This window comes from Kribbella sancticallisti (assembly GCF_039530625.1).
Taxonomy (GTDB): Bacteria; Actinomycetota; Actinomycetes; order Propionibacteriales; family Kribbellaceae; genus Kribbella; species Kribbella sancticallisti.
The window spans coordinates 1-115,343 of record NZ_BAAAOS010000001.1 but is presented as its reverse complement, the minus strand read 5'-3'; the positions used below and the strand labels follow the sequence as shown (position 1 = coordinate 115,343).

The following is a 115,343-nucleotide window of genomic DNA, read 5'->3' as shown; positions in this document are numbered from 1 at the left end:
GGTGGCGCGGTACTGCGCGACCGCCGCCTGCAGCAGGTGCCCCGCGCAGTACAGCTCATGGCCCTTCTCGAGATCGGTGAACCGGCCACCGGGCGACGCCAACCGGACGTAGGTGTTGAGGTAACCGTCCGGCTCCTGTGCCGCTGCGACCAGTGCGCTGGTCGCGGCCTGCCGCTCGGCAAGATCCTCGGACGGCTCGCAGGACTGCTCCCAGGCCACTGCTTCGAGCCACTTGTAGACGTCCGAGTCGGCGAACAACCGTCCGGTGAAACCGTCGGCGGCGGGCTCCCGGCCGGCCGCGCGGCGGAGGTTCCGCAAGGTGCCCGCCTCCTCCAGCCGCTCACCGGCGGCGGGGATGGTGGCCTTGCGGTTGACGTCCTGACGGTCACGCCAGAAACCTGCGGTGATGGTCGCGGCGCCTAGGGGGAGCGGGCGAAGGGCGGTCGAGGCGACGGGTGCGACAGCTGCCGCACGGTCGGTCCGGGGCCTTGGAGGCATGAGGGTGAGACACCTTCCTGTCGGCGCGATCGGCGGCTACCAGGGTGTGCGCCGATCGGCGCGGTCGGGCTGGCGGGGATCGTAGCCGCCTCGTCGTCGTCGGGCAACGGCTCGTGCAAACGATTGCTGCCAAGGTTTTGTCGATCTGGCGGCGGTCGGCGACACGCTCTTGACACTCCGTCGTAACCTCCGCAACCATGAGGCACGTTATTTCATTCGACAATGACTAGATATTCATCACCTGTTCCGCCCGGCGGGCCGCCCGATGCGTCGCCCCGGCGAGAAGTGAGGCGTGAAGATGACCGAAACCTCCACCGATCGAGCCACCGATCCGGCCACCGGCTGGACCCGGCGCGGCTTCGTGGGCACCGCCGCAGTGGTCGGCGCTGCCGCCACTGTGGGGATCGGCGCGACCCCGGCCGCGAGCGCGGCCCGGGCCGGGACCGTGGCCGACGGCCGGATACCGGCCTTCCCCGGCGCCGAGGGGGCCGGCAAGTGGGCCGTGGGCGGCCGCGGCGGATCCGTCTACGAGGTGACGAACCTGAACGACGCGGGTCCCGGCTCGCTGCGTGACGCCGTCTCCGGCTCGGACCGGACCGTGGTGTTCAGGGTGTCCGGCACGATCGAGCTGAAGTCCCAGCTGCTGATCGCCGGCAACAACCTGACCATCGCCGGTCAGACCGCGCCGGGTGGGGGGATCTGCCTGTCCGGCCACTCCACCGGGGTCAAGGGCGGCGCCCACGACATCGTCATCCGCCACCTGCGGTTCCGGCTCGGCGACCTGACCGCGGTCGCCGACGACGCCTTCAACACCAACGTGCCGGGCTCGGTCAGTCCCGAGATCCGCAACCTGATCATCGACCACTGCTCGTTCAGCTGGGCGGTCGACGAGTGCCTGTCGCCGTACGGCAACTACGACGTCACCATCCAGTGGTGCATCATCGCCGAAGGGCTGGCGCTGTCGGCGCATCCGAAGAGCCGGCACGGCTACGGCGGCATCTGGGGTGGCCAGCAGAACACCTACCACCACAACCTGATCGCCCACCAGGGCGGCCGGCAGCCGCGGTTCGGCTACACCGAGAACCTCAACCTCGAGGTGGACTACTGCAACAACGTGATCTACGACCACGGGTACACCTCGGTGTACGGCGGCGAGTGGGCCAACGGGATCAACATCGTCGGCAACTACTACAAGCCGGGCCCGAGCACGCTGGCCGACGTCGCACCGGTGGTGCTGTCGGCGAACCGCGGCGGCGCCTGGTACGTCGGTGGCAACCACGTGGTCGGACATCCCGAGGTGACCGCCCACAACCGGCGCGGTATCCGCTACCCGATCGGCGGGATCAATGAGCTGGCCAAGCCGTTCGCGCTGACCGAGCAGGTCGAGGTGCAGGCGCCGGCCAAGGCGTACGAGGCCGTGCTCGCGAACGTGGGCGCCATCCTGCCCCGCCGCGACGCCGCCGACGCGCGGATCGTCAACGACGTCCGCGACGGCACCGGCCGACTGATCAACTCGCAGCAGGAGGTCGGTGGCTTCCCGCCGCTGGCCCAGGCCGAACCGCCGGTCGACTCCGACCACGACGGCATCCCGGACTGGTGGGAGCAGGCCAACGGGCTGGACCCGAACGACCCGTCCGACGCGCAGAAGGTCGCCGCGAACGGCTACACCAACCTGGAGAACTACCTCAACTCGATCATGCCGGACCCGGTCGGCAACCCGACCGTCCGGTTGACGAGCCCGACGCACAACCAGGTCGTAGCCCAGCGGACCGCGCCGACCTTCACGGTCGAAGCCGACGCCAAGGCGGCCAAGGGTGGCGAGCTGGCCAAGGTGGAGTTCTTCGCCGGCGACCAGCTGATCGGTAGCGCCACCAAGGCGCCGTACCGGGTCAGCTGGGCGAAGGTTGCTGATGGCACCTACTGGATGACAGCCCGGGCCACCGACCGGAACGGGACCGCGACCCAGTCGACCGCTGTCCCGCTGCACGTCAACGTGCAGACCGGTACGCCGGGCTGGACCTCCGCCGCGGTCGGCAAGCCGCCGGTGCCGGGCTCGGGCAGCCTCGACGGTGGGGTCCTGACGATCAAGGGGTCCGGCCGGATCCTGGGCCGGACCAGCGCTTTCCACTACGTCTTCCGCAAACTCAGCGTCGGCGGCGCCGGTTCGGTCGCCCAGATCACCGCCAGGCTCGACACGCACTCCAAGATCGCGAACGGGCTCACCGCGGGCCTGATGATCCGCGACAGCCTGGACCCGGCCGCGCCGTTCATGTACGGCGGCGTCGGGTTCGGCGTGGCCGGTGGTTTCGGGACCGTCAACGACGACGGCGGCCTGGCCAACGTCACCGACGACGGCGGGATGAAGGCCCAGGCCATCCGCCAGCAGACCGACGGCCCGACGCCGAGCGTCGGACCGTGGCCGTGGGACGAGGACGAGTACCTCGACCCGGCGGCGCAGTACTGGCTCCGGTTGTTGCGCCGGGAGCGTCCGCAGTCCCGGGAGGTCGAGTTCGAGGCCTTCATCTCGACGGACAAGACGAAGTGGGACCGGTTCGGCTACGAGCGTCTGGTGATGCCGAGCCGGACCTTCTACATCGGGTTCGCCATCGACGGCGGCCAGGAGACCAACGCCATCGTCGACTACGGCACCGCGCGATTCAGCGCCATCACGGTCGAGCAGTAATCCGACACATCAGGGAGTGGAGATGTCCAGAGGTATGCAGGAACGTCGGATCGACCGGCGCAGGTTGTTGCAGGGAGGGCTCGGTCTGCTGGCCGTGGCCACGGTGCCAGGCTGCAGCTTCTTCGACACCAAGCCGGCCGGAGCCGGCGCGCAGGCCGCGGCCGCTGGTGAGAAGGAGTCGCCGATGCTCAAGGCACTGGTGGACAAGGGGTCGCTGCCGCCACTGGCCGAGCGGCTGCCGAAGAACCCGCCGGTGATCAAGCCGCTGGCCGGCAAGGCGATGTACGGCGGGACCTGGCGCTCGGCGATGCTGACCCAGGAGGACACCCAGTGGCTGTGGTACGCCCTGGCCTACGAGCCGGAGGTGCGCTGGAAGCCGGAGCGGACCGGCAAGCCCGGGTACGACGAGATCGAGGCGAACGTCTGCGAGTTCACCGTCGATGCCGACAGCAAGGTGTTCACCTTCACCCTGCGCGACGGGCTGAAGTGGTCCGACGGCAAGCCGTGCACCGCCGACGACATGATCTTCGCGCTGCTCGACGTGTCCTGTGACAAGGACCTGCACCCGGACGGCATCTACGACGTCTACCTGTCGGCAGACACCGAGAAGCTGGCCGCGATCGAGAAGGTCGACCAGCGCACGGTGCGCTTCACCTACACCGCGCCGCAGCCGTCGCTGCTCAGCCAGATCGCCGACGCGACCTTCCTGCGCGAGGGTCCGTACGGGATGCTGCTGCCGAAGCACTACTTCCAGCAGTTCCACAAGAAGTACAACCCCGCTGTCGTCGCGGCCGCCAAGAAGGCCGGTGTCGGCAGCTGGACCGACCTGTTCACCCAGAAGCAGAACGCGTTCACCAACCCGGACCAGCCGACGCTGGCGCCGTGGAAGGTGACCACGCCGCTCGGCAAGGGCTCCGCGGTCACGCTGACCCGCAACCCGTACTACTGGAAGGTCGACGACGCCGGCCGTCAGTTGCCGTACATCGACGCCGCCCGGGTCGAGGTGGTCCAGGACGCGCAGGTCGAGCTGCTCAAGGTGATGAACGGCGAGTTCGGCATGCAGTACCGCAACTTCGGTACGCCGCAGAACAAGCCGGTGGTGGCGCAGAACCGGCAGAAGGGCGGCTACCGGATCTTCGAGGTGCCGACCCAGCTGACCAACACGATGATCATCGGCATCAACATGACCCACAAGGATCCCGTCAAGCGGGCGCTGTTCGCGAACGCGGACTTCCGGATCGGGCTGTCGTACGCGATCAACCGCAAGGAGATCATCGACGCCGTGTACGCCGGCCAGGGGGAGCCCTGGCAGTGCGCGCCGCCGAAGACCTCGCCGTTCTACAACGAGCAGTTGGCCACCCAGCACCTCGCGTTCGACGCCGCCAAGGCGAACCAGCACCTGGACGCCGCGGGACTGACGAAGAAGGCGGCCAACGGTCGCCGGCTCGGCGCGGACGGCAAGCCGGTCTCGGTGACCGTCCTGGTCAGCGAGTCGTTCCCGGACCACGTCGAGGCGATCGAGTTCGTCAAGAAGCGCTGGGCGGCGGTCGGCGTCGAGCTGCGCACCCAGGCGATGAGCGAGGACCTCTACAAGGAGCGGGTCCGGGCGAACGTCCACGACGCCGGCACCTGGACCGGTGGCGCCTTTCTGCTGCCGACCGGTACCGGTGGTGACCACTACTACGTGCCGACCAACGACGGCAGCGCGCGGTACGCCGTCACCTGGGCGCAGTGGTACCAGACGAAGGGCAAGGAGGGCGAGGAGCCGCCCGCGGAAGTGCAGAAGCAGCTCGACCTGTTCACCCAGGGCCGGCAGGAGCCGAACGCGGACAAGGCGCTCGACCTCGGCAAGCAGGTGCTGCAGATCGCGGCCGAGCAGTTCTACTACATCGGGATCAGCTCGGTGCCGAACACCTACGGTGTGGTGAAGAACGACTTCCACAACGTGCCCGACCAGATGGTCGAGGCGGTCGCCCCCGGTCTGTCCCACCCCGAGCAGTTCGCGATCGGGCAGTAGCGGATGGCTCGTTACCTCGCCCGCCGGCTGCTGTGGATGGTGGTGACCCTGGCGGCGATCTCCTTCGTCACCTTCGTCGTCATCAAGCTGCCGCCGGGCGACTACACGACCACGGTGATCCGCAACGCCGAGGCCCGCGGCCAGGACATCCCCGACTCGCAGATCGCGGAGCTGAAACGCCACTACGGACTGGACCAGCCGTTCCTGGTCCAGTACGGGAAGTGGATCTCGGGCATCGTCCTGCGCGGCGACCTGGGGCAGTCGTTCGCCTGGAACCAGTCGGTGGCCAGCCTGATCGGCAACCGGGTGCTGCTGTCGATCCTGCTGTCGGTGGCGAGTCTGCTGTTCGTCTGGTCGATCGCGTTCCCGATCGGCATCTACAGCGCGCTGCGGCAGTACTCGCCGGGTGACTACGTCGCGTCGTTCCTCGGCTTCGTCGGGATGGCCGTACCGGAGTTCATGCTCGCGCTGGTGATGATGTACGTCGGCTTCCGGTACTTCGGCCAGAGCGTCGGCGGGTTGTTCTCGCCGGAGTATGCCGACGCCGCCTGGAACCTGGGCAAACTGGTCGACCTGCTGTCCCATCTGTGGATACCGATCGTGGTGGTCGGCGTGGCCGGCACCGCGGGGCTGATCCGGATCACCAGGGCCAATCTGCTCGACGAGTTGCACAAGCCGTACGTCGCGACCGCGCGGGCCAAAGGCCTGCCGGAGTGGAAGTTGCTGCTCAAGTACCCGGTCCGGATGTCGCTCAGCCCCTTCTTCAGCACCGTGGGCTGGCTGCTCCCGGGCCTGATCAGCGGCGAGACGATCGTGTCCGTCGTGATGAGCCTGCCGACGTCCGGCCCGCTGCTGCTCGGCGCGGTGAAGAGCCAGGACATGTACCTGGTCGGCAGCTTCGTGCTGATCCTCAGCGCCCTGACCGTGATCGGCACCATGCTCAGCGATCTCGCACTCGCCTGGTGGGATCCCCGGATCCGGACCAGGCTCCAGAAGGGGTAGGCACGGATGCTTCAGCAGACAGAGACGGTCGGGGAACGCGATGATCCGGCGGGCGTTCCTGGCCCCGCCTCGACCGAGGTGGTCAAGAGCCTGCGGGACCACGGCGCGCTGCCGCAGTGGCGGTTGATGTGGCGTCAGTTCCGCAAGCACCGGCTGGCCCTGATCGGGTTGATCGTGCTGGTCCCGATCTACTTCGTCGCGGCCTTCTGCGGGTTCTTCGCCCCGGCGAGCAGCAACACCTCGCACACCGATCTGCCGTACGCACCGCCGCAGCGGGTCCAGGTGTCCGGCGAGCACGGCCTGTTCGTCTACGGGTTCTCCTCGACCCGCGACCAGGAGACCTTCGAGCAGACCTTCACGGTCGACAAGACGAAGATCATCGACGTCGGCCTGTTCGTCCGCGGTGACCAGTACAAGATCCTCGGACTGATCCCGAGCGACATCCACCTGATCGGGCCGACGACGGCCGGGCAGCCGTTCTTCCTGCTCGGCGCCGACCACTCCGGCCGCGATCTGCTGTCGCGGCTGATCGAGGGCGCCCGGGTGTCGCTGTCGATCGGCCTGGTCGGGGTGTTCGCCAGCTTCGTGCTGGGACTGCTGATCGGCGGGATCTCCGGCTACTACGGCGGCTGGATCGACAACGCGATCCAGCGGGTGATCGAGTTCATCATGTCGATCCCGACCCTGCCGTTGTGGATGGCCCTGTCGGCCGCGTTACCCGGCAGTTGGGGACCACTCACCCGGTACTTCGCGATCACGGTGATCCTGTCGATGATCGGCTGGACCGGCCTGGCCCGGGACGTCCGCGGCCGCTTCCTCAGCCTGCGCGAGGAGGACTTCGTGATGGCGGCCCGGCTGGACGGTGTCGGCCGCGGCGGGATCATCTTCGGGCACATGGTGCCGTCGTTCGCCAGCCACATCATCGCCTCGGTGTCGATGGCGGTGCCGCGGATGATCCTCGCCGAGACCAGCCTGAGCTTCCTCGGCCTCGGCCTGCAGGCGCCGGCGGTGAGCTGGGGAGTGCTGCTCGAGGGCGCCCAGAACATCCGAGCCGTGGCGACCGCGCCTTGGCTGCTCACCCCCGGCCTGGCCGTGGTGGTCGTGGTGCTGGCGATGAACTTCGTCGGCGACGGCCTGCGCGACGCCGCGGACCCCTACAAGTGATCAGCTCAGGAGGAACGATGCCGGCACAGCCTTTGCTCGAGGTGCGCGATCTCAAGACGCACTTCGAGCTCGACGACGGCGTGGTCAAGGCGGTCGACGGAGTGTCGCTGACCGTGAGCCGGGGCCGCACGCTGGCCGTCGTCGGCGAGTCCGGCTGCGGCAAGAGCGTCACCGCGCGGTCGATCCTGCGGCTGGTCGAGCGACCGGCCCGGATCGTCGGCGGCCAGGTGCTGCTGCACGGCGACGACCCGGACGACGACCCGCTCGACCTGCTGGCGGCCAAGGACAAGCGGCTGCGGGAGGTGCGCTGGGCCGACATCGCGATGGTGTTCCAGGAGCCGATGGCCTCGCTCAGCCTGGTGCACACCATCGGAGACCAGATCATCGAGGCGATCCGGTTGCACGACAAGGTCGGCAAGGCGGTCGCCAGGGAGCGCGCGATCGAGATGCTCGGCCGGGTCGGCATCCCCGATCCCAAGCGCCGGGTCGACTCCTACCCGTTCGAGCTCAGTGGCGGGATGCGGCAGCGGGCGATGATCGCGATGGCGCTGTCGTGCCGGCCTCGGCTGCTGATCGCCGACGAGCCGACCACCGCGCTCGACGTGACGACGCAGGCGCAGATCCTCGACCTGCTACAGGACCTGCAGAAGGAGCTGGGGATGGCCATCATGCTGATCACGCACGACCTCGGCGTCGCGGCGCAGGTCGCCGACGAGGTGGCCGTGATGTACCTCGGCGAGGTGGTCGAGCAGGGCCCGGCCGAATCGGTGCTCACGGCACCCAAACACCCCTACACCCGGGCCCTGGTCCGCTCGGTGCCACGGCTCGGCCAACGCGGCGCGGGCCGGCTGGAGGCCGTCCGCGGCACCGTGCCCCCGCCGTACGAGCGGCCGACCGGCTGCCGGTTCCACCCGCGCTGCGACGAGTTCATGGCCGGCACCTGCGATCTGACAGTGCCGTCCCGGGTCCGCAGCGACGACATCGACGTCGCCTGTCTGCTGTACGACGGCGAGGAGGACCAGTGAACGATCGCGACGAGAACCTGCTGACCACCGACGGCCTGACCATGCACTTCCCCCTGGAGACCGGGTTCTTCGGCCGCAACAAGGCCGTGGTGAAGGCGGTCGACGGGGTGGACCTGTCGATCCGGGCCGGCCGCACGCTCGGCCTGGTGGGGGAGTCGGGCTGCGGCAAGACGACCCTCGGCCGCTGCATCGTCCGCGCGTACGAACCGACCGCCGGCACGATCCGGTTCCGTGGCGCGGACGGCAGAGAGGTCGACCTGGCCGCGCTGTCGGACAAGGAGCTGAAGCCGTACCGGGCGCAGGTGCGGCTGATCTTCCAGGACCCGCACTCGTCGCTGGACCCGCGCAAGACGCTGCGCGACCTGATCGCCGAACCGCTGCGCGTGCACGGGCACGGCAACCGGTCCGAGGTCGACGACAAGGTCGCGGAGTTGTTGCGGCGGGTCGGCCTGCGGGCGGAGTACGCGCACCGCTACCCGCACGCTTTCAGCGGGGGCGAGCGGCAGCGGGTCGTGATCGCCCGGGCGCTCGCCCTCGATCCGCGGCTCGTGGTCGCCGACGAGGCGGTCAGCGCCCTGGACGTCTCGGTCCGAGCCCAGATCCTCAACCTGTTGAAGGACCTGCAGGAGGAGTCCGGCCTCACCTACCTGTTCGTCTCCCACGACCTCGGCATCGTCGAGCACGTCGCCGACGACGTCGCGGTGATGTACGTCGGCAAGATGGTGGAGACCGCCGCCACCGACGAGCTCTTCGCCCGGCCGTTGCACCCCTACACCGAGGCACTGCTGAGCGCGGTGCCCGACCCCGACCCACGGACGCGCGGGAAGCGGTCCCGGATCGTGCTCCGCGGTGAGATCGCGGACCCGTCCCGGACGCCGCCCGGCTGTCCGTTCCACCCGCGCTGCGGCTACGCCGAGGCGCGCTGCCGGACCGAAGTACCCCCGCTGCGCGAGATCGGCGGCCGCAAGGTCGCCTGCCACCTCGCCGAGCAGCTGGAACTGAAGGGTGTCGCCGCGGCCACAACGGTCTGACCGGCGAACACCACCCGCCCCGAGAAGAGTCAGCAGAAAGGCTCACCATGTCCGAAGTTCAGAACCCGTCCAGCCCCGGCGAAGGTCAGGAGGCCGGCGCCAAGCCGGCCGGCCTGTCCCGCCGCGGCTTCGTCCGCAACAGCGCGCTGCTCGGTGGACTGGCCGCACTCGCCGGCGGCCTGCCGGTCGGTACCGCCGCCGCGGCGACGACCAGCTCGACGTCGGCGACGCCACGCGCCGGCGCCCGGTCGGCACAGGGCAGCGTCGACATCCCGAACAGGTACAACAAGCCGTTCTCGGTCGCCGACGACGAACTGTTCATCTTCGCGGCGAACTTCAAGCCGTTCGAGCTCGGCGGCGACGACGCCGGCCGCGAGTCGACCAAGTACTTCGACACCGTCTTCGGTGACGCGATCCGGGCCAAGTTCCCCGCGGTGAAGATCAAGTACGCCACCTGGGACTACCCGATCCGGTACGAGGACATCGCCAGGGCCGGCCGGGTGCCGGACCTGATCATCGAGGACCCGCGCACCCGGATCGACCGCGACCTCGAGCCGCTCGGCTGGGTCGGCGACCTGACCGCGGACGTTCAGCAGGCCGGGATCGACCTGGCCGCGCTGAACCAGGGCTGCGTCGAGCTGGTGAAGTCCCGCTCCGACGGCGGCCTGTACGGCGTCCCGGTGTTCATCGACGAGCACGTCCTGCTCTACAACAAGATGATCTTCGACAAGTTCCGCACCCGGTACCCGTCGGTCGGCTCGACGTACGACGACATCTACAAGACCGCGAAGGGGCTGACCCGGCAGGACGGGATCGACCACTACAAGGGGTACCTGCAGCACCCGGACAACTACCTGGCGCTGAACCAGCTCGGCCTTTACCCGTTCGTCCCGGGCTCGTCCGAGCAGCCGGCGCCGGAGGACGTCAAGGTCAGCCTGACCTCGGCGGAGTGGAAGTCCGTCGCGCACAACATGAACCGGTTCCTGCAGTTGCCGGGCAACGGGTTCACCACCCCGGACGACTTCTTCAAGGGCGACATGAGCTTCCCCGGCCACGTCGCGATGGCCGTGCACACGCTGTCGAAGCTGAACGCCTACTCGCTCAGCCCGCTCTACGTCGAGGAGGACGACGCGGCGGACTTCGCGGAGTGGGCCAAGTCGGTGAAGATCGGTGTCACCTCGATGCCGGTGCTGTCCCGCGGCTCGAACGCGATCTACCAGCCGAACGCCCGGGCCGCGTTCATCCCGCCGCAGTCGCCGAAGAAGGCGCAGTCGCTGGAGATCATCAAGTACCTGGTCTCGGAGGAGATCCAGACCCGGCTGTCGTCGTACGGCGTCAAGGCGGTCCGGCAGACCGAGGCGGTGGTGAACGCGTTCGGCACGGCGATCCCGGAGCTGAGCGGGATCGACACCTCGGCCGTCTACTGGGGCGAGAACGCGATCGTGAAGAACTACCGGAACACCGAGTACTGGGACATCCCGCTCTACAAGGTGTTCCGCCAGCACGTGCTGATCGACGGCATGGACGTCGACTCGTCGCTGCAGGTCGCCGAGCAGCTGGACATCCCCGCCTACATCAAGGCCCAGGCGGCCGCGGGCCTCACGTGGTGACGATCGATCCGAGGTTCGACGGCCGCCTCCGGGAGGCGGCCGCCGGGCCGGACGTCCGGGAGGCCTTGCTGCCCACCCTCCATCCGGGCGACAGCCACGCGGCCACGCTGGTCGAGACGCAGACCGGTGCCCTGCTCTGTGCCTGGTTCAACGGGCCCGGCGAGGGCGAGCCCGAGACGCGGATCGTGCTGTCCCGGCTGCCCGCGGGATCGGACACCTGGACGGTGCCGGAGGTGATGTCGGACGACCCCGAGCGGTCGGAGCAGAACCCGCTGTTGTTCGTCGCACCGTCGGGCGAGGTCTCGCTGCTGCACACGACCAACGAGCCGCACGACCAGACGTCCTCCCGGATCCTGCGCCGGCTGTCCAAGGACGGCGGCCTGACCTGGGGACCGAGCGCGGTGGTCTTCGACCGGCCGGGCAGCTTCCTGCGCAACCCGATCGTTGTCCTGAGCAACGGCGACTGGTTGCTGCCGGCCTACCACTGTGACGCCGACGGTGAGGCCAGCGTGGTCCAGCTGAGCCCGGACCAGGGCCGCGGCTGGACCCCGGTCGAGATCCCGGACGGGCTCGGGCAGGTGCAGTTGAGCGTGGTGGAACTAGCGCCCGGCGAGTTGCTCGGTCTGTTCCGCAGCCGGGCCGCGGACCGGATCCACCGGTCGGTGTCGAAGGACTCCGGCCTGACCTGGTCGGCGCCGGAGAAGACGACGCTGCCGAACAACAACTCGGCGATCCAGGTACTGCGGCTCGACGACGGCCGGCTGGTGCTCGTGTTCAACGACTCCAGCGCCGAGCGGGACCAGTTCCGCTGGGTGCCGGACGGCAAGGGCGGGATCCGGCGCAAGACCCTGCGGACGCCGCTGACGCTGGCGATGTCCGAGGACGACGGCGCCACCTGGCCGTACTGGCGGAACCTGCAGGTGCAGGACGAGGAGTACCGCGACAACGAGTTCGGCTACTCGTACCCGACGTTGCTGCAGACCCGGGACGGCAGGTTGCACATCGCGTACTCGTTCCTGCGCAAGACGATCAAGCACGTCGTCCTGACGCCGGAGTGGATCGAGGCAGGGGAACGGTTGCCATGAGCAAGGAGATGACCGGACCGGTGGCGTTGGCGGACAAGGTCGAGCGATGGGCGGTCCACGAGATCAGCCTGTCCGGACCGGCCGGCGGCAACCCGTTCGTCGAGGTCGAGTTGCGGGTCGCGTACCGGTACCGGAACCGGGTGGTGACGGTCGACGGGTTCTACGACGGCGACGGGGTCTACCGGGCCCGGTTCATGCCGGATCGCGAGGGCCGCTGGGAGTTCGTCACCAGCAGCTCCACTCCGGAGCTGGACGGTCATCGCGGTGAGCTGCTGTGCGTCCCGCCCGGCCCGGGCAACCACGGGCCGGTCGGGGTGCACGGCGCGCACCACTTCGCGTACGCCGACGGTACGAGGTACGACTGCATCGGCACCACCTGCTACCACTGGACCTACGAGTCGCAGGAGATCCAGGAGCTGACCCTGGCGGCGCTTCGGGGGTCGCCGTTCGACAAGGTGCGGATGTGCCTGCTGCCGACGGACGGGATGCGTCCCGAGCGGCTGCCGTTCGTCGGCACCGAGCCGGGCGAGGTCGACGTCAGCCGGTTCGACCCAGAGTTCTTCCGGCACTTCGAGAGCCGGGTCGCCGATCTGCTCGAGCTGGGGGTCCAGGCCGACCTGATCCTGTTCCACCCGTACGACCGCGGGGTCTGGGCCTTCGACGCGATGACGCCGGAGCAGGACGCCCATTTCCTCCGGTACGCCGTCGCCCGGCTGGGGGCCTATCGGAACGTGTGGTGGTCGCTGGCGAACGAGTACGACTTCAACCACCACAAGACGATCGCCGACTGGGACCGGCTGCTCCAACTGGTCCAGCGGTACGACCCGTACCAGCGGCTGCGCTCGATCCACAACGGCACCAAGATGTACGAGATCTTCTCGCCGTACGACTTCGGCAAACCGTGGATCACGCACCAGAGCGTCCAGCACTGGGACGGCGCCGAGGTGGGGGAGTGGCGAGCCTGCCCGAAGCCGGTGGTGATCGACGAGATCGGCTACGAGGGCAACGCCGGCCGGAGGTGGGGCAACCTCACCCCGCAGGAGTTGGTGCACCGGTTCTGGCAGGGCATGTCGCTGGGCGGGTACGTCGGCCACGGCGAGTCCTTCGTCGACCGCGAGATCCGCGCGTGGATCTCGATCGGCGGCCGGCTGTACGGCGAGAGCTCACCCCGGCTGGCCTTCCTGCGCGACTTCATGGCCGGCCTGCCGCGGAAGGCCGACGGTGACGTGGACACGACCAGGTGCGTCCTGCACTACCTCGGCGATCGGCAACCGGCCTCGGTCGAGCTGGACCTCCCCGCGGACGCGCAGTACCGGGTCGAACTGATCGACACGTTCGCGATGACGGTGGACGAGCTGCCGGGCCGGTTCAGCGGCCGGACCACGATTCCGTTGCCCCAACGTCCCTACTTGGCTTTGCGAGGTGTGCGATGACGGTGCCCGAGGTGGAGCGCTGGGGGGTCTTCGAGACCCCCGTGGACGGCGGTCCGGTGGCAGTCGGGTTCCGGCACGCCGACGGCGACACGGCGTACGTCGAGTCGTTCGGCGACGGCCCTCAGGTCGTGCGGTTCATGCCGGACCTCGAGGGGCAGTGGAGCTACGAGATCGCCGGCCGGACCGAGCACTTCGTCTGCACCCCCGCGGCCGGGCGGAACCACGGACCGGTACGCCGGGTCGGTGCCGAGCTGCGCTGGGCCGACGGTACGGCGTACCGTCCGCTGACCACGACGTGGTTCGACGAGCCGGGTACACCGGATCGCTGGGCCGAGGCGTGCCGGGCGGTGGCCGCGTCGCCGTTCGACCGGGTCCGGCTGCGGGTCCACCGCGACGACGTCGCGCGGCTGGACGACCGGGTCCGCGAGCTGCTCGCGGCCGGGATCGGTGCCGAGCTGGTGATCGCGGACACCGGCGACCTGTTCCTGCGGGACCTGGTGAACCGCTTCGCGGCGTACCGGAACGTCACCTGGAGTTTCGTGGATGACGGCGAGCGGCGCGACTGGCGGCGCGAGGCCGAGCTGGTGGCCGAGTATGACTCGGGCCGTCACCTGGTCAGCGTCCATGCCGCGCCGGTGGCCGTGGATCCCGGACCGCCGTGGCTCACCCACCTGAGCGTGCCGCTGGAGAACCTCCGGGGTGTGTCGGCGCTGCGTCGTGACTACGGCAAGCCGGTGCACGTGGACGAGTGCGGGTACGAAGGGAACGGGTCCGGGCCGGAGACCAGTCTCACCGGTCCGGAGCTGCTGACCCGGATCTGGGAGGGGACGGTCCGCGGCGGGCACGTCGCCCACGGCGAGTGGTACGTCGATGCCGACGGCGGACCGTGGTCGGGCGGCGGATCGCGGCCGACCGGTGTGGTCGCCCAGCGCCTGCGGCTGCTTCGGCAGGTGCTGGACGAGATGCCCGACGGGGTCGAGCCGATCGAGGACTACCGGGACGCGCCGACGCTGGCGGTTCCGGGCAGCTACTACCTGCAGTACCTCGGCGAGCACCGGTTCCCCGAGCGCACCTTCAGCCTGTCCGAGGGGACCTACGAGGTGGAGGTGCTGGACGTCTGGAACCACACGGTCCGGCGCTTCCACGAGACGGTGACCGACACGCTGACGGTGCGGCTGCCGGGGACGCAGTACCAGGCCGTTAAGATCCGCCGGGCGAGCCGATGACCGTACTGGAGGCCGACGGACGGACCGTGGAGCTGGCCAGGACACAGGCCGGGGTCGTCCTCCGGCTCGGCCTGGCCGGCGCCGGTCCGGCGTACGTCGACCGGCCGCTGGCGGACCTGCTGACCTGTTCGGCGGGCCGCCCGTGGCAGCCGCTCCCGGTGGATCCCGAGGCCTGGTGGATGTCGCGACGCCGCGACCAGCTCCGGGCCGGCTGCCGGGCCGGACCGCTCGCCGTGGAGGTCACGTTGTCCTTCGACAGCGAGGCCCGGTTGGCCGTCGAGCTGCGCTGGCGCAACGGCGGGCACCGCCGGGTGGGTGACCTGGCCGTCGGGTTGCTGCTCGACCTCGGCCGGTTGAAGGACAGCCAGATCACCGTGCCGGGCCTGATCTACAACGACAACCCGTCGGCGGATCCGGCCATCGCGGTCCCCCGGGTGGGGCCGGCGCCGGGTGGCGGGTTCGTCGCCGAGGAGGACCGGCTGCCGATCCCCGGCGTCAACCTCGAGTGGAGGACGGGCCGGGAGCGGCGCTGGCTCAGCGTCTTCTCCCGACCGGTACCGCGGTGCACGGCCGACGGCGTGGTCCGGTACGGGTCGCTCGGCGTCATCCGGCGCGAAGGGCCTGTGATCGCGGCGCTGAGCGGCGTCCTGATGTTCGACGGCAAGCAGGACGTCCGGTACGTCAGCAAGGCGGAGACCGAGTCGACCGACGACGGGTATCTGACGCTGCTGCCCGCGGAATGCTTCGACCAGCATCTCGTGCTCGAGTGGGGGCCGCAGGAGCATCGCGGACACGCGTTCCGCCACCTGGTCCGCACCGGGCGGGCGTTGTTCGACGAGCCGTCGAAGCGGCCGCTCGAAACCGGCGAGATCATCGCCCGGAAGACCCGGGCGATGGACAGCAGGTGGTTGCGGGACGGGACCGTCGCCGGGTACACCAAGTTCAGCGAGGTCGAGGGCAACGGTCCGGTCAAGGCGCGGCATTTCCTCTACGGCTGGACGGGCCAGGCGCTGAAGCTGGCGTGGTGCGACGCGAAGCTCGGGTTCGGCAACTTCGAGCCTCATCGGCTCGAGCGGTGCCGGGCGGCGGTCGAGTTCTACCTGGCCGGGAGCTCGACCAGGACGCGCGGGTTGCGGCACAACGCGTACCAGCTGGGCGGGAAGCGGTGGAACAGCTTCCGCCGGGGTGGGCGGCCGATGGTGTCCAGCCGGGCGTACGGCGAGACCATGGCCGACCTGGCCGAGATCATCGCGTTGTTCCGCGCCCACGGTGAGACGGTGCCGGCGTCGTGGACGGACGCGCTGACCGAGGCGCTGGACTTCTTCCGGTCGGCGCTGCTGCCGGACGGCACCTTCCCGATCGGCTGGCGGCTCGACGGTACGCCGGCCGCAGCGGTCGTCTCGGCCGCGGGGATCCCGTGCGTCCTCGCGGCGCTCAAGGCGATCCCGGTGCTGGCCGATCCCGGGTTGTTGTCTCAGGCAACCACATGGCTGAGCCGCTACCACGACCAGCACGCGCGGACGTTCGACCGGCCGTTCGCCCGGTCGACGCTGGACGCGGCCTGCGAGGACAAGGAAGCGGGGATGTACTACTTCCTCGCGGCGTCCGAGCTGTACCGGCTGACCGGGGACGAGCGGTACGCCGGCTGGGCCGAGGTCGCGGCGGACTGGCTGCTGACCTTCGTCTACGTCTGGTCGCCCGAGCTCGACACCGGGTCGCCGTTGCGCGAAGCCGGGTTCAGCGCGGTCGGCTGGCCGACCGTGAGCGTGCAGAACCACCACCTCGACGTGTTCTTCCCGACCGCCGAGTTGCTCGCGTTCGGCGACGCGACCGGGCGCCCGCAGTACGCCGAGGCGGCGCGGACCGTGTTCGGCGCGATGGGACAGGGCATCGCCGGCCGACGGGGGGAGTGGGGCTTCGAGGTCGTCGGGGAGCAGGGCGAGGCGTTCTTCCAGACCCACTGGCAGCGGCGTGGGACCAGCAACACCTGGAACCCGTCGTGGGTGATCGCGCTCGTGCTCGCCAACGCGCTGCAGATCAAGGACCGAGGATGACCGACCACCTGATCACGGACTACTCGGCCCGCCCGGGAGTGGACTGCACGGCCGCCCTGGATCGGGCGATCAGCGCGTGTCAACTGACCGGGGGGCGGGTGGTAGTGCCGCCGGGGCGGTTCCGGACCGGGGCGATCCGGCTGCGGAGCAACGTCGAGCTGTACGTCTCGGCGGGGGCGACGCTGTCGTTCGACCCGGACCCGGCGGCGTACCCGATCGTGCGGACGCGGTGGCAGGGGATCGAGTGCTACAGCCACTCGCCGTTGATTTACGCCTACGACGAGGTGAACGTGGCTGTCACGGGTCCGGGCACCCTGGACGGTGGGGCGACGCCGGACACCTGGTGGCAGCGGTCGAAGCCGGTGCGGGACTGGCAGCGGTTGCTGCGGATGGTCGCGGAGGACGTGCCCGTGGAGCAGCGGGTGTTCGCACCGGGGCACGGGTTCCGGCCGAGCTTCATCCAGCCGTACGCGTGCCGGCGGGTGCGGATCGAGGACGTGCGGATCGTCGACGCGCCGATGTGGGTGATCCACCCGGTACTCAGTTCCGACGTCGTGGTCCGCGGCGTCACGGTCGACAGCCGGGGACCGAACAACGACGGCTGCAACCCGGACTCGTGCCGCGACGTACTGATCAGCGGTTGCTCGTTCGACACCGGCGACGACTGCATCGCGATCAAGTCCGGCCGCGACGAGGACGGCCGTCGGGTGGGCCGCCCCTGCGAGAACGTGGTGATCGAGAACTGCCGCTTCGGCGCCGGTCACGGCGCCGTGACGATCGGCAGCGAAGCCAGCGGCGGCGTCCGCAACGTCGTCGCCCGCGACCTGCGCACCACGGGTCCGGACCTCGACCACGCGGTGCGGATCAAGACGAACTCCCACCGCGGCGGCGTGATCGAGAACATCCGCGTCACCGATCTGGTGGTCGAGACGGTCAACGGTGCCGCCGTTCTGATCGATGTCCGCCATGCCGACGAAGCGGTCACGGGGCAGCACCACCCGACCGTCCGCGACATCAGCGTCACCGGCCTGATGGTGCGCGGCGCCCCACGCCTGCTCGAGGTCCGCGACGCGCCACGCTCACCGGTCGAGAACCTGAGCCTCACGTCCGTAGCGGCGCAGAGCCTCGAAGAGATCCGCTGAACCGACTTGCCCGCCCTTCAGAATCACCAGCAACCCGTCCAGCCGCTCGTCACCCGCGATGGTCCGGCACAGTGCGGCCCCAGCTCCGAACCCGGTCGTTGACTCCAGCTCCACGGCAGTGATCCCAAGCTCCCGCAGGACCCGCCCGGACGTGTCCCCGCCGGCAACCACCATCCGCCGTACTTCAGTGCCGTGAGCAACTGTCCGAACGACGTCGGCCAAACCGGCGGCCAGTCCGGGCAGCACCTCGCTGACAGCCTGGCCGTCCGCCCGCCCGGTGTGCACAACCACCCCCGGCGCCCCTCCTCGTAAGTGGTCGACAGCCCGTTGCGAGACCGCCGACGAATCACGACCGAGCACCAACGAAATCCAGCCGGCATCCACAGCGTGCTGAATCTGCTCAGCGGTCCGTCCCGACTGACTTCCCGACACCACCAGCACCTGCTCGTTCGCCCCGCCGCTCTGAGGGGTTGCCTGTGGTGCGGGCGCTCCGGGCTGGGTCGTGAGGGCGAAGGCGAGGGCTCGGGAGAGGCCGCCTGAGCCGATGGCGAAGAGAGGGCCGTTCTGGGTCGAGAGGATCGCGCGGCCCGCTGCGTGCAGGTCGGAGTCGGTGAGGGCGTCCAGGACGACCACGTCTGCTTGCAGTTGGGCGTAGTGCGTCTCCAGGTCGGCGTACCTGGTGAGGTCGAGGGAGGTGATCACCAGGTTGGTCTGGGCCGACAGGTGGAGGCGGAGGTCGGACTCCTTCATCGGGGTCGCTGGGTGGTGGGACATGGCGGGTTGGCGGTCCAGGCGATGGATGGCGCCGGCTTCGGCCGCGAAGTGGTGGCCGAAGACCGTGTAGCGGCCGAGGTCCGGCTGGGCCGCCAGGACCGGGATCGGGGTGGTGCCGAAGAGGGCGCGGCCTACGTCGAGGGCTCGGCCGATGCTGCCCAGGGTTGGTGACGAGTCGGCGGTCGAGCAGATCTTGTACTGCACGACGCGCGGCCCGAGGTCACGAAGAGCGGTCAGGATCGGGCGGATCTCGGCCTCCTGCTCCTCGGGTGCGAGCGAGCGGGCGATCCCGGCGACCCCGATCACGTCGTACTGCGCGGCGAGCGCTCGCAACTCCTCGGCAGCAGGGAGTTCCACCAGCAGGGCCGAGCGCAGGCCCAGCCTTTCGTACTGGAGGAGCGCGTCGGTCGAACCGGTGAAGTCGTCGCCGTAGAAGGCCGCCTCAACCACGAGCGGGGCCGAAGGTCTGGAGAGCCCGGCCCAGGGCCGGCACCTCCTTCGCCGTCGCCGTCAGGTCCCCGCCGTCGACGGCACACCGCCACGCGGCCCGCATCGCGGTGACCCCGGCCCCGGCGCCGTCCGGGTGGCCGTGAATACCGCCGCCCGCGAGTACCAGCAGGTCGGTGGTGCCGGTCCGGCGGAACGTTTCCGGTGCCAGGCCGGCCCATTGCCCGGACGACAACACCGGCAACGTCTCGTACCCGCCGAACAACGGCCGCCGGACCGCCTGGATCGAGCGCAGCACCTCGTCGTCGGTCTCGTAGAACTTGTTCGAGAAGCCGTTCGTGTGCAGGTGGTCCGCGCCGGCCAGCCGGGCCAGCTTCGACCAGGCGAGGAAGTCGATGCCGAGCTGCGGGGCCCTGGTGTAGAGCCCCGTCATCGCCCGGTGCCCGTGGATCGGCAGCTCGCAGCGTTGCCGCAACCAGGCGAGCCCGGTCGCACCGACCAGGTTGACGCAGACCATCACGCAACTGCCGCCCGCGTCCCGGACCAGGTCGTGGTTGGCGGCCATCCGGTCCAGGTCATCGGTGATGTTGAACGCGTACATGGTCCGCCGGCCGGTGCGTTGGGCGACCCGGTCCAGTTCCTCGGTCACCACCGCGATCCGGTCGGGCAGTGGTGAGTGGGGCGGGTTGCCCATCAACTCGTCGTCCTTGATGAAGTCGATCCCGGCCTCGGCCAGCTCGCGGACGACGACCCGCAGCTCCTCGACCGGCAATCCGATGCTGGGCTTGACGATCGTCCCGAGCAGGATGCTGTCCGGCCGGTCCAGCGCCGCCCGCGTCCCAGCCACCCCGTACTGCGGACCGGGGTACCGCTCGGCGAACGCCGACGGGAGGTCGAGGTCGAGCAGCCGGATCCCCGCGACCTGCCGGAGCTCGAACAGGTTCCCGGCGACCGCGGCGAGCAGGTTCGGCAGTGACGGGCCGAAGTTCTCCAGCCCGAAGGCGATCCGGACCCGGGCACTGCGTCGCGGTGCGCCGGCCGGCCGGATCGCGCCGGGCAGGTCCGCGGTCCCGGTCGGCGGCAGCTCCTCGATGTCGAGTACGCGCGCGGCGAACCGGTCGCGCAGTTCGGCGGTCTCCCGGGCGACGGCCACGAACGTTCCGGTCGACTGCTCACCCGCGATCGTCGCGGCCGCCTGCGCCGGCGGGAGATACGTCTCCACCAGATAAGTCGCGACGACTTCCGGCCGGTCGCTCATCGGGTCGGATCGATCTGGGTCTTGAGCTGGTCGGCGCCCCCGTCGATCGCGACCAGTACGTCGGGCACCCGGTCCAGCCCGACCACGTCGGTGATGTACGGCCTGACGTCGAGCACGCGCTGGTTCACCAACGCGGCGGCGGCCCGGAAGTCCGCCGGGGTGTAGATCGTGGAGCCCTGGATCGTCACCTCCTTCAGCACCACCGGATTCAGGTCGACGGTCAGCGGTCCGGCGAACATCGGCAGCAGCACTACCCGGCCCCGCGGCCGGCACAGCGCCAACGCCTCCTCCAGACAGCCCGGATGACCGGACGCGACCATGACCACGTCGAATCCCTCGCCACCGGTCACGTCGGCCCCCACCGCGACCAGGTCGGCGGTCAGTGGATCGACCACGTGGTCCACGCCCTGGGTCCGGAGGAAGTCCCTGTTGTGCTGCTTGATGTCGCTGACCAGCACGGCGCCGGCACCGCGGAGCCTGGTGACCGCGGCCACCAGGCACCCGATCGCGCCGCCGCCGAGCACTGCCACGGAGTCGCCCGCGGTGATCCCGCCCGACCCGGTCGAGTGCCAGGCCACGGCGACCGGCTCGATCATCGCCCCCTCGTCGAAGCCGACACCGTCGGCCAACGGGACCAGGACGCGCGCCGGCGCCGCGAAGTACTCGCTGAGCATGCCGGGCCAGCCGCCGCCCGGGACTCGTTTGTGCGAACAGAGGTGGGGATCCCCGGCCTCACACCGGGTGCAGTCCCGGCAGGACAGCGCCGGCAGCACCGCGACGCGGTCGCCCACGCCGAACCTGGTCTCGTCCGGCGGGACCGCCACGACCTCACCCGCACCCTCGTGGCCGAGCACCACCGGCGGCTGACGGAACGGGTGATCACCACGCCAGGTGTGCAGGTCGGAGCCGCAGAGTCCGACGGCTCGCATCCGGAGCAGGATCTCCTGCTCGGGGGCCGGGGTGTCGACCTCGACCACCTCGACCTGCCGGGCCTGCTGCAACAGGGCTGCTCTCACGGGCGTCCTCCTTGTCCGGAACCGGACACGCGAAGGCGGGAAACGTCAAGGAAACAAGGTGATCCGGGCCTTCGCGTGGTTGGGCCGTTGACATCGTACCCCGATCAGGTAAAGGTTTTCCTCATGGCGATGATCCCGGCGACGCTGCTGCTGGAAGAACGGGCCGCGCGCGCGATGAACGCGGTCGTGGGCCTGGCTGACGACGAACAGGACGGCATCCCGTTCTTCAGTGCGAACCTGCTGGCCCGGCCGGCCCAGCTCGAGCACGGTGACTGGGACTACGGCTCGAGCCATGGCCGGCTGACCGATGCGATCCTGCTGGCCCGGCAGATGACCGGCGGCAAGGACTGGGAGCCGGGCTGGAACGCGACGGCCGACCGGTACCGGAAGACGCTGCTCGCGCTGCTCGGCGCGGACGGGCTGACCTACCGGCGCGAACACCCGCGCGGCCACTGGAAGGCGAACGCCAACCTGATCGACCAGCGGGCGACTTTGCTGGCGCTGACCACCAGCGTGGTCGCGACCGGCGACCCGGTCGCCCGCGTGGCCGCCGACCGGCAGGTTGCCGCCCTCAAGCGCATCGCGATCAGAGAGCGCGACGTCTGGTTCTACCCGGCCTCGGAGTACACGACCGCGGGCTGGCCGTCGTCGAACGCGATCGACCTGCACCTGGCGCCCGACCCGGCGTCCTTCTCCGGCCGGCTGATCATGCCGCTGCTGCGGTACCACCAGGCCACCGGCAACGCGGAAGCGCTGGAGCTGTGCGAGTGGTTCGCGCGGCTCGTGGTGGACAAGAGCGGCGTCTTCCTGCCGGACGGCAGCTTCAACCCGGCGCGGGTGTTCCGCAGCGGTCACTTCCACACCCGGGTGGGCACGCTGGAGGGACTGGCCCGTCTGGCTCGGCACACCGGCGACCACGGGCTGACCCAGTTCGTCCGGCGCAGCTACGACTGGGTGCTGACCCAGGCCACCGGGTTCGGCTGGACCCCGGGGGACCTTGCCGACCAGCGGTACGAGCACGAGACGTGTTCCCTGGTGGACCTGATCGGGCTCGGCGCCACGCTGGCGGGCAGTGGGCTCCCGGAGTACTGGTCCGTGGTCGAGCGCTTCGTCCGCAACCACCTGACCGCGTCGCAGTTGCTGGACGTGAGCTGGGTGGAGTCCGCACCGGACCGCTCCCGCGACATCCCAGGCTGGCGCACCCACGTCGACGTCGGCGAGCGGGTGCTCGGTGCCTTCTGCGGGTACGGCGCGCCGAACGACTACGTGTCCGATGTGCCGTTGGGTCGCGGCCACACGAACGACGTCCAGGCGTGCTGCGTCGGGTCCGGAGTACGCGGTCTGTTCTGGGCCTGGAACAGCATCGTCACCGGCGACCGGTCCCTTGCCCGGGTCAACCTGCTGCTGTCCCGGGCGCACCGGTTCGTCGACGTACTGAGCCACCTGCCGGTGGAGGGCAAGGTCGAACTGCTGGTCAACGAGCCGGTCGACGAACTGCGCGTCCGGATCCCGGACTGGGCCGGGTACGCCCGGCTGACGCTGCGCCGCGAGGGCGGTGCCGACGACGGCGAACGCACCGGTGCCGAGCGGATCTGGGCCCCGGACGGGTACCTCGCGATCCCGCGGCCGCAGCCGGGCGAGCGGATCGTGCTGACCTTCCCGATGGCCGAGTACAGCACCACCGAAAGTGCTGCAGGCAACGAGTTCCGGACCGGCTGGCGGGGCGACGACGTGGTCGCGATCGAGCCACCGGGCCGGTCCAGGCCGATGTACGGCGATCGACCGGAGCACGCCGGCGGCCTGCGTGACTACGAGCTCCACCGACCCGAGACGGAGTGGTCCTGGTGACAACTGGATGGGTGCTGGCGGATCCACCGGCCGTAGCGGCACTGACGCCGTACGACCTGCGTTGCGAGCAGTTGACCGACCCGCTCGGCATCGGCACCGCCCGGCCGCGGCTGAGCTGGCGGCTCGCCTCGCCGGTCCGCGGTGACCGGCAGGAGGCGTTCCGGGTCCGGGTGGAACGCGACGGCGTCCAGGTGTGGGACAGCGGCTGGCGACCAGGGGACCCGACCTCCGTCGACCACGGCGGCGCCCCGCTGACGTCGCTGACCGACTACGCCTGGCACGTCGAGGTCCGGGATGTCGCCGGTGCCGAGACGAGCGCCTCGGCGCGCTTCGCGACCGGCATCTTCCATCCGGAGGAGTGGCAGGCGCGCTGGATCGAGCACGACTACGACACCGAGCCGCCGTTCGAACCACCGGTGGACCGGGTCGAGCCGCGGTCGGAGCGCTCGTCCACGCTGGCCGCTCCGCGCTACCTCCGCCGGTCCTTCGAGTTGCCGGCGCCGGTCGTGCGGGCACGCGTCTACGCGACCGCGCACGGCCTGTACCAGCTGAACGCGAACGGCCGCCGGGTCGGGACCGACGAGCTGACGCCGGGCTGGACCGACTACCGGTACCGGGTGGCGTACCAGGCGTACGACGTGACCGACCTGCTGCACGAGGGCGAGAACGTGCTGGGCGCGGTGCTCGCCGAGGGCTGGTGGTCGGGGTACGTCGGCTGGGACACCCGGAGCCAGGCGCATCACTACGGCAAGAAGCCGCAGTTGCTGGCGCAGCTCGTCGTCGACCACCCGGACGGCTCGCGCACGGTCATCGGGACGGACGCGAGCTGGCAGGAACGGACCGGGCCGCTCAGGTTCGCCGACCTGCTGATGGGCGAGTCGTACGACGCGCGCCTGGAGCTGGGGGACTGGTCGAGCCCGGGCTACGAGCTCGGCAAGGGCTGGGCGCCGGCGGGTGAGACCGGCGCGGACGTTTCCACGGTGGTTGCCGCGAGCACCGATCCGGTGCGGGTGACGGAGGACCTGCCGGCCGTCTCGGTCGACCGGCGCGGCGAGGGCCGCTACGTCGTCGACCTCGGCCAGAACATCGCGGGCCGGATCCGGCTGCGCGTCCGGGCGGCGGCCGCGGGGGACCGGATCCGGCTTCGCCATGCGGAGATGCTGGAGGCCGACGGCGAGCTCTACACCGCGAACCTGCGGACCGCCGACGCGACCGACTACTTCGTCAGCGCGGGCACCGGGGAGGAGATTTTCGAGCCGTCGTTCACCCTGCACGGCTTCCGGTACGTCGAGATCGACGGCTACCCGGGCGAGCTGACCGCCGAGGACGTGACCGGGCGGGTCCTGCACTCCGACACTCCGGTCGCCGGGCGGTTCGAGTGCTCCGATCCCGGGGTCAACCGGCTGCTGAGCAACATCCGCTGGGGCCAGCGGGGCAACTTCGTCAGTGTGCCGACCGACTGCCCGCAGCGAGACGAACGACTCGGCTGGACCGCGGACGCGCAGATCTTCCTGCCCACGGCCGCGTACCAGGCCGACGTCCAGACCTTCTTCGCCAACTGGCTCGAGGACCTGGCGGTCGCGCAGACGCCGGACGGCGCGGTGCCGGACGTGATCCCGCACCTCATCACCGGCCGGCACGGAACGCCCGCGTGGTCCGATGCGGCCACGATCGTGCCGTGGACGCTGTACCGCAGCTACGGCGACGAGCGGGTACTGCGGCAGGCGTGGTCGTCGATGCGGAGCTGGGTCGACTTCGTGCACCAGGCCAACCCCGACCTGATCTGGCGGAACCGCACCGGCGGCCACTACGGCGACTGGCTGCAGGTGGACGTGATCACGGATCGCGACGTCCTGGCCACCGCGTACTTCGCCCGCAGTGCCGAACTCACCGCCGCGGCGGCCCAGGTTCTCGGGCTGCGGGACGAGGCGGCGGCGTACGGCGAACTGCACGACCGCATCGCCGCGGCCTTCGTCGCGGAGTTCGTCGATGCCGAGGGCAAGGTTCGGGGCGACACCCAGACCGGGTACCTGCTACCGCTGGCCTTCGGGTTGCTCCCGGAGGATCTCGAGCAGGAGGCGGTGAAGCACTTGGTGGCCGACCTCGAACGCCGGGGCCGCTCGCTGACCACCGGGTTCGCCGGGGTCGCGCTGCTCTGTCCGATCCTGGCCAGGTACGGACAGTTGGAGCTCGCGTACGACCTGCTGCACGACGACCGGTACCCGTCCTGGGGGTACTCGATCCGGCACGGTGCGACCACGATCTGGGAGCGCTGGGACGGCTGGACCGAGGAGCAGGGGTTCGGCCCGGTCGCGATGAACTCGTTCAACCACTACTCGCTCGGCTCGGTCGGCGCCTGGCTCTACAGCGATGTCGCGGGTATCGACCAGACGCCGTCCTCGGTCGCGTTCCGGGAGCTGGTGATCCGGCCGCGTCCGGGCGGCCGGCTCGACTGGGCGCGGGCGGCCTACGACACGCCGTCCGGACGGGTGAGCACCCGGTGGGCGATCGCCGCCGGACAGCTCAGTCTGGACGTCGAGGTGCCGCCGGGCACGACCGCGACCGTGCACGTTCCGACCAGCGATCCGGCGTCGGTGCGGGAGTCGGACCGCCCGGTCGGCGAGCAGGAAGGTCTGGAAGTGGTCGGCCCGGCCGACGGCGTCCTGGTCTGCCGGATCCCCTCCGGCCGCTACACCTTCACGGCCCGGAGCTGACTAGTGTCCCGTAAGCGAAGTAGCTGACTGCCGCTACCGAGCCGAGGATGCCTGCGGCTTGGTAGCGGTTGCCGGGCTGCGGCGTCGGCGGGGTGCCGCCCCTGTCGAGCCGCGGATGACCAGCTCGCCGGACAGGTGGGTCGCGCCGGCGGCCGGGTCACTGCTGAACCGTTGCCAGGCCAGCCGGCCCAGCTCGACCGTCGACACGGCGAACGTGGTCAGGCCGGGATTTGTGTGTGCGCTCATCGGCGCGTCGTCGATCCCGGCGACCGACAGCTCACCCGGTACGTCGACGCCGAGCTCCCGCAGCCGGGTGAGGACGCCGAGCGCGACGTGGTCGTTGAAGGCGATCAGCGCGGTCGGCTTGTGCGTCAGTGCCTCGTCGACCGCCGCGTACCCGTCCCGCATCGCCGAGCCGCAGGGCACCGGGACCACGGTCTGCCCCAACGCCTCCGCGGCCCGGAATCCCCGCTGGCGCTGCCGGTCCGACCACGCGTTCGGCGGCCCCTCGAGGTACACGATCCGGGTGTGCCCGAGCGACGCGAGGTGCTCGCACAGCAACCGCACGCCCTCCTGGTAGTCGACCACGACAGCCCCGATCGACGGGTGCCGCAGGACGCGGTTGATCAGTACCAGCGACCGGCTCGCGGCGGCGACCTCCTTCAACCGGGGCGTGCTCATCCGCGGAGCGCACAGCAGCAGCCCGTCGACCCAGCGAGCCAGCTCGATCGCCGAGCGGTACTCGAGATCCGGGTCCTCGTCCGTGCCGGCGACCAGGGTGTGGTGTCCGCCTTCGGCGGCCTCGGCGGCGACGCCCTTGAGGATCTCGGCGAAGTACGGGTTGCCGAGGTCGGGTGCGACCACGCCGATGGTCTGGCTGCGTCCGCGCAGCAGCGTCTGGGCGGCCGGGTTCGGCCGGTACCCGACCTCGCGGGCGGCGGCCCGGACCCGGTCGGCGACCTCGGCCGACACCGGCTTCCCGCCGCTCATCACCCGCGACACCGTCGCCGTGGACACCGCGGCGATCCGGGCCACGTCGTGGATCGTGGCCCGGCCGGACGACACCGGGCCGCCTCTGGACGAGTTACTCACCGAGTCATTGGATCATGTCCGGCGCTCCGGCGGCCCCACGTCACCGGACCGGTGCGTCCAGCACCAGCGGTTCGCCGTTCTCGATGACGTCCTCCAGCACCAGGCCGTCGACGTACTCGACCACGGCCGGCTGGCTGGTGGTGCCGAGGTCGACCCGCCGCAGCCGGACCCCGGTGATGGGGGCGTCGGCGTACCCGCGCAGGTTGAGGCCGCGGCGCGCCGTCCCGACGGTCACGTCGGTCACCTCGAGGTCGGAGACCCGCGGGTTGAACCCGTGCCCCTCGCCCTCCTCGTAGCGGAAGTTCACGTCGAGCACCGAGGAGCCGACCTGGCCGATCCGCAGGTCCTTGGCGTGGAACTGCTCGATGAAACCGCCCCGGACCGAGTTGGTCTTGAATCGCAAGGCGATGTCGAGGTTCGGGCTGGACAGGTCGCAGTCGCGGACGAAGACGTTCCGGACCCCACCGGTCATCTCGGAACCGATCGTCACGCCGCCGTGCCCGTCGCGCATCGTGCAGCGCTCGATCAGCACGTCCTCGGTCGGCACGTTCACCCGGCGGCCGTCGGCGTTGCGACCGGCCTTGATCGCGATGCAGTCGTCCCCGGTGTCGAAGGTGCAGTCCCGGATCACCACCATCCGGCAGGACTCCGGGTTGCAGCCGTCGTTGTTCGGGCCGTGCGTCCGGACCGTGACACCGCGGACCAGGACGTTCTCGCTGAGCGTCGGGTGGATCTCCCACATCGGCGAGCGCAGGACGGTGATGCCCTCGATCAGTACGTTGCGGCAGCGGTAGGGCTCGATGAACGACGGTCGCAGGTACCCGCCCTCGCCGAACTGCCGCTGCTGCGGCGGCACCCCCTGCTCGGCCTGCTCGAACAGTCGTGCCCGCGCCTCCGCCTGCCGGGGTTCGCCCGGCTCCCAGCCGTGGTCGGTCTGACCCTTCCACGGCCACCAATGGTCGTTGTCTGCCTGGCCGTCCAGCGTGCCGGTGCCGGTGATCGCGATGTTCTCCTGCTCGAAGGCGTAGATGAGCGGCGAGTAGTTGTAGAGCTCGACGCCCTCGAACCGGGTGAGCACCAGCGGCAGGTAGTCGGTGGGGTTGGTGCTGAACAGCAGCGTCGCACCGTCGCTCACGTGAAGGTCCACGTTGCTCAACAGGTGGATCGGGCCGGTCGGCCAACTGCCGGCCGGTACTACGACGTGGCCACCGCCCGCCTGGTGGCACGCGGCGATGGTGGCGGCGATCGCCGCCGTCGCGTCCTGACCGGCGACCGCGCCGTAGTCGGTGATGCCGAACCACCGGCGCGGGAACCGCGGGCCGCGGACGGTCGCCGAGATGTACGCCGCACGCGCCCACGGCCGGCCCGAACCGGCGGGGTCTGAGCCGGCCATCGGGGCGGCCGCGGCCGCACCGGACTGCAGGCCGAGCACGCCCAACCCGGTTGCTCCGAGACCGCCGAGAAACGTTCGCCGGGTCTGCTCGCTCATGGTCGATCTCCTCAGGGCCGGGGCGGAATCCCTGCTCCTGCAGGGCTGCAAACCTTTTCCTATTTCAAGGAACAACTGTTGGTCAAGGTCTTGACGTGCCTTGTTCGCGCTGCGACGGTAGCGGGGAAAAGCTTTACCTGCCCGCCGCCCCGGGATCCTCCGCGGTGGCCTGTGCGAGGAGACCACCGTGCGTCAGCTCCGCCTGTACCTCGTCAGCCTGTGCCTGGCCGTCGGCCTCACCGCCGGAGCGCTCACCGCGGCTGCCGGCGCCGCGACGGCCGACGCCTCGGCAGCCGCGGCGAACCCGGCCACCTTCGGTCCGTTCGACCCGCGGATCGAGCTGCAGGGGCACTGGGGCAGGGACGACGACCTGGCGACCACGGTGAACTCGGGCTCGTCGCTGCGGTTCCGGTTCACCGGCGGCCAGGTGGGGGCGTGGTTCGAGACCGAGTCGATCACCGTGCCGGCCCAGCTGTACGTGTCGGTCGACGGCGGCGAGCCGGTGCTGGTCAAGGTCGACGAGGAGCACAAGATCTTCGCCGACGGCCTCGACCCCGCGGTCGTCCACACGGCCGAGATCGCGGTCAAGGACGTCGACGAGTACGTGAACCGCTGGATCACCCCGGTGCAGTCGGGCGTGGTGCTGTCGAAGCTCGAGCTTGCCCCGGGCGCCAAACTGGTGCCGCTGCCGTCGATCGCGGACCGCCGGCTGGAGTTCTACGGCGACTCGATCACTCAGGGCGTGATGGCGCTGTGCCCGCGGCTCGGGATCGACTGCGCGGACGGGACCAAGAGCTACGCCCACCTGGTCGGGAACGCGTTCGGCGCGAGCACGAACCAGGTCGGCTTCGGCAAGCAGGGCATCATCCAGCCGGGCCACGGCAACGTCGGGACCGCGGCCGAGTCGTTCGGGTGGAACCTGGCGGGCTTCCCGGCGGAGCCGTTCGACCCCGGTGCCGTCGTGGTCAACTTCGGCACCAACGACGCGCCGTACCCGGCCGACGAGTTCGGCCCCAGGTACCTGGCCTATCTGCGCCAGGTCCGGGCCGCGAACCCGGAGGCGCTGATCCTCGCGCTCCGGCCGTTCAACGGCACGCACGCGGCCGGCATCGCGGCCTCGGTCGCCGCGGCGAAGGACCGGCGGATCGTGTACGTCGACACCACCGGCTGGCTGGGCGCCGGCGACTACAACGGTGGTTCGCACCCGAGCGTGCAGGGTCACCAGGTGGCCGCGGGCCGCTTGGTGAAGGTGCTGGAGAAGCTGACCGGCTGGCGTGCGTCCAGGCCGGGCGACACCACGTCACCTCGACTCGCCCCGATCGGAACGGCGGACGCCACCTGTGCGGACACGCCGCTGCGGCTGACCTTCGACGGTCCGGTCGAGCTCGGGCTGAAGGGCAGGCTGCGGATCCACGCGGCCGGCGGTGAGGTGGTTGACACGATCGACCTCGCCGACGCCGCGACGTTCCAGCGCTACGTCGGCGGTGCCCGGTCCGACTTCGGCGAGCTGCACCGATGGACGTACCAGCCGGTGGTCGTCGACGGCCGGACCGTCTCGGTCCATCCGCACCAGCGGCTCGCCGCCGGCCAGGTGTACTACGTGACGGTGGACCCCGGCTTCTTCGCCGGGCACCCCGGGATCTCGTCGCCGGCCGGGTGGATGTTCCGCACCCGCCACGATCCGGCGGCCGGCAGCAGCCGGCTGACCGTCGACGGCCGTGGTGACGCCGACTTCTGCACCGTCCAGGGCGCGATCGACTTCGTTGCGGAGGGCAATGACAAGGAGGTCCGGATCGACGTCGCCCCGGGCCGGTACCGCGAGCTCGTGTACGTACCGCAGACCAAGCCGCACGTCACCATCGTCGGCGCCGGGGCCGGCCGGACCGAGATCGGCTACCCGAACAACAACCTGCTCAACGGCGACTACGCGATGGCGAACGTGCCGGTCGAGCAGGCCTACTGCCCGCGCCGGGTGCTCGCCCAGCCGGACCGGTTCAACTGCTGGCGGGCCGCGTTCGGGGTCGACGCCGACGACTTCTCGATGGCCGACGTGACGGTCCGCAACCTGACGCCGTACCGCGGGTCGCAGGCCGAGGCCTTCCGTGGCAACGGTGAGCGGATCGTGCTCGCCAGGGTCCGGATCCTCGGCTACCAGGACAGCCTGCGGCTGCAGGGCAAGGGATTCGTGACCGACAGCTATGTCGAGGGTGACGTCGACTTCATCTGGGGCACCGGCGGGGTCTTCGTCCAGGACTCCGAGCTGAAGGCCCTGCACGCCGGCTACTACAACCAGGTCCGCAACTCCGACAACGGTCCGGGCAACATCTTCGTCCGGGTCCGGCTGACCCGTGGTCCCGACGCTCCCGACGACAGCGTGTTCCTCGGCCGGGTCGAGCTGAGCCGGTTCCCGACCAGCCAGGTGGTGTTCCTCGACTCCGCGATGGACAGCCACGTGAAGACCACCGGCTTCCAGGTCACCAGCCCCAACGACTGTGCCGCGGCCGGTCAGTTGCGGTTCTGGGAGTACGGCAGCACCGATCTGTCCGGCCGGCCGATCGACACCAGCGCGCGGCTGGCCTGTTCCCGGCAGCTCACCGCAGCCGAGGCCGCCGCGCTGCGCGACCCCACGACCGTGTTCGGCGGCTGGCAGCCCGTCGTCCCGACCTCCCGTTCCGAAAGGTGAAACGATGTCCGCAATGAACCGCAGGTCCGTCCTGGGGGCCCTGGGCACTCTGGCGGCGACGACCGCCACCGGTCTGACCGCGACCGCGGCCGCCGCCGGTGCTCCGAACGAGGCGGGAGGCACGGTGACCGAAGGCCCCACGGGGGTTCAGCCGCATCCAGCCCCGCGACCGGTCGCGCCGGTCAACGCCGAGGTCGCGGCCGCCCACAGCGCGGCGTACAAGACGCTGCCGCAGGTGGTGGTGGGCGTCGACGTGGAGGATCTGATGACGATCCACACGGCCGCGGCCGCGGACGCGCTGCGGCCGCGGTTGGTCGCGCAGGTGTGGAAGGACACCGGCGTCCTGCCGACCGCGTTGCCGACGGTGCGACGCGACGTCGGTACGCCGGCCGAGCTGCCCGCGCTCACCGGCGTACGGCGGTACGACCGGCTCGAGGTGGCGATGCGGTTCGGGTACGTCGCGACGGTGTTCGTGGTGGAGCCGGCGCAGAGCACGCATCGCCGGGTCGCCTTCTACCACAACGGTCATGGTGAACCGCTGGACACCTTGCAGCGGACCACGCAGGGTCTGCTCGACCACGGGTACACGGTGCTGCTGTTCGCGATGCCGTTCTACCACTGGAACCCGAAGACGCTGCAGGACCCGGTCGACCCGACGGTCCAGCGGCAGCCCTCGCACAACGACCTCAATCTGTGGGAGTCCGCGCAGTACTCACCGCTGGCGTTGTTCCTGGAACCGCTGGCCGTGGCGATGAACCACGTGCAGGCGACGTACCGGCCGTCCTCGGTGCAGATGATCGGCTTGTCCGGCGGCGGGTGGGCGACCACGATCTACCCGGCCCTGGATCCGCGTGTCACCCGCTCGTACCCGACGGCCGGCTCGCTGCCGTTATTCGTCCGTCCGGGGTCACCGAAGCCCAGCCCGACCCGCGGCGACTGGGAACAGCGCCAGGACAAGCAGCCCGGCTTCTACGGCCTGGCCGACTTCCCGGACCTGTACGCCCTGGCGGCGGTCGGGCCGAATCGCCGGCAGCTCCAGATCCTCAACCGGTTCGACGACTGCTGCTTCAACGGCGTCGGCCACCGCAGCTACGAGGCCGTCGTCCGGCAACGCATCGCCGTCATCGGCACCGATGCCACCAGCAACGAGTCGAACGGCCACTGGGACCTGCTCGAGGACGCGACCCACGGTGACCACACGATCAGCCCGTACGCGCTGTCGGTCATCCTCTGGGACCTCGACGTCCATTGCGCCCACCTCCCCTGAGCTCATCCCGCTGGGTGAGGGATGAACCCGCCTGCCGGACCTGCCGCTACAGCACGGTCCGCGCAGGCGGGGTTTCCGGTCAGCGGAGGTCGTCGGGGGTGCTGACGGGACGGCCGTTGACGGTGACGTTGTGGAGGGTGACGTCGGCGTACTCGATGGTGCTGGCGGCCTCGATGGTGGTGAAGGTGCAGTCGACCAGACGGAGGTCCTGGACAGGGGAGCGCTCGTAGCCGCGGACGTGCAGGACGTTGCGGGCCCGCTCGACGGTGATGTTGCGCAGTTCCACGTTGCGGACCAGCGGGGTGAGCGGCCCGGTGTCACCTTCGCCGCGGTGGAAGTTGCACTGGACGACCTCCTTGGTGAGGTTCGAGATCGTCAGGTTCTTCAGGTAGATGTTCTCGGCGAAGCCACCGCGGATCGAGTTGGTCTTCAGGTACAGGCCGAAGTACAGGCGGTCGCTGCCGATGGTGCAGTCGCGGACGAAGATGTTGCGAGCGCCACCGGTCATGTCGGAGCCGACGGTGATCGCACCGTACTTGACCGTCAGGGTGCAGTTCTCGATCAGGATGTCCTCGGACGGCACGTTGACGCGCAGCCCGTCGTTCTCCCGGCCGGACTTGATCACGACGCAGTCGTCGCCGGCGGTGATGTCGCAGCCGCGGATCACCACCGAGTGGCACGACTCGAGGTCCACGCCGTCGTTGTTCGGTCCCTCGGAGTCGATGACGAGATCCTGCACGGTGACGTTGCGGCACAGCACCGGGTGGACCTGCCAGAACGGCGACCGGACGATCGTCACCCCCTCGATCAGGACGTCGTCGCAGTCGTACGGCTGGATGAAGCTCGACCGCAGGTGGTGGCCGGCGCCGTACACCCGCTCGGCCACCGGTACGCCGTCCGCCCCTTGCTGCCGCAGCTTCGCGAAGTCGTCATCGCAGCGGTGGAACCAGCCCCACCAGCTGTCCCAGCCGGCCCCGCCGTCCAGGGTCCCCGACCCGGTCACCGCGATGCCGGTGCAGCCGTTCGCGTAGATCATCGGCGAGTAGTTCAGTACCTCGACGCCTTCGTACCTCGTCCGGACGACCGGAAGGTAGTCCGCCGGGTCCGTGCTGAAGAGCAGGGTCGCCCCCTCGGCCACGTGCAGGTTGACCCCGGACCTCAGCTGCACCGCGCCGGTCAGGAACGTCCCCGGCGGGACCACCACCCGGCCCCCGCCGGCCGTGGAGCACTCCTCCACGGCCGCGCGGATCGCCTTGGTGGCATCGGTTCTCCCGTCGCCGAACGCGCCGTACGCCGTGATCGGGAAGTCCCGGTCCGGGAACACCGGCGGCCGGACAGCGGCCAGGACGCGGTCGACGTACTCCCACCCGATGGTTGCCGCCGGCATCAGCGGAGCTGGGCCGGATCGGTGATCCGCTGCCCGTTGACGACGAAGTTCTGGAACGACAGGTCGACGTCCTGGATCGTGCTCGGCGCGTCGATGCTGGCGAACGTGCAGTCGACCAGCCGGAAGTCCTGGATCGGCGACCGCGGGTAGCCGGTCATCGAGAAGGCGTTGCGGGCATGGCCGACGGTGATGTTGCGCAGTTCGACGTTGCGCACCCGGGGCGTCAGCGGGCCGGTGTCGCCCTCACCGCGGTAGAAGTTGCAGGAGACGACCTCCTTGGTGAGGTTGGAGATCTCGATGTCCTTCAGGTAGATGTTCTCCGCGAAGCCGCCGCGGACCGAGTTCGTCTTGATGTAGAGCCCGAAGTACTGGTACTCGCTGCCGATCCGGCAGTTGCGGACGAACACGTTCCGGACCCCGCCGGTCATCTCGCTGCCGATGGTGATCGCGCCGTAGCGGATGCGCATCGTGCAGTCCTCGATCAGGATGTTCTCCGACGGCACGTTCACCCGCAGCCCGTCGGTACCGCGGCCGGACTTGATCGCGATGCAGTCGTCGCCGACGTCGAAGGTGCAGTTGCGGATCACGACGTACTGCGAGCACTCGGGGTTCACGCCGTCGTTGTTCGGGCCGCGGCTGTCGATGTAAACGTTCTGCACTGTGACGTTGCGCGACAGCACCGGGTGGATCTCCCAGAACGGCGACCGGTGCAGCGTCACCCCGTCGATCAGGACGTTGCGGCAGTGGTAGGTCTCGATGAACGCCGCCCGCAGGAAGTGGCCGGCGCCGAAGACCCGCTCCGGGACCGGGGTACCGGCCTCGGCCATCGCGTTCAGGCTCTCGAAGTCGCTGCTGGTCTTGCCGACCCACGACCACCAGTCGTCCCAGGACGACCCCCCGTCGAGCGTACCGGTGCCGGTGACGGCGATGTTCTCGCAGTCGCGGGCGTAGATGAACGGCGAGTAGTTCATCAGTTCGATGCCCTCGAAGCGGGTCAGCACCACCGGCAGGTATTGCTCGGGATCGGTGCTGAACAGCAGGGTCGAGCCTTCGGACACGTGCAGGTTCACGTTCGAGCGCAGGTGGATCGCGCCGGTGAGGAACGTGCCGGCCGGAACCACGACCCGCCCGCCGCCGGCCGCGGCGCAGGCCTCGATCGCGGCCCGGATCGCCGCCGTCGCGTCGGTACTGCCGTCGCCGACCGCGCCGTACGCCGTGATCGGGAAGTCCCGGTCCCGGAAGCGCGGCGGTCGCGCCTCGCGCAGGATCTCGCCGACCTGGCCCCAGCCGGGTCCGCCGTACCCGTCCGGGCCGAGCGGCGCCGCGGCCTCCGCGGTACCGGTCCCGACGGCGCCGGCCTGGCCGGTCGCGAGGGCGGCCGTCGTCGGCAGCAGGGCGGCGCCGGCGGTCATCCGGAGGAAGTTCTTGCGGCTGAACTTGTCTTGCACCACGGGGGTCTCCTCGAGTGGTTCGGTACGGTCAGTTGTCGGCCCGGACGCCGTTGATCCAGACCTGGTCGAGGCGCAGTCCGTCGACGTACTGGATCGAGTTCTCCTCCTCCATCCCGTCGAACCGGCAGGCGTGCAACCGGATGTCGCGGAGCGGGTCGGTGGCCAGGCCGAGCAGGTTCAGGGCGCGCGGCGCGCCGGCGGCGGTGAGGTGGCTGATGGTGATGCCGTGCAGGTCCGGCGGGAAGTCGCCGGTGGTGACGTTCGCGTAGTTGAGCACGATCTCCACCACCGCGTCGGCGGCCTGCCCGACGGTCACCCGGCGGACGTCGATGTTCGCGATCGTGCCGCCGCGGTGCGGGTTGCTCTTGATCCGGATCGCGCGCTCCAGCCGGGGGCTGCTCATCCGGCAGTCCCGGACGAAGATGTCGGTGACCCCGCCGGTGGTCTCGCTGCCCGCCGTGACGCCGCCGTTCCCGTCGGCCATCTCACAGTCGCGGACGACGGCGTACCGGGTCGGCACGTTCACCCGCCGGCCGTCGGCGTCCTTGCCGGCCTTGAAGGCGATGCAGTCGTCACCGGTGGAGATGGTGCAGCCCTCGATCAGCACGTCGGTGCACGACTCCGCGTCGATGCCGTCGTTGTTCGGCCCGTGCGGGCTGTCGATGGTGACGCCGCGGACGGTGACGTTGCGGCACAGCACCGGGTGCAGGTTCCACATCGGCGAGTCCTTGGCCGTGATGCCTTCCAGCAGCACGTTCTCGCAGCGGTTGAACTGGAGCAGGTTCGGCCGCAGGTGGTGACCCTCGCCGAACACCCGCTGCTCGACCGGTACGCCGTCCGCCGCCTGCTGCAGCAACAGCGTCTTGTCCGGGCCCTCGTTGGGCGGTGGGCCACCGGTCCAGTCCCACCAGTGGGTGGCGTCGGCCCGGCCGTCCAGCACACCGGAACCCGTGACGGCGATGTCGCGCTGCTGGTAGGCGTACACGAAGGCCGAGTAGTTGTAGCACTCGGTCCCCTCGTACCGCGTCGGCACGACCGGGAGGTACGCCGCCGGGTCCTGGCTGAACGCCAGCCTCGATCCGTCGGCCAGGTGCAGGTCCACGCCGCTGAGCAGGTGGATCGCGCCGGTCCGGAAGTCACCGGCGGGGACGAGGACGTGACCGCCGCCGGCGGCGTGGCAGGCCTCGATCGCCGCCCGGATCGCGGCCGTGGAGTCGGTCGCGTCGTCGCCGACCGCGCCGTACGCGGTGATGTCGAACCAGCGGTCCGGGAACCGCGGCGGCTTGATCCGCAGCAGGATCCGCGCCACCTGGGCGTCGGCCGCGGCCTCTGCCCGGGCGGGGTCGAAGGCCGGTGCGGTACCGAAGGCTGTGGTTCGTGTCGCGGCGGCGGCCGGGGCGGTGCCGCCGCCGACGACCAGACCGGCGGTCAGTGCGCCGCCCGCCAGCAGGAAGCTGCGGCGGGCGTAGGACGGGTCTCCGGCGGCACGGTCGTCGTCGTGCCGACGGCGGGCGCGGTGGAGTTCGTCGCTCATAGCTGTGCTCCGTTCGGACTGCACGGGAGTGCAAACGATTGCACCTGATCGAACACCGGCCGGACAGGTGTGTCAACGGCTCGTCGCGATGAAGTGTTGACCGGCCTGAAATCTCTTGGATACTTGCGTGCAAAGGTTTACCCATCGAAAGGTTCCCGTCATGAACCCCAGCCGCCGCCGGATCCTCGGCCTCGGTCTTACCGGAGTTGTTGCAGCAGGCATCGGATCCGACCTGCTGGGGCCGGCCGCCGCGACCGCGTCGTCCGACCGGGAGCTGTCCGTCCGGTCCCGGATCCGGCCGCCGCGGTTCCCGGACCGGTGGTTTCCGATCACCGAGTACGGCGCGACGCCGGAGAACGCGACCGACGGCATCGCCCGCGCGATCCGGGCGTGCAACGCGGCGGGCGGTGGGCACGTCGTGATCCCGCCGGGCGTCTGGCAGACCGGGGCGATCCACCTGCTCAGCTACGTCGACCTGCACCTGTGGGAGGGCGCCACGCTGCGGTTCAGCACCGACCCGGCCGCCTACCTGCCGGTGGTCCGTACCCGGTGGCAGAGCGTCGAGGTCTACAACTTCTCCTCGCTGATCCGGGCGGAGAACCAGACCGACATCGCGATCACCGGCTCCGGTGTCCTCGACGGCGCCGGGGACAACGAGCACTGGTGGTACCTGATCGGCAGCGGCCAGTACGGCTGGCACAAGGGGCTGCCGAACCAGCGCGCGGACTGGGGCGCGCTGGAGCGGATGAACAACGAGCAGGTTCCGCTCGAGCAGCGGGTGTTCGGCGAGGGCCACTACCTGCGGCCGAGCTTCATCCAGCCGTTCCGCTGCCGGAACGTGCTGATCGAGGGCGTCACCGTGCGGAACTCGCCGATGTGGACGATTCATCCGCTGGAGTGCGGCAACGTCACCGTGAAGGACGTCCAGGTGCACAACCTCGGGCCCAACGGTGACGGCTGCAACCCCGAGTCGTGCACCGACGTGCTGATCCAGGGCTGCACCTTCGAGACCCACGACGACTGCATCGCGGTCAAGTCCGGCCGGGACGCGGACGGCCGCCGGCTCGGGCTGCCGTCGCGCGGCATCGTCATCGAGGACTGCACGTTCCTCAGCGGCGGCGCGGCGGTCGCGATCGGCAGTGAGATGAGCGGCGGGATCGAGGACGTCTTCGTCCGCCGGCTGCGGATGCCCGCCGATCCGGCCGCCGACGAGGCGTTCATGCAGTGGATGCTGTGCGTGAAGTCGACCTCCACCCGCGGTGGGTACGTACGCAACATCGACGTACGCGACATCGACTGCGCGGCGTGGACCTACCGTCCGCTGGAGATCACGTTCAGCTATCAGGGTGGCGGCGACCAGACGCTGTTCCCCGACGTCCGCGACATCCGGTTCGACAACGTCCGGGTCGGCCGGGCGGAACGGGCGTACCGGATCGTCGGCGCGGAGACGATGCCGATCCGGTCGGTGGCGGTGACGAACAGTCATTTCGACGTCGTCGCGGCGGAAGCTGTCGTACAGTACGCCGACGACGTGAAGATCCGGAACGTACGGATCGGCGACACCCGGGTGGGGTGACGGCACCCCGCCCCGGAACGGGCGAGAGGGCACAGTGGCAGAGCACGGACGGGTTCGGCTGATCGACGTGGCGCGCGCGGCGAACACGTCGGTCTCGACCGTGTCGCGGGCGCTGAACGGCTCCGACCTGATCTCCCCGCAGGTGGTGGCGCACGTCCGTGCGGTGGCCGACAAGCTCGGCTACCGCGCCGACCGGCGGGCGCAGGAGTTCAAGCTCGGCCGCCCCCGGACCGTCGGCGTCACCGTGCCCGACCTGGCCAACCCGTTCTTCTCCGAGGTACTCAAGGGGCTCGGCGCCGCCGCCCGCGCGGACGGTCACCGGCTGCTGATCGGCGAGAGCGGAGAGGATCCCGCCGAGGAACTGCGGCTGGTCGAGGAGCTTGCCGATCACTCCGGCGCCCTGGTGCTGTGCAGCTCGCGGCTCAGCCGCGGCGGTCTGGACAAGGCGCTCGCGCTGCCCGTCCCGGTCGTCTGCATCAACCGGACGGTGAAGAACGCGGGCGTCGTGGCGATCGACTATCGCGCGGCGAGCCGGTTGCTGCTCGAGCACCTCACCGGACTCAATCACCGCCGGGTCCTGTACGTCGGCGGCCCGGCCTCGTCCTGGTCCGACGCCGAGCGCCGGCGGACCCTGCGGCGGACGGCGCGGTCGCTGGACGTCACGCTGGACGAGATCGACGGCGGCTGGTCCGGTCACCACGGCTACGAGGCCGGCCCGACCGTCCTGCGCAGCCGGGCGACCGCGGTCATCACCTTCAACGACCTGGTCGGCGTCGGGCTGCTCAGCTGGTTGCACGACAACGGCGTCGAGGTCCCGGCCGAGCTGTCGGTGACGTCGTACGACGACATCCCGATCGCGGCATACTCGCGGCCGCCGCTCACCTCTTTGCGGAACGAACGCGCCCGGCTCGGCGAGCTGGCCTGGAAGCAGCTGGCCGGGCGGCTGGAGGGTCAGGACTGGCCGCGGCCGGAGCTGCTCACGCCGGAGCTGGTGGTTCGGGCCAGCACCGGTCCGGCCCGGCGCGGGGTCCGGATCCGGACCCGGGGCTGACGGTCGGCCGAGCGCGGCCCGATATTCTGCGAAGGGCCGGAATCCCTGCTCACAAACGTTTGCACTGGACCCCAGCATGCGGACACCCCGATGACCAGAGGGGTCGCTGTGGGTTAGGTTCGGGACATGCTGCCGTCACGAATTCTGCTGGGGACGGCGTACTACCCGGAGTATCTCTCCCGCGCGCAGGCCGGCCGGCTCGACACCGATCTGGACCTGATGGCCGCGGCGGGGATCGGCGTGATCAGGGTGGGCGAGTCGGTCTGGTCGACCTGGGAACCGCGCGACGGGGTGTTCGAGCTGGACTGGCTGCGGCCGGTGCTCGACGGCGCCACCGAACGCGGGATCAGTGTCGTCCTCGGGACCCCGACGTACGCCGTGCCGCCCTGGTTACAGCGGGCCCACCCGGAGATCGCGGCCGAGCGCCGGACGGGTGAGCGGGTGCCGTGGGGAGTGCGCCAGGAGGTCGACTACCACCAGCCTGCCTTCGGCTTCCACGCCGACCGGGTGGTTCGCCGGATCGTCGAACACTACCGCGACCATCCGGCAGTGATCGGGTACCAGGTCGACAACGAGCCGGGCCTGCTGCTGCCGCACAACGAGAGCACCTTCCAGGCGTTCGTGGCTCAGTTGCGCGAGCGCTATGGCGACGTGGACACGCTCAACGAGGCCTGGGGCCTCACGTACTGGTCGCACCGGCTGAGCGACTGGCCCGAGCTCTGGCGGCCGGACGGCAACAGCACTCCCTCGTACGACCTGGCCTGGCGGCGATTCCAGGCGAGCCGGACGACCGACTTCATCGGCCGGCAGGCCGACCTGGTCCGCGAGTTGCGGCGGCCGGGGCAGTTCGTCACCACGTGCCTGGCGTACAGCCGGGCCGCGGTCGAGGACGTGCCGCTGACCGAGCGGCTCGATGTTGCGTCCGGCAACGTCTATGTGCACGTCCAGGACGGGTTGGAGCGGCCACCGGGACCGGAGCGGTTCGAGCCCGGCTGGTTCGGGCGCAGCGTCGCCGAGCTGTACCTGTCGGCCGACCGGATTCACGCCTCCCGCCAGGGGCCGTTCCTCGTCACCGAGGCGAATGCGACCTCGATCGGTGGCTCCCAGCTCAACCACCCGCCGTACGACGGTCAGCTGCGGCAGCTCGCCTGGGCCCTGGTGTCCCGGGGCGCGCGGATGATCCAGTACTGGCACTGGCACTCGATCCACCACGGCGCGGAGACCTATTGGGGCGGGATCCTGGGGCACTCGCTGCAGCCGGGCCGGGTGTACAGCGAGATCGCCGCGATCGGGGCCGAGCTGGGCCGGGTGGGCGGGGAGGTCGCCGAACTTCGTCCGGACGTGGACGTGGCGGTGCTCTGGTCGACGCCGAGCGATTGGGCCCTGCAGTTCCAGCCGCCGCTCGCGCATCCCGGCGGCAGACCGGACGCGGCGTCGTACCGGACGATCGTGACCGCCTTCTACACCGGCGTGGTCGACGCGGGGCTGCGGCCGGGGATTCTCGCGGCCGAGCACCTCGGCGACGATCCCGCCGCGCTCGCCGCGAGCTTGCCGGTGCTGGTCGTGCCCGCCTTCTACGTCGGGTCCGACGACGAGCTCGACCTGCTCACGGAGTACGCGCGGGCCGGTGGTCACTTGGTGGTCGGCCCGCGCACCGGGTACGCCGATCCGGAGGCGTGCGCCCGGGCCGAGGTGGCGCCCGGGCGGCTGCGAGAGGCGGCCGGCGTGCACTACCCGGAGTTCGAGAACCTGCTCGACCCCCTACCGGTGTCCGGCACGGTGGGGACCGGCGGCCAGGCGACCCGGTGGGCCGACGACCTCGTCCTCGACGACGCGGAGGCACTGGCCTGGTACGACCATCCGGGTGGCCGGCGGCGGCCGATCGTCACCACCAAGCAGTACGGCCGCGGCCGGGTGACGTACGTCGGCACCGTGCCCGATCCCGTCCTGGCAAGAGCGATCGCCGGGTTCGTCGGCGCGGCCGGGCCGTGGCGGGATCTTCCGGAGTCGGTCACCGCGCTGTCAGCGGTGAACCCGATGGGCCGGCGGCTGTGGTTCGTCCACAACTGGTCCGGCTCACCGGTCGAGGTCGCGGCCCCGAGCGCGATGACCGACGTACTGCGCCAAGCGCCCGTCGCCGCCGGCGAGTCGATCCAGCTGGCAGCCCGGGACGTCCGCGTCCTGAGAGAGGAAGCCTGATGTACTACGAGGATCTGGTCCCCGGTACGGGTCGCCGGGAGCCGCGGGCCTGGTTGCGCTCGTCCGCGCCGGTGATCAGTCTCAACGGTTCCTGGCGGTTCAAGCTCTCGGCCGGGCCGTCGGAGGCGCCGGTCGATGTGATGTCACCGACGGCGGCTGACAACGACTGGGACGAGTTGGTCGTGCCCGGGCACTGGGTGCTGCAGGGGTACGACCGGCCGCGGTACACGAACACCGCGTTCCCGTTCCCGATCGACCCACCGCGGACCCCGGCCGCCAATCCGACCGGCGATCACCGGCGCTGGTTCGACCTGCCGGCGGACTGGCCCGCCGGCCGCGCGGTACTGCGCTTCGAAGGCGTCGACTCCTGCTTCAAGGTCTGGCTGAACGGTGCGGAGCTGGGCACGTCGAAGGGGAGCCGGCTGCCGAGCGAGTTCGAGGCCGGGCCGCACCTCCGGCCGGGGCGGAACCTGTTGACCGTCCGGGTTCACCAGTGGTCCTCGGGCAGTTACCTGGAGGACCAGGACATGTGGTGGCTGCCGGGGATCTTCCGCGACGTGACGTTGCGGAGCCATCCGGCCGACGGTATCGACGATGTCTTCGTGCACGCAGGCTTCGACCATGTCACCGGCGCCGGTGAACTCCGGGTCGACTGCGTGACCACCGATCCGGCGTACGGCGCGCGCGTGCTGGTGCCGGAGCTCGGGCTGGACCTCGCGCCGGGGGAGTCGGTGGCGATCCCCGCGGTCGAGCCGTGGTCGGCCGAGGTCCCCAGGCTCTACGAGGCGACCGTGGTGGCACCCGGCGAGACGGTCGAGCTGCGGATCGGCTTCCGGACGATCAAGCTCGAGGACGGCCTGCTGACCGTCAACGGCCGGCCGATCCTCTTCCGTGGCGTGAACCGGCATGAGCACGACGAGTACCGGGGTCGCGCGGTCAGCACGGAGACCATGCGGCAGGACCTGGTGCTGATGAAGCAGCACAACATCAACGCCGTCCGCACCGCGCACTACCCGCCGCACCCGGCGTTCCTGGATCTGTGTGACGAGCTGGGGTTGTGGGTGATCGACGAGTGCGACCTGGAGACCCACGGTTTCATCTACACCGACTGGCAGGGCAACCCGGCCGACGACCCGGCCTGGGCGCCGATGATGCTGGACCGGATGCAGCGGATGGTCGAGCGGGACAAGAACCACCCGAGCATCGTCGTCTGGTCCCTGGGCAACGAAAGCCACCGCGGCCGCAACTTCGGCGACCTGGCGGCGTGGACGCGGGACCGCGATCCTGACCGGCCGCTGTTCTACGAGCGGGACCGCAGCTACGAGTTCTCCGACTTCTACAGCCTGATGTACACCCCGCTCGAGGAGCTGGAACGCATCGGTTCCCGGACCGAGGAAGTGCCGGCGGAGACGGCGGAGGATCCGGAACTGGAAGCGCGGCGGCGGGCGCTGCCGTTCGTGTTGTGTGAGTACGCGCATGCCATGGGCAACGGCCCGGGCGGTCTGGCGGACTATCAGCGAGTGTTCGAGAAGTATCCGAGGCTGCAGGGTGGCTTCGTCTGGGAGTGGATCGACCACGGCTTGTTGTTGCCCGGAGCCACCGACCACGTCTACGGCGGCGACTTCGGCGAGAAGATCCACGGCTCCAACTTCTGCGTCGACGGCCTGCTCTTCCCCGACCGGACCCCGTCGCCAGGCCTGACCGAGTACAAGAAGGTGATCGAACCAGTCCGCGTGACCGGCCCGGATCCTCTCCGGATCGAGAACCGCCAGGACTTCGCCACCTTGGACCACCTCGAGTTCACGTGGATCGAGGAGGTCGAAGGCGAGGAGGTCGCCGCGGGAACGCTGACGGTCCCCACGATCCAGCCCGGCGCCTCGGCCGAAGTCCCGCTCCCTGGCGGCCTCGTCGGCGGCGGGGGCGAGCGGTGGCTCACGGTGAGAGCGATCCTGGCCAAGGACGAGCCCTGGGCGGCGGCCGGTCACGAGGTCGCCTGGGGACAGTTCGAACTGCCCCGATCGGCGTCCGTGGTACCGGACGCGAGTCAGAGAACAGTTGCCGCTGGCCACGACCGGATTCGGCTGGGCCCCGGTGTCTTCGACTTGCGGAGTGGGTTGCTGGTGGAGCTTGGAGGGCTGTCCGTGGAAGGACCCCGGCTGGATCTCTGGCGAGCGCCTACTGACAACGACAACGGGCAGGGTGGGAACAACGATGTAGTCAGTGAGTGGCGGGCTGCCGGGCTGGATCGCTTGGAGCACCGGGTTGATGCGGTCGAGGTCGGTGAGCGGGAACTGGTGGTTCGCAGTCGGGTCGCGCCGGACGGGCTCGGACTGGGCGTGCGGACGACTTATCGGTGGACCGCCGCGGGGGAGACGCTGAGGTTGAGCGTCGACGTCGAGCCGGACGGCGGCTGGGACGGGCCCGGTGGGACCATCAAGCCGGTGTGCGGAAGCTGGCCGCGGCTCGGAGTCCGGATGGCTCTGCCGGCGCTGATCGACCGGGTGCGCTGGTTCGGTGGGGGGCCCGGGGAGGCGTACGCCGACAGCAGGCAGGCTTCGCGGGTCGGGCGGTACTCGGCGACCGTGGACGAGTTGCAGACGCCGTACGTGGTGCCGCAGGAGAACGGGGCGAGGATCGACGTCCGGTGGGCTGAGCTCGCGGATGCCGAGGGCAACGGAGTACGGGTGGACGGGGCACCGGTCTTCCAGTTGACGGCGCGGCGGTGGACGGCCGAGGACCTGGAGCGGGCGCGGCACCGCGGTGACCTGGTCGCGCGCGATCGGGTCTACCTCAATCTCGACCTGGCGCAGAACGGGCTGGGTAGTGCGTCGTGCGGCCCGAGAGCGTTGCCGCAGTACGTGCTCGCTCCCGGGCCACAGTCCTTCGCGGTGACGTTCGGACCGCTCAGCGCGGGGTGACGAAGGTGATGTACGTCGAGTTGCCCTTGTCCTCGACGCCGGAGTTGGCGCCGAGCTGGACCGGTCCGGCCGGCACCTCCCGCTTGAACAGCAGCAGCCGCTGATCGGTGGTGCCGACCGTCTCGCCGGTCCGGGTGAACGAGCTCAGCCACTCCGGCCACCACACCCCCTCACCGCGCGGGTCGAACGCGACGTAGACAGTCGCCGGGCGGCTCACGTCGAAGGTCAGGTACGTCGGACTGGTGTTCTTCGAGTCGTTGTTCGCCCCCGGGATCAGCGCATGCCCCGCCAGCTGCGACGGCAGGTCCGTCACCGTGTAGCTGCGGTCCACGTAGATCGGCGCACCGGTCTGAGCCTTGACCAGGTTCTGCAGCTTGTCCGGGGTCCGCACGGTCACCAGGTCGCTCTTCAGCGGCGGCTCGCTCTTCGGTACGCCGAGCATCCGCGTGCCGACGGTCTTCACCGCGTCGGCCTGCTCGCCGGTCAACGGTGCGAAGGCGAACGAGGACAACGGTACGGCGACCCGCTCCACGACATACGAGTGGTTCGGCGCGACCGCGACTGTGACGACGTCGTCGGTCGTCGGTGCGGTCACGGTCTGCCCGGTCCGCTGGTCGACGACCCGGAACTGCTGACCCGGCCACGGGTTGCGGACGCGCAGCGAGTCCTTGCTGCCGGCCTGGATCCCGACCACGCTCGGTACGCCGTTCCTCACCTCGGTGCTGATCCGGTGTTCACCTTCGATCTGGACCGACCCGGCGACGTCCCAGTCAGTCGGCCAGGCTGGAGCGACGTGCAGCACGCCGTCGTACGACTGGACCAGCGCCTCCTGGAGACCGGTGGTGAGGACGCCGCCCCACTCGTTGTAGAAGCTCTGTTGCCGGACCGCCTCCCGCCCGGTGCGGTGCACGGTGAAGCCGTTCGGGAAGATCTGGAAGTCCTGGATCCCCTTCAGGAGCAGCCGTTTGACCTCGCCGGCCTGTCCGAGCCGAGCGGCCCAGGTGCTGTCCATGCCCCAGTCCTTGTCCTGCGGGTAGACGCGCTGCCGGTAGGTCGCCTGCATCAGCTCTGAGGTCTCGTCGAAGACTCCCCACGGCCAGAGCGCCTCCAGCTCCGGGTTCTGTGTGTTCCGCGCTTCCTCGTCGGTCCCGGACCACGCGAGCACCTGCTCACCGCCGCGTTCGACGGTCCGGAACGGCGGGAGCTTGGTCACCGCCGCGCGCAGCCGGGTCGCCAGCGCGGGATCGTCGTGGGAGTCCGCGAGGTCGGCGACGATCGGGAAGATCACCCGCATCCCGGCGAGGTCGGGCGTCGGATCGGTGGTGTCCCACTGCACCTCGAGCGCGTTCACGTGTTCGAGGTGCAGGTAGCCGTCCGCGCCGGGCCTCAGCACTGACAGGTGGAACTCGGCGATGTCGCGCATCAACGGGTACGCGCGTTCGAGCAGGGCGCGGTCGCCGGTGTGGCGGTACTGCTGCCAGATGTTGTTGACCAGTTCGGGGCCGGTGCTCAGGATCCGCTTCACCCAGCTCGGCTCGGTGGTGTTGTCGCAGCCGTCGGCCGTTCCGTCGTACCGGAGGAACTCGGGCACGCAGGTGCCCCTCGCGCCGACCCAGTGGGTCCGGGTCCACTCCTTCATCAGCGCGGCCCGGTCGAGGTAGAAGCGGAAGTACGGCGAGTTGTACTCCGCGATGCCGGCGCCGAGGTTGGCCGACACGAGCATGCGCAGGTTGAAGTGCCAGAACGAGTCCTGCGCCCAGTCGGCCTGGTCCTTGGCCGACGAGAACATCCGGACCACCGCCCCGTGGGTGCTCGGTACGGCGGACCGCATCGAGGCGGCCATCGTGTAGAGCTGCAGGGTCCGCAGGTTCTCGACGTACTCGCCGGAGCCGTCGGCGGAGGTGATCCGCAGCGGCGCGGCCTTGGCCCAGAACGCGTGCCACCACGCCGTGTGCCGCTGATCCGGCCGCGGCTCGTCGGCGCCTTTGACGGCCTGCCGCGCGGCCGCGCCGACGTCACCACCGGTATACGCCGGGACGCCGACGACGAGGCGGAACGAGCCGTCGGCGTTCGGGCGGAAGGTGAGCCGGACGGTCAACGGGTCGACCACCTCGGCCGAGACGTCGCGGGCGCGGGCGGTCAGCGCGGCGACGGCGCCCGTCGTACTGCCGGACGACTGGTCGTGGAAGGTCTCGGCCAATGCGGCGACGGTCTGTGCGGCGACGGTCTTGGTGGCGATCGCCTTCGGAGTACGGCCGTCCCAGAGCTTCAGGTCGGCGGTCTGTTCCTTGCCGGGGTCGGCGCCGGTGACCTCGAGGACGAACTGATCGGCGTCGGCGCGGACGTACGAGTGGGCCGACATGCCGCCGCCGCGCTGGACCACCTGGCCGTCGTACAGGGCGAGCCGGCCGGTGTAGTCGGCGGCGCGCATCAGCGGGTCGAGACCGGGCACGACGAGGCGCCCGGCGGACTTGAGCTCGGGGAAGGTGTCGACCCGGTTGAGCTGGGCGCTGTACCCCTTCTCCGCCCAGACGGCGGCGCCGAGCGTCCCGTTGCCGAGCGGCATCGCCTGGTAGGCGCGCCAGGCCGGGCCCTCCTGGACCAGGTCGGAGCGGGCGACCAGACCGGCCGGGTCGGTTCGCAACGCGCCGTCGCGCCACGCCGTGGTGACGGGGTCGGCCGGGACGGCCGGGCCGGAGGCGGCGGCGAGTGAACCGGTACTGACGGCGAGCAGGGAGGCGAGCAGGGGCAGCGTCCATCGAACTGGCTGCATCACGTGAACCTTTCGGGTGGCGGACCGGGTCCGTGAGCTTCGACCACAGGTGCAGTGCGAACGTTTGCACTGGTCAATCGATTGCACGATAGACGGGTGGAGTGGAGGTGACAAGACCTCGGCGGGCAACCGGGTCGCGGGCTGGGATCAGGGCTTGCGGGACACAGGATTCGACAACTATGGTGCCGGTCAATCGATTGAACGGAGATCGCGTGACCGCCACTCACGACCCCGCCCTCTCGCTGACCGGCCGCCGTGTCCTCATCACCGGAGCAGCCGGCGGACTGGGGCAAGCAGTCGCTCGTCACCTGGTCCGTCTCGGCGCCACCGTCGCCCTGGCCGACCTCGACGCCGACGGTCTGAAGGCAACAGCCGAAACCCTCCCCAGCGCCGAGGCCGGGCCTGTGCTGCTGGCGGGGGATCTTTCCGATGACGGGTTCGCCGGTGGGTTGGCGGCAACCGCGACGGAGGGGATGGGCGGGTTGGACGGTGTGGTCAACGCCGTCGGGGTGATGCGGACCGCGCCGCTGCGGGAGTTGCCGGTCGCGGAGTGGCGGCGAGTGGTCGACGTCAACCTGAACTCGGTCTTCCAGGTCATCCAGAGCGCGGCGGCGGTGATGAGCGGCGGCTCGATCGTGAACGTCGCCTCGGTGGCGGGCCGGTCCGGGCGTCCGGACGCCGCGCACTACGCCGCTTCCAAGGCGGGCCTGCTGTCGCTGACCAAGTCCGCGGCGCTCGCGCTCGGCCCCGCGATCCGGGTGAACGCCGTCTGTCCCGGAATCTTCCTGACCCCGATGTGGGACGGGATCCTGGCCGACCGCGACCTGGCGTTCGGTGCCGGCGCCGGCGCGGAGTACCTGCGATCGGTCACCGAGCGCACCGCGCTGCGCCGGATCGGCGAACCGGCCGAGCTGGCCGGCGTGGTGGCCTTCCTGCTCAGCGACCTGGCCTCGTTCGTGACCGGCCAGGCGATCAACGTCGACGGCGGACTGGAGATGCACTGATGACGGGGTTCCGCTTGCTCACCGCGCTGTACGGCGACGATGCGATGGTCGGCATCTGGTCGGAGCGCGCCACCATCGAGGCCTGGCTGCGGGTCGAGTCCGAGCTGGCCCAGGCGCAGGCCGAGGTGGGGGTGATCAGCCAGGCCGACGCGGACGCGATCAGCGCGGTCTGCCGGCCGGAGCTGATCGACGCCGAGCAGTTGTGGGATGCGTCCCGCGTGGTCGGGTATCCGATCCTCGCGCTGACTCGGCAACTGTCCGCGGCACTGCCCCCGGGTCCGGCCGGTCGCGTCCACTACGGCGCGACCACGCAGGACATCATGGACTCCGGCCTGGCGCTGCAGCTCGGCGCGGCGGGGACCCGGCTGATCGAGCTGACCGTGATCCTCGGCGACGCGCTGTCCGGGCTCGCGGCCGAGCACGAGAAGACGGTGATCGCCGCCCGCACCCACGCGCAGCAGGCGGTGCCGACGACTTTCGGCGCCAAGATCGGCGGCTTCCTTGCCGAGCTGACCGACGAGCTGGCCGACCTGCGCCGCGTCGTGGCCGAGGTCCGGCTGGTGTCGTTGTACGGCGCGGGCGGGACGAACGCCGCGATGGGTCCGGGCAGTCCCGAAGTACGCCGGGTGCTGGCGGGCCGGCTCGGGTTGTCGGACCGGGACGTGTCGTGGCACGTCTCGCGGCATCGGGTGGCGCGGTTCGGGGCCGTGTGCGCGACGCTGGCGGCGACATGTGTGCGGTTCGCCCGTGAGGTGGTCGACCTGTCCCGCACCGAGATCGCCGAAGTCCGTGAGCAGGACGGTCATCACCGTGGCGCTTCGTCGACCATGCCGCAGAAGCAGAACCCGGTCAGCTCGGAATCAGTGGTCGGCTTCGGAGTAGCGGCCGGTGCGGCAGCGGCCACCTTGCTGCGGGCGATGGAGGCCGGGCACGAGCGCAGCGCGGGGGAGTGGCAGTTGGAGTGGCTGGCGGTGCCGCAGGTGGCGGAGTACACCGCGGCCGCGCTGCTGCTGACCGGCCGCACCGCGACGACGCTGCGGGTGTTTCCCGAGGTGATGCGGGCGAACCTGAACCGCGATGGCGGGCTGCTGATGAGCGAGGCGCTGATGATGCGGCTCGCGCCGGTGCTGGGCAGGGACCGCGCACACGACCTGGTGTACGCGGCTGCCATCACCGCTCGGGACAGCGGCCGGGACCTTGGTGACGTCATCGCCGAACTGACGCGCGGCGGGGAGATCGAACTGGACAGCGCGCAGGTGAGCGCCGAGGAGTACGTCGGCGAGGCGCCGGCGATGGCAGCCGCCGCGGTCGCCGACTGGCAGACCCGGCGGGTGCCGGACGACGAGACCCGGCGGCAGCCGGGAAGTGAGGAGGCACAGGGTGAGTGACGACCGGTTGCCGGACCCGACGCAGGGCCTGGCCGATCTGCACGGGCTGTGGCGGATCCGCGTCCTGGAGGAGAAGGTGCGCGATCTCCGGCTGTCCGGCGAAATCGCCGGATCGGTGCACCTGGCGATCGGGCAGGAGGCCGGCCCGGTCGGCGTCTGCACCGAGCTCACCGAGGCCGACGCGCTGTTCGCGACGTACCGCGGTCATGGCTGGGCGCTGGCCCGCGGGGTCCCGGCCGACGCGATGCTGGCCGAGTTGGCCGGCCGGACGACCGGGCTGAACGGCGGACGCGGCGGTTCGGCGTACTTCACCGCGCCGCGGTACGGCTTCCACGGCGAGAACTCGATCGTCGGCGCGGGGGCACCGATCGCCGTCGGTGCCGCGCTGGCCGGGAAGCACGACGGCTCCGGCCGGATCGCGGTGACGGTGTTCGGTGACGGCGCGCTCAACCAGGGGGCGACGCACGAGGCGCTCAACTTCGCCGCGGCGTTCAAGCTCGGCGTCGTCTTCGTCTGCGAGAACAACCTGTACTCCGAGCTCACCCCGATCGCCGACATGGTCGCCGAGCCCGAGCTGTACAAGCGCGCGGCGGCGTACGGCATGGCCGGTGAGCGCCTCGACGGCAACGACCCCAGCGCCGTACGGGATGCCGCGCGCCGCGCCCTCGAACGAGCCCGCGCCGGCCAAGGACCGACCCTGCTGGAGCTGATGACGCAACGCCTGGTGGGGCACTACATCGGCGACGCCGAGCAGTACCGCCCAGCCGGTGAGGTGGAGCGGGCCAAGCAGACCGAGCCGATCGTCCGGCTGCGGGCCGCCCTGGCGGCCGAGGGAGTTCCGGACACCGACCTCGACGACTGCGAGAACGGCGCCCGCGAGGAGATCGAGCAGGCCGCGGCGGCCGCGCTGGCCGCCCCGATCGCCGACGGTGCGACCGCGAAGGAGCACATCTATGCCTGAGGCAACTACCATGGCAACGACAGGCGCACCGGCCGGGCTGAACCTCAGGTACGGCGAGGCGATCAACGCAGGCCTGGTCCGGCTGCTCACCGAACTCCCGGAGACTCTGGTGTACGGCGAGGACGTGGCCAAGCCGGGCGGTGTCTTCGGCGTCACCCGCGGACTGCGCCGGCGGTTCGGCGACCGGGTCTTCGACACCCCGATCAGCGAGGCCGCGATTCTCGGCAGCGCCGTCGGTGCCGCCCTGATGGGTCTCCGGCCGATCGTCGAGATCATGTGGGCCGACTTCTCCCTGGTCGCCCTCGACCAGCTCGTCAACCAGGCCGCGAACGCGCGGTACGTGTCCCGCGGCGAGGCGCCCGCGCCGATCGTCGTACGGACCCAGCAGGGCAACGCGCCCGGTGCCTGCGCACAGCACTCGCAGTCGCTGGAGGCGCTGTTCCTGCACGTTCCCGGTCTGCGGGTGGTGATGCCGTGGACCGCGCAGGACGGGTACGACGCGTTGCTGGCGGCCGGGTACAGCGACGATCCGGTGATCGTGATCGAGAACCGCACGTTGTACGCGGGGGAGAAGACCGAGGTCCGGATCGACGGACCACCACGTCCGGCCGGCTGGACCACCGTCCGGCGGCCGGGCCGGGACGCGACCGTGGTCACCTGGGGCGCGATCACCGCTCGAGTCCTCGCCGCGGCCGACCGGTTGGTGGCCGACGGCATCGACCTCGAGGTGGTCGAGCTGACCTGGCTCAACCCCCTCGACCTGACCGAGGTCCTCGGCAGCCTGGGCCGGACCGGCCGGCTGGCCGTGGTCCACGAAGCGAACGTCACCGGCGGCTTCGGCGCGGAGGTCCTCGCCCGCGTCGCCGAGTCCGGCGTACCGCTGTCCACCGCGCCCGTCCGGATCGGTACGCCGGACAGCCGGATCCCCGCCGCGCCGTCGCTCGCGGAGGCCCTGGTGCCTTCCGTCGACCGGATCGCGGCCCAGCTCACCAAGCTCGTGCAGGAGAAGCCATGACAACCAAGAGGATTCCCCTGGTCGCCCTCGTCGTCGCGCTGGCCGCGGCCGGCTGCGGCCAGGCGACCGATACCTCCGCCGGGAGCGCCGCTGAGGCGGCCCCGGACGCGAAGAACCTCACCATCGGGGTCTCGAACCTGGGCAAGAACTTCCCGTTCCCGGCCGCAATCGTCGGCGGGATCGACGAGAAGGCCGAGGAGCTCGGGGTGAAGCTGGTCCAGGTCGACGCCCAGGGTGCCGCCGAGAAGCAGGCCAACGACGTCCAGGACCTGATCGGGCAGAAGCCGAGCGGCGTCCTGCTGCTCCCGGTCGACTCCGGTGTCGCGACCGGACTGGCGGACCAGCTGAAGACCGCCGGCATCCCGACCGTCGCCGTCGCCTCCCAGGTCGGCGACCCGGCCACCCGCAAGATCGAGGACGTGTACCCGGGGCTCGTCGCCCTGGTCACCCAGGCCGAGGTCAAGGCAGGCCGGATCGCCGGGGAGCTCGCACTGGCGGCGCTCCCGAGCGGCGGCAAGGTCGCGATCGTCGAGGGCACCGCGGGGTTCGCCGAGGTGAAGACCCGGTCGGCGGAGTTCCTCGCGCCGGCGCAGGACAAGGGCGTCACCTTCACGGTGGTCGCCCGGCAGCCCGGTGACTGGGTGCCGGACAAGGCCCAGTCGGCCTGTCAGAACATCCTCGCCGCGCACCCCGACGTCGCGCTGATCTACAACCAGAGCGACGACATGGCGGTCGGCTGCTCGAAGGCGGTCAAGGCCGCGGGATCGAAGGCCAAGGTGGTCGGCGTCGGCGGGTCGAAGCTCGGCGTCGAGGGCGTCAGCAGCGGCGACATCTACGGGACCGTCTGCTACAAGCCGAAGGACCTGGGCGCGCTGGCCCTGCAGGTGATGTACGACCAGTTGACCGGGGCGAAGAAGCGGGACGCCGAGTTCGTCACCTACGACACGCCCGGTATCACCAAGGCGAACGTGGCGGACTGCGCCCCGCAGTGGTGATCCGATGACCGAGCCGCTGCTGGAGTTGACCGACGTCACCAAGACGTTCCCGAACGGCACCCGGGCCCTGCGGGGGGTCTCACTCCGGGTCGCGCCGGGCTCCGTCCACGGTCTGGTCGGTGCGAACGGGGCCGGCAAATCCACGCTGATCAAGGTGATCGCCGGGGTGCACCCGCCGACGACCGGGTCGCTGACCTGGCAGGGCGCCCGCCGGAGCTGGCGTGACCCGGGCGCGGCCCGCCGGGCCGGCCTGGCCACGATCCACCAGCACATCCCCTTGGTGGAGACGTTGAGCGTGCTCGAGAACGTCTTCCTGGACCGCGGCGGATTCCGCCGTACTCCGGTCGGCCGGCGGGAGGAGTTCGCCGACCTGGTCGAGCGGCTCGGCTACCCGGTCGAGGCCGACGTGCTGGTCGGTGACCTGTCGATCGGGGCGCGGCAGATGGTGGCGATCCTGCAGGCGCTCGCGGCCGGGGCCGAACTGGTGGTGATGGACGAACCGACCGCCTCGCTCTCGGAGGGGGAGCGGCGGCTCGTCTTCGACGCGGTCAGGCGGCTGTCCGGCCAGGGCACCGCGTTTTTGTACATCTCGCATTTCCTGGACGAGATCCTCGACCTGACCGGCCAGGTCACCGTGCTCCGGGACGGCCGGGTGGTCCTGGATCGCGGTACGGCGGAACTGGACGAGGAGACGCTGGTCCGGTCCGTCTCGGGCCGGGAACTGCGGGCCGTGGAGTCGGTTCCGGCCGTGGTCCCGGACCGGACGGCGCCGGTCGTGCTCGAGGTGGCCGGGCTGTCGTCACCGGGCCGGTTGACCGACGTGTCGTTCGAGGTGCGGGCCGGTGAGGTGGTCGGCCTGGCCGGGCTGCTGGGGTCGGGCCGGTCGGAGATCCTGGCCGCCGTGTTCGGTGACGACCAGGCCGCGACCGGGACGATCCGTGTCGGTGACCGGCCGGTGCATGCCGGCCACCGGAGGTCCGCGTTCCGGCGGGACCGGGGACCGCGCGACGCCGTGGACGCCGGGATCGCCTACGTGCCGGAGGACCGGGTCCGGCAGGGACTGCACGTCGGCGAGCCGGTGTGGAAGAACATCAGCCTGCCGTACCTCGCGGCGTCCGCCCGCGGCGGCGTCGTACCGCGCGAGGACGACGAGCGGGCGCAGGCCCTGCGGGCCGTCGGCGACCTCGGAATCGTTGCGGCCGGCATCGACTCGACGCCGGCCGAGCTGTCCGGCGGGAACGCGCAGAAGGTCGCGTTCGCCAAGTGGCTGTACGGCGACGCGAAGGTGTGGCTGCTGGACGAGCCGACGGCCGGTGTGGACGTCGGCGCGAAGGCGGACCTGCTCGGCCTGGTCCGCCGGCTGGCCGCGGAAGGCAAGGCGGTGGTGGTGGTGACCAGCGAGTTCGAGGAGCTGCTGGCGGTCTGTACCCGGGTGCTGGTGGTGCGCCGCGGCCGGCTGGTCGCCGAGCGTGCCGCGGCACGGATGTCGGAGGAGGAACTGATGATGCTGGCCCAGGGGCTCACCGCCGGGACGGTGCGCGATGCCGGCTGAGCGGCGGTTGCCGGAGAGCCTGAAGCTCTCCCGCGCCGGGGTGGTGTACGCGCTGGTGGCGCTGGTCGGCGTGCTCGCGCTGGCGAGCGCGGCCCAGGGCCGCGCGCCGTACCTGGATCCGATGAACGTGTCGAACATCCTCGACCAGACGGCGTTGCTCGGCATCCTCGCGGTGTCCACGACGATCGTGCTGATCAGCGGGAACTTCGACCTGTCGATCGGGTCGGTCGCGGCCCTCGGCGCCGCGTTGTGCCTGAGCCTGATCGGGCCGATCGGGTTCTGGCCGGCGTTCCTCGTCGCGCTGGCGACCGGCGCCCTGGTCGGCCTGTTCAACGGCGTCGTCGTGCAGTACGTCGGGATTAACGCGTTCATCGTCACGCTCGGCACGATGACCGGGGTCCGCGGTCTGGTGCTGATCGTCACCGACGGCCGGACCGTGACGCCGCCGGCCGGTGACGGCGCGAGCGCCCTGCGCGGGATCGACGCCGGCCGCTGGATCACGCCGAACCTCTACCTGGTGGCGGGGATCACGGTGTTGCTGCTGGCCGGCTGGCGGCTGTGGTCCCAGCGAGCCGCCGGACCGAGGGACGCCGCGCTACGGAGCCCGGCAGTGCTGGTCCCCGGCGTCCTCGGACTCGTCCTGGTCGCGGCGTCACCCGCGCTGATCTTCACGGTGCAGGTGACGCAACGGACGACGTACCTGCTGGTTCTCGTCGCCGTCGCGGCCTGGGTCCTGCGGTTCACCACCGTCGGGCGGCGGCTGTACGCGACCGGCGGCAACCCCGAGGCCGCCCGGCTGTCCGGTGTCGCGGTGAACCGGTACAAGGTGCTCGCCTTCGTCCTCAACGGGACGGCCGCGGCCTTCGTCGGCGTGCTGTACGCCGCTCGGATCGGCTCGATCAACCCGACCGGGCTGACCGGCTACGAACTCACCGCGCTCGCCGCCGCCATCCTCGGCGGTACGGCGTTGTTCGGTGGGGTCGGCAGCGTGCTGAAGTCGCTGGCCGGCGCGCTCATCCTGGTGACGCTGAAGAACGGCTTCAACATTCTCAACCTCGGCGCGAACTGGCAGGGGCTGATCGAGGGCATGGTGCTGATCGTGGCGGCGGCGATGTACACGGTGTCGGCCCGGCGGCCCGCGGTCCGGACGGCGGGGGAGTGAGCGCGATGCCCACCGGGATCTGGCACACCGGCCTGCACGTCAGCGACCTGGACCGCTCGATCGCCTTCTACCGCGACGTTCTCGGGCTCGACCTGGTGCATGTCCAGGACCAGGACAACCCGTACACCCGGACTCTGGTCGGCTACCCGGATGCGCGGCTCCGGGTCGCCCAGCTGGCCGTGCCCAGCGACCGGCCGGGTATCAGCAGCCACGATGTCGAGCTGGTCCAGTACCTCACACCGCAGGGCGTCCGGCAGGACCCGGCGCGGTACCACCCGGGCTCGGCGCACCTGGCGTTCGTGGTCGGCGACCTGCGCACGGAGTACGACCGAATGCTGGCGGCCGGGGTCAGGTTCGTCTCGTCGCCGAACCGGATCGAGGCGGGCGTCAACCAGGGCGGCTGGTGCTGCTACCTGCTCGACCCCGACGACATCACCCTCGAGCTGGTGCAACCACCGCCGCACCGTCTCCCGGACCGGAAGGACGACGCGTGATCATCGACGCCCACCAGCACTTCTGGGACCTCGACCGACTCGTCTACCCCTGGCTGGCCGCCGACGGGCTGGAGCCGATCCGTCGCAGCTTCGACCCGACCGCGCTGGAGTCGCGGCTGGACGCCTGCGGAGTGGACCGCACCGTGCTCGTGCAGTCGCTGGACTCCACCGAGGACACCGACTTCATGCTCGAGGTCGCGGACCGCTGGCCGCGCGTCGCCGCGGTCGTGGGCTGGGTACCGCTGACCGATCCGGACGCGGCCGCCGCGATGCTGGCGGAGCGCGCGAAGGATCCGCGCTTCGTCGGCGTCCGGCACCTGATCCACGACGAACCCGACGAGGACTGGCTGCTGCGCGAGGACGTCGGTGTGGGCCTCGAGGTCCTGGCGGTGAGTGGACTGACGTTCGACGTGGTGGCCGTGTCCCCTCGCCACCTCGCTCAGGTGTCGGTCATCGCCGAGCGGCACCCGGACCTGCGGCTGGTGATCGACCATCTGGCCAAGCCGCCGATCGCGGCCGGCGGCCGGCAGCCGTGGGCGGAACTGCTCGGCCGGGCTGCCGCGCATCCGCACGTGTATGCCAAGATTTCGGGCCTCAACACGGCGGCCCGGCCCGGCTGGACCGCGGACGACCTCCGCCCGTACGTCGAGCACGCGGTCGACGTCTTCGGTCCGGAGCGGCTGATGTACGGCGGCGACTGGCCGGTGGCGACGCTGGCCGACGACTATGAGCGGGTCTGGTCCGAGACCGGCCGGGTCCTGGCCGAGTTGAGCCAGGACGAGCGGGCGTCCGTGCTGGGGGGCACGGCGGCGGAGTTCTACCGGATTCCGGAGGTGGACCGCTGATGCTGGACCTGCTGGCCCCGATCGCCGCCCAGGTGGCGATCGACGTACCACCGGAACACCGGCGCGGGATCGCCCTGGTCGGCGCGGGCGCGATCGTGGACGTCGCGCACCTGCCGGCGTACCGCGGGCTCGGGCTCGACATCCGCGGCCTGTACGACGTCCGGCCGGAGCAGGCGAAACGGGTGGCCGGGCGGCACGGAATCGGGCGGGTCTACGGCTCGCTCGAGGAACTGCTGGGCGACGAGTCGGTCGAGGTGGTCGACGTGGCGGTGGTGCCGTGGGCGCAGCCGGACGTGGTTCGCCAGGTCATTGCCGCGGGCAAGCATGTCCTGTGCCAGAAGCCGTTCGCGCCCGACCTGGTGACCGCGCGCGAGCTGATCGACGCCGCGACGCGGGCGGGGGTCCGGCTGGCGGTGAACCAGCAGTTGCGCTGGGACGAGGGCATCGCGGCGGCCCGCGCGATGGTCCGGGCCGGCTGGATCGGTACCCCGACCACGACCTCGTTCACGGTCGACATCAGCACCGACTGGTCCGCCTGGGACTGGCTGGTCCGCTCCGACCGGCTCGAGATCATGTACCACTCGATCCACTACCTCGACGCCGTCCGCAGCATCCTCGGCGACCCGCGCCGGGTGTTCGCCACCGCCTCCCGCCGGTCCGGCCAGCTCGCGACCGGTGAGACCAGGACGATCTCCACCCTCGTGTACGACGGCGACACCCGGGCCGTGCTGCACGTCAACCACGAGAACACCGGAGGCGACCAGCGGGCGGAGTTCCGGATCGACGGGACCGAGGGCGCGATCCGCGGCACGCTCGGACTGCTCTACGACTACCCGCACGGGCGGCCCGACACGCTGGAGGTCTTCAGCCGGGTGGCGCCGACCGACGGCTGGCTGGCGTACCCGGTGACGCGGCGCTGGATCCCGTGGGCGTTCGGCGGGCCGATGGCGGGGTTGCTCGGCTGGATCGCGGACGGGACACCGTCACCGACCGCCGCCGAGGACAACATCGGCACGCTGGCGCTCGTCCAGGCCCTGTACGGTTCGATCGACGACGGTCAGGCACGAACGGTGGAGGCAGGATGACCCCGACCACGGTCCGGGAACGGTGATGCCGGCGGCCACCGGTCGGGGCGGCCGGGTGACGATCAGCGATGTCGCCGCGCGGGCCGGGGTGGACAAGGCCATCGTCTCCCGGGTGGTGAACGACAAGGCCGTCAGCATCCGGCCCGAGACCCGGGAGCGGGTGCTGCTGGCGATCCGGGAACTCGGCTACCGGCGCAACATGGCGGCCCGTTCGCTGCGTACCGCCAGTACCGGCGCGGTCGGCTTGTTCATCCCCGACTTCGCCAACCCGGTCTACGCCGAGATCATCACCGGCGCCGAGACGGCCGCGCTGGCCCGCGGGTATGTGCTGATGGTTGGCTCGTCGGCCGGTGCGGGCCACCGCACCAAGGACTACCTGGAGGCGCTGGGCGAGGGCAGGGTCGACGGCCTGCTGCTCGCGGGCGGGCCGATCTCGCCGGCCGAGCAGCAGACGCTGGACGCGCAGGGCGTGCCGTGGCTGCTGGTCAACCGCCGCGGGCGCTCGACCACCCGGCACGTCGTGCTCGACGACGACCGGGCGGCCCAGGTCGCGGTCGGGCATCTGCTGGACCTCGGGCATCGGCGGATCGCGCACGTCGCCGGACCGGCTGGCGCGGACACCGCCCGACGACGGCGTGAGGGCTATCGCAAAGCGTTGCGGGCGGCGGGAATCGAGCCCGAGGCGTCGCTGGTGGCGGCGGCCGACTACACCCCGGCCGGCGGGTTCGAAGCCGCGTCCGCGCTGCTCGCGTCGGGCCGGCCGCCGACCGCGTTGTTCGTCGCGAACGTCGCCTCTGCCATCGGTGTCCTGACCGCGGTGCGCGAACGCGGCCTGTCCGTACCCGACGACATCTCCGTGGTCGCCGTGCACGACCTGCCGCTGGCCGAACACCTGGTGCCCGCGCTGACGACGGTCCGGATGCCGCTGCGGTCACTCGGCGCCCGGGCAACGGAACTGCTGCTGGAAACGGATCCGCGCCGGCCCGTCGCCGAGGTGGTCCGGGACCCGATAGACCTCGTCATCAGAAGGTCGACAGCCCGCCCACCCCGCCGCCGCCGCTGACAGCCAGGGCCTCCCACAGCCCGGCCGGCACCGGCCGCGACCACAGCGCGACGTTCTCCCGGACCTCGGCCGCGGTGGAGCAGCCGACCAGCACGCTGCCGACCGCGGGATGGGTGGCCGGGAAGCGCATCGCCGCGGTCTTCAGCGGTACGTCGTACGAGGCGCAGATCGCCGCCATCCGCTCGGCCCGGGCGAGGATCGCCGCCGGTGCCGGCCGGTAGTCGTACGTCGGCCGCGCGGCCGGGTCGGCCAGTACACCGGAGTTGAACACGCCGCCGGCGATCACGGCGACGCCGCGATCCGAGGCCGCGACGAGCAGGTCGTCGGCGGCCGACCGGTCGAGCAGGGTGTAGCGGCCGGCGATCAGCACGACGTCGATCCCGGTCTCCCGAACGAAGCGGGCCGGCATCGCGGCACTGTTCATCCCGATGCCGATCGCGCCGATGACGCCTTGGGCGCGCAGTCCGTCGAGCACCGGGTACGCCTCGTCCATGGCCTGCCGCTCGTGCTGGTCGGGGTCGTGCAGATGGACGATGTCGACCCGGTCCAGGCCGAGCCGGGTCAGGCTGTCCTCGACCGAGCGGGCGATCCCGTCCCGGCTGAAGTCGTACTCGACCCGGCGGGCGGTCTCGTCGACCACCCGCCGGCCGGCCTTGGTGGAGACCCGGTACGACGACCTCGGCAGCCCGGCGAGGACCGCGCCGAGGCGTCGCTCCGCCGCGCCGGCGCCGTACAGGGGAGCGGTGTCGAAGTAGTCGATGCCGGCCTCGATCGCGGCCTCGAGGGTGGCCGCGGCGCGCGCTTCGTCGCCGGGCTCGGCGCCGGCCACCGGGGCGGTGCCCAGCCCGAGAGGGCCAGGCACCACTCCTTTCCTCCGGTGCGGATCAAGATTGTTGCCGTCGGCTACGATCATCGCCGCGGCGCGATCAGGTACTCGATACCCGCCGTGGTCTGCAGCTCGACCACGCCGTTCTCGGGCCGGGCCACGGTGACCGGACCCGCGGTGGACCGGACCTCGACCGGGCCGGAGGTCCGCAGCCGCAGCTTGCTGCCGAGCAGCGACCGAATCTTGGCCCCGGACAACGTGCCCCCGGACCAGGTCAGCTCGATCTCGAAGCCGCCCCGGGCGCGCAGACCACGGACGCGTCCGGAGGGGAAGGCCGACGGCAGGCAGGGCAGCAACGCCACTTCGCCGGAGTGGCTCTGCAGGATCATCTCGGTGATCCCCGAGACCCCGCCGAAGTTCCCGTCGATCTGGAACGGCGGGTGCAGGTCGAACATGTTCGGCGCCGTCCGGCCGGGAGCGATCAGCTGGGTGAGGTGCTTGTACGCGTTGGCCGGCTCCAGCAGCCGGGCCCGCAGGTTCAGCTTCCAGGCCAGCGACCAGCCGGCCGTGACCGCCGGGCCGCGCAGCTCGAGGGACTTGCGCGCCGCGTCGGCCAGTTCCGGGGTCCGCCGCGGGGTGATCTGGTCGCTCGGGAAGACAGCCCACAGGTGCGACACGTGCCGGCTCGTCTCGGTGGCAGCCTCCTCCCAGTCGATCAGCCACTCCTGGATCTGGCCGAGGAACCCGATCTGGATCGGCGGCAGCTTGGCTTTGGCCGCGGCGGCCCGCTGCGCCATCGCCGGGTCCTCGCCGAGCAGCCCGGCGGCCTGGCCGAAGACCTTGAACAGGTCGTGCAGGATCTCGCTGTCCATCGTCGGCCCGGCGCAGATGCTGACCCCGACGTTGTCGTAGTCGTGGTGCTTGAGCTCCGGCGAGTGCGACGGGCTGGTCACCAGATAGCCCGTCGCCGCGTCGGTCTGCAACTGGTCGAGGAAGAACTCCACCGAGCCGCGGAGCACCGGGTAGTACCGGCGCAGCATCTCCACGTCGCCGGTGTACTCGAAGCGTTCCCAGAACAGCAACGACAACCAGGCGCCGCCGGTCGGCCAGACGCCGTAGTACGCGAAGTCGACCGGCGCCGTACCTCGCCAGCCGTCGGTGTTGTGGTGGGCGACCCACCCGGGCGCGTCGTACATCAGCTCCGCGGTCCGGGCGCCCGACTCGGCCAGCTCGCCGATCATCTGGAACAGCGGGTCCCAGCACTCGGCCAGGTTGGCCGGGCCGGCCGGCCAGTAGTTCATCTCGCAGTTGATGTTCAGGGTGAACTTCGACTGCCACTCGGGCAGCATCTTGTAGCTCCAGATGCCCTGCAGGTTGGCGGGCTGGCCCGGGCTGCGGGAGCTGGAGATGAGCAGGTACCGACCGAACTGGTAGTACAGCGCGGCCAGTTGCGGGTCGCCGCCGTTACGGAAGGCGATGATCCGCTCGTTGGTCGGCAGGCCGATCGCGGCCGAGCTGCCGAGGTCGATGTCGAGGCGCCCGAACAGCCGGCGGTAGTCCTGGACGTGCGCGCTCCGGAGCAGGCCGTAGCCCGGACGGCCCGCCGCCGTCAGCGGCGCGGTCGCCTTGGCGACCTGGTCGTCGCTGACGTCGCGGTAGTCGCGGTAGCTCGTCCCGATCGACAGCAGCAGGGTGACGGCGTCGGCCCCGGCCACCGTGAGCTTGCTGTTGGCAACCGTTGTGGTGCCGCCCTCGGTGACCGCCCGGAGCAGGGCGGAGAACTTCACCGAGCCGGCCAGTCCCTCCGCCTCACCGCTGATCCCGTTCAGGGCCAGGGTGGTGTCGTCGAAGCGGGCGACGATGGCCTGCTGCGGGGTGGTGAAGGTGGCGTCGAACGAGATCGAGCCCGGCCGGTCCGCGGTCAGCCGCATCACCAGGAGTTGCGCGGGATGGCTGACGAAGGTCTCGCGGGTGTAGCGAACCCCGTCGGCGACGTAGCTCACCGAGGTGGTCGCGGTGGTCAGGTCCAGCTCGCGCCGGTACGCCGAGACGCCGGTCGCGCTGATCCCGGGAAAGGTGAGTTCGAGGTCTCCGACGGGCTGGTACTGCATCTGCTCGGTGGGCCGGCCCATGAAGTGCTCGTCCGCGAGGTTCTGGGCGTCGAGGTACTTCTCCTCGGCGATCAGCCGGCGGATCTCCGGCAGCACCTCGCGGCCGGCCGGGTCGTCGTACTGGTGCGGGCCGCCGGCCCAGACCGAGTCCTCGTTGAGCTGGAGCCGCTCGGTGGCGGTGCCGCCGTACACCATCGCACCCAGCCGGCCGTTGCCGATGGCAAGGGCCTGGAGCCACTCGGTGCCGGGTTGGTTGTACCAGAGCTTCAGGGGGTTGGTGTCGCTGCCGGTGCTGTCGGTCGGGGCGGCGGTCCCGGCCGTGGCGGCGGTGGCGGTTTCGGTCAGGGCGCCGGCGGCCAGGGCGGTACCGGCTGCGGCGCCGGCGGTCCGCAGGACCTGGCGTCTTGTGTAGTCGTTCATGGGCGGTCGTTCTCCCGTCGTCGGGCGGATGGGGAGGATCAGCGGCCCAGCCGGTAGATGCGCTGGGCGGTGCCGCGAAACACGTCGTTGTGCGCGGCGGGCGGAAGCAGAGTGGTGGTACGGCGAGCCGTCTCGGCGCGACTGGTCCGCAGGGTGCAGACCGGCCAGTCCGAGCCGAAGAGCAGCCGGCCGGATCCGAAGAGGTCGAGCGCAAGGCCGAACACCTCGGCCGCGTCCTGGGTCGACAGGCCACCAGTGACGCCGGACAGCTTGACGGCAACGCCGGGCTCGTGGGCGAGCCTGCGCATCCCGGTCGCCCAGCAGGTGTCGGCGCTGGTCGGGTTGCCCAGGTGGTCGAGCACGAGCCGCGCCTCCGGTACGGCGGCAGCGAGGCGGGCGGCTCCGATGAGAGCGGCCGGGCGGAGCAGCAGATCCACTGCGAGCCCGGCCGGGNCCGCGGCGATGCGGACGCCGCGGACGAAAGCGGGGTCGGCGAGCGTTCCCGGGTCGGTCTGGTCAGCCGGCGGACAGCGGATGCCGACCAACCGCGCTCCGGACGTTCCGGCGTACTCGAGAACGGAGGTCAAGCGGGCGGCGAAGTCGTCGGCGCGGAGGTCGAACCAGCCGACCACGCCCAGAACGCTCGGCGTGGCGGCGGCGAGATCGAGCAGGTCGACGACCTCGGCAGGATCCGCGTCGGCCTGCACCAGCACGGTCTCGGGCAGTTGCCCGTCGGAGGCCGCCGCCAGATCTGTCAGCGAGTAGTCACGTCGCAGCGGATGGCCTTCCGGCAGCCAGGGCAGCAACCGGCGGCTGGTGTCCCAGACGTGGACGTGGGCATCGAGCGGGGGAAGCCGCGGCTCACCCATGCCTGGCCGCCGGTTTGGTGATCGAACTCTCGCCGCGGGCGTGGGCCGAGAACAGTCGCGCGGCGTCCTCGGGATCGGTTCCCGCGAGCGCGGTGACCAGATCCATATGGCGGCGGGCCATCAGCCCCCAGTCACCGGCGTACATGGCGTTCGAGACCACCTGGAGGCTCCACAGGGCCGGCTCGAGCGTGCGCCAGACCCGGAGCAGCATCGAGTTGCCGCTGGTGGCGAGCACTTGCCGGTGGAAGCGCAGGTCGGCCTCGCGGAAGGCGCCGATGTCGTGGTGCTCGGCGGCCTCGATCATCTGCCGGACCTCGGTCCGGAGCAGGTCGAGTTCCTGCTCGGGGACCCGGCCCGTCGCCCGCCGGGCCGCGGCCGCCTCCAGCAGCACCCGGACCTCGCGGGCCTCCCGAGCCTCCACCTGGGAGATCTCGGTGACGAAGTTGCCCAGTCGCGGCTGGTAAGTCACCAGGCCCTCATGGGCGAGCCTGCGGACCGCCTCGCGGGCGGGGGTTTGGCTGGTGCCGAGCACCCGGGCGATCTCGGACTCGACGACGCGCATCCCAGGGGCCAGCTCGCCGGACAGGATCCAGCCACGGATCGCCTCGTACACCCGCTCGGAGAGCAGTTCGGTCTCGGTCGACTGAGCCGGGGCGGGATGGGTGGAACGAAGGACCAGGCCGCCGCCGCTGCGGTACCCGAGCCGCTCCTCCCGGCGCCGCCGGGCCACGGTCGACTGGGAGACGCCGTACGCCGCGGCGACCTTCCGGGTGGACGGCAACCGATCCTGCTTCTCGTCCCGGGCCCGAGCCGCCAACCGGTCGGCCGGTTGTCCGGCCTGTCCGGAACCGGCCATCGATCCTGCCGTGACAGTGCCCAGCCGGACCCTGTCGACCATCCGCGGCCGGCCGCTGCGCATCCCGTCGTCCAGGCCGGCCATCCCCATCCGCAGGAACCGGCGACGCCACTTGCCGACGGTGCCGGGGGTGACCGCAAGGGCATCGGCGACCTCCTTGTTCGACCGGCCCTCGGCGCAGACGAGCACGATCCGGGCTCGCAGGCGCATGGCCGGGCTCGTCGTGGTTGCGGTGGCGAGGTGGTTGAGGGCAGCACGCTCGGCCGCCGACAGGGTCAGCGGCGACTTGGGTCGTCCGGCATCGGGCATGCCTGCATAGTGGTCCCTCCGCGGCCGGCCTGTCGAGAGGGAATGGTGCGGACTTATGACTCAACTGTCCGAGTTTGCCGTTTAAACATTGACACTTATCCGCGATCCCCTGCATCGTCCATCGCTAGTGACACCCAGCTCGTCCTGGAGTTGGGAGACTGGTGGGAGGATCCATGACTCGTTCAGTACGCCGAGGTTTCGGCGTCGTTCTCGGTACCGCGATCCTGGTGGGCGCGGCCGCCTGCGGGGGAGGCTTCAGCGACGAGGGCTCGTCCGGTGAGAGCACCGGTGAGGTCCGGATGCTGGTCAACATCACGCCCAACCTGACCAAAGGCTACTGGGAAGAGCTGGTCAAGCCCTTCGAGGAGGCCAACCCGGGCGTTGACGTCAAGATCGAGGCCCCGACCGGGCAGGGGGTCAAGGACAGCCTCCCGCAGTTGCTCGCCGCGGGGAACGCCCCGGACGTGGTCGAGACGCTGATGGCCGACAAGACGCTCGCGCCGCAGATGCTCGACCTGACAGACCAGGAGTGGACCAAGGACACGCCGCTGGCCCAGGAGGCCGCGGTGGACGGCAAGGTCTACACGGTCGGGGTGGGTCAGCAGGCGCAGTCCCTCGTCTTCTACAACAAGGCCGCGTTCGCCAAGGCCGGCATCAGCGCGCCGCCGAAGACGCTCGACGAGCTGACCGCGGCGATGGAGAAGCTGAAGGCCGCCGGGTACCTGCCGCTGCAGACCGCCGGCGACTACGTCACCGGGCTCCAACTGCTCCAGCTCAGCGACCCGTCGATCGCGTCCGCGCACCCCGACTGGTACCAGAAGGTCAAGGCCAAGGAGCTGACCGTCGGGAAGACGATGCTGCCGCTGCTGCAGCGCTACGAGTCCTGGATCAAGAACGGGTACGTCGACAAGAACGCGCTCGGCCTGGACGACGTCAACGCGCAGACCAACTTCCTGTCCGGCAAGTCCGCGATGTACATCATGGGCAGCTGGTTCGTCCGGACCGCCGAGCAGGCCAAGCCCGCCTTCGACCTCGGGGTGTTCGCTGCTCCGACCGAGGCCGGCCAGCCCTCGCCCGGACCGCAGGGCGTCACCATGGCCGCGCCGTACATGGTGCTGAAGTCGACCAAGCAGCGCGATCTGTCCGTGAAGCTGGTCCAGTGGCTGGTGACGGACCAGAAGGCGGTCCAGAGCCAGCTGAGCCAGGACGGCAACTTCCGCAAGGGCTACACCGACCAGTTGTCACCGCTCGGCAAGCAGGTGCAGGACATCCTCGACCAAGCGCCGAAGCATGTGGCGCAGGGTGAGGGTTACGGCGCCAACACGCTGCCGAAGGGCTTCAACACCGAGTGGAACAAGGCCGTCCAGAGTCTCTACATCGGCAAGCGGGCGCAGGACGTCGCGACCGGTATCGACAGCTGGATCGGGTCCAAGTCATGAGTGGCGGCGCGGCAGCCGTCCGCCTGCGGGACCGGCTGACCACCGCAGGCATGGTCGGTCCCGCGCTGCTGCTGTTCGTCGTGATGCTGGTGATCCCGGTCGGGCTCTCGATCTACCTGAGCCTGACCGACTGGGACGGCTACAGCGCGAACCCCGCGCTGGTCGGACTGCGCAACTATGCCGACCTGGCCGCCAACTCGGAGGCGATCCGGGCCGGCTGGGTGACCCTGCTGATCGCCGGCATCGGAACAGTCCTGCTGAACCTGCTCGGGCTCGGCTTCGCGCTGCTGGTGAACGGCGCGTCCCGGCTGAACGCGTTCTTCCGGGTGATCCTCTTCTACCCGCACGTCCTGAGCGCCCTGGTCGTCGGCTTCCTGTGGAGCGCGGTGCTGGGCACGTCCGGCGTGGTCAACGGATTCCTGACCACGCGCGGCGCCGAGGTGCTGCCGTTCCTGTCGGACCCGACCTGGGCCCTGGCCAGTCTGATCGGGGTGCTGGTCTGGGCCGGCTTCGGGGTCAACGTGGTGCTCTACCTGGCCGGCCTGCAGACCGTGTCCCGCGACCTGCAGGAAGCAGCGCGGATCGACGGCGCCTCGCCGCGCCAGACGTTCCTGAACGTCACGCTGCCGGCCCTGGCGCCGGTCGTCACCGTCAACCTGGTGCTGTCCCTGGTGAGCCTGCTGAAGACCTATGACCTGGTCGTGTCGCTGACCGGAGGCGGCCCGGCCGGCTCCACCCAGACCGCGGCGTACCTGATCCTGTGGGACTCGTTCCACAACAACGCGCTCGGCGTCGGATCGGCCCAGTCGGTCGTCTTGATGCTGGTCACGGCCGGGCTGGCGCTCACCGTCGCCCGGCTCCGGTCCCGGCAGGATCAGGGGGCGAGGGCATGAGTGCCATCCGGATGCCCCGGATCCGGGCCATCAGTGTCAGCCCCCGCCCGGTCCGGGCCAAGGGCGCCGGCCGGATCGTGTTCCTGATCGTGACCAGCGTGCTGATGCTGGTGCCGATGTACCTGCTGGTGGTGAGCGCGTTCAAGTCCCAGCAGGACATCCTCAACCACCCGTTCTCGTTGTCACCCGACCTGCTGACCACGCAGTACCTGCAGAAGGCGTGGGCGAACCCCGACTTCGACATCGTCCGCGGGTACGCGATCACGGTGCTGTTCGTGGTCTCGGTGAACGTCTTGTCGGTCGTCCTGGCCGGCCCGGTCTCGTACGTGATCGCGCGTCGCGGCGAACGCCGGTACCGGCTGCTCCTGCTGCTGTTCGTGGCCGGGACCTTCATCCCCAGCCAGGTGCTGGTCATCCCGGTCGTCTACACGCTGAAGTTCCTCGGACTGATGGGGACCGTGCCGGGGTTCGTGCTGTTCGAGACGACGCTGACCCTGCCGTTCTCGATCTTCCTGTACGCCGGCTACATCATGACCGTGCCGGTGAGCCTGGACGAGGCGGCCGCCGTCGACGGCGCCGGCAAGTACCGGATCTTCTGGTCGATCGTGTTCCCGCTGATGAAGCCGGCCGTGGTGACGATGGTCATCCTGAACACCTTCTCGGTGTGGAACGACTTCGTGAACCCCCAGATCATCCTCGGCCCCGGCAGCGGTCTCTACACCGTGACCACCGGTGTCTACGCCGCGGTGAGCCAGTACTCGACGGACTACACGGTCGTCTTCCCGACGCTGCTGCTGGCGGTGGCGCCGCTGCTGGTGATCTTCGTCCTGCTGCAGCGGCACGTGATCAGCGGCCTGACCGCAGGAGCGACGAAGGGATGACCACGATGATCGGTACACCTCCTGTCACGGCTCCACCGAAGGTGGTCGCCCGGACGCCGATCGGCTGCCCACCCGCCTGGGCGATCATGCAACGCCGGCTGTTCGACGTGATGGACGAGGGCTGGTGGCTCTTCCGCGAGCGCTACTGCCTGCCCGACGGCAGTCTGCGGTACGCCGGGGAGGTGCCGAGCCGGGACGGCGCGGACGACTTCTACGAGGCGTTCGTGAACTGGCCGGTGCTCTACCAGCTCGGCGGCGCGGACGATCTGCTCGACGTCTCCAAGTGGCACTGGGAGGGCGTCACCCGGCAGCTCACCGACCTGGGTTTCCTGGTCGACGAGTTCGAGCGCGGCTACGACTGGTTCCATCTCGGCGAGTCGATGATCTTCTTCTACTCGCTGTGCGCCGCCGATCCCGGTGACGAGGTGTTCCGGGACCGCGCGTACCGGTTCGCCGAGCTCTATCTGCCCGGCTCGCCGGCAGGCAACTACGACCAGGCCACCCGGACCATCCGCGCCCCGCACAACGGGGCCGGTGGACCGCGCTGGGGGATCAACGACGAGTGGCGTTCCTTCGGCGCCGGCCTGGCCAGCATGCGGCCGTTCGGTCTGCCGCTGGCCGGCGTCCCCGGGATCCGGACCTGGGCCGATCTGGAGGATCCGGCCAAGGCCGACCTGATGGGCGCGGAGATGGTCCGGCGGCTCGGTGCCGGGGACGTCGCGGTGAACCTCGCCGCCACCACGCTGACCGCCAACGCCTGGCTCTACGACCACAATGAGCGGTTCTCCGACTGGACCCTGGAGTACCTCGACGCCTGGCAGCAGCGCGCCCGGGACAACGGCGGAATCCTGCCTGACAACGCCGGGCCCAGCGGCGAGGTGGGCGAGCTGCACGACGGACGCTGGCACGGCGGCAACTACGGCTGGGCCTGGCCCCACGGCGTGTACAGCGTCGGTTCGGCAGCCTGCGTCGGGGCGCTGAACGGTGCGCTCCTGACCGGTGACCCGAGCCGGCTCGACCTGGCCCGGCAACTGCTGGACCACCTGTACGAGCGCGGCATCACGGGCTCCGTCGACGACACTGAGATGAGCATCCGCGACCGATGGCAGGCCGAGCTCGGCGAGGACACCGCGACCCCGACGCTGCTGATCCCGAACCGGTACGGCGAGGACGGCTGGTTCGACTATCAGCCGCCGCAACTGGGGCTGCCGATCTGGTTGTGGCAGGCGGCCTTCGAGCCGGTCGACCGGGAGCGACTGCTCCGGTTGCGGGAACGCAGCGGCTACGATTGGCGCACCGTCCGGGACTTCCGCAACAAGGAGGACGCCGGGCACGAAGCGCCCTGGCTGGCCTACCTGGCCGGTGACAACCCGGAATACCCCGAGGCGATCCTCGGCGTCGCGCTGTCCCAGGTGCAGCGCCGGATGGACCTGATGCAGGCCGACCGGACCGATCCGGCGGACATGCACGTCCATCACTGGCAGCGGCACAACCCGGTCACCACCGAAGCTCTGCTGCAGTTGACGACGGGAACGCCGCAACTGCTCTACAACGGCGGCCTCCTGCCGCTGCGAGTCCTGTACCTCGATCCCGAACGTGGCCGACCGGGTCTGCCGGCCGACGTCGCCGCGCTGGTCGACACGGTCGAGCCGGACCGTACCTGTCTGCAGCTGGTGAATCTCTCCGCGACGCAGACCCGGCGGGTGGTGATCCAGGCCGGTTCCTTCGGGACCGAGCGGATCGACCGCGCGATCGTGACCACGGCGACCGGCGACCACCCGGGCCCCGCCCCGGCGTACACGTCGCCGCCGCTGCGGGCCGGCACCGAGACGATCGTTGTCGACGGCAACCAGCTCGAGGTGGAGCTGCCACCCGGCCGGACCATCCGGATCGAGCTGGAGCTGACCCGCGGCGCCTACCGGGCGGCCCACCTGGCCCTGCCCGCCGACTGACCTGACCGAACCCGACACCACGAGTACGAGGAGACAGATCTTGAGTAGCGGTATCGAACAAGCCCCGGCGGTGCCGATCTGGGACCTGCCGGTGCGCGGCGACGCCCCGCCGGCAGCAGATCCCGGCCTGGTGTCCCGGCTGTCCGAGATCGGGTCGGCCACCGCCTGCGCCCGGTTGCACGGACAAGGCATCCGCCGGACCTTCGTGGACGGCCCGACCAGCATGTTCGGCGGCAGGAAGGTGGTCGGCCGGGCCCTGACCCTGCAGTTCATGCCGCAGCGCGAGGACATCGCCGACGGCCAGTCCCAGGAGTACATCGAACGCAGTACGGCGCTGTGGGCCGTGCTCGACGAGGTCCAGCCGGGCGACGTGCTGGTGGTCCAGGCCTACGGCAGCCACACCACCGGCTGCTTCGGCGACATGCTGGTCCGCTACTTCAAGCTCCGCGGCGGTGCCGGCATCGTGGTGGACGGCCGGATCCGTGACGTACCGCGGGTCGCCGAGCTCGACGTACCGATCTGGTCGACCGGAGCCACCCCGCACTACGCGTCCCAGTCCGAGCTGTTCCCGTGGGCGTACAACGTGCCGGTCGCGGTGGGCGGCGTGCTGACCCTGCCCGGAGACCTGGTGGTGGCCGACGACGACGGAGCTGTCGTCGTACCGCGGCAGCGCGCCGAGGCGGTGGTGCAGGCCGCGGCCGAGCACGACGCCTGGGAGAAGTTCAGCCGGCGCCGGATCGACGAAGGCGCACCGCTGCGTGACTACTACCCCCTGAACGAGAAGACCCGCCTGGAGTACGAGCGCTGGCGCGACGGCAAGACGAACCACGTCGCGGCCGCCGACTGAGGCATCACCCCCCTTTGAGAGGACCCCCCGCCCATGAAACGCAAGTGGACAAGCAGACGGACCACGTTCGGTGCCGGCCTGCTGGCCGCCGTCCTGGTGACCGCGGCAGGCATCAACCTGGGAACACAGTCCGCCGGTGCGGCCGACTGTGACAACTTCTTTGTGTCCCCGACCGGCAACGATGCCGCGAAGGGGACCGAGAAGGAGCCGTGGAAGACGGTCACCCGGGCCCGCGACGAGATCCGTGACCGGGGTCTGAACACCGGCCCCCGGATGCGGTGCGACATCACCGTGAACCTGAAGGCCGGTACCTACCCGGTCCCCACCACCATCGAGCTGGACCAGCGCGACTCCGGCGTGAACGGTCACCGGATCATCTACCGCAGCGTGGACGGCCCGGGTAAGGCGACCCTGTCCGGTGCCGAGGAGATCACCGGTTGGCAGCCGTACAAGGACGGCATCTTCAAGGCGAAGGTGGACGCCTCGAAGCCGTTCTACACGCTGTTCGAGGACGGCACGCGAGCCACCAACGCCCGGTACCCGAACCGCGGTACCGAGGACACCTGGTCGCCGTACCTGACCTCGATCCTCTACGAAGAGGACAAGATGGACGTGCGCAACTGGATGTGGGGCAAGCCCGGTGACTGGGATCCCAGCTGGGACCTGAGCCAGGCGTCGGTGACGATCTGGTCAGGCGGGTCGTGGAGCTGGTTCACCGACACCATCCCGCTGCTGGACACCAACTTCAAGAAGACCCAGACGACGCTGAAGCACTGGACCCGCTACGCGATGGTCAACAGCCGCGGCGGGTCGCGGTACTTCTTCCACAACTCACTCAGCTTCCTGGACCAGCCGGGGGAGTACTACCTGGACTCGAAGGCCGGCGAGGTCTACTACAAGCCGCGTTCGGGTTCGATGGACGGCGTCAAGGTGCTGCGCCCGACGGTGAAGTCGATCCTGGACCTGGCCGGTGAGTCGGCCGAGCAGCGGCTGCACGACGTGACCTTCGACGGTCTCGGCCTGCAGTACTCCGACTTCGTCAGCTGGTACCGCAACGGGTGGGTGTCCAGCGGCGACTCCGGCAACGAGCACAAGTACCCGGAGTACGACCGGCAGATCGAGATGCCGCGGAACCGGTTCGGCGCGATCCGGCTGACCAACACCAGCAACATCGACCTGACCCGGCTGCACCTGTCCGACACCGGGTTCACCGGGATCTACCTGCAGTTCGCCAACGACCACACGAAGATCTCCGACAGCCTGCTGGAGAACATCGGTGCCGACGGCATCAAGGTCGAGGGTGGCTGGCCGGGTGAGGGCGACCTGAGCAACCACCACACGATCACCAACAACTACATCGGCCACGTCGGCGAGCTGGTACCGGGCGACGCGGCCGGCATCGAGCTGATGAGCACCGGGAACAATCTGATCTCCAACATCGTGGTGAAGCACAGCGCCCGGTACGGCATCAGCCTGGAGTCGCGGCCCGAGGTGAAGGACGGCGACCAGTACGCCGACGGCAACGTGTTCAAGTACATCCGGCTGGAGGAGACCGGCCTGGACAGCGGCGACATGGGCGCCTTCTACACCTACGGCGTCGCCAACCAGGAGCCGCACCCGATCAAGAACACGGTCGAGCAGATGGTGATCGGCGACGTGATGCCGGACGCCTCGATGCCGGACAGCGGCACCCGCGGCGTGCACATGGACGCCGGCGGTTGCGGCTTCAGCTTCGTCAACATCCAGGTCGGCAAGGTGACCGACCAGAAGTACCAGTCGTACCAGTGCAACCAGGTCACGAACGGCGACTGGGAAGCCGGCTTCGACGCCTCGAAGATGGAGTACGACAAGATCGGCGTGCTGCCGACCTTCCCGTACGACGTCCCCGTCAGCTGATCCTGAGCTGAGACCGCGCCACCTCGTACCCGGCGCGACCGGTCGGCCCCTGCACCGACCGGTCGCGCCTTCTTCCGGACCTGCGGGCAAAGGTTTACCCACGGGTCGCGTACCGCCCCCGCGAACAAGGAGGAACCCCCCGATGTCACCTCACCGCAGCAATCGCAGGCTCGGCGCGGGTCCAGGTCTGGTCCTGGGCGTCGCCGTCGGACTCGTCCTGCCCGCACTCGTCCTCGGCGGCGGGTCGGCGCTCGGCGCCGCCCCGACGTCCGGTGCCGGTGCCGACGCGGCCGCCGTCGATCCGGCCGGCTGTCCGGCGTTCTGGGTCGCGCCCGACGGCGACGACTCGGCCATCGGCTCCCGGACCAAGCCCTGGCGCACCGTGGAGCATGCCCGCGACACGATCCGCGCCCGCCGCCTCAACCAGCACCTGAACTGCGACCTGGTGGTCAACCTCAAGGCCGGCACCTACCGGGTCGAGAAGAAGATCAGCTTCGACGACCGTGACTCCGGGTCCAACGGGCACCAGGTCGTCTATCGCAGCGCCGACGGCCCCGGCAAGGCCGTGTTCGAGGGCGCCGAACAGGTCACCGGCTGGCAGCCGTACAAGGACGGCATCTTCCGCGCCCCGGTCGACGTGTCCCAGGCGTTCCACACCCTGTACGTCGACGGTAGCCGCGCCACCACCGCGCGCTACCCGAACCGGCGGTCCGCCGAGGAGTGGGCGCCGTACCTCCGCTCCACCCTGATCGACCCGTCCAAGGAGGCGGTCCGGGACCAGATCGGCTTCGCCGAGGGCGATTGGGACCCGGCCTGGGACCTGCGACTGGGGAGTTCCTGGCCCGCGCAGGTCGTGGTCTGGTCCGGTGGGTCGTGGTCCTGGTTCACCGACACCGTGCCGTTGTTCGACATCAACTTCACCAAGCGCCGGTCCACCCTGATCTACCCCACCCGCTACTCGATGGTGAACTCCGGCGGCGGTTCGCGCTACTTCGTCCAGAACTCGCTCAGCCTGCTCGACCAGGCGGGCGAGTACTACCTGGACCTCCCGGCCAAGCAGCTGTACTACAAGCCGGCCGGCGGCACGATGGACGGCGTCGAGGTGCTGCGCCCGACGACCACCGAGGTCTTCTCGCTGGCAGGTGCCTCGGCCGGCCGGCGGCTGGAGAACCTCACCCTGGACGGCCTGGCCGTCCAGCACACCGACTTCATGGACTGGTACCGCTACGGCTGGAACGGCACCGGCGACTCCGGGATCAAGCACAAGTACCCGAAGTACGACACGCAGATCGAGCTGCCCCGCAACCGCTGGGGTGCCATCAGCCTGACCAACACCCGCGGCGTCCGGCTCACCCGCCTGCATGTCGCGCAGACCGGCTTCACCGCGATCCACCTGCTCTTCGCCAACGAGCGCACGACCGTCTCGGACAGCCTGCTCGAGCATCTGGGCAACGACGGCATCAAGGTCGAGGGCGGCTGGCCCGGCGAGGGCGACCTGGCCCACGACAACACGTTCACCAACAACTACATCCACCATGTCGGCGAACTGGTGGCCGGCGACTCGGCCGGCGTCGAGATCATGAACAGCGGCCGCAACGAGATCAGCCACACCGTCGTCGAGCACGGCGCCCGGTACGGCATCAGCATCGAGTCGCGCCCGGAGATCCCGAACCCGGACAACTACACCGGCGGCAACCAGGTCCACCACGTCCGGCTGTCCCACCTGGCCAAGGACAGCGGCGACACCGGGCCCTTCTACGCCTACGGCGTCCGCAACGAAGCGCCGTACACCCCGGACGCGAAGGTCTCGCAGCTGATCGTCGACGATGCGAACGCCGACCCGTCGATGCCGGACCACAAGCCGTACGGCGTGCACATGGACTTCGGCGGCTGCGGGTTCGCGTTCTCCGACGTCAAGGTCACCAACACCGAGAGCGACCCGTACCACGGTCCGTCCGCGATCGTCTGCGACACCTTCGACAACGTCAGCTGGGAGTCCGGATTCGACGACTCCCGGATGCAGTACGACCAGATCGGCGTACTGCCGTCCTTCCCCTACGAGAAGCCCTGAGGTTCATGGACACCGAAAGATTCACCGGAAAGATCGCGCTGATCACGGGGGCCGCCTCCGGGATCGGCGCGGCCACCGCCCGCCGGATCACCGCGGAGGGCGGCACCGTCGTCGCCTGTGATCGCGACGGGGCGGCGGCCGAGGCGCTGGGCACCGAGCTCGGTGGCCGCGGCTACCACCTGGACGTCACCGACCCCGACCGCACTGAGGAGGTGGTCGGGGCGGTGACCGCCGAGTTCGGCGGTGTGCACGTACTGGTCAGCGCCGCCGGCGTCGACGTCTGCGACACCGTGCCCGGCACCACCCCGGAGCAGTGGCGGACGATCCTCGACGTGGACCTGACCGGTGTGTACCACTCCTGCCGGGCAGTGCTGCCGGGATTCCTGGCGCGGGGCGGTGGCGCCATCGTGACGATCTCGTCGGCGATCGGCACCGTCGGCGAACGCAACAGGTCGGCGTACTGCGCGGCCAAGGCCGGGGTGGAGAACCTGACCAGGGCGATGGCCCTCGACCACGGCTGCGGTGGGGTTCGGGCGAACTGTGTCGCGCCCGGCCTGATCGACACCCCGTTGATCCGCAACGGCAAGGTGGGCGGCGGCGAGGACCCCGCCGCGATGCAGGCCATGGTCGACCGGCATCACGCCCTCGGCCGGATCGGGCGCCCGGAGGAGGTCGCCGCCGCGATCGCCTTCCTGGCCAGCGACGACGCTTCCTTCGTCACCGGCGCGGTGCTGCCCGTCGATGCCGGCTGGACCGCCCAGTGAGCGCGGGCGTCCTGGACGGCTACCGGGTGCTCGACCTCTCGGTGGCGATGGCCGGGCCGCTGGCCGCGATGCGGCTCGGCGACCTCGGTGCGGACGTGGTGAAGGTCGAGCCGACGACGGGCGAGTGGCAGCGGCACACCGCTGCCGGTGGTGCGACCGGGAACGAGGTGAACGCGTCGTTCCTGTCGCTGAACCGCAACAAGCGCAGCCTTGCCGTGAACCTCAAGAGCGAAGAGGGCCGCGAGCTGCTCTACGAGCTGGTGCGGACCGCCGACGTGTTCCTGCAGAACTACCGGCCCGGCGTCGCCGCGCGGCTTGGTGTCGACTACGAGACGCTGAGGAAGCTCCGGCCGGACCTGGTGTACGTCTCCGTGTCCGGCTACGGCGAGACCGGCCCGTACGCCGACTGGCCGGGCCAGGATCTCCTCGTGCAGGCGATGAGTGGGGCCTTGTTCAGCACCGGCCGGCCAGGCGAACCACCCGTCGCCGCACCGTACTTCCTCGCCGACGCCGTGACGGCGTACAGCGCGTTCGAGGGAGTGCTGGCCGCTCTGCTCCACCGCGAGCGCACCGGCGAGGGCCAACTCGTCCAGGTCAACATGCTGGACGCGGTGATCGCGCTGCAGATGCAGGAGCTGTCGGTGCACACGGTCGGCGGCGTTCCGCAGACGAGGTCCACCGAGGTGCACGCCCACAGCTACATCCGGGCGCCGTACGGGATCTTCCCGACCGCCGACAGTCATCTCTCGCTGGCGTTCGCCGACCTGTCCGTCCTTGCGGACGTTCTCGGGGCACCCGGGCTGAAGGGCCTGGACGCGGAGCGGGACGGGTTCGTGAAACGGGACGAGATCTCGAAGCTGGTGTCCGCCGCGCTGCGCGAGCAGTCGACGGAGTACTGGCTGGAGAGGCTGCGGGAACGCGGCGTCTGGTGCGGTCCGGTCTACGGCTACGCGGATGTGCAGGCCGACCCCCAGGTGCGGCACAACGGTTCCTTCGTGACGTACCGGCATCCGACCGAGGGAACGGTCACCACGCCCGGCTTCCCGTACCGGTTCGACAAGACACCACCCGAGGTGCGCAGGCCGGCGCCGCTGACCGGCGAGCACACCGGCGAACTGCTCACCGAGCTCGGTCTGCAGGACGGTCGCCTCGACGAACTGGTGGCGCGTGGAGTGGTGGTGCGCCGTGACGGTTGAGCTCCGCGGCCTGACCTGGGACCACCCTCGCGGGTACGGCCCGCTGGAGGCGTTCGAGGCGGCGGGTGGTGCGCCGGGCGTGCGGGTGCGATGGGACCGGCAGCCGCTGTCCGGGTTCGAGTCGGAGCCGCTGGCCGGGCTGGCCGAACGCTACGACCTGCTGATCGTCGACCACCCGGGCCTCGGCGCGGCAGTCGAGGCGGCGGCCGTGCTACCGGTCGAGGACGTCTTCGGTGCCAGGGACCTGGCGCGGTGGCGGTCAGCGTCGATCGGCTCGACCTGGGACAGCTACCGGTTGCACGGCCTCGGCTGGGCGGTGCCGCTCGACGCTGCCGCCCAGGCGTGCTTGGTGCGTCCGGATCTGCTGGTGGGCCCGCCTCCGGGCACCTGGTCCGAGGTGCTCGACCTGGCTGATCGCGCCGGTACCGTGCTCTGCGTGGCCGGACCGCACGCCGGTCTGACGCTGCTGGCCATGGCCGGCGACCGGTCGGACGGCACGCTGCTGGTTCGGGACCGAGCCGCCCGGGCCCTGGACCTGTTGCGGGCGGTGTGGCGACGCAGCGACCAGCAGGCGGCCGCGCTCGACCCGATCGCGATCCACGAACTGCTTGCTTGTAGCAATGACTTGGTCTGCTGCCCGCTGGTGTACAGCTACGCCGCCTACGGACGCCGTACCGACGGGCGGCAGCCGCTCGGCTGGGCGGCAGCGCCGCGGCTGGCCGACTCGGACCAGCACGGCGGCAGCACCCTCGGTGGTACCGGCCTGGCGGTCACGCCGCGGGCCTACGCGCGGGTCCTGTCCGTGACGAACTACGTCCGCGCCCTGCTCGACACGGCGACGCAGCTCGAGCTGGTCTCATCGGTCGGAGGGCAGTCCGCGAGTGAGGCGGTCTGGGCGTCGGCCGCGGTCGACGCCGCGTGGAACGGGCACTACTCCGCGACCCGCGAGACGGTGGTGTCGGCGTACGTGCGGCCACGGTTCGACGGCTGGATCGCGTTCCAGGACGAACTGTCCGAACGGGTCCGCGAGTTCTTGCGAGGTGACGCCGACCCCGTGACCACGGTGGACGGTATCGAAGCGGACTACCGCGCTCGGGCGTCGGGCGCACTGGAGGTCGGATGAACGAGGACGAGGGTCTGGTCCGGTTCGAGCAGGACGGGCACGTCGGCGTACTGACGCTGGACCGCCCGGGCAAGCTGAACGCGGCCACCCGGACCATGAGCGAGCAGTTGCTCGACCTGATCCCACGGATCGACGACGATCCGCAGGTGCGGGCGATCGTCGTCACCGGCGCGGGCGACCGGGCCTTCTCGGTCGGCAGCGACATCGGCGAGCTCGACCGGTACGACGGGCCCTGGCAGTTCCGCAACCGTCGCGACTACTGCGACGCCCTGCGTGCGCTGCGTACGCCTGCCATCGCAGCAGTCAACGGATATGCCTTCGGCGGTGGCCTGGAGCTGGCGCTGTCCTGCGACATCCGGCTGGCCTCGGACCGGGCGAGCTTCGCGGCGGCCGAGATCAAGCTGGGCTGGATCGGGGGCGGCGGGGTGACCGCGCTGCTCGCCGCGAGTCTGTCCGCGAGTGACGTGGCCACGATGCTGCTGACCGGTGATCCGATCGACGCCGTCGAAGCGCTGCGCGTCGGCCTGGTCAGCCGGGTGCTGCCCGCCGCCGAACTGTTGCCGGCGGCCACCGCCCTGGCGCACCGGATCGCCGAACGACCGCCGATCGCGGCCCAGGCGGCGAAGGCCAACCTGCGCGCCGCCCTGTCGATGGGACTCGAGTCCGCCATCCAGTACGAACGCGAACTGCAGGCAGTCGCGATGGGGACACGGGATGCCGTCGAAGGACGGACCGCGTTCGCGGAACGTCGTACCGGCGTCTTCGAAGGGCGGTGACCATGCCTGCCGAGATCGCAACCGGCGTGTACCGGCTGGCGACGGACTACCCCCACGTGTGTGGTCTTCCGCTGTGGCTGCACGTGATCGATGCCGGCGACGAACTGGTTCTGCTCGACGCGGGCATCTCCTCGACACCGGAGAGCACCACCGGTCCGGAGCTCGCCGAGCTCGGCCTCGGGCTGGCCGACCTGACGCTGGTGGTGAACAGCCACGCGCACCCCGACCACATGGGAGGCAACTCCGTCCTCAAGCGACTCAGCCAGGCACGGCTCGCGGCACCGGCGACCGAGGCCGGCTGGCTGGAGGACAACGAGACGCTGCTGAAGGAGCTGTGGGGATCCGACCCGGCCGCGCTCGACCTGGACCCGGGCGAGCGGGAAGAACTGCTGCAGATGCTCGGCGAGCGGGTTCGGGTCGACGTCCTGCTGCGCGACGGTGACCTGCTGCCTGTGGCCGACCGGCCGTTGCGCGTCATCACCACCAGCGGGCACAGCCCCGGTCACATCGCCGTACTGGATGAGCGCACGCGGACGCTGTTCGCCTTCGACGACGTGCAGGGGCGCGGTCAGCCCTTCTTGGACGGCTCGGTCTGGCTGGCGCCGCTGTACACGGACGTCGAGCGGTACACGACCGGGCTGCGACGGTTGCTTGAGCTGGACTTCGACGCGTTGGTGCCTTCCCACGGCGATGTCCTGACCGCGGACCGAGGCCGGCAGCGGATCGCGCAGAGCCTGGAATGGGTGAGCGAGGTCCACGAGCACACCGCCGCCCTGCTTCGCCGCCGGCGCAGCCTGACCGTCCGCGAGTTGGCCGGCTCGATCGGCACCGAGCTCGGCGACTTCGGTGGCTTGTGCCTGCAGACCGTACGGATGGCCCGCGCGCACCTGGAACTGCTCGCCCGTGAGGGTGGTGCCGAACCGCGCTGGCACCACCCCCGGTAAGACGATCAGCGATCGGAACAGGTCAGGCTGTCGAGGTTCACGGCGTTCCCCATCGCCAGGTTGCCGGCGTCGCCGGGGTGCAGCCCGTCGCCGCCGTCGTACGCCGCGAGCATCCGGGTGGGCTCGGCAGGATTTCTGGTGGCGGCGTCGAAGTCGGCCACGCCGTCGAACTCACCGCTGGTGCGGATGAACTCGTTGACCTCCCGGCGGACGGTCTCCTTGGCCTCGGTGTAGACGAACGAGCCGCCCACCGGGGTCAGGGTGCCGCCGACGATGCAGCGGCCGGAGGCGTGCACCCGGGCGATCAGTTGCCGGTAGCCCGCGATCAGCTGGTCCGTGGTCGCGCCGGCGTAGATGTCGTTGATTCCTTCGAGCAGCAGAACGGTTTTGACGCCGGGCTTGGTCAGGACGTCCTTGTCGAGCCGGGCGAGCGCGCTGGATCCCGCACTGCCGGCCTTGGCGATGCCGCCGAGCACCCGGTTCCCCGAGATGCCCTCGTTGGAGACGCCGAGCTGCAACGGCTTGGGCAGTTCGCCGAGCCGCTCGGCCAGGATGTCCGGCCAACGGCGGTTGGTGTCGATCGTGGTGCCCACCGCGGAGGTGATGGAGTCGCCGAGGGTGGCCACGGTGCCGACGGTCTCCGGAGCGGTCAGGAGGACGGCATCGATCAGGAACCACGCGGAGGACTCGGTCTGGAACGCGGTCGCCGACTCGTCGGCGGCATAGTCACCGGAAGTCGACTTGTAGCTGTGCTGCATGGCCCGGTTGTGGGCTGTGATCGCCCCGGTCGTACCGACCACGTGCAGGCTCACCGTCAGGGCCTGCAGGGCGGGGACGTCGCCGGGGAGCGGATCACTGATCGCCTCGGCTCCGGGTGGCACGGTCACGGTGGTCGCCCGGCTGAACGTGAGTCGCCGACTCGTGCCGGGCTCGACGGCAGCGCCGGACTGGTGCTTGCCGACGTACGCGGAGTCGAGGACGAGGGGTTGGTCGCCGTTGGCGTTGGAGACCCGGATCCGCAGATCCGTGCCGCCCACGCTGGTACGGACGATGTTGCGGACGGTCACGTTGGTGAGGGTGCCGCCGGCGATGTCGTCGGCGGCACCCCAGGTCGTGACCAGGTGCGAGGCGGCGGGCGGTGCGGTCGCCGGTGGTGCGGCCGGCTCCGTCCGGGCGGCCACCACCCCGGCCGTGGTCAGTGTTGTCACCAGAAGGCTTGCGCTCAGTCGGCGCCAGGAGAAAGCGGTCATGGTGTCAAGTCAATAGTGAATAGATATCATCGCAACGGCTGAGTGCGGCCACTGCGCCGAACGGCCCGATCCACGAGCCGAGCGGTCGCCGTGCGGTCGTGGGCGTCGGTCGGCCGACTCGATGGCCGACTCAGTGGCCGGCTCGATGGTCGGCGTGGTGATCGGCCCACGGGCGGGGGAACGGGTCGCCGTCGAGCGGGGCTCCGGGAGTCAGGTCGAGTGGGTCGGTGACTACGTGGCGTTGGCCGCTGTAGATGGTGGCTGCGTCCATGTAGATGTTGACGTGGGCGAAGCGGGCCTGGTCGGTGGTGTTGGGCAGGGCCATGTGGCCGGTGAAGCCGCTGTGGAAGGTGCAGTCGCCTGCGCGGAGAGGCAACGTGACGCGGGGCGCCCAGCGGAGCTCGGGCGCCATGGTGAAGAGGTCCTCCTCGTCGCTGAGGTCCTGGGGGAGTAGGTCGGTCCGGGTCTGAGTGCCGGGCAGGAACGTCATACAGCCGCGCTCCGGCGGTACGTCGACCAGGGCGATCCAGGCCGACAGGGGGAGCCGGTCGTTGGCGTGCGGCCAGTACGGGTGGTCCTGGTGGAAGTGGGTGGCCGCGTTGCTGTTGGGCTCCTTGACGAGCATCTGGTCGTGCCAGATGCGGAGCGGGAACCCGGCGAGCTGCTCGGCGATTCTGCCGATGCCGGGGTGCAGCGTCAGCTCACGGAGTACGGGGTCGTGGTGCCAGACGTTGACGAGTTGGCTGAAGATGGCGTCGTGCTGGAGCCGGTCGGCGCGGTGTTTCTCCAGATATCCGGCGGCTCGGGCGCGGAAACGCTCGACCTCGGCCGGGGTGAGGACATTGGGGACTCGGACGAATCCGTCTTCGCGGTAGGCGGTGACCAGGTCTTCTCTCATGCCTCCAACGGTCGCTTGGGAAGGTGATCGCGAGCCAGGTCGATTCTGGCCTGTAGTCGTACGATTCGGACATGCCGGAAACCCTGCACGAGACCGAGTTGTTTCTCGGTGGTCCTGTCTGGGGTGGTGTGCACCGGCTGGACACCGAGGTCGAGCCGCATGCTCACGACTTCCTGGAGATCGCGGTGATCGGTCCCGGGTCCGGCAGGCACCTGACGAGCCAAGGCGTTCGAGCCGTCAGCCATGGGCAGGTCGTCGTACTGCGGCCGGGTGCGTGGCACGCGTTTCGTGAGTGTGAGGGGTTGGTGGTCGCCAACTGCTGTATCTCGGCGCCGGGGCTGCGGGCGGAATTGGCCGCTCTGCAACAGATTCCGCTCCTGCGTGACCTGTTGTGGACCGGGCCGGTCGCGAGGGCTCCGCATGGCGTGGGCAGGACGCAGGTCGAGCCGGAGGCGGCCGACGAGGCGATCGACGAGATCGCGAAGCTGGAACACGACCTCGCCGGCCGGCGTGCGGGTGGGCGGCTGCTGGGGCGGTTGGTGTCGGTGCTGGGGATCCTTGCGGATGGGCGGGTTGATCGGGCCGAGCCGGTTGAGCAGTTGGTGCATCCGGCGGTTGCCGCGACCATCGTCCGGTTCGAGGGAGCGCTTGCCGAGCAGTGGCGGCTGGACGAGGTAGCGGCGGCGGCGAACCTGGATCCCGCCTACCTCAGCAGGCTGTTCCGGCGGCACACCGGGCTGAGCCCGTTGGGATTTCTAGCCCGGCTGCGGGCCGAGCAGGCCGCGACGCTGCTGGCGCACACGGACCTGCCGGCCGCGCGGGTGGGCGCGGCTGTGGGATGGGACGACCCCACGTACTTCGCCCGCCGCTTCCGCAGCCTCGTCGGCTCGACACCCACGGAGTACCGCGCCCGCACCCGCCGCTGACCGGCGCGCCGCCGAGCTCTGGCGGTTGCGTCCGAAGAACCGTGGCCTGTAACCCACGATTCTTCGGACGCCAAGGGGTTGGTCAGCGGACCGCGCCGTAGATGTTCTGGTCGAGACCGCCGGCGTTCGGGCAGGTGTCCGGACCGAAGGTGCCGTCCGGGTTGGCGGCCCGGCACTGCAGGACGTCGAAGCCGTCCATGCCGTCCACCGGGTAGCGCGGATCGGTGCCCGGGGCAACGTCTCGGTGATCCGTCCAGGTCATGAACACCGTGCTGCCCGAGGCGGCGATGTAGTTGTAGTCACCGAAGAACGGCACGTCCCGGTCACCGAACTGCTCGTACTGCGGCATCGTGCGAACCGTCGTCACCTCGCCACTGGCCCAACTCGTACCGCCGTTCGCCGACACCGCGTAGAACGCCGCGAGCCCGGCGCCGGCCGAGACCGCGCCCGGCGGATTCGTCGGCACCGCCTGGTTCCCGACCGGCACGCTCCGGAAATCACGTCCGCCCGGGCCGGTCGCGGTGTCGGACCGGCTGTCCTGCCAGACGGCGTGCAGCCTGCCCGCCTCGGCCACGATGTCAGGGAAGTACTGGTGTCCGCGCGCCTGCGGGTCGATCCGCGTCGGCGTGGACCACGTCGCACCACCCGTGGTCGTTCGCAGGAAGTAGATCGACGCCTGGCTGCCGACGCCCTCGGCCACCGTGCCGTACGTCGTACCGGTGGACGTCTGCGAGCCGGGCACGGTCCCGTCGTACACGATGAACACGTCGTCCGGATCACCGGAAGCGGTCGGATCGGCGGTGATGCGGACCTGCGAGTTGGCCCGGTGGAAGACGTAACCGGACTGGCAGGCGAGCGGACCGTCACCGCAGTCACGGGCGAAGGCCCGCGGCTCCGGGCTCGCGCAGGCACCCAGGGTTCCGTCGCCCACCAGACACGCGTTGTACTTCGCCTGGCCGTAGGCGGGAGCCGAGACCGTCTGGTCGCCCGGGTCCCAGCCGATGAAGCCACTGGCCACCATCGGCTTGGTGAACGACTTGCCGCCGTTGACCGACTTCACCCAGGCGACAGCGTTGCTCTGCAGTTGCCCCTGGTCCGGGTTGAAGTCGAACTGCCGCCAGGCGACGTAGACGTCACCGTCGCGGGTGACCGCGATGTCGCAGAACTGGCTGCCATGGACCGACTCCGAGACCTTCTGGCTGCGGAAGGTCTGACCACCGTCGCTCGACCGGGCCAGGAACACACCGTTGTTCGGTCCGCTCGCGGTGAAACGAGCCCAGCACACATAGACGTTCCCCGCGTACGGGCTGTCCGCGCCGCGGTCCACCTCGAGCTGGATCTTGTCGTGGAACAGGCCGAGGAAGATCGGGCTCGGCGTACCGCGCTCGACCAGCGTCGTGAACTGGTACGCCGGACTGGCGCCGCTCGGCCATCCGTACCGCGCGACCCAGATCGAGCCGAGGGCCGGCCTGGCACGGTTGAAGCCGATCCCGGCGTAGTAGAGGTGTCCGTCGTTGTCCCAGGCCTGCACCGGATCTCCGGCGTTGGTGACACCGATCCGTTGCAGCGGCGACGCAGTGCCGGCGGGGGAGGTGTCCCCGGGGTACCCGGGCAGCAGGCTGTTGGTCCACGTGGTGCCGCCGTTGCCCGAGTAGTAGAAGCCGGCCCAGGTTCCACCGGCGGTCGGGACCGTGCAGTAGTCGTTGGATCCGGACGTCATCAGTGCCGGATTGTGCGGGGCCACACTCGCGGCCGGTTCGTTCTGCTGCCTGTTGTTCGTCGAGCAGGCGGCCAGCACCGGGTCGGTGCCGCCGTCGTACCGCACGTAGGTGCGGTCACTCACCGCTACGTCTCCCGGCGCCGCCTCGGCCGGTATGGACAGTAGCGGCACCACCAGACCGGCAGAGACGACGCCGGCCACCACGAAACGCTTCACGACTCCCCCTTGAGGATTACCCCCGAGGATTTCGTTACGGAGCAGCCGTCCAGACCGCCCGACGGCAGCTACAGACACACAAAGCTCTGTTCACAGGAGACGTCCGGCCCCGGCCGCTGTCAACAAGTCGCGAAGCGCTCCGCCAGGCTGACTGCTGCTACTTGTCGCGGTCTCCGCCGGGGACCCAGAGGACGTCGCCGCCGGAGGAGAGGTTGGCGACTCGGCCCAGGATGAAGAGGAGGTCGGACAGGCGGTTCAGGTAGGTGATGGCTAGCAGGTTCACGGTCGGGCCGTGGGCTTCGACGGCGACCCAGCCGTGCCGCTCCGCGCGGCGCGTGACTGTGCGCGCCACGTTCAGGTACGCGGCCCCCGGCGTACCGCCGGGGAGGATGAACGAGCGGAGCTTGGTCAGGCGGTTGTTGTACTCGTCGCACCAGCCCTCGAGCCGGTCGATGTAGTCCTGGGTGATCCGCAGCGGGGGGTACTCCGGGTTCGCGGAGATCGGGTTGCACAGGTCCGCTCCGACGTCGAACAGGTCGTTCTGGATCCTGGTCAGCAGCACCACCAGCGCGCTGTTCAGGTGCCCGGCGGCGATCGCCACTCCGATCGCGGAGTTCGCCTCGTCGACGTCGCCGTACGCCACCACCCGGGCGTCGGTCTTGGTGGTCTTGCTCATGTCGCCCAGGCGGGTCTCACCGGCGTCGCCGGTCCGGGTATAGATCCGCGTCAAGTTCACAGCCATGTCACGGCACTCTACGCAAGCCCCCAGAGCACGAGCGGATGCAGGACATGACGCCTCATTCTGCGCGTGCTGCGCGGCACCCGGCGGGCACCTCGCGGCACTGGAGCAAAGGTCACGATGCTAGAGCATCGAAACCTTCACTCCAGCACCCCGAGGCACTCCGCCGTGCACCTGCTCGCGACTGCGCAGAATGAGGCGTCATGTCCTACAGTCAGCGGGTGGAACGGTTTCGGATCGCAGGTGAGGCACGGCTCGAGGGTGCTGTCGAGGTGGCGGGCGCGAAGAACAGCGTGCTGAAGCTGATGGCGGCGGCCCTGCTGGCCGAGGGCACGACGACGTTGCGGCAGGTGCCGAGCATCCTGGACGTCACCTTCATGGCTCAGTTGCTGGACACGCTGGGTTGCGCAGTGACGGTGGACGCGGACTCCAGCACCGCGACGATCGCCGTACCGGCCGAGATCGGCTACCAGTGCGACTACGAACTGGTGCGCAAACTGCGGGCCTCGATCTCGGTGCTCGGTCCGCTGCTGGGCCGCTGCGGCCGCGCGGAGGTGGCACTCCCCGGCGGCGACAATATCGGCTCGCGCGGGCTGAACATGCACGTCGCGGGCCTGGAGTCGATGGGCGCGAAAGTCCATATCGAGCACGGTTTCGTGATCGCCGAGGCTCCGCAGGGGCTGCACGGCGCCGAGGTCTGGCTGGACTTCCCCAGCGTCGGGGCGACCGAGACGATCATGATGGCCGCCGTGCTGGCCAAGGGCACCACGGTGATCGAGAACGCGGCCCGCGAGCCGGAGATCCAGGACATCGCCGCGCTGCTGGTCGAGATGGGCGCGCAGATCGACGGCGCCGGCTCGCCGCGGATCGAGGTGACGGGCGTCGACGGGCTGCTGAAGCCGGTCGACCACGTGGTCGTGCCGGACCGGATCGTCAGCGGCAGTTGGGCGTTCGCGGCCGCCATCACCAAGGGTGACGTGACGATCTCCAACGGTCACGCCGAGCACCTCGAACTGCCGCTGGACAAGCTGCACAAGGCGGGCGCCGAGATCACCGTGCTGAATCCGGGATTCCGGGTCGTGATGCACGACCGCCCGAAGCCGGTGGACGTCGTGACCCTGCCGTACCCGGGCTTCGCGACCGACCTGCAGGCGTTCGTGATCGCGATGAACGCGGTCAGTGACGGCGCCGCGATGGTGACGGAAAACCTCTTCGAGGGCCGGTTCACCTTCGCCCAGGAGCTCACCCGGCTCGGCGCGCACATCCAGACCGACGGCCATCACGCCGTCGTACGGGGTGTGCCGCGGCTGTCCGGTGCCCCGGTGGTCGCCAGCGATATCCGGGCGGGAGCCGCGCTGGTGATCGCGGGCCTCGCGGCAGAGGGCGAGACCCTGGTCTCGGCCGCTCACCACGTTCACCGCGGCTACACCGACTTCGCCGGCAACCTGCGCCGCCTGGGCGCCGATGTGACCGTCGAGCCGGACGACGCCGAGCTGTACTGGAACTAGGACGCCGGGCTGCCCTACCAGCGGATGGCTTAGGGTCGGTCGCATGACTGACCGCCTGATCAAGCCCGTCGGCCGTGGTTTCCTCTTCCTCGACTCGCATCCTGTCGGCTGCGCCGAGTTGGTCAACGGACTGACGGAGCAGATCGAGGCCCGCAAGCTCCAGCAGCGGCCGGTCGCGCTCGTGATCGGCTCCAGTTCGGGCTACGGGCTGGCGGCGACCGTCGCGGGCCTGGCTCGCTATGGGATCGACGGCATCGGCGTCTCCTTCGAGAAGGCCCCGACCGTACGCCGGACCGCCACCGCCGGCTGGTATCGCACCGCCGCCACCGCCGCGTACGCCGAAAGCGTCGGCAGCGACTTCCACTTCGTCAACGCGGACGCGTTCGCCGACACGACGAAGGCGGACGTGCTCGACCTGCTGCAGGAGAAGTTCGGCGGAGTGGACTACCTGATCTACAGCGTCGCCGCGCCTCGCCGGGTCGACCCGCGCACCGGTACGACGTACCAGTCGGCGATCAAGGCGATCGGGCAGCCCGCGCGGACCAAGAGCCTCGCCTACGAGGACGGCGTGCCCGTGGTGCAGGAGGTCGGGATCGAAGTCGCCACCGACGACGAGGTGGCCGAGACCGTGCAGGTGATGGGCGGTGAGGACTGGACCCGCTGGGTGGACGCGCTGGAGGAGCGCAAACTGCTCAAGGACGGGTTCAGCACGGTCGCGTTGACCTACATCGGCTCGGAGTTGACCGGCCCGATCTATCGGCAGGGCTCGATCGGCGCGGCCAAGGCGCACCTCGAGCAGACGGCGCAGACGCTCAGCAAGCGGGACGGCGTGGCAGCGCGCACCTCGGTGAACGGCGCCGCGGTCACGCAGGCGTCGTCGGCGATCCCTGGGATCGGGCTGTACGTCAGCCTGCTGCACAAGGTGCTCGGCGAGCGGATGCAAACCCCGATGCAGCAGTCGATCGCGCTGTGGGACCAGCTCACCGGTGAGAAGCCCCTGGACCTGGATGAGGACGGCCGTATCCGCCTGGATCGCTGGGAGTTGGCCGACGACGTACAGGCCGCAGTACGGGATCAGTGGGATGCCGCGACCCAGGAGACCATCGCGGACGTCGCCGACACCGTCTGGTTCTTTGAGGAAGTCCGCCGTCTCTATGGCTTCGACGTGGCCGGCGTGGACTACGACCAGCCTGCCGAGGTCGACGTGGAGTGGCCTACAAAGGCTTGAACGAGACCATCTCCAGGACGAGGTCGCCGGCGTCGTCGGAGGCGTTGAGGTCGATCGTGGCGGTGATTCGCCAGTCGTGGTTGCCTTCCGGGTCGTCGATGATCTGCTGGACCTCCCAGTAGCCCGGGTGCTCCTCGACCATGAACAGGGCCGGGCCACGCGCTGCCGGGCCAGTGCCGAGCGTGGAGTGCTCGGCGTAGTACGTCGTACCGGCTTCGGCCCAGCGCCCGGCGTCCCAGCCGGACTCGGTGTCCAACTGGCCCAGCTCGGCCCAGCGGTGCAGTGAGACGAGCTCCACCCGGCGGAACATCGCGTTGCGGACCAGGACCCGGAAAGCCCTGCTGTTCAAGGTGATCCGGCGCGGGCCGAGGGGGACCGGTACGGCGATCTCCTCGGCCGCCGGGTTGGTCAGCTCCTCCCACTCGTCGAGCAGGCTGGAGTCGGTCTGCCGGACCACCTCGCCGAGCCACTCGATCAGGTCGGTCAGATCCTCGGTGACCTTGTGCGGCGGAACGGTCTGCCGCAGCGCCTTGTACGCGTCGCTGAGGTAACGCAGCATGATGCCCTCGGAGCGCGCCAGGCCGTAGTACTGGACGAACTCGCCGAACGTCATCGCCCGTTCGAACATGTCCCGGACCACCGACTTCGGCGACAGCCCGGCCTCGGCGATCCACGGATGCGTCTGCCGGTACATCTCGAAGGTTGCCTCGAGCAACTCTTCGAGCGGTTTCGGCCAGCTGATCTCGTCGAGCAGTTCCATCCGCTCCTCGTACTCGATGCCGTCGGCCTTCATCGAGCTCACGGCCTCGCCCTTGGCGTGGTGCAACTGCGCCATCAGGACCGCGCGCGGATCCTCCAGCGTCGCCTCGACCACCGACACCACGTCGAGCGCGTAGACCGGATCCTCGGGGTCGAGCAGATCCAGCGCCGCCAGCGCGAAGGTGGACAGCGGCTGGTTCAGCGAGAAGTCCTTCTGCAGGTCGACGGTCAGCCGCAGCGACCGGCCGAACTCGTCGGGCTCGTCCAGTCGCTCGACCACGCCGGCCGTCAGCAGCGTGCGGTAGATCTGGATCGCGCGCCGGATCAGCCGGACCTGGGCCTTGGAGTCCTCGTGGTTGTCCTGCAGCAGGTGCCGCATGCTCGCGAACGCGTCGCCGTCCCGGGCGATCACGTTCAGCAGCATCGCGTGGCTGACCCGCATCCGCGACTGCAGCGGCTCGGGATCGGCCGCGACCAGCCGGTCGAAGGTGTCCTCGCCCCAGGTGACGAAACCCTCCGGCGGCTTCTTCCGCTGCACCCTGCGCTGCTTCTTCGGGTCGTCGCCGGCCTTCGCGAGCGCCTTGACGTTCTCCACCACGTGATCGGGCGCCTGGACGACGACCGTGCCGGAGGTGTCGTACCCGGCGCGGCCCGCGCGGCCCGCGATCTGGTGGAACTCACGCGCCTTGAGGATGCGCTGCCGGCGTCCGTCGTACTTGCTCAGCGCGGTCAGCACCACGGTGCGGATCGGCACGTTGATGCCGACGCCCAGCGTGTCGGTGCCGCAGATCACCTTCAACAGACCCGCCTGGGCCAGTTGTTCGACCAGCCGCCGGTACTTCGGCAGCATGCCGGCGTGGTGGACACCGATGCCGTGCATGACCAGTCGCTGCAGCGTCCTGCCGAAGCCGGAGCTGAACCGGAAGTGTCCGATCAGCTCCTTGATCTTGTCCTTCTCCTCTTTCGTGCAGACGTTGATGCTGGTCAGCGCCTGCGCACGCTCCAGCGCCGAGGCCTGGGTGAAGTGCACGACGTACACGGGAGCCTGGTGCGTCACGAGAAGCTCCTGAAGCGTCTCGTGCAGGGGACTGGTGACGTACTTGTAGATCAGCGGCACCGGGCGCTCGCCCGACGAGACGATCGCGGTCGGGCGGCCGGTCCGCCGGTTCAGGTCGATCTTGAACCGCTCGACGTCGCCGAGAGTCGCGGACATCAGGATGAACTGCGCGTTGGGCAACTCCAGCAGCGGCACCTGCCAGGCCCAGCCGCGGTCCGGCTCGGAGTAGAAGTGGAACTCGTCCATCACCACCTGGCCGACGTCGGCCGCGGAGCCTTCGCGCAGCGCGACGTTCGCGAGCACCTCGGCCGTACAGCAGATGATCGGGGCGCCCGCGTTGACCGAGGCGTCCCCGGTCAGCATGCCGACCTTGTCGGCGCCGAAGATGTCGCAGAGCGCGAAGAACTTCTCCGACACCAGCGCCTTGATCGGGGCGGTGTAGAAGGTGCGCCGGCCGTTGGCCAGCGCGGCGAAGTGCGAGCCGGTGGCGACCAGACTCTTCCCGGACCCGGTCGGGGTGGACAGGATCACGTTCGACCCGGTCATCACCTCGATCAGCGCTTCCTCCTGCGCCGGATACAGCGAGATGCCCTGCTCGCCCACCCAGGTGGCGAAGGCGTCGTACAGGGCATCGGCGTCAGTGGAGTCCGGCAGTTTCTCGGTCAGCGTCATCGCCGACCATTGTCCCAGGTCGCTCAGAACAGCGCGGCCACGAGGTCCGCGGGGTCCCTTGAGCCCGGCCAGTCGCTGACCTGGCCGTCGCCGAGCTCGACGATCCGCCAGGCCCCGTCGGTACGGCGTACGAGGTCGACCGTGACGAAGGGGAGCGCCAGATTGGCGACGAGGGGTTCCACCTCGACCAGGTCGAGCCCGGTCGGCAGCTCGTCGGGGGTGTCGGGATGCGGGGTGATCCGGGCGCACCGGCCGCCGATCCACCAGGTGCGTGCCTCGGCGCCGGTGAACTCCTCGAACTTCCGGAGCACGAAGCCGCCGGTGAACGCGTCCTCGCGCAGCTCCAGGAAGCGCTCGGCGATCCGGAGTACGGCGTCTCGGTCGGGGATGTAGGCAGCTTCGTCCCAGTAGTGCTTCATCGACTTCACGTAGTCCCGCAGTACTGCGGGTCCGCCGCCGAGGTGGTCGAACAGCTCAACCACCGCGGCCAGATCGGGGCCTTCGGTCCAGGCGGACTCGGGAGTCGCCGGGCTGAGAGCCTGGTACCAGCCGGGGAGTTCGTGGGCCGTGCGGTAGTCCTCGGCGCTCGTCCGCAAGGTGACTCTCCGCGCGTCCAGCGCCTTGGCGAATCCGTCGTACTGCTCGGCTGACATCATCCAGCCGCGATACACCGCGTCGTCACCGGCCGGCACCTTCGCCACCGCCTCGTCGGGCCGGTCCAGCGCGTCGTGGTCGATCTTGGCCACGGTGATGCCAAGCTCGCGCGCGGCGTCGGCCTGCGCGGCGAAGTGCGGATCAACCCTGCGCGGGTTGAGCGGATCCCCCGGTACCAGCAGCATGCACTGAATTGTCCCTACTGGGTCCCCGGCTCGCCTCCCAATTCCGCGCGCCGGGGGATGCGGCCTGGTTCAGCGAACTGCCGGGGAAGGCGGGGTGGGGCGGTCGTCGGTCCAGCCGGACTCGAGGACGACGCTGGCGCCGGCCTTCGGGCCGATGGACTCCGAGCTCAGCAGCCGGCCGGTGGCCGGGTCGATGATGAAGCTGGTGCCGCCGTCGTTCAGGGCGGTCTTGCGGGCACCAGGCGTGCCCTTCGGCCAGGACATCGTGATCTGGGTGCCGGTCCGTCCGAGCGCGTCCTGGACGTTCTCCCTGAACTCGGTGCCGGGCAGTTCGGACAGGACGCGCAGTGCGGCGCCCCGGAGCTTCGGCGGTGACGGCATCTCGAACAGCAGTCGGCCGGCCGCGTTGAAGACCGTGTAGTCGATCTCCGCGGCCGTCGAGCCCGGCTCGGTGCCCCTGGCCAGAACGGTTCGGAGCTTCGCCGGATCGGTCGGCAGCGCCTGGATCTGCTGGGCGGTCACCGGCTTCTCCCCGCTGAGGTAGTAGCCGGGCGGCACCTCGTCGAAGGTCATCTTGTGGACGGTCGGCCGACCCGACGCCATCAGCACAGGGTCCTTCTCGTAGTCGAGCCGCCACCATCTCGGCGCGCCCTGGTCCCTCCACTTGGCCACATCGGCAGGCGTCGCCGGGCGAGCCCCGAGATCGACCCAGCCGAACCAGGACTCGACGCCCTGCCGCATCGGCATCCAACGCTCGGTGATGTTCCTCCGCTCGATCGTGTACTTCGGTGAGCCGACGCGCGTCGTCGCCCGCAACTGGAGGCTCCGGACCCGGTAGTACTGACCGGAGACCCTCTCGTTCACCTCCTGCTTGACCGCGGTGGCCAGGAGGACCTGGCTCGCTGTCATCAGCCGCGGCGTCGGGCTCACCGTGCTCGGGACCGGCGCTGCGTCAGGACCTGAGCCCGGTGCGAGGAACAGTGGCGCGGCCAGTGCAGCGAGTGCCACTGAGGCGGCGGTCGCGGTCAGAGCGATGCCCATCCGGCCGGACCGGGCTGCCGCGTGCCAGCGATCCCGGCGACGAGCAGTCGTTGCCGCGCGGGCCAACGCCTGTACTTGCCGACGGGCCTGGGAAGTCACCTCCGGCGACGGACCCGGCTGCTCGGGAAAGGCCGAGCGGATCTTGTGCAACTCGTCCATGTCAGTCCTCGTGGTTCTCTGCGGTCGGATTGGCGTGACCGAGTTGCTCCCGGACGACCCGGCGGGCGCGGGACAAGCGCGAACAGACCGTCCCGTAGGCGATGCCCAGTGCTGCCGCGACCTCGTCGTAGGTGAGCTCGCCGAGCGCGACCAGCATCAGTACTTCGCGATCCTTGGCGGACACCTTCGCCAGCGCCGCGGCCAGTTCGCGACTCGCGCTCTGGGCGGTGACCTGCTGGGCGACTCGTTCCTCGTGGCCTGCCGAGGGTGTCGGCAGAGGGAGTCTGGCGAGGGCTCGCCAGGCACGGACCTCGTCGCGACGGTGCCGGCGGATCAGGTTGGTGGCGATCCCGTACAGCCAGGCACGGACCACGCCGCTGCGGCTGTCGAACCGGGCTCGCTGCCGGAAGGCGATCAGGAACGTCTCGGACGCCAGGTCGTCGGCGAGGTCGGTGCCGAGCCGGCGGGCGACGTACGAGTGCACCTGCGGGAAGTACCGGTCGAAGATGAGCGTGAACCGCTCCGGCTCGCGCGCCGACGCCTCCAGAATCCGCCCATCCTGCTCGGCCGCAGCCGTTGCCGGGGGCGCGAGGGATCGGCCGGGCAGCGCGAGCGTTGCCAGGGCGAGGTCGGGCGTCATCGAACTCCTCACACCACCGGCCGGTTCGGCGGGGCTCGGTGGCCCCGGTGCAGCGTTGCTGCCGGCCGGCTCACCCTGTTCTTGTCCGATGTCCCCAGACCCCTTCTCGTACCCCGATGGCTCCCGGGGTCATGACGCGCGGGAGTGGGATCCGGAGGACACCGGGGGAGAAACTTTGCGGATCAGGGGCGTTCGGGCATCAGGGAGTCTTGAGGATCTCCCGGGCCGAGAGTTCGTCCACCGGCCAGACGCAGACCGACCAGCCCTGGGTGGTCCGGGCGGTGGTGGCCCGGATCTGTTGATCCGTCAGCTTCGTGACGAGCCGCTGCGCGTCCGCCTGGCTCCGGGCCGTGTGGACGGCGACCAGCAGCCCGAAGCTGCCCGGATCAGCGGGCCGGTAGTCGGTACGGCGTACCAGCGAGCCGCCTTTCGGGCGGGAGAACGCCCAGCGCATGAGCAGCACCAGTCCACCGATGAGCGCCAGCACGACGATCGGGAAGAGAAAGTACCGGTCCGCGAACACGGACACCATTGTCTCGCGAAATGGAAGGTCTCGAACTCTTGGCAACCTTCCGTGTCCCCAGGGAGTCTGTACCACTACAACGCTGCAGTGCGGCCGGCTCGGGGGTCGCCGGAAGAGCGGAGGGCACGGACATGCTCGCACCGACCCACAACGCTGTCATACCCAAGGAGAACGTGGTCCGCCTGGCCGGGCTGCTGGACGTCCGCTCGGTGGGCGACGTCCGTCAAATACTCAACGACCTGATCGACACCACCCAGGGCGACGTCATCGTCGATCTGGAGGCGCTCGACGCGCTGGACGCCACCGGCCTCGGCCTGCTCGTCGCCACCCACCGGCGGACTCAACTGCTCGGCCGTCAACTAGTCCTCAGGCACCCGGTCCCGTCGGTCGTCCGCATCCTCGCGGTCACCCGGCTGCACCGGATCCTCCGCGTGGAACGGACACCCCTACCGATCTCCGCCTGAGGTGCGCTGTGATCTAAGCCGCTGGTGACACCAGTCACGAGAGGGGGACTCACAAGGGCACACAGTCCTACTCTCGGGTACATGGCGACCGAGAAGGACCGTGGCGATGGGGCGGGGAAGGCAATCGACCGCCCCTGGGTGATGCGGACGTACGCCGGCCACTCGTCGGCCGCGGAGTCGAACGCGCTGTTCCGGCGCAACCTGGCCAAGGGGCAGACCGGGCTGTCGGTCGCCTTCGACCTGCCGACCCAGACCGGGTACGACGCGGACCACCCGCTGGCCAAGGGTGAGGTCGGCAAGGTCGGTGTGCCGGTGGCTCATCTGGGTGACGTGCGGGCGCTGTTCGACCAGATCCCGCTGGCACAGATGAACACCTCGATGACGATCAACGCGACGGCCATGTGGTTGCTCGCGCTCTACCAGGTCGCCGCGCAGGAGCAGGGCGCGCTGCCGGACGAGTTGACCGGTACGACCCAGAACGACATCGTCAAGGAGTACCTGTCCCGCGGCACGTACGCCTTCCCGCCGGACGCTTCGCTGCGGCTGTCGACGGACCTGATCGCGTACACGGTCTCGAACGTCCCGCAGTGGAATCCGATCAACATCTGCAGCTACCACCTGCAGGAGGCCGGTGCGACGCCAGTCCAGGAGTTGGCGTTCGCGCTGTCGACGGCGATCGCAGTACTGGACCGGGTGCGGGACGGCGGGCAGGTCCCGGCCGACCGGTTCGGGGACGTGGTGCAGCGGATCTCGTTCTTCGTGAATGCCGGCGTGCGGTTCATCGAGGAGACCTGCAAGATGCGCGCGTTCGTCCGGCTGTGGGACGACATCTGCCGCGACCGGTACGGCGTGACGGACACCAAGGCGCGGCGCCTGCGCTACGGAGTACAGGTGAATTCGCTGGGTCTGACCGAGGCGCAGCCCGAGAACAACGTGCAGCGGATCGTGCTCGAGATGCTCGGCGTGACCCTGTCCAAGAACGCGCGTGCCCGGGCCGTCCAGTTGCCCGCGTGGAACGAGGCGCTCGGGTTGCCGCGGCCGTGGGACCAGCAGTGGTCGCTCCGGATGCAGCAGGTGCTCGCGTACGAGTCGGACCTGCTCGAGTACGACGACATCTTCGACGGGTCGCACGTGATCGAGGCGAAGGTGGACGAACTCGTCGCAGGCGCGCAGGAGGAGATCGACCGGGTCCAGGCGATGGGTGGGGCGGTCGCCGCGGTCGAGAGCGGGTATCTCAAGCAGGCGCTGGTGGCGTCGCACGCCGAGCGCCGGCAGCGGATCGAGTCCGGCGGACAGATCGTGGTCGGGGTGAACAAGTTCGAGAACACCGAGCCGTCACCGCTGACCGCCGACCTCGACACGGCGATCCAGACGGTGGACCCGAAGGCCGAGGCCGCCGCGCTGAAGTCGCTGCAGGAGTGGCGTTCCCAGCGGGACGGCAAGGCGGTCGAGGACGCGCTGGCGAGGTTGCGCGACGCCGCCAAGGGCACGGAGAACTTGATGCAGGCCACGCTCACCTGCGTCCGCGCGGGCGCGACGACGGGGGAGTGGGCCGGAGTACTGCGGGAGATGTTCGGCGAGTACCGCGCGCCGACCGGGGTGTCCGGGTCGGTCGGGGTGTCCGGTGGTGGCGAGGCGATCGCTGCCGTCCGGGTCAAGGTGGCGTCGACGTCGGAGGAGCTCGGCGGGCGGTTGCGGTTCCTGGTCGGCAAGCCCGGCCTGGACGGCCACTCGAACGGCGCCGAGCAGGTCGCGGTACGGGCTCGTGACGTCGGGTTCGAGGTGATCTACCAGGGGATCCGGCTGACCCCCGAGCAGATCGTCGCGGCCGCGGTCGCCGAGGACGTGCACTGCGTCGGCCTGTCGATCCTGTCCGGCTCGCACATGGAACTCGTTCCCCAGGTCGTCGCCGGCCTGCGCGAGGCCGGCCTCGAGGACGTCCCGGTCGTCGTCGGCGGCATCGTCCCCGACGCCGACGCCCGCGCCCTCCAGGCCGCCGGCGTCGCCGCCGTCTACACCCCCAAGGACTACGACCTCACCGGCATGATGTCCAACGTCGTCGACGTCATCCGCCACGCCAACCAGCTCCAGCAGTAGCTCTAGCCCGGCTGTTTGGCGGCGATGATGTCCTCGACGGACTGGGGGAGGGTGGTTTCGAAGTCGATGAGTTTGGCCCAGGTCGGGGTGATGGTGATCCGGACCATCTGGTCGTAGAGGGCCTGGACGCCGGCCTTCCACTCGTCGAACTGGTCGGCGGGGACGAGGTTGGACGAGGCATGCAGGTAGTTGTCCGGCACGCCCTCGACGAGTTCGAGGTCGGCGGTGCCGCGGACGAGCAGGACCTTCGGCGGGAAGCCGGCGGTGTCGATGGTGAGCGAGACGCGGGGGTTCTGCCGCAGGGCGCGGACCTTGGCGGCCCTCGGCACGGTGAACAGCTGGAGCTGCTCGCCGTCGAAGTGGAAGCCGATCGGGATCACCCGCGGGTCGCCGTCGACGCCGATGTAGGCGAAACGGGCCGGGATGCCGCCGTGCAGCAACTGCTGCGAGTACGGCTTGGCCAGGATCTCGGCGATCTCCATGCGGTTCATGGTGCTGTCCTCTCGGGTCGAAGGTGGTCTCACCCCGGGGACGTAGCTGCCGGCGGGTTCTCGACACCCCGGCCTGGATAAGTTGGGCGAATGCGGGAGACATTCGCTTTCGGGGCCGGGAAGGTGGAGCTGGCCGAGGACGGGTCCGTGGCGGCGGTGCTGCATCCGTCGCGCGGGCACTCGATGCTGCTCGGCAATTCGCCGGGTGCGCCCGAGGCCGCGATGCACGATCCGGCGCACTACTGGGGCAAGGGCTTCGTGATCACCGATCGCGGCAGCCACCGGTTCGACTCGCCGGTCAGTCAGCGCTGGCGGCAGACCGGAATCGACCTGCTCTACCAGTTGGGCGACCTCGAACTGCGGGTCGGTCGCCGGTTCGGTGAGCGCTGGACCGAGACGTACGAACTGCGCAACAGCTCGGCCGCGCCCTTGGTGCTCGGATCAATCGCGATCAGTACTCCGTGGCGCGACCTCTACAGTTCGAGTCGCGAAAGCCTCAACCGCGCCGTGCACGCCCACGTCTGGACCGGCGGCGCCGACGCTTGGGTCTGGGCGGTTCCGATGGACGGCAGCGGCCCGGGACTCGGCCTGCAGCTCACTGAGGGGGAGCTGTGGGCCTACTCGGTGGAGTCCCGGGAGGCCGGCACCGGCAGCAACGCCCGCGGACACCTGTACTTGCACGTCACGGACCACGCCCGGGCTCCGCACGCGATGGGTGGCCAGCCGGAAATCGTGCTCGAGCCCGGCCAGTCGCATCGATGGACCTGGCAGCTCGCCTGGCATGACGACCTGGCCGCCTTCCATTCCACCCGCTCCCCGTTGATCGACGCGGAGGTTCTCGCGGCCGAGGTCGGCGAGTCGATCGAACTCCGCCTGGCTGCGGACGCCACCGGTCCCGAGACTGTCACGTCCACCTCAGCCGGTACGCAGTACGTCGAGGCCTCGGACGGGTACCGGAGTTCGCGGGTCGGCGTGTTGTTCCATCAACCGCTGCGGGAGATCGTCGAGCAGCGCATTCGGTTCGTCCTGGACAAGCAGCGCCCGGTCGAGCTGAGTGACAGTCGGCGCTTCTCGTTCTTGCCGTACGACAACGAGACCGGCCTGACCGTACGACCGGGAGCGTGGCGGGACTGGTCCGACGGCCGGGAGCGGATCGGCATGGCGCTGCTCCTGCAGCAAGCCCGTGACCGCGGCTGGGGTGATCAGGCCGAACTCACAGAGGCCTTGGCCGGGTACGAGCAGTTCGTCGTCGAGCACTTGGTCACGCCCGACGGCACCATCGTCGACGACAGCCTGCACACGACAACTGTCCGGCTCTACAACTTCCCCTGGTTCGCCCGCTTCCTGCTCGGCCAGGGCGACCTCGATCGCGCCACCCGCATCATCGACCAGTACTACGAACGAGGTGGCAGCCACTTCCTCGCCTTCGACCTCGGTCCCTTGCTCAACGACCTCGCCGAGCACCTCACCCGCGCGGACCGGCCGGCCGACGCAGCCCGGATGCGCGATCACCTGCTCCAGCACGCCAGGACCTTCGTCGAGTACGGCGATGACCTCCCGCCGCACGAGGTGAACTACGAGCAGTCGATGGTGGCGCCGCTCCTCGAACTCCTCTTGGCCGCGCACCGGAGTTCACCCGAGACCGTTCCGGCAGCCGAGCTCGACCGGCGGTTGCCCTGGCTGATGGCGTTCGCGGCGGACCAACCCGACGTACGGCTGCGGCACATCCCGATCCGGCACTGGGACGGCTACTGGTTCGGCGTACTGCGGTTGTGGGGCGACGTGTTCCCGCACTACTGGTCCGTGCTCAACGCCGCTGTTTACCTGACCTGGCCCGAGGACTCGCCCCTGGCCGACGACCTCGCCGCCCAAGGCCGCGCGATCCTCCGGGCGAACCTGGTCAACTTCCACCCCGACGGCTCCGCCACCTGCGCGTTCGTCTACCCCAGCGCCGTCAACAACCGCTCCGCCCACCTCGCGGACCCGCTCGCCAACGACCAGGACTGGGCCCTCGTCTACGCCCTGCGGTTCGGGATCTGAGCAGTTTTTGAAAGATCCTCACTGAAATCGTTGTCCAGTGGTATTTTCCTGACTCCGACGACTGAGTGCCACTGACCGGTGGCTGACTGTGGTGGGGGACGCCGTGGTTGCGAACATGAGTCTGGGGCAGCGGTTCCAGGAGCCGGAGCTGTCCGAGCACGAGAAGTTGTTCCGTGGTCTGCTCCCCGGTCCGGTGGCCGATGCCTACTTCGAGCTGGTCGGCCTGGGCCAGCGCGCGGTGTCCGAGCTGGATCCGGTCGACGAGGAACTCGTCACCCGGCAGCTCGCCTACCTGCACCGCTCGCACGCAGCGGTGACGTTGCGGCCGATCGATCCGCTGATCGCGACCACCGGCCTGCTCAGCCAGGTGCAGGACGAGCTGGCCCGCCAGCAGGAGCGGCTGGTCCAGGGGTATGTCGCGGCCGCCGAGTTGCACCAGCGTCAGTTGCACGACAAGCAACCCGGCGAGGTCCCGTCGGTCCTGGCGCAGGTGCTGACCGATCGCGACGAGATCGCCGAACGCTGGCTGACCTCGATCCACACGGTCCAGTGCACCTACCGCTCGATCGCGGTCCACGACCCGGATCAGGCCGCGCCGGTGCTGCCGTCGCCGTTGGCGAGCCAGTGCGCCTCGATGGTGTTCCGCGAGTTGTGCACGCCGGAGTTCCTCGCCGATCCCCGCGGTGCCGAGGCAGTCCGGGCCGCGGTGGAGGCGGGCATCGAGGTTCGCACCGTGCCGACGTTGCCCGCCCGGATGCTCGTGGTCGACGACCACTTCGCGCTGGTCGCACTGGTGCCGACCGGGGACAGCGGTGCCGTCCTGGTCCGGTCGCCGGTGATGATCGCCGCGCTGACCCAGTACTACGACCGGCTGTGGGCCGCCGCTACTCCGGTGGCCACCTCCACGCCTGGCCCGGTCCGCCGAGCCCAGCAGGTGATGCGGGAGTTGGGCGCGACCGAGCGGGAGGTCCTTGCCCTGTTGGTGCATGGTCTCAAGGACGAGGCGATCGCGCGCAACCTGAGCCTGAGCGTGCGGACGGTCCGGCGGCACATCGCCACGGTGATGGAGTTCGTCGACGCTCCCACTCGTTTCGCAGCCGGCGCCGCCGCCCAGCGCCTCGGCCTGCTCGGCTGACACCCGTCCGTCCGAACCGCGGAGAGTGTGACGTAGCACCGCTGGCCAGTACGGGAAAGTGTCCACTTCTTACCTGTTGAGGCAGGCGCGGAAGCTCCACCCTGGTGGCGAGGAAATCCGCCCCTTCCGCCCCGAGGTTCCCGCTCACATCCGTCCCCTCACATCGCCGGCGCAGGCCGGGCGATGTGCTGCGACGTGCGCGGGAACGGGCTTCCCAGAGAGGTCACATCCGCATGTCCTATCCGAGATCGCGCTTGCTGAGCGTCTATCCCGGCCGCCGATCGGCGCGCTGGATCGGCGCGGCGGTGGGCCTGGCGCTGGTCGCCGGCCTTCTCGCCCAGCCACCCGACGCCGAGGCCACCGACACCTCCACCGCCGAACAGGCCGTCCCCGACCTACCTCTGGAAAGGCCCGACGAAGCATCCGCGGTGATCACCGCGAAGACCACTGGCAAGCCGGTGCTGATCGCCGGCCGGACCACCGAGACCACGGAGTACCGCGCGCTGCCGTCCGGGAAGATCGAGGCCACCGTCGCCGCGGGCCCGGTGCGGATGCGCGGCCAGTCCGGCGACTGGGTGGACGTCGACGTGACGCTGGTCCGTCAGCCCGATGGTTCGGTGGCACCGAAGGCTCATCCGCTGGGTTTGAAGTTGTCCGGTGCTGCGGGTAAGGGCGATCACCGGCTGGTGGCGATGGGTAAGGAGTCGCTGGGATGGTCGGGCCCGTTGCCCACACCGGAGTTGAACGGGACCACGGCGACATACCGGGAGGTCAAGCCTGGTGTGGATCTGGTGGTCGAGGTGACCCGCACGGGCTATCAGCAGCATCTGCTGGTGAAGAACCGCGCTGCTGCCGCGCAGGTGAAGCAGATCCGGATGCCTGGCACCGGGAAGACCAGCCAGGGTCTGATGATGTGGGACTCGACTGTCGACAAAGCGTCCGGTGAGCACACCCGCCGGGCCTCGATCGGAGTGACCGCGGCCAAGGACGCGTTGCTGCTGACTCCGGACGCCGCGTTCCTCAGCGACCCGAAGACGGTCTATCCGGTGACGATCGACCCGTCGCAGTCGTCGGGGGCGAACTTCGACGCGTTCGTGCAGTCCACTTACACCACGGACCAGTCCGCTGCGACCGAGTTGAAGATCGGCACGTACGACAGCGGGGCGAACAAGGCCAAGTCCTACCTGCGGTTCGACAACCAGGAATGGCTGTGGGACAAGCAGATCCAGGCGGCCACGCTGAACCTGTGGGAGCACCACTCCTACTCCTGTACTGCGAAGGGCTGGGTGGCGCACCGGGTCGCGGACGTGACCAACACGGCTCGCTGGACGAACCGGCCGGCGCAGTACGAGCAGGTCGGGTCTTCCACCCAGACCAAGGGATTCTCGACCTCCTGTGGTGACGGCTGGGTGACGATCCCGGTCACGGCGGCGTTCCAGCACACGGCGACGAACCACCTGGCCAAGACCAACATCGGGATCAGCGCCGAGAACGAGACCGACAACTACGGCTGGAAGCGGTTCGCCTCCCGCGAGGCCGCGGCGAACCCGCCGTCGGTGACGATCACCTACCAGACCAAGACCGCGGTGAACGCCCAGGCGACCGCCCCCGACACCGTCTGCGCGACCGGCGCGACCCGGCCGTACATCTCGAGCCTGACTCCGCAGTTGCGGGCCCAGATCAGCGATGGGCTCAGCGCCCAGGTCTACGCCAACTTCGAGTGGAAGACCGTCGGCGCGGCGACCAGTACGACGACCACCGAAGGCCCGGGTGCCTCCGGTTCCTGGCTCGGCACCTCCATCCCCGAAGGCGCGTTCACCGAAGGCGGCAGCTACGCCTGGCGCGTCCAGGGCACGGACGGTACGACGCCCGGAGCGTGGTCCCAGTGGTGCGAGTTCACCGTCGACACCATCTCCCCGGCGGTGGCGCCGACTGTCTCCTCCACGACCTACCCGGTGGCCGAGTGGTCCGGGAGCGCGGGTACGGCCGGCACCTTCACCTTCGGAGCCGCGGGGGTCGGTGACGCCGTCGCCTACGAGTACGGCGTGGACTCCAACCCGCCGGACGAGGTGGTGAACGCGGCCAGCCCGGGCGCGACCACCACGCTCAGCATCACGCCCACCAAGGACGGCCCGCACACGTTGTGGGTCAGGACTCGCGACCGTGCGGGTAACCGGTCGCCGCTGACGGCGTACCAGTTCGCTGTCGGTGGCGGCGCTGTCCTGACGCCGAAGGCGGGCGACATCAGCGCGGCCAAGACGGCGATCACCGGCGCCGGCCGGACCACCGCCACCGGGGTCACCTACCAGTGGCGCCGGGGCGACACCGATGCCTGGGTCAACATCCCCGCTGCTCACGTGCAACTGGCTGCCGGTGGTGGCGCGGTCACGTGGCCCCTGCCGACCAGTGGCGGTGGCCAGTTCCCCAAACTGAACTGGAGCATCGAGTCGACCCTGGCCGCGGTCGACGCGCAGTCGATCCCGCGCGACGGGCCGCTGCAGATCCGGGGCACCTTCACCGGTGGCACCACGGCTTCGTCGGGCGGGGTGAAGCTCACCTTCGACCGGAACCTGGCGACCGCGGCCGCGGAGGAGATCGGCCCGGGCGAGGTCAACCTGCTGACCGGCAACGTCACCCTGTCCGACACCGACGTGTCGGTGAACTCCTACGGCAGCGACCTGACCGTCAGCCGCACCTACAACAGCCGGCAGTCCGCGAAGACGGATCCATCCGGCATGTTCGGGCCGGGCTGGATCTCCGGCGCGATCGTGGACGAGGCCGAGACGCCGTACACGTCGCTGGACGTCTACGGTTCGCTGCGCCAGGTCGGTACTCCGGACGGCGACGTCGTCGGCTTCACCGCCCGCGACGGCGTGAACTTCGACCCCGAGGTCGGCCAGGAGACGCTGAAGCTGACCTATGCCGGCACGACCGACACCTACAAGCTCACCGACGACCAGGGCAGCATCGTCGTCTTCGGCCGGGTCACCGGAGCCGCTGCCGGCAAGTACTTCCCCACGGCCACTACTCTGCCGGGCAGCAACCAGACCACGACCTACACCTGGGAGCGGGTGACGGTCGGCGGCGCCGAGGTGGTGCGGCCGACGCGGGTGGTGGCTCCGGTACCGGACGGAGTCAGCTGCGCGACGCTGGCTCGTGGCTGCCGTGCCTTGAACTTCACCTATGCGACCACGACGACAGCAACCGCCTCGACGCCGGGTGACTACGCCGGACGGGTCAAGGAGATCTCCTTCACCGCTTGGGATCCCGACCTCACCACGCCGGCCATGCGGACTGTTCCGATGGCTTCCTACAGCTACGACACCGCTGGTCGGCTGCGGGCGACCTGGGACCCGCGGATCTCGACCACTGCCAAGGAGACCTACGACTACCACGCCGATGGCGTCCTTTCTACGGTCAAGCCGGTCGGTGAAGAGCCGTGGCAGCTCAGCTACGCCACGGTCGCCAACGACCCGGGCATCGGTCGCCTGCAGAAGGTGACCCGGTCCGCCCTCACCGCCGGTACTGCGGTCGAGACTGTCGTCTACAAGGTGCCGCTGTCCGGTTCGGGTGCTCCCAACGACCTGTCACCTGGCCAGACCAAGCGCTGGGGACAACTGGAAGCACCTACCGACGCCACGGCGGTTCTGCCCGCTGATCAGGCATCTGGCGGTTTGGACCGCGCCAAGGTCAGCTACCTGGACGCCAACGGGCGTGCGGTCAACGTGGCGACACCCGGCGGCAATATCACCACCACCTGGTACGACAGCTTCAGCAACGAGGTCCGAAGCCTCACCGCCGAGAACCGCAAGCGGGCGCTGAACCAGTCTTCCTCGGACAACGACGTCGCTGAGCAGACGCTGGCCCAGACCTACTCGACGGTCAACTCCTACTCGCTGGACGGCGTGCGGCTGGAGAGCACACTCGAGCCGGAGACAGAGGTCCGGCTGGCCGACGGCACCACCACCAGAGGCCGCCAGCTCAGCCGGAAGACCTACGACCAGGGTGCTCCGACCAGTGGCGGTCCCTACAACCTGGTCACCACCGATGACGAACAGGTCCGGGTCTGGGGCTCCGGCGGTACTACGGTCGAGGCTGACCGCCGCAGGACGACCACTGCCTACAACTGGTCACTCCGGCAGCCGACGGTCACGACGACCGACCCAGGCGGACTCGGCCAGACCGTCCGTACGACGCTCGACCCCGTGACCGGGTTGGAGACGTCCACCACGCAGGCCGCAGGTGGAACCACCACCAACACCCCGGCGACCCGGAAGACCATCAACTACCGGTCCACCTCGGGCTCCGGTTATGCGGAGTGCGACCTGCGCCCGGAGTGGGCGAACCTGCCCTGCCGGATCCAGCCGGGTGGACAGGCGGCCAGTGGACCGGAGCTACCCGCCATCGTCACGACGTACGACATGTACAACCAGGAGCGGGTCGAGACCGAGAAGACGAGCACGGCGACGCTCCGGACCACCACCACGAAGTACGACGCCGCTGGGCAGGTGCTGGAGACCAGCGTGACCGGTCTCGGTACTGCGCTGCCGACGCAGCGGAACGTGTACGACCCGGTGACCGGCGACCTGCTCCGCAGCCAGTCGGTGACGGGTGGCACGGTGACGGCGGAGATCGTGCGCACGTACGACACGCTGGGTCGGGTCACGTCGTACAAGGATGCCGACGGCAACATCTCCACCACCGAGTACGACCTGCTCGGCCGCCAGTCCAAGACCACGGACGGAAGGGCCACGCGGACCTACGGGTACGACTACCGCGGGCTGCTCACCTCGGTCTCGGACAGCCAGACCGGCAACTACACCGGCGACTACAACGCCGACGGCAAGCTGGTCACGGAGACCTGGCCGAACGGCGTCAAGGTGGAGACCACCTACGACGCTGCCGGCCAGGAGGCCGGGATCACCTACAGCAAGCCTGGTTGTGCCGGAACCGACTGCACCTTGTTCCGCGAGAAGAAGACGCAGTCGGCGCACGGACAGACAGGGCAGCGGGTTTCGACACTGTCGAGCCAGGTCTACCTGCAGGACCGGGCTGGGCGCGTCTCGACGGTCCAGGAGACGGTGGGGGAGAAGTGCTTCACCCGGACCTACGGCTTCAGCCTTGCCACCGACCGGACGAGCAGTACGGAGTACGGGCCGGCTGCTGACGGCAGTTGCCAGACGTCCACTCCGTCGGCCAGCAGGACCTGGACGTACGACACGGCGAATCGGGTCAACACGGCCGGTTACGTCTACGACGCACTCGGCCGGACCACGAAGATCCCGGCGATCGACACGGGTGCACCGGCCGCCGGTGACGTCACAGCGACGTACCACGCGAACGACCTGGTCGACACGATCACCCAGGCCGGTCGCACCACGGACTACACGATCGACGTCACCGGCGAGCGGATCCGATCCTGGACGGACAACTCGACCGGTGAAGTGGTGCAGAACGTCCAGCACTACGACGGCGACGAGGACTCGCCTGCCTGGACCCAGGAGGGCCCGGACCGGTGGACCCGCGTAGTACAGGGTCTGGGTGGCATGAGCGCGGTCCTGGACAGTGACAGCGGCGTACCCGAGTGGCAGGTGTCCGACCTGTCCGGCGACATCGTGGCGACCATTCACGCCGGTGACGAGGGCCTGTCGACCACCAGCGAGGCCAGTGAGTACGGCGTACTGAGTGATGCCGAGTCAGTGGGCAAGCAGCGGTACGGGTGGCTCGGTGCGGAGCAGCGGGCGGCTGACGCGCCGTCGGGCATCGTGCTGATGGGGGTGCGGCTCTACAACCCGACCACCGGCCGGTTCCTGCAGACAGACCCGGTGTACGGCGGTAGCTGCAACGCGTACGAGTACACCTGCGCCGACCCGGTCGACAAGTACGACCTCAACGGCAAGTGGTTGTGCTTCAGCAAGAAGTGCGCGGTCAAGTACATCAAGAAGAAGTGGAAGGCCGCGAAGAAGAAGATCCGGAAGAACAAGTACGTCCGGAAGGCCTGGCGGTTCGGCAAGAAGGTCTACAAGAACCGGTACGTCCGGGCCTGCGCGGGTGGTGCCTTCGGTGTCCTCACCGTCGACACCATCAAGAACGGCTGGAAGTCGCTCAAGAAGAAGGGCTGGCGCTGGGGCTGGGGCGGCTGCGCCGGCGGCATCATCGCCTACCACGGCAAGCGCAAGGGCTGGTGGGGCTGATCCCCTCGGTGAACTAGTCAGCTGTTGACAGCCGGTGGGCCGTCTGCGTCGTCGCAGGCGGCCCATCCTCGGTCAGCCCACTTTGGCAAAAGCACGCACCGGGAACGTGCCGAGGCCGCTGACGCGGGGAGCGGTGGCGGTGAAGAACGCGCCGGTGGGTGGGAGTTGTCCGAGGTTGGTGAGATGCTCGACGATCGCGAGACCGGCGCCGAGCAGCAGGGAGTGGGCCGGGCGGGTGCCATCCGTCATGTCGTCGATGTTCGCGGCGTCGATACCGACCAGAATCGCGCCCCGGTCGATCAGGTACTGCGCCCCGTCGCGGGTCAGGAAGTGCGGATCCACCACGTACTCCGGGGTGCCGAAGCGGGCGTCGTCACCCGTGTGCAGCAGCACGGCCTTGCCGTCGACCTCGTAGTTCGCCAGGACGGTCGCATCGATCGCGCGAGCCTGCGCCGGAACGACCACGGCAGGCAAGTCGACCGTGCGCTCGAGACTGTACCCAGTCAGGTCATGGCCGTCCGGGTACCGGTGGTACGGGCTGTCCATGTAGGTGCCGGTGTTGGTCACCATCGTGAACACGCCGATCTCGAACTCTGTGCCCGGCGCGTAGATCTCCCGCGACGCCTCCCGGGTCAACTGCTTGCCGAACTCCGGTCCCGGCAGCCCCGGCAAGGTGATCATGCCTTCGCGAATGACGTGGCTCAGCTCCAGGTACTGCGCTCGCGTCCCGTCTGCGGTCATGGTCGTCATCGTCTCCCATCCCGGCGAACCGCCGGTCGGTAACCCGGCAACTGCTTGCCGGGGGCATGGGTTTATGTTGTGAAAACAACTTAATCCTTCGTGAAAGTCGAGTCCCGCCCATGACCGATCGTCGTACCTTCCTGGCCATTCCCGTCGTCGCTCTGGCGAGCGCGGTGGTGGCCAAGGCGACATCCAGTACTCCCGCAAGCGCTGCGACCCAGCAGCAGAGTCCCCAGCAGATTCCCCAGCAGGTCCCGCAGCAGATTCCCCAGCAGAGCCCCGTGAACGTGGTTCGCTCCGCGGTTCGCGTGCAGCCCGGCCTGCCGCAGCTCGATGTCCACTACAGCCGGCATGTGCCGGTCGGCGTCCACTACGTCAGCAAGGACGACCCCGCAACCGGCGGGTGCAGCGTGCACGGAACCGAGGAGACCGAAGAGGTCGATGTCCCGGCCGGCGCCGGGTACATCAACCTGTCCGGCGTCCGCTACGACCTGATCCAGTTCCACTTCCACACGCCCTCGGAGCACACCTTCAACGGCCGGCACGCGCCGCTGGAGATGCACCTGGTGCACCAGGACGCCACCGGGCGGAAGCTCGTCATCGGCGTCCCGCTGGTCGAGGGCGCCGCGGGCGAGGCCGACCGGATCCTGTCCCGGTTGCCCGAGGAATGCGGTGAGCCGATCGAGGTGGAGGACTTCAACCTGCGGGCCTTACTGCCGGCGAACCCCTCGACCCTGCGCTACAACGGCTCACTCACCACCTCGCCGTACAGCGAGGGAGTGCAGTGGTTCCTCACCGTGCCGAAGACCGTGACCGCCAAGAGCATCGCCGGCTTCCGGAGCCTGTTCCCGGACGGCGACTCCCGCCCGTCCCAAGCGCTCAACGGACGGCACCTGCTCGCTGACGTGCACTGGTCCGGCCACTGGTGAGTCAGGCCGGCTTCGGCAGCAGTTGACGCAGTACGTCGGTGGTGAAGTTGTGGAGGCTGGTTCCGTACGAGATCCGCGTGGCTCCGAGTGCGGTCAGGTCTGACGGGGTCGGACCGTTCGGCTTGGCATGCGCGTTGATCGGCCCACCGATCTCGTCGGCCAGCGTTCGCAGCACCTCCAGCGGGGCCGCGATCGGGTAGACGCAGTCGGCTCCGGCGTGACGGTACGCGCGGCCCCGGGCGATCGCATCCTGCACAGTGCCGCCGGCGATGAAGTTGTCGATGCGGGCGTTGATCACCAAGTCAGCGCCCGCAGCCGCACGTACCTCGAACAGGTAGTCGGCCTGCCCCTCGATCTCGACCAGCCGGTCGTCGAGGGAGTCCTCGAGATTGCACCCGACGGCGCCTGTCTCGAGGAGCCGCTCCACGAACTCCTCGGGCTTCAGGCCGTAGCCGGCCTCCATGTCCGCGGTCACCGGTACGTCGACCGCGCGGGCGATCCGGGCCACCGCCTGGAACATCTCGGCCGGAGGCGTCAGTTGACCGTCGTCATAGCCGAGCACCCGGGCGACCGCACCGCTGCTGGTGGCGATCGCCGGGTAGCCGGCTTCGGCGATGACTCGGGCGCTGACAGGGTCCCAGGCGTTGGGCAGAACCAAAGGGACCGGACCGTGGTGCAGCGCTCGGAAGGACTCCGCGGTCATGGCCGTCAGCTCGGCTGGTAGTGACCGGGCTCGAGGCGACAGGTGACGCCGACTCGGGTCCACGCGTTGATCATGATGATCAGGCCGATCAGTTGGGCCAGTTCCTTGTCGTCGAACACCTTCGCGGCGATGTCGTACTTCTCGTCCGGGACGTGGTCCACGCTGATCAGGGTGATCGCCTCGGTCAGTTCCAGCGCGGCCTGCTCCTGTTCGGTGTAGAACTTGCGGGCCTCCCGCCAGGTGGCCACCAGGTTGACCCGCTGCCCGGTGTCGCCCTCGTGCACGGCGTCCAGGGCGTGCATGTCGAGGCAGTAGGCGCACCCGTTCAGTTGCGCGGCGCGGATCCGGACCAGGTGCGCGAGCTTCGGGTCGAGACCGGTCGCGGAGACCTCGTCCAGGGCGATCAGGGCCTGGTAGAACTCCGGCGCGTGAGTGGCGAGCTTGATTCTGCGACGTGTCGTTGTGCTCATGACGTCCACGCTAGGCGCGGATCGGCCCAGGTGTATGGTCCACTTCCATGGGAGATCCAGGGGCCAATTCCGAGTCCGGTGCCGATCTGCACCTGGACCTGGGCGGCACCCGGGGGCGGAACGACCTGGTCCGGGCGCTGCACGAGTCGATCCGCACCGGCCGTCTGACCCCCGACACCCGGCTTCCGTCGTCCCGCTCGCTGGCCAAAGACCTGGGCATCGCCCGCAACACCGTCGCCGACGCCTACGGCCAACTCGTGGCCGAGGGCTGGCTGACCGCCCGCCAGGGCTCGGGCACAGTAGTCGCCAAACGGCCTCCTCAAAGCTCCAGCACGGTCTCGCCTACCAAGTTGCCGGCAGCAAGAGAGTTTCGGTACGACCTCACGCCCGGGTCGCCTGATGTGTCGACGTTTCCGCGGAGTGAGTGGCTGGCGGCGGCTCGGAAGGCGTTGCCGGCGGCGCCGAACGAGGCATTCGGGTATGGGGATCCTCGCGGGCGGATCGAGCTTCGCGAGACGTTGGCGGACTACCTCGCCCGGGCGCGCGGAGTACGGGCTGATCCTGAGCGGATTCTGATCTGCTCCGGCTACGTGCAGGCGCTGAACCTGCTGAGCGAGGTGATCCAGAAGCAAGGCGGCAAGACCATGTCCGTCGAGGCGTTCGGGTACAGCCTGCACTGGGACGTGATCCGGTCGCGGGGCCTCGAGCCGGTGCCGGTCGCGGTCGACGAGTACGGCGTACGGTCGGACCTGCTGTCCGGCGAGGCCGTCCTGCTCACCCCGGCGCACCAGATGCCGCTGGGCGTCCCCCTCGCCCCCGACCGTCGTACGGCGGCCGTCGAGTGGGCGCGGGAAGCTGGCGCGGTACTCATCGAGGACGACTACGACGGCGAATTCCGCTACGACCGCCAGATCGTAGGAGCCTTGCAGGCCTTGGACCCCGAACTGGTCGCCTACACCGGTACTGCGAGCAAGAGCCTCGCGCCCGGGTTGCGTCTGGCCTGGATGGTGTTGCCGCAGCGCCTCATGGAGCCCGTGCTCGCCGCCAAGCGCACGGCAGACCTCCAGACGGCGACGCTGGACCAGTTGATCCTCGCGGAGTACATCGCCTCCGGCCACTACGACCGCCACGTACGCCGTATGCGTCTGCGCTACCGCCGTCGCCGGGACCACTTGGTGGAGCTCCTGGCCGTCCGTGCTCCGGGCGTGAAGGTAGCCGGGATCTCGGCCGGCCTGCACGTACTGCTCGACGTACCGGGGAACGCGAAGGAGATGGTCGACAGGGCAAGCAGGCAAGGGCTGAATCTAACCTCACTGGACAAGTACCGCTTCGCCTCGGACCCGTCGGCCCGGCAGGCTCTGGTCGTCGGCTACGGCACCCCGCCAGACCACGCCTACAACGGCGCCCTGGATCTCCTCTGCCAGATCCTAGGCGTCTAGCGCTCGAGCCAGTGCACCGATGTCCTGCGGCCCGACTCGGCAGCAACCGCCGACGTAGACAGCACCGGCCTCAACCCAGTCGTGGGCCAGGGTCGTGCTGTCCGTGGCGCCGCCGGTCCAGCGGCGACCTCCTGCGTCCCAGGCCTCTCCACTGTTCGGGTAGGCCACGACTGGCTTTCCACTCACCGCCGCCGCGGTCTCAACAGCCGCCTGTACGTCGCCCGGCGCGCAACAGTTGATGCCAACAGCAACCACCGATCGAGCCGTGACGGCGAACGCATCCGCCAGCGGCTGCCCGGCGCGAGTGCGATCACCGTCGATCGAGTAGGAAAGCCACGCCGGAAAGCCCAGTTCGTCCAGCAGACCTACCAGCACCTCCGCCTCGTCGACGTCCGGGATCGTCTCGACCGCCAGAAGATCGGGCTCGGCGGCCAGCAGCAACTCGAGCCGCGGCAGATGAAACTCGCGCAGCGCCGCAGCGGTCAGCCCGTAGCGCCCCCTGTACTCCGACCCGTCCGCCAGCACCGCGCCGTACGGCCCGACAGAGGCCGCCACCAGCCGCTTCCGCCCGTCCGCGGCGAGCTCGTCCCGCACCTCCCGGGCGATGCTGACGCTGCTGGCAATCAACCGCTCCGCCTCGTCCTGCGGCACGCCCGCTCGCTCGAAGCCGGTCACGCTCGCCTGGTAGCTGGCTGTGGTCGCCACCGCGGCGCCCGCTTCGTAGTACGCGCGGTGCACGGTTGCGATCTCGGTGGGAGCGTCCCGCAGCAACCGGGCCGACCACAGGGCGTCCGTCAGGTCGTGGCCGCGCTCTTCGAGGGCGTTCGACATGCCGCCGTCCAAGACCACTGTCTGCATGGTGATCAGTGGGACTGGCGGACCAGGTCGACGACCTCGTCGGCGCAGCCCCAGGACAGGGTGACGCCGGAGCCGCCGTGGCCGTAGCAATGGATGACGTGCTGGTCGCCCGAGTCGACCCGCTCGCAGCGAATCGCCGGACGGGCCGGGCGCAGGCCGACCCGGTGCCGGAGCACTTTGGCCTTGCGGAGTTGGGGAATCAGCTCAGTCGCCCGGGCGAGAATCTGCTCGGCGGTGGTCGGGTTGACCGCCATGTCCCAGGTGTCCGGCTCGCTGGTGCCGCCGACGACGATGTCGTGTTCGCGCGGGACGACGTACGTGAGCTCGCGCGGATTCCGGTCCGCGATCAGCCACTCGGTCAGGCCGGTCTGCTCCAGCGTCAGCACCTGTCCGCGGACCGGAGTCACGGTCGGGTCTCCGGCGGTGAGGCGCGCACCGAGCCCAGCAGCGTTGACGACGACATCCGCCGCGGTCGGCAAGGCCGACAGCGCCGCACGAGTCAGCGTCCCGCCCGCCTCCTCCAGCCGCTTGACCAGGTACGGCAGGTAGGCCGGCATCTCGATCACCGGCGTCGTGAAGGACCAGCCGTCCTTGAACCCGGCCGGCGGCGAACCAACCCGCTGCAGGTCCGGCAGCACCCCGGCCCACGGCGGATTCGGTGCCTGGTCGACCAGGAACTCCTTGCCGTGCCGCAGCCGCACCGACGGCTCGTTCTCGGCGAGCTTCACGAACTCGTCGTACGACGTCGCGGCCCAGGCGGCGACCCGATCCTGCGGCGCGGACAGGAACGGGTACCAGATCGCGGCCGAGACCGCCGAGGTCGTTTCCAGCGGAAGATCCCGCGCGAACACCGCGACGTCGTACCCGGACTCGGCCAGCCGGACAGCACAGCTGAGCCCGATCACTCCGGCACCCACCACGATCACGCGCATCTTGGCATTCTGTCGGCATACTGCGGTCGGCACAACATATCTGCTGCCCACCTCACCGCTGACCGCCGCGAGGCCTAGTGGATCTAGGAGTTTTTCTTACGCTTTGATCGCCTCTTGGAGCGCTTACTCGATCGCCTCATCTGTGCCACCTTCAGTCGCCATTGGGCGCCGTCGGCCGGTCGACCGATCGAAACGAGCATCGAATCCAGCGTCTCTCCTGCGTGATAATGACCCTTCTCGAACGCCAGTGCAAAAATGGATTCCGCCTTTGCGTGCTGATCGGTGCGCCAATAGAAGCGGCCCAAGTTGCATCCAGCGTGCCCATGTCCAGTTTCAAGCGACTGCGTGAGTAATGCTTTTCCTTCGTCCGCACTGATGTCAAGTAGCAGAGTTCCGAGCTCGCAAAGTACATCTGGGTCGTCGTTCCCCTGCGCCATGAGCCTTCGAAAGAGGGTGATCGCCAACTCCGTGCGGCCTTCCTCATTTGCGATAAAGGCGAGAGGGTAGACTGCCGTCTCGCTTCCAAGTTGAGATGCCTCCTCAAGGAGGGCGCGTCCTTCCGATTTTTTAGCGTTGTGGAAAAGGAATGATCCGAGATTGGCTTTCGCATCGGCCTGGGCAGGCCCAGTCCATTCTGCGGCCGCACGATACCACTTTTCGGCCGATCGCCTTTCCCGACTTTCCATATATGTTGCCGCGAGCAGTTGTGCGGCCTCGGGGTCCTGATCCTCGGCGAGTGGTAGCAATACGGCGCGTGCTTCGGCAGGGCGCTTCAGCCTCAGCAAAACGTACCCAAGTTGGGAAGCGTAGCGGGAGAGTTTTCCGCTCGCTATGGCCCTCCTCGTCCACTTCTCGGCAAGTTTGAAATCGCCTCTGGAGATATAGTGATTGCCGAGGTTTGCTGCAGCATCTGCTCCGTCATCCTCGCGGGCGGCCTCACTCCACACCTTGACGGCCTCTTCGGTTCGGCCATCGCCTTGTAGCATGAGTCCGAGCGAATTCTTCGCGTGGGTCGATCGCTCAGCATGCTCTCGGAGCCACTGCTCGGCTTCTTCCGAACGCCCGAGTTCGCTGATCATCTGCGCCATGTTGACCACTGCGCCGATTTGTTCAGTCGTAGCAGCTTTCCGGTACCAAACTTCGGCTTCGTCGACGTCACCAATTGCTCTGAGCAACTGGGCGAGGTGGAACATGGCGTGGTCATTTCCCCGGTCCGCGGCAAACATGAACCACGCCTCGGCCGATGCTTGATCGTCCTCCTCTTCGTAAGAAACGCCGAGCCTGACGGCACTTTCCAGGCGCCCCCGATTCGCCGCTATCTCGAGCCAGTCGCGCGCTTCCGAGAGGCGCTCCTCCGCGAAATACAATCGCGCCAAGTCGTCAGCTGGCTCTGGTGAGCCCTTGGCGGCCGCATCCGTCAGTATCTTTTCGGCTATATCGGCGCGGCCTTCGCGATAGGCAGATCGCGCTACCCGGAGCAAGGCGGCCTCCGCATCTGCGACGTGACGGATGGTTGACTCCCATGTCTCGTCGAGAACTGGCTTGGCATCTGCCGCTCGGAGAGACTCATCGAGCAGGTAGTCAAAGACTCGCACCGAATCTGGAACTGCGGATGGCAGCAACATACTCGTGACGCCGTACCGACGACGGGTGGCCCAGGTGAGAGCTTCGGCGCGAGACTCCGGTCGAAGTAGTTCCCCGCCCTCACGGGCCAAATAGAACTCGTGGCATTCGAATAGCAAGGAGGTGGGCACATCGCCGGTGATGCCGCAACGTCCAACATCTATGCCGGCCGTCACTAGTGCAGTGCCTCGTGGATTGCTGCCTGCGCTGATTCGCAGTTCTTCCATCAGTCGCGGGCCTGCAGCAACGTACTCCGCGACTCCGTAGGTGGATGAATATTCCAATGCGGCGTTGATTCGAGCGTCGTTGGAGTTTCGAGCGCGCTCGATTTCCCCCCGGGACCATCGGCGCTCGACAATGATCGGTTCGAGCAGGCGCAAGGTTCGCTGAGCGTCAGTCAGTCCGTGCTGGTGACCATCGTCGGAGTGCTCGCCGGATCGACTGGTGATCTGGCGGTACTCCTCCGAGCGTAGTGTTGCAATGCACGTGATACTGCTGTGCCGTATTCGCGCCAGGAAGCTTGGGGACACTCCTTCAGGGCCTAGGAACCGCTCCGCGTCGTCGAGCCATATCAAGCATGGTGAATTGGCCAGCAAAGCAACTAGCAGTGTGTCCTGAAATTCTTTGATATTACCTGGAGCGGCCATAGGTAGATTCGGAGCGTGGCGCTGGACTGCTTCGTAGGCAATCCGAGTCTTCCCGGCCGTTGAATCACCCACGATGAGAATGAATCCGCCGCGATCTGCAGCCGCGGTCAAGCGCCCTGTTACGGATCGATCAACATCGCGCTCAACATAGGACGTGAGGGGACTGCCGTTGTCCACTGCCGATCTGTGAACGCCCAGCTCCAGTGCGTCGTAATCGCTCGCTTTGATCCATTTGTCGAATTCGGCGATCCAAGGTAGTGATGCTGAGGAGTCATTCGAAAAGGTGTTGTGTCCGCCGTTGATCTGCAGACCAGTGCCTTGCTGGTACAGCGTAGAGTGCCCAGAAGTATGGGCCCCAAGATCTATCTTCGGATTAGGCATCACACGACTGCTTCCTACGCTGCCTATTTATTTATCTGAGTTCCATGACCTTGCTGGTAGGCGCGCCCATGACCCTTGACATTTGCGCTGATTGAGATAGTTTCGGCGTGTGTGCTCCCGGTTGGCGCCCGATCGTCCAGCTCAATCATCAGTTGTTGGAGCTCAGTGATCAGATCGGGGTTGTTGACCAGCATTCTCCGGATGCGTCCACGCCATTACGCTACCAGTTCGTTCCGGGTCGACTCATAGTCGTCGCCGGCCGCAGCCAGGAGTTCGCTTCGTGCGGAATCGAGATCATCGGTGACTGGCGATTCCTGGCCGGTACTTTGACCTAGAAGCCTGCCGAAGCCTTTCTTGACCTGATCCCACACATCGGTTGTCATTAGATCAACTAATTTCAATGCACTGCTTGTGACAATCGCAATAGTGGCTGGATCCATATTTCCCCCTCATGGAAGGCCCATCAATCCCCCGGGCCTTGTCTGGATGAAGAGTCCAATCTGTACTGGAAAGGGTCAATCGTCAAGCGCTGCGACCCTACAATCTGAGGGCGATGGGTCCGGAGCCGGGGCCCTATCCCGGTTGGCTCATTCACCGCCGGCTGTGAAGGGCGGGGGAATGAGGGGTAGCGGCACCTCCTCGGTCGAAGGAGGTGAGGTTCTTCGGCAGGCGGCTAGATTCCGACTCGTCACGTGGTCGCTCCGTCAGGGCGATACGGCGAAAGCCTCGTCGTCGACCAGTACGAAGGGTGCGCTTCGGCAAAACCAACTGGCCGCGGACCCAGGGCCTCGGCAAAGTCGCGCTTCATGACGTGAGCAGCGCCAGTGGGCGTCGGTTGTC

83 protein-coding genes (1 of these 83 running past the window's edge) are annotated in these 115,343 nt (G+C 69.5%); 53 read left to right on the top strand and 30 right to left on the bottom strand.

The genetic code is table 11. The features are described 5' to 3' along the window. Positions 1–498: the beginning of a glycoside hydrolase family 127 protein gene (locus tag ABD255_RS00415; RefSeq protein WP_344208465.1), read on the bottom strand. Its footprint begins 1,377 nt before the window's first position; only the first 498 of its 1,875 coding nucleotides appear in the window; it begins with the start codon at positions 496–498; its stop codon lies beyond the left edge, outside the window. Between the two features lie 298 nt (positions 499–796). On the opposite strand from ABD255_RS00415, the gene ABD255_RS00410 reads away from it, so the two are divergent. The 12 genes from ABD255_RS00410 to ABD255_RS00355 are packed head-to-tail and all read left to right on the top strand — an operon-like array spanning position 797 to position 17,970. Beyond that, positions 797–3,181: an Ig-like domain-containing protein gene (locus ABD255_RS00410; protein WP_344208610.1), complete on the top strand. Its 2,385-nt coding sequence runs from the start codon at positions 797–799 to the stop codon at positions 3,179–3,181. A 22-nt stretch (positions 3,182–3,203) separates the two neighbouring features. Next, a complete protein-coding gene (locus ABD255_RS00405; protein WP_344208463.1) occupies positions 3,204–5,198 on the top strand; it encodes an ABC transporter substrate-binding protein in 1,995 nt (664 codons plus the stop codon). A gap of 3 nt (positions 5,199–5,201) precedes the next feature. Beyond that, positions 5,202–6,200, top strand: a complete 999-nt coding sequence (locus tag ABD255_RS00400) for an ABC transporter permease (RefSeq protein ID WP_344208461.1) — start codon at positions 5,202–5,204, stop codon at positions 6,198–6,200. A gap of 6 nt (positions 6,201–6,206) precedes the next feature. Beyond that, entirely contained in the window at positions 6,207–7,364 is a 1,158-nt protein-coding gene (locus ABD255_RS00395; protein WP_344208459.1) for an ABC transporter permease, read from the top strand. A 17-nt stretch (positions 7,365–7,381) separates the two neighbouring features. Then, positions 7,382–8,389 (top strand): ABC transporter ATP-binding protein, encoded by a 1,008-nt coding sequence (locus tag ABD255_RS00390; RefSeq protein ID WP_344208457.1) that lies wholly within the window; start codon positions 7,382–7,384, stop codon positions 8,387–8,389. Beyond that, positions 8,386–9,420: an ABC transporter ATP-binding protein gene (locus ABD255_RS00385; RefSeq protein WP_344208455.1), complete on the top strand. Its 1,035-nt coding sequence runs from the start codon at positions 8,386–8,388 to the stop codon at positions 9,418–9,420. Before ABD255_RS00390 ends, ABD255_RS00385 begins: the two co-directional genes overlap by 4 nt. 47 nt (positions 9,421–9,467) lie before the next feature. Then, a complete protein-coding gene (locus ABD255_RS00380) occupies positions 9,468–11,030 on the top strand; it encodes an ABC transporter substrate-binding protein (RefSeq protein ID WP_344208453.1) in 1,563 nt (520 codons plus the stop codon). Then, a complete protein-coding gene (locus ABD255_RS00375) occupies positions 11,027–12,115 on the top strand; it encodes a sialidase family protein (protein WP_344208451.1) in 1,089 nt (362 codons plus the stop codon). The genes ABD255_RS00380 and ABD255_RS00375 overlap by 4 nt, the downstream gene beginning before the upstream one ends. Further along, positions 12,112–13,548, top strand: coding sequence for a DUF5060 domain-containing protein (locus tag ABD255_RS00370; RefSeq protein ID WP_344208449.1), 1,437 nt, complete (start codon positions 12,112–12,114; stop codon positions 13,546–13,548). The genes ABD255_RS00375 and ABD255_RS00370 overlap by 4 nt, the downstream gene beginning before the upstream one ends. Next, the gene (locus tag ABD255_RS00365) at positions 13,545–14,774 is read left to right on the top strand and encodes a DUF5605 domain-containing protein (RefSeq protein WP_344208448.1); all 1,230 of its coding nucleotides are present in this window, start codon (positions 13,545–13,547) and stop codon (positions 14,772–14,774) included. Before ABD255_RS00370 ends, ABD255_RS00365 begins: the two co-directional genes overlap by 4 nt. Then, a complete protein-coding gene (locus ABD255_RS00360; RefSeq protein ID WP_344208446.1) occupies positions 14,771–16,828 on the top strand; it encodes an AGE family epimerase/isomerase in 2,058 nt (685 codons plus the stop codon). Before ABD255_RS00365 ends, ABD255_RS00360 begins: the two co-directional genes overlap by 4 nt. Beyond that, positions 16,825–17,970, top strand: coding sequence for a glycoside hydrolase family 28 protein (locus tag ABD255_RS00355; protein WP_344208444.1), 1,146 nt, complete (start codon positions 16,825–16,827; stop codon positions 17,968–17,970). The genes ABD255_RS00360 and ABD255_RS00355 overlap by 4 nt, the downstream gene beginning before the upstream one ends. Here the strand turns inward: ABD255_RS00355 and ABD255_RS00350 are convergent. From ABD255_RS00350 to ABD255_RS00340, 3 genes are read right to left on the bottom strand one after another with little or no spacing between them, the layout of a single operon-like run. After that, positions 17,908–19,194, bottom strand: a complete 1,287-nt coding sequence (locus ABD255_RS00350) for a four-carbon acid sugar kinase family protein (RefSeq protein WP_344208442.1) — start codon at positions 19,192–19,194, stop codon at positions 17,908–17,910. The genes ABD255_RS00355 and ABD255_RS00350 overlap by 63 nt on opposite strands. Continuing rightward, positions 19,187–20,449 (bottom strand): RuBisCO large subunit C-terminal-like domain-containing protein, encoded by a 1,263-nt coding sequence (locus ABD255_RS00345; RefSeq protein WP_344208440.1) that lies wholly within the window; start codon positions 20,447–20,449, stop codon positions 19,187–19,189. The genes ABD255_RS00350 and ABD255_RS00345 overlap by 8 nt, the downstream gene beginning before the upstream one ends. Then, the gene (locus ABD255_RS00340) at positions 20,446–21,465 is read right to left on the bottom strand and encodes a zinc-dependent alcohol dehydrogenase (protein WP_344208438.1); all 1,020 of its coding nucleotides are present in this window, start codon (positions 21,463–21,465) and stop codon (positions 20,446–20,448) included. Before ABD255_RS00340 ends, ABD255_RS00345 begins: the two co-directional genes overlap by 4 nt. Before the next feature lie 123 nt (positions 21,466–21,588). Between ABD255_RS00340 and ABD255_RS00335 the strand changes: the two genes are divergently transcribed. Together ABD255_RS00335 and ABD255_RS00330 are read left to right on the top strand one after the other, a co-directional pair. Further along, positions 21,589–23,313: a glycoside hydrolase family 127 protein gene (locus ABD255_RS00335; protein WP_344208436.1), complete on the top strand. Its 1,725-nt coding sequence runs from the start codon at positions 21,589–21,591 to the stop codon at positions 23,311–23,313. Further along, positions 23,310–26,027: a glycoside hydrolase family 78 protein gene (locus tag ABD255_RS00330; protein WP_344208434.1), complete on the top strand. Its 2,718-nt coding sequence runs from the start codon at positions 23,310–23,312 to the stop codon at positions 26,025–26,027. Before ABD255_RS00335 ends, ABD255_RS00330 begins: the two co-directional genes overlap by 4 nt. A gap of 33 nt (positions 26,028–26,060) precedes the next feature. On the opposite strand, the gene ABD255_RS00325 is transcribed toward ABD255_RS00330, so the two are convergent. Further along, positions 26,061–27,119: a LacI family DNA-binding transcriptional regulator gene (locus tag ABD255_RS00325; protein WP_344208433.1), complete on the bottom strand. Its 1,059-nt coding sequence runs from the start codon at positions 27,117–27,119 to the stop codon at positions 26,061–26,063. Between the two features lie 40 nt (positions 27,120–27,159). Then, the gene (locus ABD255_RS00320) at positions 27,160–28,608 is read right to left on the bottom strand and encodes a glycoside hydrolase family 28 protein (RefSeq protein ID WP_344208432.1); all 1,449 of its coding nucleotides are present in this window, start codon (positions 28,606–28,608) and stop codon (positions 27,160–27,162) included. 187 nt (positions 28,609–28,795) lie between these two features. Between ABD255_RS00320 and ABD255_RS00315 the strand changes: the two genes are divergently transcribed. Together ABD255_RS00315 and ABD255_RS00310 are read left to right on the top strand one after the other, a co-directional pair. Then, positions 28,796–31,291: a pectinesterase family protein gene (locus tag ABD255_RS00315; RefSeq protein ID WP_344208431.1), complete on the top strand. Its 2,496-nt coding sequence runs from the start codon at positions 28,796–28,798 to the stop codon at positions 31,289–31,291. A 4-nt stretch (positions 31,292–31,295) separates the two neighbouring features. Beyond that, entirely contained in the window at positions 31,296–32,558 is a 1,263-nt protein-coding gene (locus tag ABD255_RS00310; protein ID WP_344208430.1) for a hypothetical protein, read from the top strand. A gap of 79 nt (positions 32,559–32,637) precedes the next feature. Here the strand turns inward: ABD255_RS00310 and ABD255_RS00305 are convergent, their stop codons facing one another. The 3 genes from ABD255_RS00305 to ABD255_RS00295 are packed head-to-tail and all read right to left on the bottom strand — an operon-like array spanning position 32,638 to position 36,930. Then, positions 32,638–33,945, bottom strand: coding sequence for a glycoside hydrolase family 28 protein (locus tag ABD255_RS00305; protein ID WP_344208428.1), 1,308 nt, complete (start codon positions 33,943–33,945; stop codon positions 32,638–32,640). Continuing rightward, the gene (locus ABD255_RS00300; RefSeq protein ID WP_344208426.1) at positions 33,945–35,396 is read right to left on the bottom strand and encodes a glycoside hydrolase family 28 protein; all 1,452 of its coding nucleotides are present in this window, start codon (positions 35,394–35,396) and stop codon (positions 33,945–33,947) included. The genes ABD255_RS00305 and ABD255_RS00300 overlap by 1 nt, the downstream gene beginning before the upstream one ends. 28 nt (positions 35,397–35,424) lie before the next feature. Next, the gene (locus ABD255_RS00295) at positions 35,425–36,930 is read right to left on the bottom strand and encodes a glycoside hydrolase family 28 protein (RefSeq protein ID WP_344208424.1); all 1,506 of its coding nucleotides are present in this window, start codon (positions 36,928–36,930) and stop codon (positions 35,425–35,427) included. A gap of 160 nt (positions 36,931–37,090) precedes the next feature. Here ABD255_RS00295 and ABD255_RS00290 point away from each other — a divergent pair, with 160 nt between their 5' ends. The 4 genes from ABD255_RS00290 (at position 37,091) to ABD255_RS00275 (ending at position 44,674) form a co-directional block, all read left to right on the top strand. Continuing rightward, positions 37,091–38,506 carry a glycoside hydrolase family 28 protein gene (locus tag ABD255_RS00290; RefSeq protein ID WP_344208422.1) on the top strand — a complete coding sequence of 472 codons (1,416 nt, stop codon included), beginning with the start codon at positions 37,091–37,093 and terminating at the stop codon, positions 38,504–38,506. A gap of 34 nt (positions 38,507–38,540) precedes the next feature. Next, positions 38,541–39,557, top strand: a complete 1,017-nt coding sequence (locus tag ABD255_RS00285) for a LacI family DNA-binding transcriptional regulator (protein ID WP_344208420.1) — start codon at positions 38,541–38,543, stop codon at positions 39,555–39,557. Between the two features lie 126 nt (positions 39,558–39,683). Further along, positions 39,684–41,756: a beta-galactosidase gene (locus ABD255_RS00280; protein WP_344208418.1), complete on the top strand. Its 2,073-nt coding sequence runs from the start codon at positions 39,684–39,686 to the stop codon at positions 41,754–41,756. After that, complete coding sequence (locus ABD255_RS00275; protein ID WP_344208416.1) at positions 41,756–44,674, top strand: glycoside hydrolase family 2 TIM barrel-domain containing protein; 2,919 nt, start codon at positions 41,756–41,758, stop codon at positions 44,672–44,674. The genes ABD255_RS00280 and ABD255_RS00275 overlap by 1 nt, the downstream gene beginning before the upstream one ends. On the opposite strand, the gene ABD255_RS00270 is transcribed toward ABD255_RS00275, so the two are convergent. Beyond that, the gene (locus ABD255_RS00270) at positions 44,661–47,447 is read right to left on the bottom strand and encodes a glycosyl hydrolase family 95 catalytic domain-containing protein (protein WP_344208415.1); all 2,787 of its coding nucleotides are present in this window, start codon (positions 47,445–47,447) and stop codon (positions 44,661–44,663) included. The two genes, ABD255_RS00275 and ABD255_RS00270, sit on opposite strands and share 14 nt — an antisense overlap. A gap of 212 nt (positions 47,448–47,659) precedes the next feature. Between ABD255_RS00270 and ABD255_RS00265 the strand changes: the two genes are divergently transcribed. Genes ABD255_RS00265 through ABD255_RS00215 form a run of 11 tightly spaced genes read left to right on the top strand, consistent with a single transcriptional unit; the run spans position 47,660 to position 59,011 of the window. Further along, on the top strand, positions 47,660–48,451 hold the full coding sequence (locus tag ABD255_RS00265; RefSeq protein WP_344208413.1) for an SDR family NAD(P)-dependent oxidoreductase: 792 nt from the start codon (positions 47,660–47,662) through the stop codon (positions 48,449–48,451). Then, complete coding sequence (locus ABD255_RS00260) at positions 48,451–49,839, top strand: class-II fumarase/aspartase family protein (RefSeq protein WP_344208411.1); 1,389 nt, start codon at positions 48,451–48,453, stop codon at positions 49,837–49,839. Before ABD255_RS00265 ends, ABD255_RS00260 begins: the two co-directional genes overlap by 1 nt. Next, complete coding sequence (locus ABD255_RS00255) at positions 49,832–50,800, top strand: thiamine pyrophosphate-dependent dehydrogenase E1 component subunit alpha (RefSeq protein ID WP_344208409.1); 969 nt, start codon at positions 49,832–49,834, stop codon at positions 50,798–50,800. The genes ABD255_RS00260 and ABD255_RS00255 overlap by 8 nt, the downstream gene beginning before the upstream one ends. Beyond that, a complete protein-coding gene (locus tag ABD255_RS00250; protein WP_344208407.1) occupies positions 50,793–51,815 on the top strand; it encodes an alpha-ketoacid dehydrogenase subunit beta in 1,023 nt (340 codons plus the stop codon). Before ABD255_RS00255 ends, ABD255_RS00250 begins: the two co-directional genes overlap by 8 nt. After that, complete coding sequence (locus tag ABD255_RS00245; protein ID WP_344208405.1) at positions 51,812–52,810, top strand: sugar ABC transporter substrate-binding protein; 999 nt, start codon at positions 51,812–51,814, stop codon at positions 52,808–52,810. Before ABD255_RS00250 ends, ABD255_RS00245 begins: the two co-directional genes overlap by 4 nt. Before the next feature lie 4 nt (positions 52,811–52,814). Further along, positions 52,815–54,362, top strand: coding sequence for a sugar ABC transporter ATP-binding protein (locus tag ABD255_RS00240; protein WP_344208403.1), 1,548 nt, complete (start codon positions 52,815–52,817; stop codon positions 54,360–54,362). Further along, positions 54,352–55,524: an ABC transporter permease gene (locus ABD255_RS00235; protein ID WP_344208401.1), complete on the top strand. Its 1,173-nt coding sequence runs from the start codon at positions 54,352–54,354 to the stop codon at positions 55,522–55,524. The genes ABD255_RS00240 and ABD255_RS00235 overlap by 11 nt, the downstream gene beginning before the upstream one ends. Positions 55,525–55,529: 5 nt before the next feature. Then, positions 55,530–56,018 (top strand): VOC family protein, encoded by a 489-nt coding sequence (locus tag ABD255_RS00230; protein WP_344208399.1) that lies wholly within the window; start codon positions 55,530–55,532, stop codon positions 56,016–56,018. Next, on the top strand, positions 56,015–56,863 hold the full coding sequence (locus ABD255_RS00225; RefSeq protein WP_344208397.1) for an amidohydrolase family protein: 849 nt from the start codon (positions 56,015–56,017) through the stop codon (positions 56,861–56,863). Before ABD255_RS00230 ends, ABD255_RS00225 begins: the two co-directional genes overlap by 4 nt. Continuing rightward, entirely contained in the window at positions 56,863–57,948 is a 1,086-nt protein-coding gene (locus tag ABD255_RS00220; protein ID WP_344208395.1) for a Gfo/Idh/MocA family protein, read from the top strand. Before ABD255_RS00225 ends, ABD255_RS00220 begins: the two co-directional genes overlap by 1 nt. Before the next feature lie 25 nt (positions 57,949–57,973). Further along, positions 57,974–59,011 (top strand): LacI family DNA-binding transcriptional regulator, encoded by a 1,038-nt coding sequence (locus ABD255_RS00215; protein WP_344208393.1) that lies wholly within the window; start codon positions 57,974–57,976, stop codon positions 59,009–59,011. On the opposite strand, the gene ABD255_RS00210 is transcribed toward ABD255_RS00215, so the two are convergent. The 4 genes from ABD255_RS00210 to ABD255_RS00195 all read right to left on the bottom strand — a co-directional run bounded on the left by ABD255_RS00210 (position 58,971) and on the right by ABD255_RS00195 (position 64,402). After that, positions 58,971–59,873 (bottom strand): aldo/keto reductase, encoded by a 903-nt coding sequence (locus tag ABD255_RS00210; protein WP_344208391.1) that lies wholly within the window; start codon positions 59,871–59,873, stop codon positions 58,971–58,973. The two genes, ABD255_RS00215 and ABD255_RS00210, sit on opposite strands and share 41 nt — an antisense overlap. A gap of 47 nt (positions 59,874–59,920) precedes the next feature. Next, entirely contained in the window at positions 59,921–62,368 is a 2,448-nt protein-coding gene (locus ABD255_RS00205; protein ID WP_344208389.1) for a glycoside hydrolase family 95 protein, read from the bottom strand. Between the two features lie 38 nt (positions 62,369–62,406). Then, the gene (locus ABD255_RS00200) at positions 62,407–63,237 is read right to left on the bottom strand and encodes an amidohydrolase family protein (protein ID WP_344208387.1); all 831 of its coding nucleotides are present in this window, start codon (positions 63,235–63,237) and stop codon (positions 62,407–62,409) included. Continuing rightward, the gene (locus ABD255_RS00195) at positions 63,230–64,402 is read right to left on the bottom strand and encodes a GntR family transcriptional regulator (protein WP_344208386.1); all 1,173 of its coding nucleotides are present in this window, start codon (positions 64,400–64,402) and stop codon (positions 63,230–63,232) included. The genes ABD255_RS00200 and ABD255_RS00195 overlap by 8 nt, the downstream gene beginning before the upstream one ends. Positions 64,403–64,575: 173 nt before the next feature. On the opposite strand from ABD255_RS00195, the gene ABD255_RS00190 reads away from it, so the two are divergent. The 12 genes from ABD255_RS00190 (at position 64,576) to ABD255_RS00135 (ending at position 79,184) form a co-directional block, all read left to right on the top strand. Beyond that, complete coding sequence (locus tag ABD255_RS00190; RefSeq protein WP_344208384.1) at positions 64,576–65,841, top strand: ABC transporter substrate-binding protein; 1,266 nt, start codon at positions 64,576–64,578, stop codon at positions 65,839–65,841. Continuing rightward, positions 65,838–66,734: a carbohydrate ABC transporter permease gene (locus ABD255_RS00185; protein ID WP_344208382.1), complete on the top strand. Its 897-nt coding sequence runs from the start codon at positions 65,838–65,840 to the stop codon at positions 66,732–66,734. Before ABD255_RS00190 ends, ABD255_RS00185 begins: the two co-directional genes overlap by 4 nt. Further along, on the top strand, positions 66,731–67,615 hold the full coding sequence (locus ABD255_RS00180) for a carbohydrate ABC transporter permease (RefSeq protein ID WP_344208380.1): 885 nt from the start codon (positions 66,731–66,733) through the stop codon (positions 67,613–67,615). Before ABD255_RS00185 ends, ABD255_RS00180 begins: the two co-directional genes overlap by 4 nt. After that, on the top strand, positions 67,612–69,567 hold the full coding sequence (locus ABD255_RS00175; protein ID WP_344208378.1) for a DUF8034 domain-containing protein: 1,956 nt from the start codon (positions 67,612–67,614) through the stop codon (positions 69,565–69,567). Before ABD255_RS00180 ends, ABD255_RS00175 begins: the two co-directional genes overlap by 4 nt. Before the next feature lie 40 nt (positions 69,568–69,607). Beyond that, a complete protein-coding gene (locus tag ABD255_RS00170; protein WP_344208376.1) occupies positions 69,608–70,414 on the top strand; it encodes an RraA family protein in 807 nt (268 codons plus the stop codon). A 33-nt stretch (positions 70,415–70,447) separates the two neighbouring features. Next, entirely contained in the window at positions 70,448–72,310 is a 1,863-nt protein-coding gene (locus ABD255_RS00165) for a right-handed parallel beta-helix repeat-containing protein (RefSeq protein WP_344208374.1), read from the top strand. 142 nt (positions 72,311–72,452) lie between these two features. Continuing rightward, positions 72,453–74,381, top strand: coding sequence for a right-handed parallel beta-helix repeat-containing protein (locus tag ABD255_RS00160; protein ID WP_344208372.1), 1,929 nt, complete (start codon positions 72,453–72,455; stop codon positions 74,379–74,381). Between the two features lie 5 nt (positions 74,382–74,386). Beyond that, positions 74,387–75,145: an SDR family NAD(P)-dependent oxidoreductase gene (locus tag ABD255_RS00155; protein ID WP_344208370.1), complete on the top strand. Its 759-nt coding sequence runs from the start codon at positions 74,387–74,389 to the stop codon at positions 75,143–75,145. Beyond that, a complete protein-coding gene (locus tag ABD255_RS00150) occupies positions 75,142–76,341 on the top strand; it encodes a CaiB/BaiF CoA transferase family protein (protein WP_344208368.1) in 1,200 nt (399 codons plus the stop codon). Before ABD255_RS00155 ends, ABD255_RS00150 begins: the two co-directional genes overlap by 4 nt. Then, on the top strand, positions 76,331–77,464 hold the full coding sequence (locus tag ABD255_RS00145) for a hypothetical protein (RefSeq protein WP_344208366.1): 1,134 nt from the start codon (positions 76,331–76,333) through the stop codon (positions 77,462–77,464). The genes ABD255_RS00150 and ABD255_RS00145 overlap by 11 nt, the downstream gene beginning before the upstream one ends. Further along, positions 77,461–78,240: an enoyl-CoA hydratase/isomerase family protein gene (locus ABD255_RS00140; RefSeq protein ID WP_344208364.1), complete on the top strand. Its 780-nt coding sequence runs from the start codon at positions 77,461–77,463 to the stop codon at positions 78,238–78,240. The genes ABD255_RS00145 and ABD255_RS00140 overlap by 4 nt, the downstream gene beginning before the upstream one ends. A gap of 2 nt (positions 78,241–78,242) precedes the next feature. Further along, positions 78,243–79,184 carry an MBL fold metallo-hydrolase gene (locus ABD255_RS00135; protein WP_344208362.1) on the top strand — a complete coding sequence of 314 codons (942 nt, stop codon included), beginning with the start codon at positions 78,243–78,245 and terminating at the stop codon, positions 79,182–79,184. Positions 79,185–79,189: 5 nt separating this feature from the next. On the opposite strand, the gene ABD255_RS00130 is transcribed toward ABD255_RS00135, so the two are convergent. Next, positions 79,190–80,434 carry an SGNH/GDSL hydrolase family protein gene (locus ABD255_RS00130; protein ID WP_344208359.1) on the bottom strand — a complete coding sequence of 415 codons (1,245 nt, stop codon included), beginning with the start codon at positions 80,432–80,434 and terminating at the stop codon, positions 79,190–79,192. 130 nt (positions 80,435–80,564) lie between these two features. Then, a complete protein-coding gene (locus ABD255_RS00125; protein WP_344208357.1) occupies positions 80,565–81,332 on the bottom strand; it encodes a phytanoyl-CoA dioxygenase family protein in 768 nt (255 codons plus the stop codon). Between the two features lie 71 nt (positions 81,333–81,403). Here ABD255_RS00125 and ABD255_RS00120 point away from each other — a divergent pair, with 71 nt between their 5' ends. Next, the gene (locus ABD255_RS00120; protein ID WP_344208355.1) at positions 81,404–82,258 is read left to right on the top strand and encodes a helix-turn-helix transcriptional regulator; all 855 of its coding nucleotides are present in this window, start codon (positions 81,404–81,406) and stop codon (positions 82,256–82,258) included. A gap of 82 nt (positions 82,259–82,340) precedes the next feature. Here ABD255_RS00120 and ABD255_RS00115 read toward each other — a convergent pair whose 3' ends face one another. After that, positions 82,341–84,194, bottom strand: coding sequence for a sialidase family protein (locus ABD255_RS00115; RefSeq protein WP_344208353.1), 1,854 nt, complete (start codon positions 84,192–84,194; stop codon positions 82,341–82,343). Positions 84,195–84,351: 157 nt separating this feature from the next. Continuing rightward, positions 84,352–84,936 carry a cob(I)yrinic acid a,c-diamide adenosyltransferase gene (locus ABD255_RS00110; RefSeq protein WP_344208351.1) on the bottom strand — a complete coding sequence of 195 codons (585 nt, stop codon included), beginning with the start codon at positions 84,934–84,936 and terminating at the stop codon, positions 84,352–84,354. A gap of 218 nt (positions 84,937–85,154) precedes the next feature. On the opposite strand from ABD255_RS00110, the gene murA reads away from it, so the two are divergent. Continuing rightward, on the top strand, positions 85,155–86,441 hold the full coding sequence (gene murA / locus ABD255_RS00105; protein ID WP_344208349.1) for a UDP-N-acetylglucosamine 1-carboxyvinyltransferase: 1,287 nt from the start codon (positions 85,155–85,157) through the stop codon (positions 86,439–86,441). Between the two features lie 43 nt (positions 86,442–86,484). Then, positions 86,485–87,669, top strand: coding sequence for an enoyl-[acyl-carrier-protein] reductase FabV (gene fabV, locus ABD255_RS00100; protein WP_344208347.1), 1,185 nt, complete (start codon positions 86,485–86,487; stop codon positions 87,667–87,669). On the opposite strand, the gene ABD255_RS00095 is transcribed toward fabV, so the two are convergent. The 5 genes from ABD255_RS00095 to ABD255_RS00075 all read right to left on the bottom strand — a co-directional run bounded on the left by ABD255_RS00095 (position 87,656) and on the right by ABD255_RS00075 (position 93,368). Further along, positions 87,656–90,157 (bottom strand): DEAD/DEAH box helicase, encoded by a 2,502-nt coding sequence (locus ABD255_RS00095; protein ID WP_344208345.1) that lies wholly within the window; start codon positions 90,155–90,157, stop codon positions 87,656–87,658. The genes fabV and ABD255_RS00095 overlap by 14 nt on opposite strands. 23 nt (positions 90,158–90,180) lie before the next feature. Further along, complete coding sequence (locus tag ABD255_RS00090) at positions 90,181–90,996, bottom strand: ATP-grasp domain-containing protein (protein WP_344208343.1); 816 nt, start codon at positions 90,994–90,996, stop codon at positions 90,181–90,183. Positions 90,997–91,065: 69 nt separating this feature from the next. Continuing rightward, complete coding sequence (locus ABD255_RS00085) at positions 91,066–92,196, bottom strand: CU044_5270 family protein (protein WP_344208340.1); 1,131 nt, start codon at positions 92,194–92,196, stop codon at positions 91,066–91,068. 1 nt (position 92,197) lies between these two features. Continuing rightward, entirely contained in the window at positions 92,198–92,836 is a 639-nt protein-coding gene (locus tag ABD255_RS00080) for an RNA polymerase sigma factor (protein WP_344208338.1), read from the bottom strand. Positions 92,837–93,035: 199 nt separating this feature from the next. Next, entirely contained in the window at positions 93,036–93,368 is a 333-nt protein-coding gene (locus tag ABD255_RS00075) for a hypothetical protein (protein WP_344208335.1), read from the bottom strand. Positions 93,369–93,490: 122 nt separating this feature from the next. On the opposite strand from ABD255_RS00075, the gene ABD255_RS00070 reads away from it, so the two are divergent. Both ABD255_RS00070 and ABD255_RS00065 read left to right on the top strand, forming a co-directional pair. Beyond that, complete coding sequence (locus ABD255_RS00070; RefSeq protein WP_344208332.1) at positions 93,491–93,823, top strand: STAS domain-containing protein; 333 nt, start codon at positions 93,491–93,493, stop codon at positions 93,821–93,823. Between the two features lie 81 nt (positions 93,824–93,904). Next, entirely contained in the window at positions 93,905–95,920 is a 2,016-nt protein-coding gene (locus ABD255_RS00065) for a protein meaA (RefSeq protein ID WP_344208330.1), read from the top strand. A gap of 2 nt (positions 95,921–95,922) precedes the next feature. Here the strand turns inward: ABD255_RS00065 and ABD255_RS00060 are convergent, their stop codons facing one another. After that, complete coding sequence (locus ABD255_RS00060; protein WP_344208327.1) at positions 95,923–96,411, bottom strand: pyridoxamine 5'-phosphate oxidase family protein; 489 nt, start codon at positions 96,409–96,411, stop codon at positions 95,923–95,925. Positions 96,412–96,501: 90 nt separating this feature from the next. On the opposite strand from ABD255_RS00060, the gene ABD255_RS00055 reads away from it, so the two are divergent. From ABD255_RS00055 to ABD255_RS00045, 3 genes are all read left to right on the top strand, one after another. Further along, positions 96,502–98,451: a hypothetical protein gene (locus ABD255_RS00055; protein ID WP_344208325.1), complete on the top strand. Its 1,950-nt coding sequence runs from the start codon at positions 96,502–96,504 to the stop codon at positions 98,449–98,451. Positions 98,452–98,566: 115 nt separating this feature from the next. After that, the gene (locus tag ABD255_RS00050) at positions 98,567–99,586 is read left to right on the top strand and encodes a helix-turn-helix transcriptional regulator (protein WP_344208323.1); all 1,020 of its coding nucleotides are present in this window, start codon (positions 98,567–98,569) and stop codon (positions 99,584–99,586) included. Positions 99,587–99,819: 233 nt separating this feature from the next. Next, a complete protein-coding gene (locus tag ABD255_RS00045; protein WP_344208321.1) occupies positions 99,820–105,780 on the top strand; it encodes a DNRLRE domain-containing protein in 5,961 nt (1,986 codons plus the stop codon). Positions 105,781–105,852: 72 nt separating this feature from the next. On the opposite strand, the gene ABD255_RS00040 is transcribed toward ABD255_RS00045, so the two are convergent. Next, positions 105,853–106,521, bottom strand: coding sequence for a cyclase family protein (locus ABD255_RS00040; RefSeq protein ID WP_344208319.1), 669 nt, complete (start codon positions 106,519–106,521; stop codon positions 105,853–105,855). 119 nt (positions 106,522–106,640) lie between these two features. Between ABD255_RS00040 and ABD255_RS00035 the strand changes: the two genes are divergently transcribed. Beyond that, the gene (locus ABD255_RS00035; protein ID WP_344208318.1) at positions 106,641–107,450 is read left to right on the top strand and encodes a carbonic anhydrase family protein; all 810 of its coding nucleotides are present in this window, start codon (positions 106,641–106,643) and stop codon (positions 107,448–107,450) included. A 1-nt stretch (position 107,451) separates the two neighbouring features. Here ABD255_RS00035 and ABD255_RS00030 read toward each other — a convergent pair whose 3' ends face one another. Next, the gene (locus ABD255_RS00030) at positions 107,452–108,153 is read right to left on the bottom strand and encodes an isocitrate lyase/PEP mutase family protein (RefSeq protein WP_344208316.1); all 702 of its coding nucleotides are present in this window, start codon (positions 108,151–108,153) and stop codon (positions 107,452–107,454) included. Between the two features lie 5 nt (positions 108,154–108,158). Continuing rightward, complete coding sequence (locus ABD255_RS00025; protein ID WP_344208314.1) at positions 108,159–108,623, bottom strand: carboxymuconolactone decarboxylase family protein; 465 nt, start codon at positions 108,621–108,623, stop codon at positions 108,159–108,161. Positions 108,624–108,670: 47 nt separating this feature from the next. Between ABD255_RS00025 and pdxR the strand changes: the two genes are divergently transcribed. After that, the gene (pdxR, locus tag ABD255_RS00020; protein WP_344208312.1) at positions 108,671–110,062 is read left to right on the top strand and encodes a MocR-like pyridoxine biosynthesis transcription factor PdxR; all 1,392 of its coding nucleotides are present in this window, start codon (positions 108,671–108,673) and stop codon (positions 110,060–110,062) included. On the opposite strand, the gene mmuM is transcribed toward pdxR, so the two are convergent. The 3 genes from mmuM to ABD255_RS00005 all read right to left on the bottom strand — a co-directional run bounded on the left by mmuM (position 110,051) and on the right by ABD255_RS00005 (position 114,503). Then, the gene (gene mmuM, locus ABD255_RS00015) at positions 110,051–110,920 is read right to left on the bottom strand and encodes a homocysteine S-methyltransferase (RefSeq protein WP_344208310.1); all 870 of its coding nucleotides are present in this window, start codon (positions 110,918–110,920) and stop codon (positions 110,051–110,053) included. The genes pdxR and mmuM overlap by 12 nt on opposite strands. Before the next feature lie 5 nt (positions 110,921–110,925). Further along, the gene (locus tag ABD255_RS00010) at positions 110,926–111,852 is read right to left on the bottom strand and encodes an FAD-dependent oxidoreductase (protein ID WP_344208308.1); all 927 of its coding nucleotides are present in this window, start codon (positions 111,850–111,852) and stop codon (positions 110,926–110,928) included. An 83-nt stretch (positions 111,853–111,935) separates the two neighbouring features. Further along, a complete protein-coding gene (locus ABD255_RS00005) occupies positions 111,936–114,503 on the bottom strand; it encodes a tetratricopeptide repeat protein (RefSeq protein ID WP_344208306.1) in 2,568 nt (855 codons plus the stop codon). Positions 114,504–115,343: the final 840 nt, after the last annotated feature.

Coding starts and splice junctions, on each gene's coding strand:
- ABD255_RS00410 (WP_344208610.1), top strand. CDS start 797: ATGACCGAAACCTCCACCGATCGAGCCACCGATCCGGCCACCGGCTGG.
- ABD255_RS00405 (WP_344208463.1), top strand. CDS start 3,204: ATGTCCAGAGGTATGCAGGAACGTCGGATCGACCGGCGCAGGTTGTTG.
- ABD255_RS00400 (WP_344208461.1), top strand. CDS start 5,202: ATGGCTCGTTACCTCGCCCGCCGGCTGCTGTGGATGGTGGTGACCCTG.
- ABD255_RS00395 (WP_344208459.1), top strand. CDS start 6,207: ATGCTTCAGCAGACAGAGACGGTCGGGGAACGCGATGATCCGGCGGGC.
- ABD255_RS00390 (WP_344208457.1), top strand. CDS start 7,382: ATGCCGGCACAGCCTTTGCTCGAGGTGCGCGATCTCAAGACGCACTTC.
- ABD255_RS00380 (WP_344208453.1), top strand. CDS start 9,468: ATGTCCGAAGTTCAGAACCCGTCCAGCCCCGGCGAAGGTCAGGAGGCC.
- ABD255_RS00370 (WP_344208449.1), top strand. CDS start 12,112: ATGAGCAAGGAGATGACCGGACCGGTGGCGTTGGCGGACAAGGTCGAG.
- ABD255_RS00365 (WP_344208448.1), top strand. CDS start 13,545: ATGACGGTGCCCGAGGTGGAGCGCTGGGGGGTCTTCGAGACCCCCGTG.
- ABD255_RS00360 (WP_344208446.1), top strand. CDS start 14,771: ATGACCGTACTGGAGGCCGACGGACGGACCGTGGAGCTGGCCAGGACA.
- ABD255_RS00355 (WP_344208444.1), top strand. CDS start 16,825: ATGACCGACCACCTGATCACGGACTACTCGGCCCGCCCGGGAGTGGAC.
- ABD255_RS00345 (WP_344208440.1), bottom strand. CDS start 20,449: ATGAGCGACCGGCCGGAAGTCGTCGCGACTTATCTGGTGGAGACGTAT.
- ABD255_RS00335 (WP_344208436.1), top strand. CDS start 21,589: ATGGCGATGATCCCGGCGACGCTGCTGCTGGAAGAACGGGCCGCGCGC.
- ABD255_RS00320 (WP_344208432.1), bottom strand. CDS start 28,608: ATGAGCGAGCAGACCCGGCGAACGTTTCTCGGCGGTCTCGGAGCAACC.
- ABD255_RS00310 (WP_344208430.1), top strand. CDS start 31,296: ATGTCCGCAATGAACCGCAGGTCCGTCCTGGGGGCCCTGGGCACTCTG.
- ABD255_RS00305 (WP_344208428.1), bottom strand. CDS start 33,945: ATGCCGGCGGCAACCATCGGGTGGGAGTACGTCGACCGCGTCCTGGCC.
- ABD255_RS00295 (WP_344208424.1), bottom strand. CDS start 36,930: ATGAGCGACGAACTCCACCGCGCCCGCCGTCGGCACGACGACGACCGT.
- ABD255_RS00290 (WP_344208422.1), top strand. CDS start 37,091: ATGAACCCCAGCCGCCGCCGGATCCTCGGCCTCGGTCTTACCGGAGTT.
- ABD255_RS00280 (WP_344208418.1), top strand. CDS start 39,684: ATGCTGCCGTCACGAATTCTGCTGGGGACGGCGTACTACCCGGAGTAT.
- ABD255_RS00275 (WP_344208416.1), top strand. CDS start 41,756: ATGTACTACGAGGATCTGGTCCCCGGTACGGGTCGCCGGGAGCCGCGG.
- ABD255_RS00270 (WP_344208415.1), bottom strand. CDS start 47,447: ATGCAGCCAGTTCGATGGACGCTGCCCCTGCTCGCCTCCCTGCTCGCC.
- ABD255_RS00260 (WP_344208411.1), top strand. CDS start 48,451: ATGACGGGGTTCCGCTTGCTCACCGCGCTGTACGGCGACGATGCGATG.
- ABD255_RS00250 (WP_344208407.1), top strand. CDS start 50,793: ATGCCTGAGGCAACTACCATGGCAACGACAGGCGCACCGGCCGGGCTG.
- ABD255_RS00245 (WP_344208405.1), top strand. CDS start 51,812: ATGACAACCAAGAGGATTCCCCTGGTCGCCCTCGTCGTCGCGCTGGCC.
- ABD255_RS00240 (WP_344208403.1), top strand. CDS start 52,815: ATGACCGAGCCGCTGCTGGAGTTGACCGACGTCACCAAGACGTTCCCG.
- ABD255_RS00235 (WP_344208401.1), top strand. CDS start 54,352: ATGCCGGCTGAGCGGCGGTTGCCGGAGAGCCTGAAGCTCTCCCGCGCC.
- ABD255_RS00230 (WP_344208399.1), top strand. CDS start 55,530: ATGCCCACCGGGATCTGGCACACCGGCCTGCACGTCAGCGACCTGGAC.
- ABD255_RS00220 (WP_344208395.1), top strand. CDS start 56,863: ATGCTGGACCTGCTGGCCCCGATCGCCGCCCAGGTGGCGATCGACGTA.
- ABD255_RS00215 (WP_344208393.1), top strand. CDS start 57,974: ATGCCGGCGGCCACCGGTCGGGGCGGCCGGGTGACGATCAGCGATGTC.
- ABD255_RS00205 (WP_344208389.1), bottom strand. CDS start 62,368: ATGAACGACTACACAAGACGCCAGGTCCTGCGGACCGCCGGCGCCGCA.
- ABD255_RS00195 (WP_344208386.1), bottom strand. CDS start 64,402: ATGCCCGATGCCGGACGACCCAAGTCGCCGCTGACCCTGTCGGCGGCC.
- ABD255_RS00190 (WP_344208384.1), top strand. CDS start 64,576: ATGACTCGTTCAGTACGCCGAGGTTTCGGCGTCGTTCTCGGTACCGCG.
- ABD255_RS00185 (WP_344208382.1), top strand. CDS start 65,838: ATGAGTGGCGGCGCGGCAGCCGTCCGCCTGCGGGACCGGCTGACCACC.
- ABD255_RS00180 (WP_344208380.1), top strand. CDS start 66,731: ATGAGTGCCATCCGGATGCCCCGGATCCGGGCCATCAGTGTCAGCCCC.
- ABD255_RS00175 (WP_344208378.1), top strand. CDS start 67,612: ATGACCACGATGATCGGTACACCTCCTGTCACGGCTCCACCGAAGGTG.
- ABD255_RS00165 (WP_344208374.1), top strand. CDS start 70,448: ATGAAACGCAAGTGGACAAGCAGACGGACCACGTTCGGTGCCGGCCTG.
- ABD255_RS00160 (WP_344208372.1), top strand. CDS start 72,453: ATGTCACCTCACCGCAGCAATCGCAGGCTCGGCGCGGGTCCAGGTCTG.
- ABD255_RS00155 (WP_344208370.1), top strand. CDS start 74,387: ATGGACACCGAAAGATTCACCGGAAAGATCGCGCTGATCACGGGGGCC.
- ABD255_RS00140 (WP_344208364.1), top strand. CDS start 77,461: ATGAACGAGGACGAGGGTCTGGTCCGGTTCGAGCAGGACGGGCACGTC.
- ABD255_RS00135 (WP_344208362.1), top strand. CDS start 78,243: ATGCCTGCCGAGATCGCAACCGGCGTGTACCGGCTGGCGACGGACTAC.
- ABD255_RS00130 (WP_344208359.1), bottom strand. CDS start 80,434: ATGACCGCTTTCTCCTGGCGCCGACTGAGCGCAAGCCTTCTGGTGACA.
- ABD255_RS00125 (WP_344208357.1), bottom strand. CDS start 81,332: ATGAGAGAAGACCTGGTCACCGCCTACCGCGAAGACGGATTCGTCCGA.
- ABD255_RS00120 (WP_344208355.1), top strand. CDS start 81,404: ATGCCGGAAACCCTGCACGAGACCGAGTTGTTTCTCGGTGGTCCTGTC.
- ABD255_RS00110 (WP_344208351.1), bottom strand. CDS start 84,936: ATGGCTGTGAACTTGACGCGGATCTATACCCGGACCGGCGACGCCGGT.
- fabV (WP_344208347.1), top strand. CDS start 86,485: ATGACTGACCGCCTGATCAAGCCCGTCGGCCGTGGTTTCCTCTTCCTC.
- ABD255_RS00095 (WP_344208345.1), bottom strand. CDS start 90,157: ATGACGCTGACCGAGAAACTGCCGGACTCCACTGACGCCGATGCCCTG.
- ABD255_RS00090 (WP_344208343.1), bottom strand. CDS start 90,996: ATGCTGCTGGTACCGGGGGATCCGCTCAACCCGCGCAGGGTTGATCCG.
- ABD255_RS00085 (WP_344208340.1), bottom strand. CDS start 92,196: ATGGACGAGTTGCACAAGATCCGCTCGGCCTTTCCCGAGCAGCCGGGT.
- ABD255_RS00080 (WP_344208338.1), bottom strand. CDS start 92,836: ATGACGCCCGACCTCGCCCTGGCAACGCTCGCGCTGCCCGGCCGATCC.
- ABD255_RS00075 (WP_344208335.1), bottom strand. CDS start 93,368: ATGGTGTCCGTGTTCGCGGACCGGTACTTTCTCTTCCCGATCGTCGTG.
- ABD255_RS00070 (WP_344208332.1), top strand. CDS start 93,491: ATGCTCGCACCGACCCACAACGCTGTCATACCCAAGGAGAACGTGGTC.
- ABD255_RS00065 (WP_344208330.1), top strand. CDS start 93,905: ATGGCGACCGAGAAGGACCGTGGCGATGGGGCGGGGAAGGCAATCGAC.
- ABD255_RS00060 (WP_344208327.1), bottom strand. CDS start 96,411: ATGAACCGCATGGAGATCGCCGAGATCCTGGCCAAGCCGTACTCGCAG.
- ABD255_RS00055 (WP_344208325.1), top strand. CDS start 96,502: ATGCGGGAGACATTCGCTTTCGGGGCCGGGAAGGTGGAGCTGGCCGAG.
- ABD255_RS00050 (WP_344208323.1), top strand. CDS start 98,567: ATGAGTCTGGGGCAGCGGTTCCAGGAGCCGGAGCTGTCCGAGCACGAG.
- ABD255_RS00045 (WP_344208321.1), top strand. CDS start 99,820: ATGTCCTATCCGAGATCGCGCTTGCTGAGCGTCTATCCCGGCCGCCGA.
- ABD255_RS00040 (WP_344208319.1), bottom strand. CDS start 106,521: ATGACCGCAGACGGGACGCGAGCGCAGTACCTGGAGCTGAGCCACGTC.
- ABD255_RS00035 (WP_344208318.1), top strand. CDS start 106,641: ATGACCGATCGTCGTACCTTCCTGGCCATTCCCGTCGTCGCTCTGGCG.
- ABD255_RS00030 (WP_344208316.1), bottom strand. CDS start 108,153: ATGACCGCGGAGTCCTTCCGAGCGCTGCACCACGGTCCGGTCCCTTTG.
- ABD255_RS00025 (WP_344208314.1), bottom strand. CDS start 108,623: ATGAGCACAACGACACGTCGCAGAATCAAGCTCGCCACTCACGCGCCG.
- pdxR (WP_344208312.1), top strand. CDS start 108,671: ATGGGAGATCCAGGGGCCAATTCCGAGTCCGGTGCCGATCTGCACCTG.
- mmuM (WP_344208310.1), bottom strand. CDS start 110,920: ATGCAGACAGTGGTCTTGGACGGCGGCATGTCGAACGCCCTCGAAGAG.
- ABD255_RS00010 (WP_344208308.1), bottom strand. CDS start 111,852: ATGCGCGTGATCGTGGTGGGTGCCGGAGTGATCGGGCTCAGCTGTGCT.
- ABD255_RS00005 (WP_344208306.1), bottom strand. CDS start 114,503: ATGCCTAATCCGAAGATAGATCTTGGGGCCCATACTTCTGGGCACTCT.